Genomic DNA, 108,524 nt, shown 5'->3' with positions numbered 1-108,524 from the left:
CGTCGAGGTCGACGGGCTGAGTCTTGCCTTCCGGCGAGCCGGGGACGGCCCGGCGGTCGTCTTCGTCCACGGCGGCGCCGAGGACAGCCGCACCTGGACGCCCCAGCTCGATGCCCTCGCCGACGAGTTCACCGTCATCGCCTGGGACGAACCGGGCGCCGGCGGCTCCTCGGACGTCCCGGCGGGGTTCGGGCTGAGCGACTACGCCGACTCCCTGGCCGGCCTGATCCGCGCCCTCGACATCTCTCCATGCACCCTCGTCGGGCTCTCCTGGGGCGTCACCGTCATCCTCGAGCTGTATCGACGCCACCCCGGCCTCATCCGCGGCCTCGTCCTCGCGGACGGTTACGCCGGCTGGCGCGGCTCGCTCGGCGCCGAGGAGGCGGACGCCCGGCTCGCCGGTCTTCGCGACCAGCCACCGGGCGCCTTCGATCCGACCCTGCCAGGCCTCTTCGCCGGCTCTCCGCCGGAGCAGTTCGTGCCGCTGCTGGAGGCGATGACAGCCGACGTACGCCGCGACAGCATGCTCACCGCCCTCACCGCGATGGCCCAGGCCGACCTGAGCGACGTGCTCGACACGATCCGGGTGCCCACCCAGCTCGTCTGGGGCGCCCTCGACGCCCGCTCTCCCCTGTCCGTCGCCCGCGAGTTCGAGCGCCGTATCCCGGGTGCCGACCTCGCCGTCATCCCCGCCTGCGGCCACGTCAGCAACGTGGAGGCACCGGAGACCTTCAACGACATCGTCCGCTTCTTCCTCCGGGCCTGAGACCCGGCTCGCGCGAAGCTGGCTCACATGCGGTACGCACCCGGCGTCGTGCCGAAGATGCGGCGGAACGTGTCGATGAATGCGCTGGCCGACGACCATCCGCAGCGGTGCGCGACGGTGGTGACCGGCATGCCGTCGCCGAGCAGGATGAGGGCGTGACACAGCCGCTGCTGCGTACGCCACTGGGGGAAGGTCATGCCGGTGTCGCTTCGGAAGAGTCGAGAGAGCGTACGTTCGCCGGCACCGACCTCGCGGGCCAGCTCGGCGAGCGGGCGATCGTCGGCGGGGTCTGCCTCGAGCAACGCGCACAGCTGACGAAGTCGCGGGTCCGCCGGCGCAGGAACGAACATCGGCTGCTCGGGCGCCGCGCGCAGCTGGTCCACCAGCACAGCTCTCAGCCGGCGTCGCTCCGGTCGGTCATCGTCGGGTTGTGCCGTGTAGGCGACGATGAGCTCGCGCAGCAGCGGCGGGACGGTGAGCACCCGAGGACGATCCAGTCTCAGCGGGTTGATCGTGCTGGGGAGGCCGACCAGGTGGAGCTCGACCCGGCCGTAGGCGCGGTGGGCGTGCGCGATCCCCGCAGGGATCCACAGCGCTCGGGTCGCGGGCGCCACCCAGGTGCCGGCATCGGTGGTGATGGTGACGACGCCGCTGGCGGGAAAGGCGATCTGGTGGTCGTCGTGGCGGTGCTGCGGGATCTCTCCGCGGTGGCGCAGCGGCCGTACCCGGGTCGGAGCCTCGGGCTGGTGGCGGATCTGCGACATATCATGGCAGTTTATCGGAAGCGCGACAGCGCGAGCCGACATCAGAGTTGAGGCATGCTTCGTCAGCGCCCCGGCAGTCGGAACATCTGGCAGCTCTCGGTCAGCCACGGCTGTGTCGATGTCTACCAGGGTGCCGTCGCCGCTCTGGTCCCGTTCTTCATCACCGAGCGCGGTTACGGCTATGCGGCTGCGGCCGGCGTGGTGCTCGCCGCATCGCTGCTGTCGTCGTTGGTGCAGCCGGTGTTCGGTGTGATCACCGACCGTCGCCCGCTTCCGTGGTTGCTTCCGGCCAGCACGCTGACCGCAGGGGCAGGAGTGGCGCTGAGCGGGCTGATGCCGACGTATCCCCTCACCGTGGGTCTGATCGCCGTCTCGGGTGTGGGAGTGGCGGCCTACCACCCGGAGTCGGCCCGGGTGGCGCGGGCAGCAGCAGGTTCGCACACCTCGATGGCGTGGTTCTCGCTCGGCGGCAACCTGGGATTCATCGCCGCACCGGTGCTCGTCCTCGCGGTCGTACAGGTCGGGGGCCTGGCATGGACACCGCTGCTGATGATCCCGGCGCTGGCCGGGACGGTGCTGGCGTGGGCTGCGCTGCGGGCAACGCCACGGTCCGCGCAGATCGATCGGTCGGGCACTGCCGCACAGAGCCGCGACGACTGGCCGTCGTTCCTTCGGCTGTCCCTGGCGGTGATGTGCCGGTCGATTGTGTTCGTCGGCCTCAGCACGTTCGTCGCGGTGCACGTGGCGGACCAGGTCGATGGTGGCACGGTCTCGGGCACCACAGCACTGTGGGTCCTCTACGTGGGCGGAGGCATCGGCACCGTTCTCGGCGGGCGACTCGCCACGCGCTGGGACCGTGTCACGGTCGTACGCTGGTCGGCGCTGGTCACCGTGCTGGCCGTAGCCGGCGTCGTGCTGGCGCCCGGCCCGGTGGCCTACGTGTTCGTCGCGTCGGCATCCGTCGGCCTGTACGTGCCGTTCTCACTGTTCGTCACGCTCGCCCAGGACTACCTGCCGTCCCGGGTCGGCACCGCCAGCGGCGTGACCCTCGGACTGACCATCACCGTCGGCGGGCTGGCCAGTCCCGCGATCGGCGCCCTCGCCGACAACACTGCAGACCGCACTGCTGCCGCTTGTCGCGGTCCCCGCGCTCGGGTGGCTGGCCATGCGTCGGCTCCGTGAGCCGGGCGCCAGCACTGTCGGTGCGACTTCGAGCGGGTTACCATGAGTTTCGAAGGGGAGTACCTCCGTCGCCACGTGTCGTCATCTCGGCTTCCCGCCCGGCCCGTGGAGCGCCCGCTGAGGAAGACCTTCGTCGGACTACCGATGGAGGTGCAGCAATGTCTACGACGACGCAGTGGGATGGCGCCGAACCAGCCAGGCGCGAGAACGCTCAACTGCTGATCTCAGCCGAGGCACAAGCCGGCACCCTGGGCGAGATCGTCGCCTGGGTCGGCCTCGCGATCTGGGGCGGCGCACTCGTCGCGTTCGTCCTCTACGACATCGCCCATTCCTACCGGAATCACCACCCGGCGCTACATCAACCGATGCTGCACAAGCCACTGCTTCACAAGCCGGTGCTGCACAAGCGAGGCCACCAACCCGGACGGCACCAGGACACCAGGTGACCACCGGGGCGGCGATCGACTCGATCGCAACGCCCACCCTGTGGCTGGTCACGATCGGTGCCTTGCTCGTCCTGCTGGCACTCGACTTCGTGATCACCCGACACCCGCACGAGGTGTCGATGCGCGAGGCGCTGCGCTGGTCGGTCTTCTACATCGCGCTGCCACTGGCGTTCGGAGGTTTCGTCTGGTGGCGCTACGGCTCCTCTCGTGGCCTGGAGTACCTCACCGGCTATCTGGTCGAGAAGTCACTCAGCGTCGACAACCTCTTCGTGTTCATGCTGTTGCTCGCGGCCTTCGCCGTTCCTCTGGACCTGCAACAGCGGGTCCTGCTGTACGGCATCGTCGGCGCGCTGATCCTGCGGGCGGTGTTCATCGCGATCGGGGCGGTCGCCCTGGCGGCGTTCGACTGGACGTTCCTGGTCTTCGGGCTGATCCTGATCGCCACCGCGGTCAGAGTCCTCGCGAATCGCGTCCGCGACAAGACCGACGACATCGACGTAGATGCGCTCCGGATCGTTCGCCTGGCTCGCCGCTTCGTTCCCGTCACTCCCGACTACCAGGGTCCTCGCCTGGTCGGTCGGCTCGACGGCCGGAGGGCACTCACGCCGTTCGCCCTCGTCGTCCTGGCGGTACTGACCACCGACGTCGTGTTCGCAGTCGACTCGGTTCCTGCCGTGTACGGCATCACCGGCGACCCGTTCCTCGTGTTCATCACCAATGCGTTCGCGCTGCTCGGTCTGCGCGCCCTCTACTTCGTTCTGCAAGGGGCTCTCAACAAGCTGGTGCACCTGGACTACGGGCTCGCGGTCATCCTCGCGTTCATCGGGATCAAGCTTGCGCTGCACTGGGCGCACCAGCGCTGGGAAGCCGTCCCCGAGATTCCCACACTCGCCTCGCTCGCGGTGATCACCGGGATCCTCGCCGTGACCGCCCTCACCAGCCACCTGGCAACACGTCGGCGCTACATCGGGACGAGGCAGACTTTCTGCTCCCCGGGTAGGAGTCGAACCTACGTCGCTAGTCCTGATTCAAAGTCAGGCGGGCCCTGCCGGCAGACCAACCGGGGAACGTACGCCGAAACGCACGGGACAACTGTAGACGGCAATGGCGGCACCGACCGCACTGACTCAGCATGATCCGTCAGCAGGATGGGCGAACCGCGCTATCGTCGAGTCACTGTCCCGTGTCGAGGAGCTCACGTTGGCCGACGAAGTCAGGATCGATGGTTCGACCGTTCGCACGGGGCGGGTGCTGCTCCGACCATGGCGCGAGGACGACGCGCCGGCGGCGCTCGAGATCTACGGCAGCGCCGAGGTCGCCCGCTGGCTGGCGCCGGCCATGGAACAGATCACCGACGTCGACTCCACGCGGGCGACGATCAAGAGCTGGCTCGCCACGCCTCCCGGACCCGCCGGCCGGGTGAGCGGCCGTTGGGTGATCGAGGAGATCGAGAGCGGACGTGTCGCGGGGTCGGCACAGATCCTCCCGCTCCCTCCGGAAGGCGAAGACCTGGAGGTGGGCTACCAGCTCGCCCCTTGGGCGTGGGGCCGGGGACTGGGCTCGGAAGCAGGGCACGCCCTCGCCCACTACGCGTTCGCCAACGGCGAGGAGGAGATCTTCGCCGTCGTACGGCCCCGCAACGAGCACGGCATCAACGCCGCACGCCGCATCGGCATGGAGTGGGTCGGAGAGACGGAGAAGTACTACGACTTGAGGCTTCAGGTCTACCGCCTCCGCAACAGCGACCTGGACGTGTCCCTGCTCCACCCGAGCCCTGTCGAACGCTGACCCGCAGTGCCTGATCGCCCGTTAGCCTGAGCCCGTGAACACGCTCGCCGACCTCGGGCGACCGGACTCGAGGTTTCAGACACTCCTCTCGGGTCGGTCCGCAGCGGTGGTCGGTGTCCTGGGTGCGATGGTCACCGTCGCCATCGCCGGGCAGCCTCGGTTCGGGCTGGCGCTGGGTTGCCTGTCGGTGGTCGGCCTCTACGGTGTCTATCCGACGTTCTCGATCGGCTGGGGTACGCCTCGGGAACGGCTGACCGAGTGGGCCTTCACGCTGGTCGGCATCGGGAGCATCGTGCTCGCGCTGTCGCTCGATCCACGCTGGCTGGCGCTGGCGTGGTCGGCGCACGGCGTCTGGGACGCGTTGCACCATCGGAGACACCACGTCGTCGGCCTGCGCGGAATCCCGCCCTGGTACATCCAGACGTGCCTGGTGTGGGACTTCCTCGCCGCCGCCGGACTGCTGATCCTCCTGTAGAGCCCGGCGATCTGGCGCGAGCACCGACCTCAGCGCTCCCCGATCGCCTACGGTGAGCACGTGGACCTTCCTGTGATGCCGCCGATCCTGCCGATGCTCGCGAAGCCCGTGAAGGGCGTGCCGACGGACGGCGGCTATGCGTTCGAGCCGAAGTGGGACGGGTTCCGGTGCATCGTGTTCAAGGACGGGGACGAGGTGGAGCTGGCGTCGCGCAACACGAAGCCGCTGACGCGCTACTTCCCCGAGGTCGTCGAGGCGCTGCGGAAGGCGCTGCCGGAGAAGATCGTGCTCGACGGGGAGATCTTCGTGGCGATCGGCAACCGGCTGGAGTTCGAGGTGCTGCAGCAGCGGATCCACCCGGCCAAGTCGCGGATCGAACTGCTGGCGGAGGAGACGCCGGCTGCGTACGCGGCCTTCGATCTGCTCGCGGTCGGCGAGGAGAGCTTCCTGGAGAAGCCGCTGACCGAGCGGCGGGCGGCGCTCGAGGAGGTCTTCACGACCGTGACCTCTGACAACGTCCACCTGTGCACGACGACGACCGACCCGGCGATCGCCCAGGACTGGTTCACCCGGTTCGAGGGTGCCGGGCTGGACGGGGTGATGGCCAAGCCGCTGGACGCGCCCTACTCCCCCGACAAGCGGACGATGCTGAAGATCAAGCACTCGCGTACGGCGGACGTGGTCGTGGCCGGCTACCGCGAGCACAAGACCTCCACGCCGGAGAACCCGCTGCTGGGGAGCCTGCTGCTGGGCCTGTACGCACCCGGGGAGGACGGCCGGCCGGAGCTGCAGCACATCGGCGTGTCCGCGTCCTTCACCGCGAAGCGACGCGCCGAGCTGTGGCAGGAGATGCAGGAGCTGGTCGTCCCGATCGAGGAGCACCCGTGGGGCCGTTGGCAGGAGTTCCTGACCGCCAACCCCGACCGCGTCCCCGGCACCCAGAGCCGCTGGTCGCAGGGGAAGGACCTGTCCTTCACCCCGCTGCGCCCGGAGCGGGTGCTCGAGGTGGGCTACGACCACATGGAGGGACGCCGATTCCGGCACACCGCGCAGTTCAAGCGATGGCGCCCCGACCGGGACCCGGAGTCGTGCGGCTACGAGCAGCTCGAGGAACCCGTGGCGTACGAGCTGTCCGAAGTGCTCGGAGGTGCATCTAAATCCGGCTAGGGTCGGAGACATGAGCTACGACGTCGTACTCCTGGTCGAGCAGGCAATCACCCTCGACGACGCGACCCGGGTCCACTCCCTCCACGAGGGGGTCGAGGATCCGGTCTACCACGTGCTGCTGCCCTTGGAGGACGCCGCCGCCCGGATCGAGTCGGCGATGGGCACGCTCAGCGCGGCCGAATACCTCGGCTCGGCGATGATCATGAACGAGATCGACCTCGACGCGGTGCGTGAGGAGGCCAAGGAGGAGGCGGAGAAGGCCCTCGCCCAGACCCTCGAGGCCCTGAAGACGTCCGGTGCCGCTGCCCACGGCGAGCTCGTCCAGGACCCGGTCAAGGCGCTGCGCGCCAAGGTCGCGGCCGTCGACGGCCGGGAGGCGATCATCATGACCCGGCCGCACGTGGTGGCCGAGTTCTTCCACGTCGACTGGACCCACCAGGCCCGCCGCCACCTCGATGTCCCGGTGCTACATCTGATCGAGCACGAGAACTTCGACGAACAGGCCGGTGAAGGCGAAGGAATCAACGGAATGTGATGCGTTTCGTCCGCATTACCGCGAAATCCGCAGAAGTGACAGTTGACACATCAAAGGTTACCGCTCTGTTACCGGCCTGACGTGGCAGTTGTGGCCCGCATTCCCCTAGTATCTTGGGGTCCGCTGTTCCGGGGGGATCCAGCGGACTGAAGTGCCTGCTCGTGCGATCGGGGGATCCGCGCTGAGCGGGCACTTCTACTATTTGTCGCCGATCCGGTTGCCTTCCTCGTCCCAGTGGGACGCGACCTTCTTGCTCGGCTGCACGCGCGGCGGCTCGCCCGGCATCTTCGGGTAGTCGGGCGGGAAGTTGAGCTCACCTCCGGGCAGCTTCTCCCAGAGCTCGAGCAGCGGTGTCAGGTCGTACGCCTCGTCGTCGATCTCCGCCCAGCGGTCACCGTCGGCGAGGAAGTCGGGGACGGTGAACAGGTTGAGCTCGCGCGGGTCCTTCAGCTCGGCGAGCTCGTCCCAGGTCAGCGGGGTGGAGACGGGTGCGCCGGGCTTGGGCCGCAGCGAGTAGGCGCTCGCGATCGTGCGGTCGCGGTTGTTCTGGTTGAAGTCGACGAAGATGCGCTCGCCGCGCTCCTCCTTCCACCACGCGGTGGTCACTCCCCCGTCGCGGCGCTCCAGCTCGCGGCCAAACCCGATCGCGGCGTGGCGCAGCTCCTCGAAGGTCCACTCGGGGCGGATGCGTACGTAGATGTGTACGCCGCGGTTGCCGCTCGTCTTGGGGAAACCGCGCAGGCCGAGCTCCTCGAGGGCCTCCCGGGCCACGCCGGCGACCCGCAGCACGTCGGCGAAGTCGGTGCCGGGCTGAGGGTCGAGGTCGATGCGCAGCTCGTCGGGGTGGTCCACGTCGGCCCGACGGACCGGCCAGGGGTGGAAGGTGAGGGTGCCCATCTGGGCGCACCAGACCGGGATCGCGGGCTCGGTGGGACAGATCTCGCGCGCCTTCCGGCCGCTGGGGAAGGTGATCTCGACCTCCTCGAGGTAGTCGGGCGCACCCTTGGGCGTGCGCTTCTGGTAGAAGCCGTCGCCCTCCTTATCGGTGGGACCGGTGGCCAGCTTCATGCCCTCGCGCCAGCCGTCTGGCCAGCGCTCCAGCGCGGTCGGTCGCTCACACAGCGCCCGCATCAGCGGGTCCCCGACGGTCGCGAAGAACTCCGCGACCATCAGCTTGGTGACCTCGGGAGTGCGGTCGGTCGCCTCGTAGATCACCCGGTCGGGGCTGGAGATCCGCACCTCGCGCTCGCCTGCCTGCACGTGTGCCGCCGGTGTCTTCGCCATGACCGCCAACCTAGCCCGCCCTGGGCCGCTCCCCCAGCGAAATCACCCTGACGACACCCGCAACCCACTAGCCAGTACGTCCCGAGCCCGGCATGATCCGCTCCAACATCCGGCGACCGCCACGATCTCGGAGGACCCCCATGTCGACTCGAACCACGGCACTGACCGCCGCCACGGCGGCCCTCGCCGCCGCCCTCACCCTCGGCCCCAGCGCGCCCGCGACGGCGAGCACCGACACCGAGTGCGGCACCGTCGCCGCGCCCGTCACCCGGGTGGAGCACACCCGGCTCACCAACCCGGCAGTGACCGACATCCTGGCCCGGTCCGGGTTCGACGACGTCGCCGGCGCGGTGCGTACGGCCGTCTGCGACGCGGGCAGCAGCAAGGCCGCCATCGCAGCGGCGGGGCTCGCCGGTCGGGCGCTGTGGCAGCGCGCGGTCGACCGCGTGCAGGGCCGCGGCGACGCCGGTGGCGACCTGCCCCGCAGCGACGACCGGCCGCTCTACTGGGCGCGGCTCGCGGGCGAGCAGGAGATCGCCCGGGTGGCCCCGGCGTACCGGACCTGGTCGGAGGACGCCCGGCGCAAGGTGGCGCATGCCTTCGACCAGGCCTCGCGAGGCATCGACACGACGGGGTTCAGCGGCGGGGAGCACGGCAGGCAGCGTCAGGTGCTCGCCTCGGGCTTCGACCCGTTCACCCTGGACCGCAACATCCGCCAGTCCAACCCGTCCGGCGCGACGGCGCTGGCGATGGACGGGCGCACAGTCCAGACGGCCGAGGGGCCGGTCGAGATCCAGACCGTGGTGTTCCCGGTGCTGTGGGGGCCGTTCGAGCAGGGCATCGTCGAGCACGCCTTCCTGTCCCACCTGGTCCCCGGCAAGCGCGACGTGGACACCGCCATCACGATCAGCCAGGGCCGTGCGGGCCGCTTCGACCTGGAGGTCTGGAACGGCGCCCACCGCGGCACCTTCCCCGACAACGACCGGGTCAGCGTCAACGAGATGATCCCGATCCCCGAGGACGTGCCGCATGCCGACCCTCAGCCGCAGTGGACCCGGACCACGCTCCCGGTCGAGGCGATGAAGGCGGCCGTGCCCGGCACGTTCCCGGTGAACATCAACCGCGTCGTCACCGAGATCCCGGCCGGGTCGACCACGCCGGTCACCCGGGAGGACCCGACGCCGGGCTCCACGGCGGTCGCCGGTGGCGGCGGTGACTACCTGTCCAACGAGTCGGCCTACCGCACCACCGCCCTCCGCGACGCGCTCGTGGCCGACACCAAGCAGGGCCACATCCACGTACCGGTGCTCAACGGAGACGCCACCGGCGAGCCGCTCGCCGACATGCGGGCCGAGATCGTCGCCCAGACTCTCGCCCTGGTGGCGGCTGCGGCGACGAGGTGACCCGCGCACAAGGAAGTGGCCGTCTCCTGCACCGTTTTCATGCCCCCGGGCGTACTGAGGGCATGAAAACAGCAAAGGTCAGGCCTATCTCGGGTGCGGCCCTTGTGATAGTCAGCATCTTCGCCCTCAGCGCCTGCGGCGGGTCGGGTGGATCGAGCGATGCCTCCGCCGACTCCGACATGGCATCGGTCGAGTCGTTGACCGACCAGTCTGCCGGGAAGGCGGCACCGGAAGCGGCCGATGCCGCGGCACCACAGCAGGCCGTCGTGAAGGCGTCGATCATCTCCACCGGCTCGGTCGCGCTCAGCGCGAAGGACGTCGGAAAGACACGTACGCAGGTGCAGCACGTCTCCGACAAGTACGCCGGCCAGGTCACCGAGCAGGAGACCAGCGACAGCGACGACGACGGACCCAGCCATGCCCGGATGGTGCTGCGGATCCCGTCGAAGTCGTTCGCCGACGCGATGGCCGACCTCGAGGACACCGCCACCCTGGTCGACTCCAACACCACGACCACCGACGTCACCACCCAGGTCGTCGACACCGAGGTGCGGGTCAAGAACGCCCGCGCGAGCATCGAGAGGATCCGTACGCTCCTGTCCCGCGCGGAACGGATCGGCGACGTCATCTCGATCGAGTCCGAGCTCGCCCGGCGCGAGGCCGACCTCAACTCCCTGCTCGCCCAGCAGGCCGCGCTCGAGGACCAGACGTCGCTGTCGCCCATCACGGTCACGATCGACCGGGCCGGCCCCGGCGGCTCCTCGGACGACCCCGGCTTCCTGGCCGGTCTGGGCGCCGGCTGGGACTCGCTGGGCGCCTCGGCCCGCGTCCTCGCGGTCGCCCTCGGCGCCATCGTCCCGTGGCTGCCGGTCGTCCTGCTCCTCGCCGCCCCCGTCTGGCTCCTCTCCCGGCGCCGGAGGCAGGTGGTCGCGACGGTGCCGGCCGCCGATCCCGCGGACGAATAACCGTTCGAGATCGGGTGCTCGACGGCGTACTTTTCTGAGCATGAGCGCCCTCGAGCACCCCGGTCTCGTCTTCCGCAGCCTCGACCCGTTCGACGGGGACGAGGCCCAGCTGAAGGGATGGTACGAAGCGACCCGGCGTGGCTTCCACCAGTCCCGCGGCAGCGACGACGGGATCAAGGTCTGGCGCGACCACATCCGCACCGACTCGGTGACCGTGCTGGGTGCGTGGATGGAGAGCTCGGAGTTCTCCTCGGCCACGATGCCGGTCGCGACCTTCTCCTCGTGGACCTCGCCGATCAACGTGGGCGGCGGCGCGAGCCTGCCGGCGCTGCTGATCAGCGACGTGACCGTCTCCCCGACCCACCGGCGCCAGGGGCTGCTGCGCAAGCTGATGACGATCTCGCTCGCCGACGCGGTCGCCGCGGGGGTGCCGCTGGCCGCGCTGACCGTCTCGGAGGGCTCGATCTATGGCCGCTTCGGGTTCGGCACGGCGACCCACCTGCGTCAGATCGAGGTCGACGTGACCTCGAAGTTCCGCTACCGCCCCGAGGTGCCTGCCGACGACGGCGCGGTGACGCTGATCGAGCCGGCCGACGCCTGGAAGACGGTCGCGGAGATCTACGCCACCTTCCAGGAGCGCACCCGAGGATCCGTCACCCGGCCGCAGTTCTACGAGCCCTGGCTCTCCAGCGGCTACGACTTCGACAGCGACTCAAAGGGCGAGTCCAAGCAGCGCACCGCGCTGCACCTGGACGCCTCCGGCACCCCCGACGGCTACGTGGTCTACAAGACCGCCGACGAGCGCAACGACTCCGGGCTGCGGATGGCCAGGGTCGTCGACATGGTCGCGCTGACGCCAGCGGCCTACCTGCGACTGTGGCGGTTCCTCGCCGACATCGACCTCGTCGAACGCGTCGGTTGGCGCCGGGCACCGGTGCAGGACCCGCTCTACTGGGCCCTCGCCGAGCCGTTCGCGGTCAAGAGCGCCGAGCTCGACGACATGCTGTGGATGCGCGTGCTCGACGTGCCGGCCGCCCTCCAGGCGCGACCCTGGTACGCCGCCGGCGAGGTCGTCCTCGGCGTCGAGGACCCGCTCGGCCACGCTGACGGCTCGTGGAGGGTCGCGGTGACCGACGGCGTCGCCGAGGTCACCCGCACCGATGCCGCCCCGACCGTGCAACTGGCCGCCGACACCCTCGGCGCCCTGTATCTCGGTGGCGTCGACGTCCGCACCCTGGCGGCCGCCGGGCGGATCACGGGCACGCCCGAGGCGGTCGAGACCTGGGCGGCGATGGCCGACGGTGGCCCGCTGCCCTACTGCATCACCGGGTTCTGACCGACCGGATCAGGGACGCCCCGGCTCGGCCCCGATCAGGCTGATCCGGTCGCCGCGGAAGTGGTAGTGGTGCATCGCGTCCAGCCGCGGGGCGTACGCGTGCAGGCTGAGTGCCGGGAGCGAGCCGACGTTGCGAACGTCATGGACGTGACCGGGAGCGTGGGCCCGGGCGTCGCCGGGGCCGATGTCGGCGAGCTGCAGCCCGCCGAGCCAGTTGTGCTCGACCAGGCTGCCGGTGAGCACGGTGAAGGCGGTGGTCGCGGTGCCGTGGTCGTGGAAGCCGGTGCTGGCGCCCGGCGCCCAGGCGATCAGCCAGACCTCGACGTCGGCGTCGCGGCGGAGCAGGTGGAACTCGCGTCCGGTCTCAGGCGGCCGGACGCGCGCGATCAGCTCCTCGTCGTCGGCGTGGGTGCGGAGCGCGTCCAGCAGGGGCTGTGTGGCAAGTGCGGTCATGGTGGCCTCCTCCAGAAGCGTCGTGAGTTTAAGTATAGTAGATCACTCCACTTTGGCAATGGAGTTGTGCTCCCACCCCAGACGTACCATTTCAACCATGGGTTACAACGTGGAGAAGTCCGACGAGGAGTGGCGGGCGCAGCTGACGCCCGAGGAGTACGCGGTGCTGCGCCAGGCGGGCACCGAGCGGGCGTTCACGGGTGAATACACCGACACCGAGACCAAGGGCGTCTACTCGTGCAAGGCCTGCAAGGCCAAGCTCTTCGAGTCGGACACCAAGTTCCACTCCGGCTGCGGCTGGCCGTCGTTCTACCAGCCGATCAGCGACACCGTGGAGTACGTCGAGGACAAGTCCCACGGCATGGACCGCGTGGAAGTACGCTGCGCCAACTGCGGCTCCCACCTCGGCCACGTCTTCCCCGACGGCTACGGCACCCCGACCGGCGACCGGTTCTGCATCAACTCGATCTCGATCTCGCTGGAGCCTGCTGACCAGGCCCGATCGGCCAGGACGATCGTCACCTGACGCGCCTCACCCGATCGACTCGAAGACGGCGCCGTCGACGACGACCGTCCCCTTGCCGTACGTCTCGTCGAGGCGCTGCTGGAGATCGCCGTCGTCGAGCAGCACCCGCAGGTGGACGACGCCGAGAGACACACCGCTGCTGACGTGATACGGCTGGCCAGCGAGCTCCTCCTGGATGCCTTCGAGCTCCTCCTTCGACACCGTGGCGCGTGAGACGCAGAGCATCCCGCCCCAGGTCTTGCGCAGCTCCTTCTCGGCCGCGTCCGGGTCACCGGTGACGCGTACGTTGAGGATGAGCTTGCGCGGATCGTTCATCGGGCGCGCCACCCGCGTCTGGTCGAGCCACACGTCGCTGAAGCCCGGCAACCGGTGGGCGGCAGAGATGGTCGCCTCCTGGGTCTCGAACGTGGTCCGCTCGGGATCGAGCACCCTCCAGCCGCCCTCGGGCTCGGGGCACGGGCTGCTGAAGTCGACCTCCTCCTCGGTCGGCGGGACCGACGCGTCGTCCGCCGGAACCGCGTCGGTCACGGCGAAGGTCGTGTCGTCGAGGGTGCCGGTGACCTGGAACTCGCCCCAGCGGGTGCCGCCCTGCTTCTCGTGCCCGGGATGGTCGGCCCAGTCCCAACCGGTCACGTCGAGGCCCTCGCACTGCGGAGGCATCGACTCCGCGATCGCCCCGAGGCAGAGCTGCGGCCCACCGCCGTCGTCGAGCACCATCACGGTGCCCGTGGACCGGACGGTGTCGCTCGCCGCGGCCGGGTCGAGGACCCGGTCGTTCCCACACGCGCTCGCTGCCAGCAGGAGCAGCACCCACCCATATCGCCACATGCTCTTCTGACGGCCGAGGCGAGGACTACGTTGCGCTGCCCTGGCTGTCACGCCAGGCCACGAGCTCCTCGAGGAACGAGAGATCGTAGTCGGGGCCGTTGACGCCGTGGGTGAACAGCGTGGCTCCGGCGTCGGCGAACGCCTTGGCGGACTCGACGTCGCTCACCTCGACGGAGACCTCGATCTCGGAGACGTCGCGGCCGACGTTCTTGCAGTGCTCGGCGAGGATGCCGTGCTTGCGCTCGAGGGTGGGGATGTCGGAGAAGGAGTGCCAGATGTCGGCGTGCTTCGCGACGTACTTCAGGGTCTTCTTCTCCCCACCGCCACCGATCATGACCGGGATCCTCCCCGAGCCCGATCGGCCCAGCGGCGCCGGGTTGAGCTCGGACCAGCGCTTCTCGATGCGCGGGAGCGCCTCGCCGAGCGCGTCGAGGCGGGAGCCGGCGGTGCCGAAGTCGTAGCCGTACTCGGTGTAGTCGCGCTCGAACCACCCCGACCCGATGCCGAACACCAGCCGGCCGTCGGAGATGTGGTCGACCGTGCGGGCCATGTCGGCGAGCAGCTCGGGGTTGCGGTAGGAGTTGCAGGTCACCAGGCAGCCGATCTCGACGCGCGTGGTCTGCTCGGCCCAGGCGGCGAGCATCGTCCACGCCTCGAAGTGCTTGCCGTCGGGCTCTCCGTAGAGCGGGTAGAAGTGGTCCCAGTTGAAGATCACGTCGACGCCGATCTCCTCCGCGCGGCGTGCGGCATCGCGGATCTGGGCGTAGTCGGCGTGCTGGGGCTGGATCTGGACTCCGATGCGGATGGTCATGTGTCCAACCCTACGGAGGGCCTGGCTTCCGTCGCCGCCCGAATCGGCCCTATCGTTCGGCAGGCGGCGGATCGTGCCGTACGAGAGCTGAAGAGGGTGCGAGATGCGATTCGGGTGGAACCTGCACGAGGACGGCAAGAACGTACGTGAGGGGGCGATCGTCAAGCCCGGTGAGCGGCTGAGCTGGCCCCGGACGATCGGCTTCGGCGGGCAGCACGTGGTCGCCATGTTCGGCGCGACGTTCCTGGTTCCGCTGCTGACCGGCTTCCCGCCGACCACGACGCTGTTCTTCTCCGGCCTCGGCACGCTGCTGTTCCTGCTGATCACGCGCAACCGGCTGCCCTCGTACCTCGGCTCGTCCTTCGCCTTCATCGCGCCGATCGGCGCTGCGATGGGTGGCGGCGGAATGGGCGCGGCGCTCTTCGGCATCCTGGTCACCGGCGCGCTGCTCGCCCTGGTCGGCGTGATCGTGATGGTCACCGGCACCGGCTGGATCGAGGCGCTGATGCCGCCGGTGGTGACCGGCGCGATCGTCGCGCTGATCGGCCTCAACCTCGCCGGCGCCGCCACCAACAACGTGGTCGGCGGCGACCCGGCCAAGCCGGACAACGGCGCGGTGCTGGTCGCCGCGATCACCCTGGCCACCGTGCTGGTCGTCGCCGTCGCGTTCCGCGGTCTGATCGCGAGGCTCTCGATCCTGGTCGGCGTCGTCGTCGGCTACATCGCCGCGCTTCTCCTGGGCCAGATCGACACCTCGGCGTTCCGCGACGCTGCCTGGTTCGGCCTGCCCGACTTCACCACGCCGGACGTGACCTGGTCGGTGGTCCCGATGTTCCTGCCGGTCGTGCTCGTCCTCGTCGCCGAGAACGTCGGTCACGTACGCAGCGTCGCCCACCTCGCCGGCGACGACGCCATCAACCGCGAGACCGGCCGGGCGCTCTTCGCCGACGGCCTCGCCACCTCCATCGCCGGTGGCTTCGGCGGCTCGGCGACCACGACGTACGGCGAGAACATCGGCGTCATGACCGCCACCCGGGTCTTCTCGACCGCGGCCTACTGGGTGGCCGGCGTGGTCGCGATCCTGCTGTCGCTGTCTCCGAAGTTCGGGGCGCTCCTGAACACGATCCCGGCCGGCGTGCTGGGCGGAATCACCGTCGCGCTCTACGGCCTCATCGGCCTGATCGGCATCCGGATCTGGCTGGACAACCGGGTCGACTTCGCCGACCCGGTCAACCAGTTCACCGCCGCCGTCGCGCTGGTCATCGGCATCGGCAACCTCACCCTGACCTTCGGCGACCTCACCTTCACCGGCATCGCGCTGGGCACCATCGCCGCGGTCGTGATCTACCACGGGATGAGCGCCCTGGCGCGCCTGCGAGGCCGCTGACCCGGCTCAGAACTTGCTGCGTGTGGTCGGAGTCGGCGAGAAGGCGGCGCTGAGCCTCAGCACCTTGGCGAACTCGGTGGCCTTGTCCACGGACAGGAAGCCGTCGCCCTCACCCGACCCGATGACGACACCACCGTTGTCGAGCTTGGTGAGGTGCTTGTCCATGCCGCCCGGCAGGGCCTGCGCCCTGGCCTCGGAGAGGTAGTTGAGGTAGCCGATCTTCGGCCCCGGCTTCCCGACCGGCTGCACCTCGGCGAGCGCGTCGGTGAAGGACCTCGAGGTCACCGCTGCCCAGTCCGGGTCCCAGGCCGAGACGAGTCGACGGAGAATCGGATCGGCGAGCGTCGCGATATCGGCGCCACGCCATTTCACCACGAAGCTGTTGCGCACCTTTGCGGACTCCGAATATCCACCGACGACCAACGTGATAGCCGCCGTATCGATCCGAGTCCCGCGCGCCCGATATGACTGGCTGATTCCAAGATGCGGGGCATCCTTGTTCTCACGAAATGCGTCGGAGATCGCCTGCAGCGCGTTATCCCGCTCTTCAAGCGGCTTTCCGGGCAGCAGTGGCGAGACCCATGAGATCTTCTCGCCGAGCACCTCGTCCAGGCCCGCGATGAATGCACCCAGCTCGTCGGCGACCTGCTCAGCGGTCTCCTGGCGTGGGCCCCAGAATCCGCGCGCGATCAGCTCTTCGTCCACGGTCATGACCGTATCACCGCTCCTTCTCCGTATCGGCCGCCACCCTCGGCCACCGCCAGGCTCGCCATCGTGACGAAATGAGAATCATCCGTTGCTCTTCGGCGCATTCCAGCCGTCCCAATCACTGGGCGGATTGACAAAGTCCTGGTGCCTGACCGAAATAGGAAGGTCGAAGTCCTCGAAAAGGGTCCGCGCCGCCTCCATGGCCTCTTTGTTCGAGAAGACCCATTCAACCGGGGTATCGCCTGCAGCGTCCACCTGTCGCAGTGCCTGATCCAGCCATTCCTTTTCCTTGGCACCGTTGGGATATCCCCACGAGTCGATCATCTTCCCGTAACCGTGCTTCGTCTCGATCAGCTTCCCGTCGAGAATGCCGTCGAACTTGACCTCGTTGTCGAGCGATCCACGAAGAACGAATTCCAGGCCGTCGTCCTTGCCGGTCACCTGGCGCTCGAACTCGGCGCCGAGCTTCTGCTGGAGGAACTTGTGGTTCCGGTTGACGGGCCGCCATTCGCCGGGGCCCAGCCGGCCGTCGAGAACGCGCCGAGCCTCCGCCTGCTTCCTGATGTCCTCCGCGACATCGTCGGCGTTCTTCTTGAGCGAGTCCCCGACCTCGGTGAGCACCTCGCCCGCCTTGTCGAGTGCCTCCTTGGCGACGTCGCCGAGCTGCTTGGCCATAGCTGTCTCCTACGAGGCGAAGAGGGGAAGGGCGGACACTTCGGCGGCGAACGTCCGGCACAGGTCGTACTGGTCGGCGCCGCAGTCGCTGAGCGCGGTGGCGATCTGCTCCATCAGGTCGTAGCTGAGCTGGGTCCCTGTGGTCGCCTCGCCTTCGGTCACCAAGGGCGCTTCCGCGATCGCCATGGCGAGATCGGTGATCGTGCCGGTGAGCGGTTCGATCACCATGCTCGCCACCTGCCCGATCAGCTCCTCCATCGCGATGTCGGTCGCGATGTCGAGCGCCTTCTTCCGCGCCGCGATGAGCGCGGCGTTGCCGGCCACGCTGAGCCCGGCGGTGACCACCGCGGTCGCGGCGGCCGCCGCGATCTGCGCGGCGGTGATGGTCAGCTCGGCGATCACCTTCACCTTCAGGGCGACGATCGCGTCGGCGAGCATGTCGATCCCGTTCGCGACCTCGGGCAGCGCGTCGAGCACCGCGTCCATGTTGGCCGTGCGGTTCTCGGTCCACGCCCTGATCAGCGCATTCACCGACTGGGCCTTGGAACCGTCACCGAGCTCGTTGACCCGCATCTCCAGATGATCGAGGGTGCCGCGCAGGTCCGACTCCAGCCCACGCAACAGCTGTGCGGCGTCGCGTACGGCATCTTCATCGACGTTCGGCCACTCATAGCCGAGCAGGTCGAGAACGAAGTCCAACTCCCCAGGGATCGTCATCCCCACGTCTCTGCCCTCCCAAGGTCACGTGGATGTGTCAGCAGGACGTGACGGGGTCGGCAAATCGAACCCGAGCACGTGCCACCGCGACGGAAGAGGTTAGTGGAGCGACCCGGGTGCCGACAGCGAATTTCCGAGACCCGACCGAGCGGTCAGGGAAGGCGATCCAGGAGGTCGGCGATGTCGACGCGGGCGCCGGTGTAGAACGGCACCTCCTCGCGTACGTGACGGCGGGTCTCGGAGCCGCGCAGGTGACGCATCAGGTCGACGATGCGGGAGAGATCGTCGGCCTCGAAGGCAAGCATCCACTCGTAGTCGCCGAGCGCGAAGGACGGGACGGTGTTGGCGCGTACGTCGGGGTAGTCGCGCGCCATCTGGCCGTGCTCGGCGAGGAGGCGGCGGCGCTCCTTGTCGTCGAGGAGGTACCACTCGTAGGAGCGGATGAACGGGTAGACCGCGACGTAGTCGTGAGAGCGCTCGTCGGCCAGGAAGGCGGGCAGGTGGCTGCGGTTGAACTCGGCGGGGCGGTGCAGCGCCATCTGCGACCAGACCGGGACGAGGCGGCCACCGAAGGCCGTGCGGCGCAGGCGGTGGTAGGCCGACTGGAGCTTGTCGGAGGAGTCGGCGTGCAGCCAGAACATCACGTCGGCATCGGCGCGCAGGCCGGCCACGTCGTAGGTGCCGCGCACCACGATGTCCTCCTCGGCGAAGGCCGCGAAGAGCTCCTCGACCTCGACCGCCTCGGCCTTGCGGTCGGCGTCGCCGAGGGTCTGCTCCAGGGAGAAGACCGACCACATCGTGTAGCGGATGGTCGCGTTGAGCTCGTTGATCTTGGCTGCGTTGGACTTGATGTCGGCCTGGGGGTCGGTCATGCCCCCATTTTGCGCCAGGGCAGGTCACCGGGTCGCCACCGGGCTCTAGGGTGAGCCCCATGCTGCCGCTGCGTACCCGCATCTTCGCCTTCCTCCAGGAGCGCCTGGTCAAGGCGCCGCTGAACGCCGAGGAGATGATCGCCCTGCGCGCGCAGCGTGAGGGGCTCCGGACCGGCCCGGTCACCGCGCTGCTGTTCGGTCGCCCCGCGGACGTCGAGGTGAAGGAGACGTACGTCGACGGCCGCCGCTTCGCGATCTACACGCCTCCCGGGGTCGGCGAGGATGCTCCGGTCGTCATCAACTACCACGGCGGTGGCTGGTGTCTCGGCACCCCGGAGCAGAGCGCCTGGGTCTCCTCGCACGTGGCCGCCGGGACCGGGTCGATCGTGGTCGCGCCGTCCTACCGGCTGGCGCCCGAGCATCCGTTCCCGGCCGCCGTCGAGGATGCCTGGTCTGCGTTGGAATGGGTCGCGAAGAACGCTTCCGACCTGGGCGGGGACCCGTCCCGGATCGCCGTGATGGGCGACAGCGCCGGCGGCAACCTGGCGGCGGTGGTGTCCTTGATGGCTCGCGACGCCGGCGGGCCCTCGGTGCGGGCTCAGGTGTTGATCTATCCGGCGGTGGAGATGTACGAGAAGTTCCCCTCCGAGGCCGCCAACGCCAACGGACCGGTGCTCACCTCGACCCAGATGAGCACCTTCGGCCACCTCTACATGGGCTCGCGCTACGGCGACGAGTCCTGGCAGGCCTCTCCCCTGCGGGCTCCGTCGCACGCCGACCTGCCGCCGGCCCACATCATCACCGCCCTGCACGACCCGATCCGCGATCACGGGACGCGCTATGCGGAGGTGCTTCGGGCCGCTGGGACGCCGGTCTCGCTCGTCGACTACGACACCGCGTTCCACGGGTTCATGTCGCTGCCCGGGGTCGCGCCGGCCGCCCGTGAGGCGCTTGCGGGGATCGTCGAGTTCCTACGGGATGTCGACCGAGGTAACTCGGTGAGCGGTCACTGACTTCGCGGAGTTCCATGAAGCCGGTGGGCCCCGACCGAGTCACCTCGGTGAGCATTCAGCCGATCTCGGCCGCGGCGCGGTGGGCCGACCCGATCGTGGCCGGGATGCCGACGCCGTCGTAGGAGGCACCCGCGAGGGCGAGTCCGGGGACACCCCGGAGCCCCTGGCGGATCCGGGCGACCCGGTCGAGGTGGCCGACCGGGTACTGCGGGAGCGCGTCGGTCCAGCGCTGGACGTGCACGTCGGTCGGCGTCGCGGTGATGCCGGCGATGTCGGCCAGGGCGGCGAGGGAGTCGGCGATCAGGCGGTCGTCGTCGTCCGAGGGCGGCTCGCCGTGGCGCCCGATGGACGTACGCAGGTAGTTGCCGCGCGCGCCCACCCACGCCCACTTGGCGAAGGAGAACGTGGACGCCTTGATCGCGCACTCCTCCACCGGCGGGACGAGGAACCCGGACCTGCCGGCGAGCTCGGCGGGCAGGTCGGGGAAGGCGAAGGTCACCACCGCGACGCTCGCGGTCTCGATCTCGGACAGCTCGCGCGCGACCGACGGGGCGGTCGAGCGGAGCAGCTTCGCGGCGACCGGAGCAGGCGTGGCGACGACGACGGCATCGGCGGCCTCCACCTCGCCGCCGGTCTCGACCAGGCTGTGCTCGACCAAGAAGCCCTGCGGGGTCCTGGTGACGGTGTCGACCCGGGTTCCGAGCCGGATGTCGAGGCCCTCGGCGAGGGTCGCCGGCAACCGGGACATGCCGCCATCGATCCCGGCGAACACCGGCACGTCGGAGGTCGGGAGCGCCGCTGCGGCCTTCAGCAGCGACCCCTTCTCGGCGAGCATGAACAGCTGCGGCGCGGCCGCCTTCACCGAGATCGCACGGGCATGGCCGGCGTACACCCCGGCGAGCAGCGGGTCCGCCAGCCGGTCGGCGGTCTCGTCGCCGAACCGGGAGGCGATGAAGTCACCGACGGAGATGTCCTCGTCCGTCTTCGCAGGTGGGAGCGTGGGTTCGCGGCGTACGACCTCCAGGGTCTCCTCGGAGAGGAGACCGGCCTTCTCCAGCGCCGACAGGTCGAGCGGCACGCCCATGACGGAGCGCGGGATCGGCCGCAGCGCGCCGCGCGACCAGATCGAGGACTTCGCGTCGGTCGGGTGCACGACCTCGAGGCCGACCTCACGAGCGAGGGATACGCCCTCCGGCCGCCGGTTGAGCATCGCCTCGGCACCGACGTCGACCAGCTGCCCGGCGACGACCTCGCCACGGATCTTCCCGCCGACCCGGTCCGAGGCCTCCAGCACGGTGACCCGGTGGCCCTTCGACGACAGATCGCGGGCCGCGGTCAGCCCGGCGATGCCTGCTCCTATGACGATCACTCGCACCGGGTCAGTCTCCCATCCGGCGCTGAGCGGAGCCTGAGTCGGGCGAGGTCCCGGCCGTGCATTCCCTACGATCACACCATGCCCACACCCGGCGACGCTCTGATCCGCGACCTGCACGCCCGGCTGGCCGCGGCGGCGGATCCGGAGCGCGCGCCGCAGATGCAGGCGTACATGAAGTCCCAGATGCCGTTCCACGGAATCGCGTCGCCGGTGATGAAGCGACTGACCAGGGAGTGCTTCGCGGAGCATCCGCTCGACGAATCCGACTGGCTGGCGACTGCGGCGACGCTCTGGGACGAGGCCGAGCACCGTGAGGAGCGCTACGCGGCGTTGGCCCTCTTCAGGCACTCCGCCCACCGCAGCGCCGCCCGCAGTCCGGAACGGCTGCCGCTCTACCGCCACCTCGCGACGACCGGCGGCTGGTGGGACCTGGTCGACGAGATCGCCCAGCACCTGGTTGGCGAGGTGCTCCGGACGCACCGGGCCGAAGCCACCCCGATCATTCAGGAGTGGGCCCAGGATCAGGACCTCTGGGTGCGGCGTACGGCGATCCTCAGCCAGAACCGGCACCGGACCGAGACCGACGTCGACCTGCTCGACCAGGTGCTGAGCGCCAACCTCGAGGACTCCCTCCACGGCCGGGTCTTCTGGACGCGGAAGGCGGTCGGTTGGGCGCTACGAGAGTTCGCCAAGACCGACCCGACATGGGTCCGCGGCTGGGTCACCGAGCACGACGACCGACTGTCCGGACTCACCCGGCGCGAGGCGCTCAAGCACTTCTGACCAGGCCTCACCCTGCGAGCCGCCCGAAGTTGGAGCGGTGGAAGACCAGGGGCTGGCCGGCGCCGTGGTCGGCGGAATGGAGCTGGAGGAGGACGACGATGTGGTCGCCGGCCTCGACCTCGCGGTAGATGGTGCAGTCGAACTGCGCCAGGCCCTCGTCCAGGGTCAGCGCCCCGTCGCGGGACTCGCTGACGACCAGCCCGTCGAAGCGGGAGTCGACGGGGCCGGCGAGCTGGCGGCAGACCTCGCCGTGGTGCTCGGCGAGCACGGTGACGCCCAGGTGGGAGGAGCGGCGCAGGTCGGGCCAGGTCTTGGAGGTCCGGGCCACCGAGAAGGAGACCAGCGGCGGGTCCAGGGAGACCGACGTGAACGACGACGCGGCCAGGCCGACGGGGCGGCCGTCGACGACGGCGGCGACCGCGACCACCCCGCTCGGGAAGACCCCGAAGGCCTGCCGCAGCGCGGCCGGGTCCAGATCCTGATTCGTACGCAGCGGACCGGTCATCACGCCACCACCTCTCTCGCGGGCACTGCCCGCGCCTCGTCCACCGCCGTGTCCCGCAGCCTCTCGCCACGGGTCTCCGGCAGCAGCCACATGCAGGTCAGACTGATCGCGGCGACCACGACGTTGTAGCCGGCGACCCACCACAGCGAGCGGTCGTCGGAGAGCGTGACCAGGGCCGCCGCGATCAGCGGCGTCAGCCCGGAGGCCACCACTCCCGAGATCTGGTAGAGCGCGTTGAGCGCGGAGAACCGGTAGCGGGTGTCGAACAGCTCGCTCCAGAACGCCGCCAGCGGCCCGTAGACGGTGCCGTAGACCAGGCCGAGTCCGCCGACGAAGGCGGCGACCGACGGCACCACCGCCCCGGACTGCACCGCAGCCGCGACCGGGAAGGCGATCACCAGCCCGAGCACGGCGCCGACCGTGTAGACCGGCCGCCGCCCGAACCGGTCGCTCAGCGCCCCCGCGACGATGGTCGTGACCACGCCGAGCAGCGCGCCGGCCATGATCGCGTTGAGCACCACCGACCGGCTCAGCCCGGCGTCGGCCACGGCGTAGGAGAGCAGGAAGACCGAGTAGAGGTTGTAGGTGAAGCCCTCCACGAACCGGGTGCCCATCCCCAGCAGCAGCGTGCGCGGCTGACGGCGGAAGAGCTCGCCGACGGGCAGCTTGGAGACCTTCTTCTCCGCCTGCACCTCCTGGAACGACGGCGTCTCCATGATCGAGAGCCGGATCCAGGCGCCGATGCCGAGCAGCACGATCGAGATCAGGAAGCAGACCCGCCAGCCCCAGGCCAGGAACTCCGCGTCGGGCAGCAGCGAGGCGATCGCGAACGCGCCCGAGGCGAGCACGAGGCCGCCCGGGACGCCGATGTGCGCGAAGCTCCCGTAGAGCCCACGCCTCCCCTGCGGTGCGTACTCGGTCGCGAGCAGCACCGCCCCTCCGTACTCGCCCCCGACGCCGATCCCCTGCAGGATCCGGAGCACCACGAGCGCGACCGGGGCGAGCACCCCGATCGAGTCGTACGTCGGGAGCAGCCCGACCAACGACGTACCGACGCCCATGATCACGAGCGTCCAGATCAGCATGGTCTTGCGGCCGATCCGGTCGCCGAAGTGACCGAAGATCAACCCTCCGACCGGGCGGGCCAGGAACCCGACGGCGAAGGTGCCGAAGGAGGCGAAGGTAGCGGCGGTGCCGCTGAGCCCGTTGAAGTAGAGCCGGTCGAAGACGAGACCGGCGGCGGTGCCGTAGAGGAAGAAGTCGTACCACTCGATGGTGGCGCCGACCGAGGCCGCGAGCGCGACCCGCTTCGGGTTGGCGGTGGCCTTGTGCGTGACCGCAGACATGTCCGACTCCCTACTGGGCCGCGGCGCCGAAGGGCACCGCCGCCCCTCTACCGGCGACGGGGGCGGGGTGGGACCACAGACCCCGGCGCTCGAGCTCGGGCAGGACGCCCTCGCCGAACCAGTAGGACTCCTCCAGGTGCGGGTAGCCGGAGAGCACGAACTCGGTGATCCCGACGGCGTGGTAGGCCTCGATGAGGTCGGCGATCTCGGCGTAGGAGCCGACCAGCGCGGTCCCGGCGCCACCGCGGACCAGCCCGATGCCGGCCCACAGGTTGGGGTGGACCTCGAGCCCGTCGCGCGAGCCCCGGTTAAGCTCCAGCATCCGCCGCTGCCCCTCCGAGACGCTGCGGGCGAGGCCCGCCTGCACGCGCTCGATGTCCTCGTCGGAGATGTTCTCCAGCAGCCGGTCGGCCTCGGCCCACGCGGCGGCGGAGGTGTCCCGGGCAATCGAGTGCAGGCGGATGCCGAAGCGGAGCTCACGCCCGCGGTCGGCGGTCAGCTTCTGCACGCGAGCGATCTTCTCGGCGACCGCGGCCGGCGGCTCGCCCCAGGTCAGGTAGACGTCGGCGTGCTCTGCGGCGACCTCCAGCGCGGCCGGCGAGGAGCCACCGAAGTAGATGTCCGGGACCGGCGTCGGCCGCTGCTCGAGCCGGGCGTTCTCCACCGAGAGGTGCTTCCCGGAGAACGTCACCGTCTCCCCCGCCCACAGCCGGCGCACGATGTGCAGGAACTCCCCGGACCGCTCGTAGCGTTCGTCCTTGGCGAGGAAGTCGCCGTACATCCGCTGCTCGTGGTCCTCGCCGCCGGTGACGACGTTGAGCAGCAGCCGCTGGCCCGACAGGTTCTGGAAGGTGCCGGCCATCTGCGCAGCCAGGTAGGGCGAGACCGAGTCGGGTCGGAAGGCGACCAGGAACTTCAGGCGCTCCGAGAGCGAGCTGAGCATCGCGGTCGTCACCCAGGCGTCCTCGCACCACGCCCCGGTCGGCGTCAGCGCCGCCTCGAAGCCGAGCTGCTCGGCGCTGCGGGCGATCTGGCCGAGGTAGGGCACCGTGGCGGGGCGGCCCGACGCCAGCGCGCTGACGCCGTGACCGCCGCCGATCACATGGCGACCGTCGCCGCCGTTGGTCGGGAGGAACCAATGGAACTTGAGAGTGCTCATCGCTGCCTTTCGGTGGGATGTGGTGGGGATGTCAGAGCTGCCCGTGCCGTGGCGGCCGCGTGCCGTCGACGGCCCACCGCCCGAGGTGGTGAACCTTCCAGGCGGCCGGGTCGTGCAGCGTGTGGGTGCGCGCGTTGCGCCAGTGGCGGTCGAGGTTGGTGGTGGCCAGAGCCGACCGGGCGCCGGAGACCTCGAGCAGCCGGCTGGTGACGTCGACCGACACCGTGGCGGTCGACGCACGGGCGGCCGCCACGGCGAGGCTCGCCTCCGCGGCCGAGCTCTCGGTGAGGTCCGCGTCGGCCTCGTCCACGCGTCGTCCTGCCTCGGCGAGGAGCGCCTCGGCGCTGCGTACGGCCAGCTCCATCTCACCGAAGGCCTGGACGACCAGCGGGTCCTGCGCGGCGGTCTCGGCTCCGGCGATCGCGACGGCGTCGGCGTAGGGGCGGGACTTCGTGCAGACGAACGCGGAGGCCTCGTCCAGCGCACGCCGGGCGATCCCGGCGTCGATGGCGGCGTGCAGCAGCTGTGCGAAGGCTCCGTAGGTCGTCGGCACGTCGAACGTGATCGCGAACGGAGTGATCCACTCGTCCGGAACCACGACGTCGGTGAGGCGCACTGTCCCAGAACCCGTCGTACGCTGCCCGACGGCGTCCCAGTCGTCGATGATCTCGACGCCGGGGCTCTCCGTGCGGACCCACGCCACGTGCAGCGGCCCGTCGACGTCACGGCGGGCGAGCACGGCGAGGTAGTCGGCGAAGAGGGAGCCGGTGCAGTAGAACTTCTCGCCGTTCAGCAGCCACTCCCCCTCCTCCCGAGCAGGCGTGAGGGTCGTCCGGATGTCCCGCACGTGCTTCGTACCGAACTCCGACTGCGCGTTGGCAACCAGCGCCCCGGCTCGCACCTCGCTGTAGATCCGCTGCTGCTGCTCCCGCGTGCCGTTCAGCCGCAGCTGGTTCAAGAAGACGAAGTGGCTGTGCGGGACCTGACCGACGTTGGGATCACCCCACGAGACCAGCCGGAACACCTCCGCCACGGTCGCCGCGGGGAGCGCGGGGCCACCGAACTCGAGCGGGACGGTGAGCGCACCGAGCCCGGCGGCGGCGTACGCCTTGACCTGGTCGTGAGGCAGCTCCCGGTCACGGTCGCGGGCGCTGTCGCCGAGGGCCAGCTCCTCGGCCACCCGCCGGGCGACCACGGGCGCGGTCTCGGCGTCGAGCCGGGCGATCTCCGTCGTGCTCAAGCCACGCGCTCCAGCTGCTGCGCCTCGAGTTCACGCACGAGCGGGAGCACGCGCTGACCGAAGTACTCCACGTCCTCGAGGTAGTGCAGGAAGCCGCCGAGGATCAGGTCGGCGCCGGCCCGCTTGAGCTCCACGATCCGCTCGGCGACCTGCTCGGGCGTGCCGATCAGCCCGGTCCGGAAGCCGTCGTTGTACTGCACCAGGTCCTCGAAGGTGGAGTCCTGCCACATCCCGGTCTTGTCGCCGGTCGACTGCCCGGCCTGCTTGACCGCGGCCCCGAATCCCTCGACCGCCTCCCGGTCGGCCTTGTCGATGATCTCCCGGAGGGTGTCGCGCGCCTCCTTCTCGGTGTCGCGGGCGACGATGAAGCCGTTGATCCCGAACCTGACCCGGCGCCCCAGCGGCTCGGCGACGGCGTTGACGTCCCTGATCTGCGCGGCCAGGCCCTCGGGGGTGTTGCCGTTGGCGAAGTACCAGTCCGAGACGCGGCCGGCCATCGCCTTGGCGTCGGAGGAGTTGCCGCCCTGGAAGATCTCCGGGTGGGGCCGGCCCTCGCTGGCCAGCGGCTTCGGCTTCAGGTCGAAGTCGTGGAGCCGGTAGAAGTCGCCGTTGAGCTCGGCGGCGTCGCTCGTCCAGATCTCGCGCAGGTAGCGGATGAACTCCTCCGAACGGCGATAGCGCTCGCCGTGCTCGAGCCACGGCTCGCCCAGCTTGGTGAACTCGTCCTTGAACCAGCCGGAGACGACGTTGACGGCCGCGCGGCCGCCGGAGAGGTGGTCGGCCGTGGCCAGCCACTTCGCGAGCACGCCGGGCTGCCAGAGCCCCGGGTGGACGGCGGCGATCACCTTCAGCCGCTCGGTGGCCAGCAGCAGCGCGAGCGAGAACGAGGTGGACTCGTGCTGGTAGGCGGCGCCGTAGGAGGCGATGTAGCGCACCTGGGAGAGGGCGTACTCGAAGCCGTTCTTCTCGGCCAGCTGCGCGAGCTTCTTGTTGTAGTCGTAGCTCCAGTCGGTGCGCTGCTCGATCTTGCTCACCACCAGGCCGCCGCTGACGTTGGGCACCCAGTAGGCGAACTTCAGGGGCTCGTTCGTGGCCATGCTTCACTCCCGCCATTTGTGTACTAAGTTGCTCTACTTTCTCACAGAAGGCGGGTTCAGGAGAGACTGTCCGCTGCTTGGTTCGGCGAGCGGGTGATAGGCAGAACCTGTCACTGCAGCTGCCATGAGAGACAGGGGCACCATGCGGATCGAACAGCTCGAGTACGTCGCGGCCGTCAACCGGCTGGGATCGCTGCGCCGCGCCAGCGAGCAGCTGCACATCTCCCAGCCCGCGCTGAGCGAGGCGGTGAGCCGACTCGAGAAGGAGCTCGGCGTGACCCTGCTGGATCGGCGCCGCTCCGGAGCCAGGATCAGCCGCCAGGGCCGCGACCTGCTCCCCCACCTGCTCGAGGCCATCGAAGCGGTCGGTCGGCTGCGGGCCGCGGCCGGCGACCAACGCGCCTCCACCCAGCCCGTACGTCTCGGGACCGTCAACACCGCCACCACCCAGGTGCTCGTCCCGGCGCTGAAGGCGATGCAGCGGAGCCACCCGGAGGTCTCCGTGGAGGTCCTCGACATGCTGCAGGCCGACATCATCGTCGGGCTCGAAGAAGGCACCCTCGACCTGGCTCTGATCAACGTCCTCTCCGGCGACGACGTCCCGGTCAGCGTGCAGGCGACCGCGCTCGTCACCGGCTCGCCGGTGGTCGTGGTCCCCTCAGGACACAGGTACGCCGCCCAGCCGGCCGTCAGCGTCGACGACCTGCGCGCGGAGCCCTTCGTGATGATGCGGCCGGGCTACGTGATGCACCGTCTGGCCCACCGGCTCTTCAGGCTCGAAGTGCCGGCGTCGTGGCGAACAGCCGACGGCGCCGAGATGGGCAAGCTCATGGTCGCCGAGGACCTCGGGCTCACCCTGCTTCCCGACTTCAGCGTGGTCGGTGACCCGCTGCATCGGTCGGGCGCGATCGCGACACGGCCGGTCGCGGGCGAGACCGGCACGGTCACGCTGACCCTGCTGACCCGCCGCGACCCGCGTCTGCCCGCGCAGGTGCGCGGCCTGGCGACGGCGCTGGTGGAGCAGGCGCGTGCGTGGAACCGCCGGGCGGGACGTACGGCGGCGGATCAGTCCAGCGGGTAGCTCTGCACGAACTCGGTCAGCCGGGCGAGCTGGTCGGGGTCGGTGGTCGGGATGACGCCGTGACCGAGGTTGAAGACGTGACCCTTGGCCCGCCGGCCGGTCTCGATGATCTTCCCGGCCTGCTCGAGCATGATCTCGGTGGGCGCGAAGACGAGGGCGGGGTCGAGGTTGCCCTGGACGCCGAAGCCGTCGCCGAGCTGATCGATCGCCCAGTCGAGCGGGGTGCGCCAGTCGACCCCGACGACCTCGGCGCCGGCACTGCCCATCAGCGGCAGCAGCATGGCCGAGTTGACGCCGAAGTGGATCCGGGGGACGCCGAGCTCGCCGATCCGGGTCATCACCTCGGTGGAGTAGGGCAGCACGTGACGCTCGTAGTCGGCGGGCGTGCAGGCACCGGCCCAGGAGTCGAAGAGCTGCACCGCGGAGGCGCCGGCGCGGACCTGGACCTCCAGGAACGCGGCGGAGATCCCGGCGATCTTGCGCATCAGGGCGTCCCACACGTCGGGAGCACCGAACATGAGCGCCTTGGTCTTGGCGTACTCCTTCGAGGGGCCGCCCTCGACCAGGTACGACGCCACGGTGAACGGGGCGCCGGCGAAGCCGATCAGCGGGGTGCCGCCGTTGATGCCGGCCAGCTCGCCGGTGAGGTTCTGGACGGCCTCGGTGATGTAGGGGACGTGCTCCGGGGTCAGGTCCGGGATCGCCTCGACGTCGGCCATGGTGCGCACCGGGTCGGCGACCACCGGGCCGACACCGGGCTTGATCTCGAGGTCGACCCCGACCGCCTTCAGCGGCAGCACGATGTCGGAGAAGAAGATAGCCGCGTCGACCCCGTAGCGGCGTACGGGCTGGAGCGTGATCTCGGTGATCAGGTCGGCATCCTGGCAGGACTCGAGCATGCCGATGCCCTCGCGCACCTTCAGGTATTCGGGTAGCGAGCGACCTGCCTGGCGCATGAACCACACCGGCGTACGGCTCGGCTTCTGCCCGGCCAGCGCCTGCAGGAACGGGGAGGATGCGAGCGCGTCAGCGGTGTTGATCTCGGCCACCTGGCAATGGTCCCATCCGGTGCGGCGTGTACGCACATCGCGAATCGCGCAGAAGACATACCCTGTTCACATGGTCGTCCGTGGAGAGTCGCGTCCCGCCGCGGGGCCGGAGAGCGGTCCTGCCGTGTTCCGGTCCGCCGCGGAGGGAATGCGCGCCGCCACCTTCCGGCCCGAGGTGCTCGCTGAGGAGATGCCCGCGCCGCAACGGATCGCTCCCTACGCCGCGGCCCTGTCGGCCGACGTGACCGTCGGCGACGTCGACGTGGCGACCGGACGGCTGATCCTGCTGCACGACCCCGACGGCAACGACGCCTGGGGCACGGTCCACGGGCTGCCCGGCACGTTCCGGCTGGTGGCCTACGCCCGGGCCGACATCGACGTCGAGCACATCAGCGACCCGCTGCTCGGCGAGGTCGGCTGGTCGTGGCTCCTCGACGCGCTGTCGGGTCACGGCGCCGAGCACGTCGCCGCCGCAGGCACCGTGACCCGCGTCGCCACCGAGTCCTATGGCGGGATGGCCGATGAGGACGGCACCGCCCAGATCGAGATCCGCGCTTCCTGGACTCCGGTCGGGAGCGTCTCGGGCGACCTGGACCTGCGACCGCACACCGAGGCATGGGGCGAGCTGCTCTGCACGGCTGCGGGACTTCCTCCGGTGCCGGAGGGTGTCACCGTCATGCCGAGCCGGCGAGGGCAGCGAGGCGCGTGATCGAAGACAACACCGAGGCCGAGAAGGGGCCGGACACACCAGAAGATGCTGCTCCGGCGCCGCTGCTGACCCTGCGTGACGGACTGCCTCCGGTGACCGACACCGACGAGGGCTTGGTCAAGGCCGCCGCGGCCATCGCCGCCGGCACCGGTCCGGTCGGGATCGACGCCGAGCGCGCTTCCGGCTACCGCTACTCCAACCGGGCCTACCTGATCCAGCTGCGCCGTGAAGGCTCCGGGATCTGGCTGATCGACCCGATCGAGCTGACCACGATGGACCCGCTGATCGAGGCGCTCGACGGCACCGAGTGGATCCTGCACGCCGCCACCCAGGACCTCCCCTGCCTCAGCGACCTCGGCCTGCACCCGTCCGCGCTGTTCGACACCGAGCTCGCGGGGCGGCTGCTGGGCTACCCGCGGGTCGGGCTCGGCACCCTGGTCGAGACGGTGCTCGGCTTCACGATGCTCAAGGAGCACTCCGCGGCCGACTGGTCGACCCGGCCGTTGCCCGACGCCTGGCTGGAGTACGCCGCCCTGGACGTCGAGGTCCTCGTCGAGCTGCGCGACGCGCTGGCCGCCGAGCTCGTCGCGCAGGGCAAGGACGCCTGGGCCCGGCAGGAGTTCGACTGGCTGCGCGGGTTCGAGGCGCCGGTGCGTACGGATGCCTGGCGGCGCACCTCCGGCATGCACCGCGTCCGCGGCCGCCGCGGGCTCGCCGCGGTGCGGGAGCTGTGGACCGAGCGTGACCGGATCGCCCAGCAGCGTGACGTCACTCCGAGCCGGATCATCCCCGACGCCGCGATCGTGGCCGCCGCGCATGAGCTCCCGCAGGACAAGGCCGCACTGCTCGGTCTGAAGGGCTTCCACGGCCGCGGTGCCGAGCGCTACGCGACCTCCTGGGTGAAGGCGATCAACCGTGCGCTCACGATGGACGAGGACGAGCTTCCGGTGCGGTCCCCGCGCGCCGAGGGCCCACCCCCGCCGCGCGCGTGGGCCGACAAGGACCCGGCGGCCGCCCGCCGTCTCGCGCTGGCGCGGGAGTCGGTCAATGCGCTCGCCGAGGCCCGCAACCTCCCCGCCGAGAACCTGCTCACCCCCGACTTCCTGCGCCGCGCCATGTGGACGCCGCCGAAGACCCGCGATCCCGGCGCCCTCCTCGACGGCATCATCGAGATCCTCTCCGGCTTCGGCGCCCGCGGCTGGCAGATCGCCCTCACCGCCCCGCTGCTCACCGACGCGGTCCTCCACGCCGACCTCGAGTCCTGACCCGAGCCCAGCCTCGCGCTGGTCGAGCCGCCGGAGCCGCTAGGCGGAGGCGTGTCGCGACCAACACAGTCCCGTCGGCGCTCGATAGGACTGTGTTGGTCTCGACACGCTCGGCCGCAGGCGGCCTCGCGGCTCGACCGGCGGTCACCGACGCCTCGGCGGCTAGGAGCTGGGCGAGGTGGAGGGGGTCGGTGAGGCCGACGGCGTCGGCTGCGGGAAGACGGTCTTGGAGAGCTCGTCGATCTGGGCCGCGAAGTCCTCGACCTGGTCGGGCTCCGCGACCGCCAACGATCCCCGGACCGCGACGGCGGCGACCTTCTGGAGCTGGGCGAGCTGGGCGGCCTCGGGGAGGACCTGCATGTCCCGGACCGTGTCGGTGAAGATGCGCGCGTTCTTGGGGTTGCGCTGGGGCTGGGTGAAGACCGGGGCGTAGCCGACCTCGGAGTTGACCGGGACGAAGTGGCCGGTGCGAACCATCTTGACGACCGACTCGGTCGAGATGAGGTAGGTGAGGAAGTCGGCGGTGGCGTCGGGGTCGACGGTCTCCGAGCCCATGCACAGGCCGGCGTAGTCGCCGGTGGTGCCGTTGCCGCCCGGCATCGGCATCACGTCCCACTCCATGCCCTCGGTCGCACGGAGGTCGGAGACCAGCGATCGGTCACCGGCGAGCGCGACCAGACGGCCCTGCTTGAACGCCTGGAACGGGGTGCGACCGCCGAGGTCCTTGGCCGTGGCCAGCACGTTGGGCTGGCTGAACGCCTCGACCAGGTCCTCGTAGGCGCCGGACGAGTCGCCGAGGGTCGTGGTGGTCGGGGCCAGCGGGTCGTCGAAGAGGGTGACCCCGGCGCCGGCGAGCCAGGGCATCAGCGCGGTGAGGTTCTGCTCGACGTAGGTGCCTCGGACACCCTTGTGGTGCTCGGCGGCGTACGTCATCGCAGCACCGAACTGCTCGAGGGTCCAGCCGCGCAGGGAGCCGTCGGCGCGGACGGTCGGCGTCGGCAGACCCTCCTCCTTCATCGCCTCGAAGTCGATCAGGCCGGTGTTGACGTAGACGACCTGTGGGGAGACTGAGTAGGGCATGCACTCCAGGCGGCGGTCGACGGAGAAGTCCTCCATCGCCTCGCGGGAGTACTTGTCGCCGAAGTCGACGTTGCGGGCCTCGAGCAGGGTGTCGACGGGCTGGATCCGCTTGTCCTCGGCGAACATCTCGACGTCGGCGCGCGGGGTCAGCACGACGTCGACCTTCTCGCCGCCGCTGACGGCCGCGGTGAGCTGGTCGGCGGTCGGCCAGGACTTCACCTCGACGGTGACGTTGGGGACCTCCTGGGTGTATTCGGCGGCCAGCTGCTTGTAGGTGTCGACCAGCGTCTTGTGGCCCGAGACCCCGAAGACGAGCTTCACCTTCGCGGGCGCCTTGGTCGTGGTGCTCGGCGAGGGCTTCGAGGTCGGCTCACCGCCGCAGGCGGCGAGGGACGCCGAGAGAACCGTCACCAGAAGCGCCGTTGCCAATCGCGTGCGCCGCACCATTTCCTCCATCTCAACACCAGGACCGGGTCTGTGATGGAACCACAGACCCGGTTTACCAGCGATTCACTTTACGATACGTACCTGGACACTTCCTGAGAAGACGACCCCAGCGCCGCCTCAGACGAGGTGATCGCGTGCGGCCTTGATCACATCGTCGAAGATCTCCTTGGCCAGCACATCGCCCTCGCGGCGTACGTCGGCGGGGTCCATCCGGATCAGCCGGTCCAGCCGCACCTCCGAGGGCCGGCCCTGCCGGTCCCAGCCGCCGGTGCCGACGTCCATCCAGTGCCGTCCGTGGCGGGCCTCCTGGGCCTCGTCACGGTCGTGGTCCTTGCTGGTCAGCATCAGGCAGAGGAGCAGACCGGCCTTCTGCCCGATCACCAGCACGGGCCGGTCCTTGCCCTGGGTCTCGTCGTCCTCGTAGGGCACCCAGCCCCACACGACCTCGCCCGGGTCGGCGTTGCCGTCGCCGATCTCCGGCTCGTAGGAGATGGCGCCCTCGCGCGGGGCGGGCTGGATGTCGGTCACTTCGGCTCCTTGGTGGGTGGCTGGCGTCATGGCCGCCCAGCCGAGGTGCACCGCAAAAGATGATGAACACGCCGGACCGGGAGCGCCTCACGGCGCAAGGCCGCTCGTAGCGGCTGAAGTTGGGACCCGGGGCTGCCGCAGCCCGACGTGTTCGGCGACCAGTGTAACGGTGCCCCCAACCTCAGCCACATCAAAGCGAGCAGGAGGCTACCGCACCGCGACTCACGTCAGCCGGTGGTCCAGCTCGGCATGCCCCGCAGCCTCGAGCTGCTCGGAGAGCTGCAGCATCTTGCGTACGTCCTTGGCGGCGGCGTCCGGGTCCAAGGCCGCCCGTCCGGCGGCGATGACGCGGGAGAAGGCGGCGGCGCGGAGGAGCACCACGGCGAAGTCGCTGCCGGCGATGCCGCGCAGCACCTCGTCGACCATCGCCTTCAGCTCCTGAGGGCCCGGGGGCTCCGCGACTCCCGCGACGACCTGCGCGACCTGAGCCTTGGCCCGCCCGGCCTCGAACTCACGCGCAGCGCCGACCGGGTCCGCGTAGACCCAGCTGCGGAGCAGGTAGAGCCGCCACAGGCACCCGGCCAGCGACTCCGCCGGTGAGCTGGACCACACCTCGGCGATCGTCTCGATGCCCTCGGACTCGGCCAGGTGCAGGATCCGCTCGGCGACCGCCGGGTCGTCGCTCTCCCGCGCGCCGCGTACGAGCGCCGTCGCCGCCGCGTCGGCCGCCTCCTGCACCAGGGCAGGGTCGTCACCCCCGAGGAGGGAGTCGAAGAAGCCGTCCCCGGGACGTATCGGCGAGCGAAACTCTCTGGGCATCAGATCGAGCGTAGCGGCCGCCGCGGCCGTGTAACACGTCGTTCGTAGGACTGGTCGCCCTATCAGAACGACCGGATAGTCCTACGAACGACGTGTTACACCACGCCCGCACCGGCCCCGGCACCGTCCCCGAGATCAGCCGAGCAGCTTGCGGATGCGCGCGTCGGAGACCTTCTCGGCGGTGCCGAGCTGCTGGGCCCAGAGCTGGACGCGGTACTCCTCGAGCATCCACCGCACCTGCCGCAGCCGCGGCCCGGGCGGCCGGCCCTCGGCCAGCGCCTCGACCTGGTGCAGGTAGGCGTCCTGGAGCGACGCGATCCGGTCGTGGGTCGCGCGGTCGCCGCGCAGGTCGGCGTCGAGCTTGCGCCGGCGCTCGACGATCGCCTTCAGGTAGGTCGGGTAGCGCCGGATGTGCTGCGCGCCGGCGTCGGCGACGAAGCCCCGGTAGACCAGCCGCGCGAGCTGGTCCTTCATGTCGGTCAGGGCAGGGAGCTGGAACATGTCGGCCCGCCCGGAGAGCGCCTTGTCGGTCTCCCGGTACGCATCGAGCGCCCGCATCACGTCGGCGAGGACCGCACGGACGGCCGCCACCAGGTCGGCCTGGGTGCCGGCGGCGGCCAGCACCGCCTCGTACGCCTCCTCGGTCCGCGGCAGCGGACGGGCATCGACCAGCTGGCGGACGACGGCGGCGCGGCAGTCCTCGACGAGCTCGGCGGCGCTGGGGTAGGGGGAGCTGGCCAGCGCGAGCTTCTCCATGGTGGTCAGGCCGTCGACGACCTGCTTGCCGACATCCGGGAGAGCGAGGAGCAGGAGACGTACGACGCCCAGCCGGTGTCGTGCCTCGGCCTCCTCGGCCGACCCGGCGACGACGAGGCCGACCGTCGCGCCCTCGTCGGACAGGCACGGGAAGACGGTGACCTCGTGCCCGGCACGCTTCTCGGTCACGGTCTGCGCGATGTCACCGAAGACCCAGCTCGTCTCTCCGGTGCGGGTGTGACCGGCGGAGGCGGCGACCTCGGCGATCGCGGCCTTGAACTCACCCTCGAGCGGGGCCTTGAGCGCGTCGAGGTCCTTGCCCTTAGCGGTCTCCTTGCCGTCCTCACCGACGATGCGGTAGGTCGGGCGCAGGTGCTCGGGCACCTTGTCCCAGTCCCACGCCTCGCGCGGGATGTGCACGCCGGCGGTCGAGCGCGCCCAGCGCTCCAGCGCGGTCAGCAACGGCTCCTCCCCCGGCGGCGTCTCCTTCAGGAACGCCCGCGCCTTGTCGGGAGCGGGCACGAAGCTGACCCGCAGCTGTTTGGGGAGCGACCGGATCAGCGCGGTCACCAGCTCCTCGCGCAGCCCCGGCACCAGCCAGGAGAAGTCGTCCGCGCCGACCCGGTTGAGGGTCGCCACCGGCACGTCGATCGTCAGCCCGTCGTCGGCCGCGCCCGGCTCGAACTGGTAGCTCAGCGAGAACGTCAGCGGGCCAGCGTCCCACTCGGCCGGGAAGTCCGCCTCCGTCACCTCACCGGCGGCCTCGTTGGTGAGCATCGAGAGGTCGAAGGTGAGCAGGTCGGGGGTCTCGCGACGCGCGGTCTTCCACCACTGGTCGAAGTGGGCCCCGGACACGATCGACGCCGGCAGCCGGCGGTCGTAGAAGTCGAAGAGCGCGTGCTCGTCGACCACGATGTCGCGGCGGCGGGCCCGGTGCTCGAGCTCCTCGGCCTCCTCCAGGAGCTTCGCGTTGTCGCGGAGGAACCGATGGTTCGTACGCCACTCGCCATAGACCAGCGCATGCCGGATGAAGAGCTCGCGGGAGAGCTCGGGATCGATCTTGCCGTAGGCCACGGGACGGTCGGCGACCAGCGGGACGCCGTAGAGCGTCACCTTCTCGCGGGCCATCACCGAGGCGCGCCTCGTAGACCAGTGCGGCTCGGAGTAGGTGCGTTTGACCAGGTCACGGCCCAGTCGCTCGGCCCACTCGGGCTTGATCGAGGAATTTTGCCGGGCCCAGAGCCGGGAGGTCTCGACCAGCTCCGCCGACATCACGAACTGCGGGTTCTTCCGGTGCAGCGCCGAGCCGGGGAAGATCGCGAACTTCGCGCCCCGGGCTCCCTCGTACTCCCGCGGCCCCGGCCGCCGACGGTCGCGCGCAGCGGCGGCGTCGGCCTTCTTGTCCCGCTCCTCCAGCGCCCCGATGTGCGAGAGCAGACCGGAGAGCAGCGCCTGGTGGATGCCGTCGGCGTCGTAGGCCGCTCCCTCTGATTTCGGTGCGGTTTCGCCGTCGTCGTGACCGACGTCGCGGTGGCCCTTGCCGAGGTCGATCTTCATCTCCCGGCACACCTGCCGCAGCTGCGACTCCAGGTCCTGCCACTCCCGGACGCGTACGTAGTGGAGGAACTCCCGCTTGCACAGCCGCCGGAACGCGCTCGACGAGAGCTCGTGCTGCTGCTCCTTGAGGTAGCGCCACAGGTTGAGCCAGGTCAGGAAGTCGGAGGTCTCGTCCTTGAACCGGGCGTGCAGCTGGTCGGCCTGGGCCTGCTCCTTGGGGTGCTCCTGACCCGGGCGCTCGCGCGGATCCTGGAGCGAGAGCGCGGCGGCGACGACGATGACGTCGCGTACGCAGCCGAGCCGCTCGGCCTCGAGCACCATCCGCGCCAGCCGCGGGTCGATCGGCAGCCTGGCGAGCCGCCGGCCCAGCTTCGTCAGCCGCTGGCCGCGCATCGCGCCGAGCTCCTCCAGAAGCTGTACGCCGGCGGTGATGTTGCGCCGGTCGGGCGCCTCCACGAACGGGAACCGGGCGATGTCCCCCAGCCCGAGCGAGGCCATCTGGAGAATGACGCTCGCCAGGTTGGTGCGGAGGATCTCCGGGTCGGTGAACTCCGGCCGACCGAGGAAGTCCTCCTCCGAGTAGAGCCGGATCGCGATGCCCGCCTCGACCCGCCCGGTACGTCCCGACCGCTGGTTCGCCGACGCCTGCGAGATCGGCTCGATGGGCAGCCGCTGCACCTTCGTGCGTGCGGAGTAGCGGGAGATGCGGGCGACACCGGTGTCGACGACGTACTTGATCCCGGGGACCGTCAGCGAGGTCTCGGCGACGTTGGTCGCGAGGACGATCCGGCGGCCGGTGTGGGGCGAGAAGACACGGTGCTGGTCGGCCGCCGACAACCGCGAGAACAAGGGCACGATCTCGACCAGGCCGGTCGACGGGCCGCCGCGGTTCAGCCCGAGCGCATCGGCGAGGGCGTCGGCGGCATCGCGGATCTCCCGCTCGCCGGGGAGGAAGACGAGCACGTCGCCGGGCCCCTCGGCGGAGAGCTCCTTGACCGCGTCGACGATGGCCTCGGTCTGGTCGCGGACGACGACCTCGCCCTCGCCATCCTTTTCAGGCCCAGTCTCCTCGGAGAGCTCCATCAGCGGCCGGTAGCGGACCTCGACGGGGTAGGTGCGCCCGGAGACCTCGATGATCGGCGCAGGCTCTCCGGAACGCGGGTCGGCGAAGTGGGCCGCGAACCGCTCCGGGTCGATCGTCGCCGAGGTGATGATCACCTTCAGGTCCGGTCGCCGCGGGAGCAGCCGGCGCAGGTAGCCGAGCAGGAAGTCGATGTTGAGCGACCGCTCGTGGGCCTCGTCGATGATGATCGTGTCGTAGCGGCGCAGGTCGCGGTCGCGCTGCAGCTCGGCGAGCAGGATGCCGTCGGTCATCAGCTTGATCCGGCTCGCGGCCGAGGACTTGTCGGTGAACCGCACCTGATAGCCGACGAGGTCCCCGAGCTCGGTGCCGAGCTCGGAGGCGATCCGCTCCGCGACCGACCGCGCCGCGATCCGGCGCGGCTGGGTGTGCCCGATGATGCCGTTCGATCCGCGGCCCAGCTCCAGGCAGATCTTGGGCAGCTGGGTCGTCTTGCCCGACCCGGTCTCGCCGGCGACGATCACGACCTGGTGATCACGGATGGCCGCGGCGATGTCCTCGCGGCGCTGGGTGACAGGGAGCTCGGCGGGATAGGTGATCGCCACGGAGACGGCGGCAGGCTGGTCGGAGGACATGACGTCACCATTCTCCCCCGGCGTACCCCTCGACCGCACATCGGTTTCTCCTCGTCCCGCGAGGGCCCGGGCCCGCCGGATGGCGGGAGCGACCGATGTGATTCCCGCCACAGGCCAGGTTCCGTGACGCATGATGCCCGGAGGACGCTGGGTACACGCCGTTCACCGAAGGAGTGCCCCCATGACCGAGACCGCCGACCAGACCTTCTCCGACACCCCCGTCCGACCGCCGTTCGACCCCGAGCTCGTGCCGGTCCTCGAGGCGGTTCGCCAGGCGCTCCCGCCACTCTCGACCGAGACCCTGCCGCTGATGCGGCAGCAGAGCGCCGACGGCCTGCCCGGCATGGAGCCCGTGGATCTGACCGTCGGCGGCGCGGTACGGGTCGAGGAGCGCCAGGTCCCCGGCCCGGAGGGCGCCCCTGACATCACCCTGCTGATCCTGAGCCCCACCGTCGACGGCCCGCCGCGCCCGGCGGTCTACCACACCCACGGCGGCGGCATGGTGATCGGAAACCGCCGGCTCGGGGTGGAGATGTTCCTCGCACAGGTCGCGGCCGGCAACGCCGTGGTCGTCTCGGTCGAGTACCGGCTCGCCCCGGAGCATCCTGACCCGGCGCCCGTGGAGGACTGCTACGCCGGTCTGGTCTGGACGGCCAAGAACGCGGCCGAGCTCGGCGTCGATCCCGAGCGCATCCTGATCGCCGGGGCGAGCGCCGGTGGCGGCCTCGCTGCCGGCACGGCCCTGCTCGCCCGCGACCGTGCCTTCCCAAAGCTGACCCACCAGATCCTCATCTGCCCGATGCTCGACGACCGCTTCGAGACCCACAGCAGCCGCATGCTCGACGACGAGGGCGTCTGGGACCGCCAGGCCAACCTGTTCGGCTGGACCGCGCTGCTCGGCGACCGACGCGGCGGCCCCGACGTCTCCCCGTACGCCGCACCAGCACGCGCCGAGGACCTCAGCGGCCTCCCCCGCACCTACATCGACACCGGCTCGGCGGAGACGTTCCGCGACGAGACCCTGACCTATGCGCGGCGGCTCTCCGAGGCCGGGGTCAGCGTCGACCTCCACATGTGGGGCGGCGGGTTCCACGGGTTCGACCTGATGGCCGGCCACGCCGCCCTCTCGCGCGCCTCGGTCACGACCCGCGACGAGTTCATCCGCCGAGTGCTGGAGGGCTGATCCGCTGACCTCCTCACGTCCCGTCGGCGAGAGCTGAGCGCCCAGCTCGGCTACTCGCCCGCCAAGGGCGAGGGCGTCAGCGCGCCGCGGCCGCGCTGCTGCTCTGGCGCGTGGCCCACGGCACCGACCAGGAGCGCTGAGCGACGCAGGACGGGCGGTCTCGACACGAGATCGAGAACGCCCGCCGGCTCCGCCGCTGGTGGTCAGCAGACGTCGATGAAGTTGATCGGGTCCCAGTTGATGGTGCGCGGACCGTGCTTCGCAGTCGACCTCAGGTAGCGGTCACCCCAGCTCCGCTCGAAGTAGGTGTTGGTTCCGCTGGTCTGGTTGTTCTCGTACTCCGGGTACCCGGTCGAGTAGAAGGCGGACAGCGAGTGGGTCTGGCACCGGTAGAACTGGAACACCTTGTAGGTGCCCCGGGTCGGGTCCCACACGTCCACACACAGCCGGCCCGACGGGCAGTCGTAGTTCTGGACGCCGCCGTCGCGCCAGGTGGTGACCTCGGCCGCCGGCGAGACCGACGGGGACACAGCGGCCGCGACGACGCCCTCACGAGCGTCGCCACCGGACTTCGCGGACGGGTCGGTGCCTCCGCCGGTCGCCGCCACGGCACCGGAGGAGATGCTGGTGACCGCCAGCGTGAGTGCTGCCACGGCCAGGATGCGCTTGAGCATGACGATTCCTTTCAGAGAGAGTGCCTCCGTTGGGAGGAATGACGCTCCGAGAGTCCGGCCGCCGGCCGTCTCCGCGAAACCTATTTGGCCAGGGCCGAAACAGGTATCAGGACGCCGTCGCGCCGCTCAGCACCTGCACCCCGAGCCTGGTGATCTCGTGCCGGACCGAGGTGCCCTCGCGGCGGGTGGTGAGGAGTCCGCCTTCGCGCAGGATTCTCGCCTGCTCGCTGGCCGAGCCGACAGAGATCTGGCACCGGCGCGCCAGCTCGCCGGTCGAGCAACCGGTGCGGACCGCACCGAGGACCGCGGCCCGGGTGCGCCCCAGCATGGCGATCAGCCGCCGGTCAGGCGCCGCTCCCGACCCCGCCGCTCCCGACCCGGCCGGAGCCGCCAGCCCGGTGGCGGGCTTGGCGGTGGGATAGACCAGCATCGGCTCCGGCCCGGGGTCACACAGCTTGATCGGGGTGTCGGGCTCGCAGAAGTAGGACGGCTGGAGCAGGAGGCCACGGCCCTCGAGAAGCACCTCGGCGTCGACGTAGTTCTCGATCTCCAGCACCGGTGCGCGCCACCGGCACCCGGGAAGGCTCGACAGCATCGCCTCGACACCGCCGTCGGCCATCTGCCTGGCGCGCAGGTGCCGGTCCTCGGCGACCAGGTCCGACAGCGACGACCACAGCGGCGCGACCGCTCCCTCGTGGTAGATCGCCACGGCCCGCCCCAACGTACGAAGCGCCGAGACCTCGGCGCCACGGACGGCCTCGAGCCACGGGGTCAGCCGGCGCTGGCGCGCCATGGCGGCGACCTGCGCGGAGATGACCGCCTTGGGCGTACGCAGCGCGAGCTCCATCCCCTCGCCGAAGCCGTGGGCGCCGCCCGACGGCGTCAAGAAGTCCGGCGAGATCCCGAGCGGCGGCGCGATCTCTGCCAGCGGACGCACCACGTCTCGTGGCAGTGCGCTCATGGTCTGCCGACGCCAGGCGGCCAGCTCGACGGTCCGCCCGCGTGTCTGGAGGGCGTGCATGCTGAGCTGCACCTCCCAGAGCGCATCGGGCCCGTCGGCGATCCTGACCCGCGCGAGATCGTCGTAGGTGAAGTGAATCCGCAGCATCGCGTCCCCCGACCATGATGGCGACTCCAGCCGTCTCCGCGACTGTCGTCAGACCATGCTGCGCGCTCGGCCTCACAGACTTCTGACAGAAATCTGCCAGGACCCGCACCGGGCCGCGGTCGCTTCCCTTGGCCCGGGCACCTAGATTATGTCCCCATGACCGGGGAGCCGAGCGAGACCGAGGTCCAGGACGCGCTGCGTGCGCTCCGCGGAGAGGACGACGCCCTCAACGAGCGGTCGGTGCAGACCGTCCGCGACCTTCATCGGCTGCGCGACGCGCTGACCCGGTTCGGCGATGACGAGCCGTCCGGCGACACCCAACCGGCGCGGAACAGATTCCGACTCTGAGTCGAAATAGGCCAATGGGTGGGACGCCGAGTTACGTAGCCGATTTCAAGAGGGTTACCGTTGCTGATCGTGACCGAATCTCTAACAGTGCGTGACAACCGCACCGGGGTGGAGTACGACATCCCGATCACCGACGGCACCATCCGCGCCGCCGACCTGGGGAAGATCAAGGCCGCCGACCCGGCTACCAACGAAGAAGGTCCCGGCCTGGCCGTCTACGACCCCGGCTTCGTCAACACCGCTTCGTGCCGATCTTCCGTCACCTACATCGACGGTGACAAGGGGATCCTCGAGTATCGCGGCTATCCCATCGAGCAGCTCGCGGAGCACTCCAACTTCCTCGAGGTCTCCTACCTCCTGGTCCACGGCGCACTGCCGACCAAGGAGGAGTACGACGCGTGGGTGCACGAGATCACCTACCACACGTTCGTGCACGAGAACATCAAGGAGTTCATGCAGGGCTTCCGCTATGACGCTCACCCGATGGGCATGCTCATGGCGTCGGTCGGTGCGATGTCGACGTTCTACCCGGACGCCGCCAACATCTCCGACCCCGACAACCGCCGCCTGCAGATCATCCGCCTGATCGCCAAGATGCCGACGCTCGGCGCCTGGGCGTTCCGCCACGCGCAGGGCAAGCCGTACGTCTACCCGGACAACGACCTGTCCTACACCGGCAACTTCCTCTCCATGCTCTTCAAGATGAGCGAGTCGAAGTACGCGCCGGACGAGCGCATCGAGAAGGCGCTCGACACCCTCTTCATCCTGCACGCCGACCACGAGCAGAACGCCTCCGCCAACGCGGTCCGCAGCGTCGGCTCGACCCAGGTCGACCCCTACTCCTCGGTGGCCGCCGGCGTCGGCGCGCTCTTCGGCCCGCTCCACGGCGGCGCCAACGAGGCCGTGCTCCGGATGTTGCGCCGCATCGGCAAGGTCGAGAACATCCCCGCCTTCATCGAGGGCGTCAAGGCCGGCAACGAGCGGCTGATGGGCTTCGGCCACCGGGTCTACAAGAACTACGACCCGCGGGCAAAGCTGATCAAGCAGCAGGCCTACAACGTGTTCGAGGTGACCGGCACCAACCCGCTCCTCGACATCGCCCAGGAGCTGGAGAAGATCGCGCTGGAGGACGAGTACTTCGTCAAGCGCAAGCTCTACCCCAACGTCGACTTCTACTCCGGTCTCATCTACGAGGCCCTGGAGTTCCCGCCGGAGATGTTCACCGTGCTGTTCGCCATCGGGCGTACGCCGGGCTGGCTCTCCCAGTGGCTGGAGCTCGTCCAGGACAAGGAGCAGAAGATCGCCCGTCCGAAGCAGATCTACACCGGCGAGCGCGGCCTCGAGTTCGTGCCGCGCGATGTCCGTTGGGCGTGACGGTTCCCGACACGCAGACCCCGTCCACCACGCCCGTGGTGGACGGGGTCGTGTGGGATTTCGGGAATGTGCTGATCCGCTGGGACCCGCTCCCGGCGATCGCCGCCGGCATCGGTGACGCCGACGCCCGCGCGTTCCTGGAGTCCTACGACTTCGGCTCGTGGAACTACGCCCAGGACGCCGGCCGCACCTGGGCCCAGGCGCTCACGGTGCTCGAGCAGGAGGCGCCCGAGTGGATCGCGGCGGGGGCCGCGTACGTCGACAACTTCCCGCTCTCGCTCCTCGGTCCGGTCCCCGGCACCCATGAGCTGGTCCGCGAGCTCGCGGCCGTCGGGTTGCCGCAGCTGGGCCTGACCAACTGGTCGGCCGAGCTCTATCCGCATGCTCCGGCGACGTACGACGTGATCGAGCTGCTCCGCGACGTCGTCGTCTCCGGTGAGGTACGCCTGGCGAAGCCCGACCCGGCGATCTACCGCCTCGTCGCCGAGCGCGCCGGAATCCCGCTGGAGCGGCTGGCGTTCATCGACGACAGCGCGGCCAACGTGGCCGCCGCTGCGGCTCTCGGCATGCAGGCGATCCAGTTCACCGGGGCCGAGCAGCTCCGCCAGGACCTGGTCGCGCTCGGTCTCCCGGTCACGGCGCTCTAGACGACGCCCTGCTCGGGCGCGCGCTCGAGGCGGCGTACGCCCGCGAAGGAGATCGACAGCAGGGCGCTGCCGGAGATCACCGCGGCGACCACGAGCAGCCAGGTGTCGAAGCCCACCGCGACCGCGACCGGGCCGACGAGTGCGAGCCCGACGGGGCGGGCGACGAACGAGCCCACGATGTCGAACGAGTAGACCCGGGAGAGCTTCTCCTCGGGGATCTCCTGCTGGATCGCGATCTGCCAGAAGACGTCGAAGACCTGCAGCCCGAACCCGTGCAGGAAGGCGCCGAGCAGGATCGGCCAGAGCGTGTCGGAGACCGCCATCGAGATCGGGAAGAGGCCGGTCATCGCGAGGAAGTAGACGCCCACGGCGAGCAGCCGGCGCGGGCGGAAGCGCAGGCAGAAGAGACCGCCGACGAAGAAGCCAGCCATCAGGGCGGCGAGCGCGAAGCCCCACGACGCCCGGCCGATGCCCTCGCCGACCACGATCGGGCCGAGCACGCTGTGGGCACCCGACCAGAACAGGTGGTAGAGCAGCGCCTGCAGGATCAGGAACCACAGCCACGAGTGCCGCACCACCTCGCGGAAGCCCTCGCCCAGGTCGGCGAGCATCGAGGCCTTGCGCGGCTCCCGCTCGTGCGGCACCCGCATGCCGGAGTAGGCGATCGCGGCGATGACGAAGGTGACCGCGTCGATCGTGATCGCCCACCCCGGCCCGACGGCCGCGACGAGCACGCCACCGAGGGCGTAGCCGATGGTCGCGGCGGTGGTCTGGAGCAGCGACCGGACGGAGACGGCGGCGCCGAGATCCTCGTCGGGCACGACGACCTTGGTCATCGCCATCGCCGAGGGCTGGTTGAGCGCCGCCACGATGCCGGCCAGGCCACCCATCACCGCGATCGACGGGATCGTCGCGACGTCGAGGATCACCGTCGCGGCCAGCGCCCCGATCACGACGGCGCTGATCGCGGCCGTGCCCTCCATCATCACCTTGCGCGAGACGCGGTCGCCGAGGACGCCCCCGGCCAGCGTGGTCAGCACCTGGCAGGCCGCGAAGACGGCCTCGACCAGGCCGAGCTGGGTCGCTGTGCCACCCAGGTCGAGCACCGCGAAGGCGAGCGCGACCGGGGTGATCGCGTTGCCCAGCGACGAGGACGCCGTGCCCGTGACGAGCCGGCGGAAGTTGCGGTGCCTCAGCGGCGCGGGGCGCTTGGCCGGCGGCTCGGCGGTCACAGTCATGCCGCCAAGGTACTTCGCCAGCGAACTATTCGCCATCGAATTATCAATCACCGAAAGGTAGGCTCGGCCCATGGCAGACACGGAGGACCGAGCCGACCGTCATGTGGCCCGGTGGCGCGACCACTGGCTCGACATCGACTTCGACGACGAGATCGAGGCGATCACGGTGCGGATCGGCTCCATCTCGAAGTTCTTCGACGATGCCCGTGCGGCGGCGGCGAGCGAGGTCGGCCTGGCCGACTTCGAGTACAAGACGCTCCACATGCTGATGATCCGCGACACCCCCGGCCACGCCTCCCCCACGGCTCTCGCGAAGGACCTCGACATCAGCCCGGCCGGGATGACGGGCCGGCTCGACAGCATGGAGAAGGCTGGGTGGGTGCGGCGTACGGCATCGGTGGAGGACCGCCGCAAGATCAGCGTCGAGGCGACGAAGGCCGGGATCGAGATCTGGCGGCGGGCGATGGATCTGCGCGGCGAGGCCGAGACCAGGCTGCTGCAGACGCTGAGCCCGGAGCGGCGTACGGAGCTCGCGGCGCTCCTCAAGGAGGTGACGCTGCGGATCGAGGCCGAACAGGCCGCTGCCCCGGGGCACCATGGGCGTCCCGGGGCAGCGGAGGAGTCATACGACGGGCTCAGTGGCCCTTCTGCGACGAGTCCGCGAGCGCGACGATCGCTGCGGCGGCCTTGAAGTACTTGTTCGTACCGAGGTCACGGACGGTCTTGATACCGAAGGCCGCGAGCAGGGCCTCCTCGTCCGCCTTGCTGATCCCGGCGATCGCCTCGATCGGGGCGTCGGCGAGCTCGACGAGGTCGTGCTCCTCGTAGGCCTTGAGCAGAAGTTTGTCCAGGTTCGCGCTGACCGGCATTGCCTTACTCCTTCGTGGATGTGACTGAAACCGTGCGCCAGCACCATAGGTCCGGAGCTCGCCACCGGCCCGGACCCACACGCCGGACCACCAGATGTTCAGCAACTGCGCGGATCTGCGTACGCTTCCACCCGCCGAGAAGATGGCCGATCAGCTCCGCGAGCGCCGGGAGCGCCTGGGGTCTCCGGCACCTGAGGCTTCTCTTCGTGACCCCATAGCCCCGTCTCAGCCGGTTCACAGGGACGCTGGCCAGACTCGAAGACATGACCGAACTCCCTCCTCAGCAGCCGAGTGGGACCCCGCCGCAGTGGACTCCCCCGGCCCCTCCTGCCGGATCCACCCAGCCTCCCGCCGGCCCGTTCGCGGCCCCGCCGGCCCAGACCTCCGTCATGCCGTCCGTGCCGGCGACGCCTGGCAAGAAGCGCTCGGGCCGCGCCGGTCTCGTCGCTGCGGTCCTCGCCGGTGCACTGGTCGCCGGCGGCACCGCTGGCGTCGGGGGCGCGGCGATCTACGACGCCCTCAACGGTGACGGCATGGGCGGCGGCGCGAACACGCCGGCCACCTCCCAGGTCGTCGACGCCAAAGCCCCCGAAGGCAGCATCGAGAAGGTCTCGGCCAAGGTCCTCCCCTCGGTGGTGAAGATCGAGGTCACCTCCCAGCAGGGCTCCGGCTCGGGCTCCGGCGTCGTCATCTCCTCCGACGGCACGATCCTGACCAACAACCACGTCGTCGAGCTGGCCGCCAACGGCGGCACCGTGACGGTCGACTTCAACGACGGCACGTCGGCCCCCGCCGAGGTCCTCGGCACCGACCCGCTCACCGACACCGCCGTGATCAAGGCCAAGGGCGTCTCCGACCTGACCCCGATCACCTTCGGCAAGTCGTCGAACCTGACCGTCGGCCAGAGCGTCGTGGCGATCGGCTCCCCGTTCGGCCTCGACTCCACGGTGACCACCGGCATCGTGAGCGCGCTCGACCGCCCGGTCAACGTCGGCGTGGACCAGAACGGCGCGGCGACGGTCTACCCGGCGGTGCAGACCGACGCGGCGATCAACCCCGGCAACTCGGGCGGGGCGCTCGTCGATCTCAACGGCAACCTCGTCGGCATCAACGCCTCGATCCGCTCCGGCGGCGGCGCGACCAGCGAGGACGCGGGCTCGATCGGCATCGGCTTCGCGATCCCGATCGATGAGATCCGCCCGATCGTCGAGCAGCTCGAGAAGGGCGAGCAGGCCACCCACGCACAGTTCGGCATCTCGGTCTCGGACGCACCCGCGGCCCAGAACGGCCAGAACTCGGTCACCGGGGCCATGGTCCAGGAGGTCAGCCCGGGCAGCACCGCCGAGAAGGCGGGCCTCGAGAAGGGCGACATCATCACCAAGGTCGACGACCACATCATCACCGGATCGGACTCCCTCGTGGCGACCGTCCGCTCCTACCGCCCGAACGACGAGGTCGAGGTGACCTGGACCCGCAACGGCGAGGAGCACACCGAGACGGTGACCCTGGACTCCGACGCCGGCTGATCTCCCGATCTCCCCGCAAGACGCAGGGATCCGCAGGGGTCTCAGCGCCGCGGGGTGCCACCATCCGAGCGCCTCATGCCCGACTCTGACCGGGTATGAGGCGCTCGTGCGCTGTGCCGATGCAGGTCAGGAGAGCTGCTTCTGGATGCTGCACAGCCACTCGACCGGCTCGAAGCCCATGGCCTCGTTGACCTGGATCATGTGGCTGTTGACCTCGGCGTTGTAGGTCCCCAGCGTCGGCACCTCCGGCCGCTCGGACTGGAGCAGCCTGAGGTTGGCGACCTTCACCGCCAGCCCGAGCCGGTGACCGCGGTGGGCCGCCTCGACCAGGGTGCCCCACTGGTAGCTCTTGCCGTCCTGGCTCGAGTAGCCGATCACCGTGTAGGCCACCACCTTGCCGTCGGCGTCCAGCGCCACCGAGTGGTAGAGGGTCCGCTTCTGGGCGGCCACCAGCTCCTCCATCTCGCGCACCTTCGCCACGTCGGGCTCGGGCGCCTCGAGGTCCAGGTCGCCGGTGGGCGCCTCGGTCTCCAGGCTGGCGTCGAGCACCGCCCAGCTCTCGACGATGTCGTCGGGCACCCGGCCGACCCAGGACCGCAGCGTGTAGTCGCCGTGCCGCTCGGCTGCCTGCGCCGCCAGCCGGTCGAGGACGTCGTCGGGCACCGGCAGCCTGAGCAGGCGGCGTACCTCCACCAGGGCTGGCGCATAGCCCCGCGCGACGCCGAAGTCGCGCCCCGGCGAGCCCTCACCGCCGGAGCCGAGCGACCAGGGCCACCAGATCTCACCGGTCAGCGACGTACGTCCCTGCGCGCGGGCCTCCGCCTCGACATGGTCCAGCAGAGCAGTGCCGTGGCCCCGCCTCCGGTGGGCCGGCAGCACGGCCACGATGATCGTGGCCCGGTGGAGGTTGTCGAGCAGCGGCATGGCCACCCAGCCGGCGGCCACCGTCGTGTCGCCGACCCGGCCGACGTAGGCCCGCCGGTCGGTCTTCTCGGTCTGCTGCTGCAGCTCGACGCGCTGCTCCTCACGTGCCCACAGATCCGCGTCGGGGCCGCGTACGTCGAGCCACGCCGCGGTCATCACGTCGTACCACGCGTCGAAGGCGCCGTCGTCGAACGGGTCGACGCGCTCGATCACCAGCTCACTCATCGTGACCTCTCCACTCTGCTCTCGTCCCAGACCGGCTCCGGGGACTCGTAGACCTCGCCGTTGGCGCCATAGACCAGGAACCGGTCGAAGCCGCGGGCGAACCAGCGGTCGTGGGTGACCGCGATGACGGTGCCCTCGAAGGACTCCAGCCCGGCCTCGAGGGCCTCGGCCGACTGCACGTCCAGGTTGTCGGTCGGCTCGTCGAGCAGCAGCAGCGTGGCGCCGCTCAGCTCCAGCAGAAGGATCTGAAAGCGCGCCTGCTGGCCGCCCGAGAGCGAGTCGAAGGTCTGCTCGGCGGCGTGCGCGAGCTCGTAGCGGTCGAGCACCCGGGAGGCGGCCTCCCGGCCCATCCCGGCCCGCCCTCGCCCGTCGGGCGTGACCTCGCCGCGGTGCAGGATGTCGAGCAGCGTACGTCCCACCAGCTCCGGATGGGCATGGGTCTGCACGAACCAGCCCGGCCGCACGCGGGCACCGAGCTTGGCTTTGCCACGGTGACGGACCGGCTCGATGGGGGTGTCCTCGACGGGGCGGTGCTCCACATCCGGGTCGGTGCCACCGCGGGCCAGCAGCCGCAGGAAGTGGGACTTGCCCGAGCCGTTGGAGCCCAGCACCGCGACCCGCTCGCCGTACCAGACCTCCAGGTCGAACGGACGCATCAGCCCGGTGAGCTCGAGCGACTCGCAGACCACCGCGCGCTTGCCGGTGCGCCCGCCGCGCAGCCGCATCTGTACCGCCTGCTCCCGCGGCTGCTCGACGGGCGGGCCGGCCTCCTCGAACTTCCGGAGCCGGGTCTGGGCCGCCTTGTACTGGCTGGCCATCCCGTCGTTGTACTCCGACTTGATCTTCAGTCGCAGGACCAGCGCCTTGATCTTGGCGTGCTCCTCGTCCCAACGGCGGCGCAGCTCCTCGAACCGCAGGAACCGGTCCTTGCGGGCCTCGTGATAGGAGGCGAAGCCGCCAGGGTGCGTCCACGTGGTGTTGCCGGCACCGGACGCGCCGAGCGCGACGGTGACCACTCTGGTCGCGGTGTTGCCCAGCAGCTCACGGTCGTGGCTGACGTACAGGATGGTCTTCGGGGACTCCCGGATCCGCTCCTCGAGCCACATCTTTCCCGGCACGTCGAGGAAGTTGTCGGGCTCGTCGAGCAGGAGGACCTCGTCGGGGCCGCGGAGCAGATACTCCAGGACCAGGCGCTTCTGCTCGCCGCCGGAGAGGGTGTCCAGCGAGCGGTAGCGGGCACGGTCGTAGGGCACCCCGAGCCCAGCCGTGGTGCACACGTCCCAGACGACCTCGAGGTCGTAGCCGCCGGCGTCGGCGTACTCGGCCAGCGCCGTCGCATAACGCATCTGCAGCGGTTCGTCCTCCGACGACATCAGCTCCAGCTCGCACGCCTCCACCGCCGCGGCGGCCTCGCGCACGCGCGCGGGCGCCACCGAAAGAAGGAGCTCACCCACCGTCGACGACCCGCGACCGACCATCTGCCGCATCACGCCGAGACCGCCCGAGCGCACCACGGATCCGGCGGTCGGCGTCAGCTCCCCGGTGACGATCCGCAGCAGCGTCGTCTTGCCGGCGCCGTTGGCGCCGACCAGCGCGACCTTCGCGCCCTCACCCACCCGGAAGGAGACGTCATCGAGCAGCACTCGCCCGTCAGGCAGCTGGAATCGCACTCCAGCAACATCCACATGTCCCACAGCCGACCAGTCTGGCACCCGTGTCGAATGGTTATTCCCGGTCGTGTTGGACAAATCGGTCCCATCAGTAGAACGTGACGCTCGACACATTTTGGCAATTACCGATATGACTGACGCCATGCCTCCGCTCGACAGCCAGATCGCTGACCTGCTCACTCTCTTCGCGAAGGGCCAGCCCCTGGAGTCCTACGATCCGCCGACGGCACGAACCCTCTATCGGGCGCTGGCGGAGGGAGTGCCGCTACCACCCGTCGGCTCCGTGGAGGCGTCGACGATCCCCGGGGCGGCCGGCGACCTGGACGTACGCATCTACCGGCCCACCACGCAGGGCCCGCTGCCGACGATCGTGATGTTCCACGGCGGCGGCTGGGTGGTCGGCGACCTCGACACCCACGAGGACCAGGCCCGCAACCTCTCCACGATCTGCGACGCCGTGGTCGTCGCGGTCGACTACCGGCTCGCGCCCGAGCACCCCTTCCCCGCCGCCTACGAGGACGCGGTCGCCACGGCGCGCTGGGTCAGCGACAACGCGGCGACGCTCGGAGGCGACGGCCGGGTCGCGGTCGCCGGGGACAGCGCCGGCGGCAACCTGTCGGCCGCCGTCGCCCAGGCCTTCCGGGACGAGGGGCGCGAGCTCGCCGGCCAGCTGCTGATCTACCCGGCGACCGACATGACCAGCGGCTACCCCTCCTACGCGGAGAACGGCCACGGCTACTTCCTCGAGCTGCCCACGATGAAGTGGTTCTCCGACAACTACGTCGGCGACGCCGACCGCAGCGACCCCCGTCTGAGCCCGATCAAGGGGTCCCTGGAGGGCCTGGCGCCGGCGGTCGTGGTGACCGCGGAGTTCGATCCGCTGCGGGACGAGGGCATCGCGTACGCCAAGGCGCTGGAGAGCTCAGGGGTCCCGACGACCTATCACCACTGCGACGGACTCATCCACGGCTTCTTCGCGATGGGTCATCATTCGCAGGCGGCGCAGGTCGCGATCGAGGAGACGTGTGCGCTGTTCAGGACCGTGCTCCACGGGTGATCCAGGACACACTCGCAAACCAGGGGTATTCCTGATGACCGTCGTTTGAGGATGGTCCAGACTGGGCCGCATGCCGATTGCTGCCCAGGTAAGTTCCTCTGTACGGGCGATGACGCGGCCGCTGACCGAGCGCGTCCGCAAGCTTGCCCTGCAGTTCGCGATGCGGGGCAAGGAGACGCCGATCCCCGACATCACCACGCTGCGCAAGATCCCCGAACACCTGACCTTCCCGCTGCGCCGCGACGGCGTCGACCCGGTGCCGCTGCTCGCCGAGAGCCGGGCGCAGGCACCGGTCACCAAGCTCGGCTCGGTGCTCGGCCTCGACATCGTGCTGGTCACCGGCCACGCCGAGTCCAAGCACGTCCTGGCCAACAAGGACAGCTACTCCAACGACATGCGCCACCTGCTCGGCACCCGCAAGCGCACCGACGCCGAGGGCATCGGTGGCCTCGGCATGACCGACCCACCCGACCACACCAAGCTCCGCGGCCTGCTGACCCCGGAGTTCACCATGCGCCGCCTGGGCCGTCTCAACGGGATGATCGACCGGATCGTCACCGATGCCCTCGACGACATGGAGGCCAACGGCCCCGAGGTCGACCTCGTCCAGCACTTCGGCTTCGAGATCCCCTTCCGGGTGATCTGCGAGCTTCTCGGCATGCCCGAGGACGTACGCGACGAGTTCCACAAGCTCGGCATGGCCCGCTTCGACCTCTCCGAGGGCGGCGCCGGCGCCTTCGGTGCCGCCACCGAGACCAGGACCTTCCTCATCGAGCAGGTCCGCCAGCAGCGTGCCAACCCCGGCGACGGCATGATCGGCGAGATCATCCGCAACAAGGGCGCGGAGTACGACGACGTCGAGCTCGGCGGCCTCGCCGACGGCGTCTTCCTCGGCGGCTACGAGACCTCCGCCTCGATGCTCTCCATGGGCGCCTACGTGCTGATGCAGAACCCCGAGGCGTACGAGATCCTGCGCTCGGGCGACCGTGCCGGGGTCGACACGGTGGTTGAGGAGCTGCTCCGCTACCTGTGCCCCGTCCAGCTCGCCTTCCCGCGGTTCGCGCGCGAGGACCACGACCTCTTCGGCCTGCCGGTCAAGAAGGGTGCCGTCGTCCTGGTCAGCCTCACCGGCGCCAACCGCGACCCCGCGGTCGTGCCGAAGCCGGAGCAGTTCGACCTCCGCAACGCCGAGACCATGCACTTCGCCTTCGGCCACGGCATGCACCGCTGCGTCGGCGCCGAGCTGGCCCGGATGGAGCTCCGCGCCGCCCTCACCGGCCTCGCCAGCCGCTACCCCGACCTCGCCATGGCCACCGACGACCCCGGCGACCTCGGCTGGCGCGACCTCTCGGTCGTCTACAGCCTCGACCGCCTCCCGGTGAAGCTGACCAAGGACCCGGTCCCCGCCTGACCCAAGGTCCGCCGAGTCGGCCCGGCGTGGTCAGGCGCGTACGGTCTCCAGGACGCGGAAGCCCTTGGCGCTGCCGATGCGGGTGGTGGGGAAGCCCTGCTCGTCGAGCCAGCGCTGGAGGGAGTCGCCGCCGAGGTTCTTGCCGACGACCATGACGGCACGGCCGTCGGGGGCGAGGCGCGGGAGCCAGGTGAGGAGCAGCTCGTGGAGGGCCTGCTTGCCGATCCGGATGGGCGGGTTGCTCCAGATCTCGTCGTACGTCACCGCCTGGTCGATCTCGGCCGGGACCGCGGCGCGGTAACGGTCGGAGAGCCCGAGGGCGGCGGCGTTCTCGTTGGCCAGCAGGACGGCGCGCTCGTTGACGTCGACGCCGGTGACGTACGCCTCCGGGACGGCGAGTCCCACCGCGAGCCCGATGACGCCGTAGCCGCAGCCGAGATCCAGGACGCGTGCGCCCGGCTTCAGCGCGGGCGGCTCGGTCTCCTTGAACAGCACCGACGTGCCGATGTCCAGGCGGCCCTTGGCGAAGACGCCCGATCCCGAGACCAGCGACAGATCCAGATCCCACACGGTCGCAGAGACCGGGATCCGTTCGAAGGGGACCGACGGGTCGGCGGAGAAGTAGTGCTCGTCGTCAGTCCCGGTCAACCTCGTCAGCCTCTCTCCGGTTCATGGTGCGCTCGTGCTGGGCCGCCAGCATGTCGTCGGGCGGATAGGCGACCTCTTCGAGGGTCAGCCCGTTGGCGGGCGCGATCGGGATCGACGAGGTGCGCGAGCGCGCAGCCAGCGACTCCTTGGCCCAGGTGACGTCCTTGCGGCCCTCGCCGATCACCATCAGGCAGCCGACCAGCGACCGCACCATCGAGTGGCAGAAGGCGTCGGCGAGGACAGTCGCCTCGATGATGCCGTCGGGGCGCCGCTCCCAGGTGAGCTGGCGCAGGTCGCGGATCGTGGTGGCACCCTCGCGCGGCTTGCAGAAGGTGGCGAAGTCGTTGAGCCCGACGAGGTCGGCCGAGGCGACGTTCATCAGCGACAGGTCGAGCGGCCGGGTCCGGTAGAGCACGTGCCCGCGCTGCAGCGGGTCGACGTACGCCGGGTCGTCCACGATCCGGTAGACGTAACGTCGCCACAGCGCCGAGAACCGGGCGTTGAAGCCTTCGGGAGCCTCGACGGCGGCACGAACCCGCAGGTCGGCGGGGAGGATCCCGTTCAGCCGGCGCACCAGCGCGTCGAGCGGCGACTGCTCCGACCGTCCGCGCGAGGCAGCGAGCAGGTCGGCGTCGATGTCGAAGTGGGCCACCTGGCCACGCGCGTGCACGCCGGAGTCGGTCCGCCCGGCGACCGTCACCCAGACCTGGGACCGCTCCCCCGTCGACGGCACCCGTAGCGCGGTCGCCAGCGCGTCCTGCAGAACACCCTGGACCGTACGCAGTCCCGGCTGGGTCGCCCAGCCGTGGAACATGGTGCCGTCGTAGGCGAGGTCGATCCTGATGCGCACGGGCCCATTCTCGCAGCGACCACGCCGTTTGCCAGACTCGGCGCATGCGCTACGTGATCTTCGGTGCCGGGGCTGTCGGCGGAGTGGTCGGCGGGCTGCTGCACCGCGCGGGGGTCGATGTCACCCTCGTCGCCCGCGGCGACCACCTCCGAGTGATCCGCGAGCGTGGCCTCACGCTCGACACCCCGGAGGCGGTGCTGCGTCTCGACGTCCCCGTGGTCGCCGACGCCGGCGAGCTCACCTGGACCGAGGACACCGTCGTGCTCCTCAGCGTCAAGAGCCAGCAGACCGAGGCCGCGCTCGAGGACCTCGCCGCGTACGCACCGCCGAGCACCCCGGTGGTCGCCATGCAGAACGGCGTCGCGAACGAGCCGCGGATCCTGCGGCGGTTCGCCCGGACGTACGCCATCCATGTCGTCCTCCCCGCCACGTTCCTGACGCCGGGCACGGTCGTCCAGGGCTCCGGCAACAGGCCCGGCATCCTCGACATCGGCCGCTACCCGGCCGGCGTCGACGAGACCGCCGGCGCGATCGCGAACGACCTGGTCGAGGCGGGGTTCCTGAGCGAGCCGCGCGCCGACATCATGGCGTGGAAGCACCGCAAGCTGCTCAACAACCTGGGCAACGGCATCAACGCCGCGATCGCCCCCGGCCCCAGCGACGAGGAGATCTACGCCCGCTGCCTGGCCGAGGCCGAGGCCGCCCTCGCTGCCGCCGGCATCAGCGTCGTGACCGCCGACGAGGACCGTACGCGGCGAGCCGGCCACATCACCGGACGCGGCGGCACCAACAACAGCTCGACGTGGCAGAGCCTCGCCCGCGGCAGCGGCGTCGAGATCGACTACCTCTCCGGGGAGATCGTGCTGCTCGGCCGTCTCCACGGCGTCCCGACGCCGGTCAACGAGGCCATCCAGCGCGCGGTGCACGACATCGCCCGCACCGGCGCCGAGCCCGGCAGCATCGACGGCACCATCTTCCTCGCCGGCCTCTGACGTCTGCTCCGAAAAGGGTGGTCAGCCACCCCGGACTCCGGCAGGCTGCCGGTCATGAGCCACGCCTCGCCGCCTCCGCCGTCGCCACTGCCACCTGCCCAGGTCGCCGGCTCCGCGTCTCGATCCACCAGGACAGCGACCATCGTCGTGATCGTGGCGGTGGTGATCCTGCAGATCCTGATCGCCCTGACCGGCCTCGTCCTGACGTACGTCCTCGACGGTTCCGAGGCCGGCATGACCCTCACCACGGTCGCGACCATCGTGCTCAACGCACTGGTGTACGCCGTGGTGGCAGCGGGCGCGGCGTACATCGCCCACAGTCCGACGGGCCGGCTCCTGGGCATCGTGCTGCCGATGCTCGCCTGGCTGTTGAGCTCCGGACTCTGGTACGGCCTCCCGCAGCTGCTCGACTTCTACAGCGCGGCCGTCAGCGGTCTTCTCGGACCGCTGTTCCTGGTGATGGTCCTGGCCGGCTGGGGATGCGCCGCCTGGACCGGCCGCCGTTGGCTCATCGGGCTCCCCGTCACCTATCTCCTGCTCATCGGCGTGCACGTCTCGCTGTCGCTCGCGATGACACCGGAGATGTCCATCGACAACATCCCCCTGATGCTGATACTGACCGCATTCACCACCCTCGCGACGACCCTCGTCCTGGTCTTCGGCGGGGTCGTCTGCTGGCTGCTGGCCCGCTCCGAGCAGACCGGGAAATGACAGTGGCCCGCCACCCTCGCGGGTGGCGGGCCACAGCTCAGAACCAGATCAGGCCTTGGCCTCGTCCTCGGTGGTCTCCGCAGCGGGAGCCTCCTCGGCAGCAGCCTCGGTGGTCTCGTCGGCGGCGGTCTCCTCGACCGGCGCCTCCTCAGCCTTCTCCTCGACCTTCTCCTCGGCGGGAGCGGAAGCCGGGGCCGCGGCAGCCGGAGCAGCCTTGGTCTTCGGCTCGTAGGCCTCGGTGACGAGCTCGATCACAGCCATCGGAGCGTTGTCGCCCTTACGGGGACCGATCTTGGTGATCCGGGTGTAGCCACCCGGACGCTCCGCGAACTGCTCGGCGATCTCGGTGAAGAGGGTGTGCACGACGGACTTGTCGCGGATGGTCTTGAGGACCTCGCGACGGTTGTGCAGGTCACCCTTCTTGGCCTTGGTGATCAGCTTCTCCGCGACCGGGCGGAGGTGCCGGGCCTTGGCCTCGGTGGTGGTGATGCGGCCGTTCTCGAACAGCGCGGTGGCGAGGTTCGAGAGGATCAGCTTCTGGTGCGCGGGCGAACCGCCGAAACGGGCACCCTTCTTCGGGGTAGGCATCGTGCCTGCTCCTTCTCTCCGGCCGTATCAGGTACCGGGGTAGACGCCCAAGTGGGCGATTTTCTTTATGGGTTAACGCCGGGCCGCGGCGAAGCCGCCTGGCCCGGCGCTACAACTCAGTACTGCTCGTCCTCGACGAACGCGTCGTCGTCATCGTCGCCGTAGGCGGCGAGGGCGGCGGACGGGTCGAAGCCCGGAGCGCTGTCCTTGAGGGACAGGCCCATCTCGTGCAGCTTCAGCTTGACCTCGTCGATGGACTTGGCGCCGAAGTTACGGATGTCGAGCAGGTCCTGCTCCGAACGCGAGATGAGCTCACCCACGGTGTGGATGCCCTCGCGCTTGAGGCAGTTGTAGGAACGAACGGTCAGCTGCAGGTCCTCGACCGGGAGGGCGAGGTCGGCGGCGAGCTGCTCGTCGACCGGCGACGGGCCGATGTCGATGCCCTCGGCGTCGACGTTCAGCTCGCGGGCCAGACCGAAGAGCTCGACCAGGGTCTTACCGGCCGAGGCGATCGCGTCGCGGGGAGCGATCGACGGCTTGGTCTCGACGTCGATGACGAGCTTGTCGAAGTCCGTGCGCTGCTCGACACGGGTGGCCTCGACCTTGTAGCTGACCTTGAGGACCGGCGAGTAGATCGAGTCGACCGGGATGCGGCCGATCTCGTTCTCGGCACCCTTGTTCTGGACCGCGGAGACGTAGCCACGACCGCGCTCGACGACGAGCTCGAGCTCGATCTTGCCCTTGTCGGACAGCGTCGCGATCTTCAGGTCGGGGTTGTGCACCTCGACACCGGCCGGCGGCGCGATGTCGGCGGCGGTCACGTCACCGGCACCGGACTTGCGCAGGTACATGGTCACGGGCTCATCGTGCTCGGAGGAGACGACCAGACCCTTGAGGTTGAGGATGATCTCGGTGACATCCTCCTTGACGCCCTCGATGGTCGAGAACTCGTGGAGAACGCCGTCGATCTTGATCGAGGTGACCGACGCACCGGGGATCGAGGAGAGCAGGGTGCGGCGAAGAGAGTTGCCCAGCGTGTAACCGAAGCCCGGCTCGAGGGGCTCGATCACGAAGCGGGAGCGGAACTCCTCGACGGACTCTTCCGACAGGGTGGGGCGCTGTGCGATAAGCACTGATTTGTCCTTTCCGGGCCGACCGCTATTTGACGGACCCGAACTTCAAGGGGTGATGACGGAAGGCTGTGGGGGCGGCAAGGCCCCGGCGTACGACTTCTGTGAAGTTTGAACGCCGGGGACCCGCCATGGTTACTGCAAGGGGCTGATCAGAGCTTCGAGTAGTACTCGACGATCAGCTGCTCCTGGACCGGGACGTCGATCTGAGCCCGGACGGGGAGCTGGTGAACCAGGATGCGCATCCGGCTCGGGACAGCCTCGAGCCAAGCCGGGACGACGCGCTCGCCGTGGGTCTCGCGAGCCACGATGAACGGGGTCATCTCCAGCGACTTCTCGCGAACGTCGATGACGTCGTGAGCCGAGACCTGGAACGAAGGCACGTTGACCTTCTTGCCGTTGACCAGGAAGTGGCCGTGGACGACCAGCTGGCGGGCCTGGCGGCGGGTGCGGGCGAAGCCGGCACGGTAGACGACGTTGTCCAGGCGGCCCTCGAGCAGCTGGAGCAGGTTGTCACCGGTCTTGCCGTCGCGACGGTGGGCCTCGGCGTAGTAGGAAGCGAACTGCTTCTCCATCACGCCGTAGGTGAAGCGAGCCTTCTGCTTCTCACGAAGCTGGAGGAGGTACTCGCTCTCCTTGATGCGGCCGCGGCCGTGCTGACCCGGCGGGTAGGGGCGCTTCTCGAACGCTGCGTCGTTGCCGACAAGGTCGACACCGAGACGGCGCGACTTGCGGGTCATGGGTCCGGTGTAACGGGCCATTACTCTTCAGTCTCCTTCTATGTCTCGGTGGGGATCAAACGCGGCGGCGCTTGGGCGGACGGCAACCGTTGTGCGGGGCCGGCGTGACGTCCTGGATGGTGCCGACCTCGAGGCCGATCGCACCCAGGGAACGGATCGCGGTCTCGCGGCCCGAGCCCGGGCCCTTGACGAAGACGTCGATCTTCTTCATGCCGTGGTCCATCGCCCGGCGGCCAGCGGCCTCGGCGGCCATCTGAGCGGCGAACGGGGTGGACTTACGCGAGCCCTTGAAACCGACGGTGCCGGCCGAGGCCCACGAGATCACCGCACCGGTCGGGTCGGTGATCGTGACGATCGTGTTGTTGAACGTGCTCTTGATGTGGGCCTCGCCCTGAGCGACGTTCTTCTTCTCCTTGCGACGGATCTTCGTCGCACCCTGTCGGGTCTTCGGAGGCATGCATTAACTCCTGTGTTGGCTGGTCTGTGAGATCGAGGCGAAAGCCGGATCAACGCGCAGAGCGCGTCGGATCACTTGGCCTTCTTCTTGCCGGCGACGGTGCGCTTCGGGCCCTTGCGGGTGCGCGCGTTGGTCTTGGTGCGCTGACCGCGGACCGGAAGGCCCTGGCGGTGACGGCGACCCTGGTAGCTGCCGATCTCGATCTTGCGGCGGATGTCAGCCTGGACCTCACGACGGAGGTCACCCTCGGTCTGGATGCCCTGGGCCTCGATCTCGTCGCGGAGCTTGACCAGCTCGTCCTCGGCCAGAGCGTGCACCCGGGTGTTCGGGTTGACGCCGGTGGCCTCGAGGAGCTTCTGCGAGGTGGTACGGCCGATGCCGTAGATGTAGGTGAGCGCGATCTCCACACGCTTGTCGCGCGGAAGGTCAACACCTTGGAGGCGTGCCATTGTGTTCCTTACGTTTCATCAGAGGTGTCGGTCGGGTCGCGTCCCGGGGTGGCACCCTCGGGCTCCGGCCTCTGCTCCGGAGGTGACTTCGGACTGACGTCCTAGCGACTCGATGCGAATATTCAGTTGTCCCTGCGAGCTGGGCTCAGCCCTGGCGCTGCTTGTGGCGCGGGTTCTCGCAGATCACCATGACGCGGCCGTGGCGACGGATCACCTTGCACTTGTCACAGATCTTCTTCACGCTCGGGTTGACCTTCATGTCAGCCCTTTCTTGTCTAGACCGGCTTACTTGTACCGGTAGACGATCCGACCCCGCGTCAGGTCGTAGGGGGACAGCTCCACCACCACGCGGTCCTCAGGAAGGATCCGGATGTAGTGCTGTCGCATCTTGCCGCTGATGTGGGCGAGAACCTTGTGTCCGTTGCTCAGCTCCACACGGAACATAGCGTTGGGGAGGGCCTCCACGACGGTGCCCTCGATCTCGATCACGCCTTCTTTCTTCGGCATGCCCTCTGCAATCTGTTGGTCGGTCATCTACCGTTCAAAACCACGGATCGGATGACCCATGGGTGGCCCGGGAACCTCTCCGAGACTCGGAGTGGACCTCGTGAAGCCATCTGCATGTCTCACCCGCAAGCGCACAGAAGCGCGCTGACCGGGCAGCCGCGAGGCACGACGAGACAGACCCACGTTGGACCGACTACCAAGCCTAGACCCCTAGAACAGCAATGCCCTAATCGTCAAGCCCTGGTGGCGGCGTCGCCATCGGCGACCTGGGCGACGTACGCCAGCGCCGCCTCAGGGTCGCCGAGGAACGGTCCGAGGTCCTCGGGGTGCGGGAACAGCCGGGTGAACCGGTCCGCGACCGCCTGGTGCTGGGTGGCGGCACCGAGCACCTGCTGCACGTGGTCGGGCAGCGGGTTGAGCAGCGCGTCGGTCAGGCCGGTCGAGTGCTGGGCACGGGTCTCCCAGAAGGTCTCGAAGGTCGCCTGCATCCACTCCGGGTCGAACGGCTGCTCCCCACGGTCGAGGATCGCCTGGGTGTAGATCCCGGCGCAGTGGGCGGCGTTGTTGGAGCCCTGGCCGGCGATCGGGTCGTTGACCACGACGACGTCGCCCATGCCGAAGACGTACGTGCCGTCGGCGACCTCGGCGTACGGCTTGCGGACCATGCCGGTGAAGGCCCCCGAGAGCGAGGCGCGGGCGTCGGTCGGCTCGCACTCACGCATCAGCTCGCCCTCCCACGGCATGTGCTCCAGCATCAGGTGCTGCAGCCGGCGCAGGTGCTCGTCGGGCCGCGGGCGGTCCCAGAAGCAGTCGAACGGACCCTCCGGGATCGCCTCGACGAACGCGACCCGGCTCGGCCCCGCCTGGGTCAGCGCGCTGATCACGAACAGCTCGCCGACGCCCGGCGCGACGTTGATCCGCATGCTCCCCGCCGGGAAGTCGTCGGGCTCGACCCAGCCCTGGAGGTAGATGGCCGAGAGCGCACGGCCGGGCTTGTCGTACTTCGACCTCACCGGGTCACGGTCGAACAGGTCGACGATCTCGCCCTTGCCCGCCGCGATGAGCGTCAGGTCGTACATCGGCGCCAGCCCGGCCAGGTCGGAGGTCATCACGGGGTGGTAGATGATCCGGCCGCCGCGGTCCTCGAACAGCTCCAGCCAGGTCGACATCTTCAGGCGCTGGTCGACGGACATCGCGTACGGCTCCCAGGGGCCGTCGAACTTCAGCGCCCGGACGCCGGGTTCCGGGCTGACCGAGATGCCGACCGCGGGGATGCGGGGCGCCTCGTCCTCCCACAGGTTCAGGTCGTAGGCACGCTCGTAGGCCAGCGCGGGGTCGAACATGACCTGGGTCGACATCGGCCAGCCGTCGCGCAGCTCGTCCGGCGTACGCGCCGACATGACCGTCACCTCATAGCCCTCGACCTGGAGGCTGAGGGCGAGCTGCATGCCCGCCTGTCCGGCGCCGACGATCAGGATCTTGCGCAATGAAACTCCTTCGGAGTTGGCACGCCTCCGGGCTCAGGCGCGTGTGGGGGTGGTTTTCATCGTGTGCGTCAGGCAGGTGACCAGGGTCTTGGCCGTCGACCGGCGGTCGCGGGCGTCGACGGTCACCAAGGGGATCCGCTCGTCGAGACAGAGCGCGTCCCGCACCTTCTCCAGGGAGTGGGTCAGCTTCCCGTCGAACAGGTTCACGGCCACGATGAACGGCACGTCGGAGTCGTTCTCGAAGTAGTTGACCGCCGGGAAGGACGCGTCGAGCTGGCGGGTGTCGACGAGCACGACCGCACCGCTGGCGCCACGGCACAGGTCGTCCCACATCGGCCAGAACCGGGGCTGCCCCGGGGTGCCGAACAGGTAGAGCAGCAGGTCGGGCGCGAGGGTGACCCGGCCGAAGTCCATCGCGACCGTGGTCGTGGTCTTGGCGCTCGAGTCCGAGAGCGGGTCGACCGACTCGCCCGCCTGCGTCATCCACGCCTCGGTGTTGACCGGCGGGATCTCGGAGACCGAGGCGACCAGGGTCGACTTCCCGACTCCGAAACCACCCGCGACCACGATCTTGGCCGAGGTGACGGTCAGTCCCTGACGGTCAGCCGAGCTCGGAAAGGCCATCGATAACTCTCTTCAACAAACGGTGGTCGAACGGGGAGTCGTAGGCCCCGTCGTTGATCTGCAGGTGATCGGTCGAGGCGAGGTCCTCGAGCAGCACCCGCGTCACGCCGAGCGAGATCCCACAGTGCGCGGAGAGCTCCGCGACCGACTGCGGCCCGAGACGTACGCGGTCGTAGAGCCTGCGCGACTCCGGCGTCAGCTTGGTCGCCGCGCGCGCATCGAAGTGCGACGCGGAGACCAGCGTGTGCACGTACAGCTGGTGCTTGGTCTGCGTGCGGCCGCCGGTGAGCACATATGGACGTACCCACGGGTTTCCGCTCACGTCGCCGCCTCCGTAGCGCAAGCGCCAGTGTACGGACGCGGCGACGTGTTGATCCCTTGGTTCGCTCGCTGACGCTCGCTCACGCACGCTCCCCCGCCATCGAGCTGACCGTCATCTGACGCAGCTCGTCACGCATCTGGGGGGTGAGTACGTGGCCGACGGCGTCGACCAGCTGGGCCATCTTGTGGGCCACGACGCCGAGGTTGGCGCCGGCGCCCACCAGGACCGCGAAGCCGGCGAGGTCGCCGATGCCCATGAAGAGGAAGTGACCGGTGTGGAACTTCAGCATCACCTGGTCGCAGCCCGGCTCGCCCACCTCGCGCGCGATGTTGTTGCCGAGACTGATCACACCGGCGGTCATCGCCGCCAGCGGGTCGGCGACGTTGGCGGACATGCCGCCGGCACCGATCAGCGGGAGTCCGTCGGAGGAGACGATGAGTGCGTGGGTCACGCCGGGGGTGGAGCTGGCGAAGTTGTCGATCAGCCAGCTGAATTCCTTGGGGTCGCGGGGGACGACCGGGCTTTCCATTACGAAAGGGTTCCTTTCACTGCTGGGTCTTAGCTACCAAGGGAGAACGCGTCGAGGTCGTCTGCGAAGGAGTGCCGGGCCGCCGACTGCTCCTCGGGTGAGGCCTCAGCGGTCTGCGGTCCAACGGCTGCTTCCGGCTCAGCCGGCTTGGAACGCAGGCTGATCGGCTCCCGGCGCGGGAGCGCACCCGACTCTACTGGGCTGGTCGGCTCCGCGGTCGCGGAGGTCTCGTTCGTCTCATCCGTCCCAGCGGTCACGCCTGTCTCGCCGGTCTCGCCGGTCTCACCGGAGAGCGGGATCGAGGTCTTCATGGTGTCGGTGGACAGATCCGGCGAGGGCTGCTGGCTGGGCGGCGGGGCAAACTGCGCCGCCGGCTGGCGCGGCGGCTGCTGCACAGGGAGTGATCCGGCCTGTGGGGCGGTCTGCTGCATCGGCCTCCGGACGGGCTCGAGCGAGGACTGTCGGGTCTCCAGGCGAGCCGGCGGGGCCGGCTGGGCCGGCTGGGCCGGCTGGGCTGGCTGGGCCGGCTGGGGTCCGCGCCGCCGCGGGGCCGGCGGGAGGACCGCGACGCTGCTCGCGCTCGAGGTACGCGGCGCCTCGGCCGGCTCGAGCGGCGCGACCGGGACCTCGCACAGGAGCGAGGCGGGCACGGTCACCATCGCGATCATCCCGTTGCCGGGAGCGGGGCGGGTGGCGAGGCGTACGTCGATGTCGTACTTGCGGGCGATCCGGTGCACCACCGGGAAGCCGGTGTGGCTCCCGGACTTCGCGACCAGCTCCACGATCGGGCCGGCCAGCAGCGCGTTGAGGCGTCCCACCGACCGCTCCGGGATGCCGATGCCGCTGTCCTCGATGCGGAAGAGCACGTCGCCGGCATCGGCCAGGTGGACGTTGACCGTCACCGTGCCCGGGGAGTACTTGGTCGCGTTGTCCAGCAGCGCGGCGATCAGGCAGGAGACGTCGTCGGCGGCGTAGCCGATCACGGCGAGCTCGCTCACCCGGCCGATCGTGACCTGGTTGTAGCGCTCGATGCCCGACAGCGCCATCCGGATGATGTCCAGCAGCGAGGTGTCGATGCCACCCATCTCGTCCTCGGCGCGGCCGGCGAGCGTACGCATGTCGCGGCTCGCGCGCCGCATGCGGGTGACCGCGTGGTCGACCTCGTAGAGCTTCTTCAACCGCTCGGGATCGTCCTCGTCGGCCTCCAGCGCGTCGAGCGAGATGCGCATCTGCTCGGCGAGGCTGATCAGGTGGAGGCCGAACTGCTCCATGATCTCGGGCCAGGCCTCGTCCTCATCCTCCTGAAGGGGTGGAGGCGTGGACGAGATCGGCGGCGTGACGGGTGTCGTCACAGGCGTCATGGGCACCGGCGGAAAGGTCACTGCCTGACCGCCGGTCGAAGGGAATGAGCGAGCAAGACCCGGATCTGACTGCTCAGCGAGCGTCGCAGTCTGGGGCCCCCGGCGCTTCAACCAGCGCAGGCTCCAGCGTGTCATCAGGCGGCACTTTCAGATGTGGAGAACGAAACAGAGCGGTGATCAGACTGGCACAACCGGTGCGCGAGCGCAGGGTTACGCGCCCGGAAGAAGACAGTGTCCTAGGTCCCTCGTCCCGAGTGGCTCAGGCGCGCCGCCACCTCACGACGAGGTGGGCCGATCCTACGCGGCCGCCCAACTCACCCTGCCAGCAGGCGCAGGGTCTCCTCACGGGCCGGCGCGGTGCGCGGATCCGTCCCCTCGTACGCAGATCCGACCGGGTTCACCATGACCTCGTCCACGCCGTACTCGTCGGCCATCCCGGCCAGCCGGGCCTTGGCGTACGCGGCGGAGCCGATGATCCAGCGCCCGCGCATCGTGTCGACGAGCCCCTGGTGGGCCTCGGGGATCTCGGTCTTCTCGGCCTCGTCGATGCTGGGCTGCGCGGTCAGCGGCTGGCCGGTGCGGAGCTTCAGCATGGTCAGCAGCTGTGGCAGCGCCCGGCGGTCGGCCTCCTCGGCGGTCTCGGCCACGCTCGCGTTCACCGTCAGGAACGTCTTCGGCTCGCTGAGCAGCTCGGAGGGCTGGAACCGCGAGCGGTAGAGCTCGATCATCGCCTTGGTGTCGGTGGCGTTGCCCGCGAAGTGGTGGGCGAAGACGTAGGCCAGACCCTTCTCGGCAGCCAGACGCGCGGAGTAGTCGGAGGAGCCGAGCAGCCAGAGCTCCGCGACGGACGCGGCCGCCGGGGTCGCGTGCAGGACGTGCTGGCGGCCGCCGGCCATCAGACCGACGCCTTCGGGCGCCATCATCGCGACGATGTTGTCGAGGTACTCCGGGAACCGGTTGACCGCGTCGTCGGTCACTCCCCCGGCGCCATGGCGCAGCGCCCACGAGGTGACCGGGTCGGTGCCCGGCGCGCGCCCGATGCCGAGGTCGATCCGTCCCGGGAACGCCGCCTCGAGCAGCGAGAACTGCTCAGCCACGACCAGCGGGGCGTGGTTGGGGAGCATCACTCCCCCGGACCCGACCCGGATCCGCTCGGTCGCACCGGCCACCAGCGAGATCAGCACCGGCGGGTTGGTCGACCCGACCGCCGGCATGTTGTGGTGCTCGGCGAGCCAGTAGCGCTCGAACCCCAGCTCGTCGGCGACCTTCGCCAGCGACAGCGTCGCCGCCAGGGCGTCAGCGGAGGACTGGTCCTTGCGGACCGGGACGAGGTCGAGAACGCTCAGCTTCACGTGAGGTCTCAACCCCGTCGCCGGCGTCGCTTATTCCGGCGGCAGCAGCGCGCGGAGGCCGTCGGCCACGGCCGAGCGCCACCAGGCGTAGTCATGACCGCCGTTGTGCTCCTCGGAGGTGACGTCGATCCCGGCGCTGCGCAGCCGGTCGACGAGGTCGTGGTGGAGCTCGTCGAGCACCCACTCCTGGGTGCCGTGCGCCAGGTGCACCCGGGTCTTGGCCTCCGGGGTGACCGCGTCCGCGAGGTCGTCGAGCCACAGCGAGGCCGACTGGCTGGCGACACCGTGGATGTGCTCGGGGTAGGTCAGGCCGGCCCGCAGGGCGGTGACGCCGCCGAGGCTCTGGCCCACGACGTACGTCTCCGCGGAGACGGCGCGACGCTCGCGCACCCACGGCAGCAGCTGGTTGACGATGTAGTCGGCACCCTCGCCGCCGGCGAGCTCCTCCCAGCGCTTGTCGCGGCCGCCGGAGGCGGGCAGGACGCAGCGTACGTGGCGGAGGTGGCCGTCGGCGATCAGGTTGTCGAGCGTGGTCGGCAGCGAGTGGTGGTCGGTCCAGATCTCACCGTCGAGCGCGACCACGAGCGGCAGGTCGACGTTGAGTCCGGCGCCGGCCGGATCGTAGAGCCAGACGTCGCGGCCGTCGGGGCCCACCTCGAGCGTGACGGTGCCCGGGACGACGTCGTCGCGCCGGTAGAGCCACGGCTGCAGCGGGGCGTCGGGCAGCGAGACGACCGACTGCTTGATGCCCTGCCGGTTGTGGCACCAGTCGGGGTTGAGCGGGTCGAGGTAGCCGCGGTGCAGCACGGCGCGCAGCTCGATCTGCCCCTCGCTCTCCCACGGGGCCGGCTCGCCGGGGTGCTTGCAGAGAAAGGCGTACGACGCCCGCCAGTCACGCTTCATCAGGAACGAGGCGTGCCACAGGTCGGTGCCCGCCTTCCGCTCGAGCATCGTGTCGGCGAGATGACGCTCGTCGGTGAGCCGGTTGGCGAAGAGAAGCACCTCCTCGGCCTCGTCGTCGCGCCAGCAGAAGGTGACGATCACCTCGTCGTCCGCTGCGCCGGCGCCGGTCTCCTCGACGAGCGGGAGCGAGGTGGCGATCTGGTCCCAGAACATCTCGATGTCCTCAGGACTGAGGCGGTCGATGATCTCGCTTCGCGTCCGTGTCGATGGGTTGGGTCGCGCCGCCATGGGGGGTCGCAACTGCGTGCTCATCCGGTTCTTCCTCCCGAGTACGGGGCTCTCCCTGTCCCCGCGGGCTGACCAAGTTACTCACAGTCGGGGCGACACGCGAGGACCCGAGGTCCCTTTCTCTGTCAACTGACAGGTGATGTCGGATATCCGCCAGTCAGAGCTGTGGACGAACGTGATTCGTTCAGTTTCCTATCAGGTTCCTGTCAGTTCCCGGTCCGCCTGTCGGCACAGATCGCGACGGCACCGACGAATCCGGGGGCTTCCCACGGGGTGATCCGGGCGCCGCCGAGCTGGTCGGCCGGACCGTTCTCCGCGAGGACATCCAGGCGCTGCGCCGCCGCCATGCTGCCGTGACCGGCCTTCACCAGCGCTTCCTTGCGCACCCACAACCGCGTGAACGCGTACGCAGCGTCCTGCTGCCCCGCCACCCAGGCCGCCTCGCGCGACGAGAGCGCCCGGTCCGGACCGCGCGAGACCCTCTCGACGTCGATGCCACACCGTCTGGTGGCGGCGACGGCAGCGACCTGGCCGCGGGCGTGACTCAGGCTCACCCAGATCCCTGGAAAATCAGCGACCGCCGGAGCTCCGTGCTCCACGGCGCCACACCGGCCGCACCGCTGTCGGATCACCACGTCCTCCCGGCGTGCGCCCAGCAGCTCGGCGGAGCACTCGCGGACGAGGATGTGCGCGGCGGCGTACGCCTGCTTGTCAGCCGCGGCCACGAGACGGCCGTGACGGGCGAGCTCCGCGGTGGTGAGGAGCCCGGGGTCGGCGTCGATCTCGGACACGTCCGCGAAGCGCGCGACCACGACCGGAGCAGCGTCGTCCATCACGGACGCTCGCGGTGACGCCGAGGGGACGGCCGACGCGTACAGCTCATCGTGCAAGCGTGCCATCCCGGCTCGCGTCTCATCGCGTTCGACCGCCGAGATCACCAGGGGTGGTGACCTCACCCAGAAGATCCTCGAGGATGCCCACGAACCGAGCGAGGCCATCGTGGTCGCCGCCGATGGGCACCAGCGCGTGGAGGCCTCGCACCGGTGCGTCGACGAGCGGGATCCCGACAACGTCCGGACGCAGCGTCGCGAGGGTGATGCCCGGGACGAGAGCCACCGCGTGCCCGGTCGCGGCAAGCGCCACCTTGCCGGCGAGATCGGCAGCGTCCAGGTCGATCTTGGGGTCCACACCGGCGCGGGCGGCGTGCCGGCGCAGCAACGCTCGCGAGCCGTCGTTGTCCTCGGCCCAGACCTCCTCGGCGAGCTCCTCGATCCGGATCCTCCTGCGCCCGGCAAGAGGATGGTCGGCAGCGACCACGACCACCATCGCATCGGCACCGAGCGGGATCGACCGCACACGGTCGTCGTGCGGCAGCCCGGGTGGAGCATCCGTCACCAACGCCACATCGAGCTCGCCGTCCGCGACACGCGCGTGCAGATCACGAGTCAGTCCCGGCACCAGCGTCCAGCCCCACCCGGGGTCGGCGGCCAGAAACCGCCTGACCGCAGCCGGCGCCACCCACGTGGCGAGGGACGGGGTAGCACCGATGGCGAGGCGTCGCACCGGATCCGGGCTGCGAGCCGAGCGGAGCGCACGGTCGGCCTCGTTGACGGCGACCGTGGCGTGGCGCAGGAAGGCGATCCCCGCGGCTGTCGGCTCCACCCCGCGAGCCTGCCTGTGCAGGAGGGCGACTCCGGCTTCGCGCTCCAGCGCTGCGACCTGTCGCGACACGGCCGACTGGGTGTAGCCGAGCTCCAGCGCTGCGGCCGAGAGCGATCCGCAACGACACACCGCCAGGAACGTACGCCACGACACCCACGACACAGCCGCAAGCATGCCATGAACGCATGGCTGTGATGCGGTTCTTACGCTTGTTGCATGGCTCTGGCGCCGGAAGAATTTCGGGCATGAGTACACGAGTGGCAGTGGTCGGTCTGGGACGTATGGGCACGGCGATGGAGAGCCGTCTGCGCGAGAAGACGTACGAGGTCGCCGGCTGGAGCCGACGGCACGGTGGTTCGCCGCAGACCGCGGTCGCGGATGCAGACGTGGTCGTCCTGGCCCTCTTCGACGGGCACGCTTGTGCGCAGGTCCTCGACCAGATCACGTTGAAGAGCGGCGCTGTGCTGGTCAACACCAGCACGATCGCCCCCGACGAGGCAGCCGCGCTCAGCGAGCGGGTCGGGCCTGCGTACGTTCACGCCCCTGTCCTGGGCTCAGTGCCCGCCGTCGCGGACGGAAGCCTGACCGTCCTCGCCGCCGGAGCGGAGGTTGCCCGTGTCCGCGGCGTCCTGACGGCGCTGGGAGACGTCGTCGAGGTCGCCGAAGCCGCCACTGCTGCCGCGCTCAAGCTCGTCGCGAACAGCAGTCTCGCCGGCGCGCTGCTCGCCCTTCGCGACTCGCTTCAGCAGGCCGACGCTCTCGGACTCCCCCGCTCCGACACGCTCGACGTGCTCGCGCGGGGGCCGCTCGGCGGCCTGGTCAGCCGCAAGCGCCCCTTCCTGGACGGCACCGACTCCAGCCCTGCCGCGCAGTTCACGATCGGCGCGCTCGCCAAGGACGCCACGCTTCTGGCCGACGCCACGCAGGTGCCGTTTCCCACCGCCGACGTCCTCGGCAACAGCCAGGCAGGACCCGACGCCGACATCGGTCTCGTCGCGACCGAGGCGTCCGTCGACGATGCCGTCCTGCGGCCGTTGCGTGCCTACGTCGAGGGACATGCCACCGGCGATCCGACCCACTTCGGCGACGCCTTTCTCCCGAGCGCCCACATCGAAGGACTTCGCGACGACGGGTTTGTCACCTGGACACTCGATGAGTACGTCGGGCTGTTCCCCGGTCGTCCCGCCGCCGACGAGTCGACGAGACGCCGCCGGATCGACTCCGTCCAGGTCCACGGCACCGTCGCGACGGCGTCGATGACCCTCTGGCACGGCACGGACACGTTCACCGACGTCTTCCTTCTGGTCGACACCGGCGGTCGGTGGTGGATCGCGAACAAGGCCTATCACCGTGACAGGACGCCCTGATCTACGAGAGCGACAACGCTGGCCCAGGCCGCAGGCTCAGTGACCGCCCCAGGGCACCCCGAGCTTGCCGAGCATCTCCTCGCCACCGTCGAGCGCGGTGAGCACCCAGGCGCCGTTGGAGGTGAGGGCGAAGGTGTGCTCGAAGTGGGCCGCCCAGGAGCCGTCGTCGGTCACGACGGTCCAGTCGTCGTCGAGGGTCGTCACCTCGGGGCCACCGAGGGTGAGCATCGGCTCGACGGCGAGCGCGATGCCGCGCTGCAGCTTCGGACCCTTGCCGGGCTTGCCGTAGTTGAACACCGACGGCTCCATGTGCATCTCGGTGCCGATGCCATGGCCGCTGAAGTCCTCGAGGATGCCGTAGTCGCCCTGGGACTCGACATAGGTCTCGATGGCGTGCGAGATGTCGGTGACCCGACCGCCGAGGCGCGCCGCCGCGATGCCGCGCCACATCGACTCCTCGGTCACCCGCATCAGCTCGGAGACCTCGTCGGGCACCGAGCCCATCGCCACCGTGATCGCGGCGTCACCGTGCCAGCCGTCGACGATGGCGCCGCAGTCGATCGAGATGATGTCGCCGTCCTTCAGCACCCGGGATCCCGGGATGCCGTGGACCACCACCTCGTCGACCGAGGCACAGATCGAGCCCGGGAAGCCGTGGTAGCCCTTGAACGACGGGACGCCACCCCGGGACCGGATCGAGTCCTCGGCGATGGCGTCGAGCTCGAGAAGAGTGACTCCGGGCCGCGCTGCGGCCCGGAGCACCTCGAGCGTCTCGCCGACCACGAGGCCGGCCCGACGCATCTTCTCGATCTGCTCAGGGGTCTTGATCTGGACCTTGGTCAAGAAGCCCACTGCTCCCCCGTTGTGTACAAGATTGTCTGTCCCAGATTCCGGGTCAGGATTCCGGGACGATGTCGAGCTCGTCGAAGATCCGCTTGGTGACGTCGTCGACCTCACCCATGCCGTCGATCTCGTGCACCAGGCCGCGACCCTTGTAGACCTCGATCAGCGGGGCGGTCTCCTCGAGGTAGACCTCCTGGCGCCGGCGGATGACCTCTTCGGTGTCGTCGGACCGACCCTCGAGCTCGGCGCGCTGAAGCAGCCGCTGCACGATCTCGTCCTTGTCGACCGTCAGCACGACCACAGCGTCCAGCGCGTGACCGGTGAACTTGATCATCCCGTCGAGCTCCTCGACCTGCGCCAGGGTGCGCGGGTAGCCGTCGAGCAGGAAACCCTTGGCAGCGTCGGGTTCGTCGATGCGGTTACGGACCATCAGGTTCATCACCGAGTCGGGGACGTACTCACCCTTGCTCATGTAGGAGTCGGCCTCGACTCCGAGCGGGGTGCCCGCGTCGACGTTCGCCCGGAGGATGCTTCCGGTCGAGATCGCGGGGATACCGAAGTGCTCGGCAATGAACTTCGCCTGGGTGCCCTTACCGGCTCCCGGCGGGCCCATGATGATCAGTCTCATCGGAGGAACCCTTCATAGTTGCGCTGCTGGAGCTGGCTCTCGATCTGCTTCACCGTGTCGAGGGCGACGCCGACCATGATGAGGATCGAGGTGCCGCCGAACGGGAAGTTCTGGTTCGCGTTGATGAGCGCCAGGGCGATCAGCGGGATGAGTGCGACCAGACCGAGGTAGAGCGAGCCCGGCAGTGTGATACGGGACAAAACGTAGGACAGGTAGTCCTCGGTCGGCTTCCCGGCCCGAATTCCTGGAATGAAGCCGCCGTATTTCTTCATGTTGTCGGCGACCTCCGGCGGGTTGAAGGTGATCGACACGTAGAAGTAGGTGAAGAAGATGATCAGCGCGAAGTACGTCGCCATGTAGATCGGGTGGTCACCCTGGACGAAGTAGCGGTTGATCCAGTCGACCCATGCGGGCGGGTTCTGCGCGTTCTGGTTGAACTGCGCCGCCATCGCCGGCAGGTAGAGCAGGGACGAGGCGAAGATGACCGGGATGACACCGGCCTGGTTCACCTTGAGCGGGATGTAGGTCGAGGAACCACCGAACATCTTGCGGCCGACCATCCGGCGGGCGTACTGGACCGGGATCCGGCGCTGGGCCTGCTCGATGAAGATGACCGCCGCCATGATCGCCAGGCCGATGACCATGACGATGGCGAAGGTCCACCAGCCCTTGTCGTTCTTGACCGCCCACATGGTGGCCGGGAAGGTCGCGACGACCTGGGTGAAGATGAGGATCGACATACCGTTGCCGATGCCGCGCTCGGTGATGAGCTCGCCGAGCCACATGATGACCGCGGTGCCGGCGGTCATGGTGACGACCATGACCAGGAAGGTGGCGGTGCCGTCGTCGTGCAGCAGCGGCTGCGTGCAGCCCTGGAGCAGGTCACCGGAGCGCGCGAGCGCGACGATGCCGGTCGCCTGCAGGACCGCGAGGCCGAGGGTCAGGTAACGGGTGTACTGCGTGATCTTCGTCTGCCCGGACTGCCCCTCCTTCTTGAGCCGCTCCAGGCGCGGGATCACCACGACGAGCAGCTGCAGGATGATGCTCGCGGTGATGTACGGCATGATGCCGAGCGCGAAGACGGTCAGCTGCAGGAGCGCACCGCCGGAGAAGAGATTGACCAGGTTGTAGAGGCCGGCGCTGTCACCGGTCTGGGCCGCGTCAAGACACTGCTGGACGTTGGCGACGTGAACGCCCGGAGCAGGGATCTGTGACCCCGCTCGGAAGATCACGACGATCAGGAGAACGAAGAGCAGCTTCTTGCGCAGGTCCGGGGTACGGAACGCTGATGCGAACGCGCCAAGCACGAATGGTTCCTCTTTCGACAATCAGGGGTCGCAGGGCCTGCGCCGATGCGAAAACCCGTGGCAGCCTAACAGCCTCCACGGCAGTTCTTGCACGTAGGGCCGAAACAGCGGGAGCGCGGACGGGACCCCGAAGGGGCGACCCGGCCGCGCTCCCACGTGACAGGCTCTACGTTAGTAGAACTGTCAGAGAACCGTGACAGTTCCGCCAGCGGCCTCGATCTTCTCCTTGGCAGAGCCGGAGAAGGCGTTGGCGCTGATCTCGACCTTGACGGTCAGGTCACCCTGGCCCAGGACCTTGACCGGGTGGCCCTTGCGGACGGCACCCTTCTCGATCAGGGTCTCGGGGGTGACGACGCCACCCTCGGGGAACAGCTCGTTGAGCTTGTCGAGGTTGACGACCTGGAACTCCACCTTGAAGGGGTTCTTGAAGCCCTTCAGCTTGGGGAGCCGCATGTGCATCGGGGTCTGGCCACCCTCGAAGTAGGCGGGGACCTGGTAACGGGCCTTCGTGCCCTTGGTACCACGGCCGGCCGTCTTACCCTTGGACGCCTCACCACGACCCACGCGGGTCTTGGCCTTCTTGGCACCGGGAGCCGGCGCCAGGTTGTGCACCTTGAGTGCCATATCAGTCGACCTCCTCGACCGTCACCAGGTGACGGACGGTCTGGACCATGCCGCGGATCTCCGGGCGGTCCTCCTTGACGACCACGTCGCCGATCCGCTTGAGACCGAGCGTACGCAGGGTGTCCCGCTGGTTCTGCTTGAGACCAACGAGGCCCTTCTTCTGCTGGACCTTCAGCTGCGCCATCAGGCCGACACCTCCACCTTGGGCGACTCCGCGACCTCGGCCTGCGCCTTGAGCAGCGCCTCCGGGGCAACGTCCTCGACCGGGAGACCACGGCGGGCGGCGACGGCCTCAGGCTGCTCGAGCATCTTGAGGGCCTCCACCGTCGCGTGGACGATGTTGATCTGGTTGGACGAGCCGAGCGACTTGCTCAGCACGTCGTGGATGCCGGCGCACTCCAGGACGGCACGCACCGGGCCACCGGCGATGACACCGGTACCAGGGGCGGCCGGACGGAGAAGGACCACACCAGCGGCCTTCTCACCCTGCACCGGGTGCGGGATCGTGCCCTGGATGCGGGGGACGCGGAAGAAGTGCTTCTTCGCCTCCTCGACACCCTTGGCGATCGCCGCGGGAACTTCCTTCGCCTTACCGTAGCCGACGCCGACCAGACCCTCACCGTCACCGACGATCACGAGGGCGGTGAAGCTGAAGCGACGACCACCCTTCACGACCTTGGCAACTCGGTTGATCGCGACGACCTTCTCGATGTAGGCGGTCTTGTCGGCGCTCTGGTTGCGACGGTCGTCGCGACCTCGGCGCTCGCCACCACGCTGTCCGCGCTGGGCTCCGCTCATCAGACTTTCCTCTTCTCTCGTTCGATCGTTGCGATCAGAAGGTCAGACCGGCCTCGCGCGCGCCATCGGCGAGCGCGGCGACACGGCCGTGGTACTTGTTGCCGGCACGGTCGAAGACCACGGTCTCCACCCCAGCGGCCTTGGCACGCGACGCGACCAGCTCGCCGACCTGCTTGGCCTTGGCGGTCTTGTCGCCCGAGGCCGACCGCAGGTCGCCCTCGATGGTCGAGGCCGAGGCAAGCGTCTTGCCGGCCAGGTCGTCGACGACCTGGGCGGTGATGTGCTTGGCCGACCGGGTCACGACGAGGCGCGGACGCTCCGGCGTACCCTCGATCTTCTTGCGACCGCGGGCCTGACGACGCAGACGCGAGCGGACACGAGAAGCGGTGTGCTTGTTGTTCGACAGCGAGATGGCCATCACTTACCAGCCTTTCCGACCTTGCGGCGGATGTTCTCGCCGGCGTAACGAACGCCCTTGCCCTTGTAGGGCTCCGGCTTGCGCAGCTTGCGGATGTTGGCCGCGACCTCACCGACGAGCTGCTTGTCGATGCCCACGACGCCGAGCTTGGTCGGACCGTCGGTGGTGAAGGTGATGCCCTCGGGCGCGTCGAAGATGATCGGGTGCGAGTAGCCCAGCTGGAACTCCAGCTTGGTCGGGCCCTTCGACAGGACGCGGTAACCCACGCCGACGATCTCGAGCTTCTTCTCGTAGCCCTCGGTGACGCCCAGGACCATGTTGTTGATCAGCGTGCGGGACAGGCCGTGCAGGGCCTTGCTGTCCCGGCTGTCGTCGGGGCGCTTGACGTCGAGGACGCCGTCACCCTTCTCGACGGTGATCGGGCTGGCCACGGTGTGCGACAGGGAGCCCTTGGGACCCTTGACGTTCACGACCTGGCCGTCGATGGTGATGTCCACGCCGGCCGGAACCGGGACGGGGAGCTTGCCAATACGCGACATGTTCTTCTCTCTCCCTTCCCTGATTACCAGACGTAGGCGAGGACTTCCCCACCTACGCCCTTCTTGTTGGCCTGGCGGTCGGTCAGCAGACCCTGGCTCGTCGAGATGATCGCGACGCCGAGGCCGCCGAGCACCTTCGGGAGGCCGGTGTGCTTCGCGTAGACACGCAGACCGGGCTTGCTGATGCGGCGGACGCCGGCGATCGAGCGCTCACGGTTGCGGCCGTACTTGAGGGTGATCGACAGGGTCTTGCCGACCTGGCCCTCGGAGGGCTCCAGCACCTCGTACTTGGTGATGTAACCCTCCTGCTGGAGGATCTCAGCGACGCCCTGCTTCAGCTTGCTGTACGGCATCGAAACCGCGTCGTGGTACGCCTGGTTGGCGTTACGCAGACGAGTGAGCATGTCTGCGATCGGGTCAGTCATCGTCATTGGCCGAACGGCCCTTTCTCGTAGTGGTTTCCTCGCGACACGGAGTCGTGAGGACCTTCAACGTCAGTGGTTGGAACGGTGATCGCTCACCAGGAGGACTTGGTGACGCCGGGCAGCTCGCCCCGGTGGGCCATCTCACGCAGGCAGATACGGCACAGGCCGAACTTGCGGAACACAGCCTTCGGGCGGCCGCAGCGCTGGCAGCGGGTGTAACCGCGAACCGCGAACTTCGGCTTGCGGGCGGCCTTCACCTTGAGAGCGGTCTTCGCCATCTCAGTTCTCCTTGAACGGGAAGCCGAGCGCCTTGAGCAGCGCGCGACCCTGGTCGTCGTTGGTGGCAGTCGTCACGAGGGTGATGTCCATGCCCCGCGAGCGGTCGATCTTGTCCTGGTTGATCTCGTGGAACATGACCTGCTCGGTGAGACCGAAGGTGTAGTTGCCGTTGCCGTCGAACTGCTTGCCGTTCAGACCGCGGAAGTCCCTGATGCGGGGCAGCGCGAGCGAGAGCAGGCGGTCGAGGAACTCCCACATGCGGTCGCCGCGCAGCGTGACGTGCGCACCGATCGGCATGCCCTCACGCAGCTTGAACTGCGCGATCGACTTCTTCGCCTTGTTGATCAGCGGCTTCTGGCCGGTGATCGCGGTCAGGTCGTTGACAGCGCCCTCGATCAGCTTGGAGTCGCGAGCAGCCTCGCCGACACCCATGTTGACGACGATCTTGGTCAGACCGGGGATCTGCATGACGTTGGAGATGCCGAACTCCTGCTGGAGTGCGGGGGCGATCTCCTCGCGGTACTTCGTCTTGAGGCGCGGGGCCACAGCGGTGTCGGTCATGATCAGATGTCCTTACCGGTCTTGCGCGAGATGCGAACGCTGCGCTCAGCGGCGTACGTCGACCCGTCGGGGCGACGCTTCTGGACCGTCTCACGGCGGAAGCCGACGCGAACCGGCTCGCCACCCTCGAGCAGCTGGACGTTGGAAACGTGGATCGGGGCCTCGGTGGTCACGATGCCGCCGGTGGTGCCGGCGCGACCGCCCTGGTCCTGGACCTTGGTGTGCTTCTTGATGAGGTTGATGCCCTCGACGATCACCCGGTCCTCGTTGGTGAGGACAGCGATCACCTTGCCGGAGCCGCCCTTGTCCTTACCAGCGATCACCTTGACGGTGTCGCCCTTCTTGATGTGCGAGCGACCCATCACAGCACCTCCGGCGCGAGCGAGATGATCTTCATGAACTTCTTGTCGCGCAGCTCACGGCCGACCGGGCCGAAGATGCGGGTGCCTCGCGGCTCGCCGTCGTTCTTGAGAATGACAGCGGCGTTCTCGTCGAAGCGGATGTACGAGCCGTCAGCGCGGCGGCGCTCCTTGACGGTGCGCACGATGACGGCCTTGACGACGTCACCCTTCTTCACGTTGCCACCGGGGATAGCGTCCTTGACGGTGGCGACGATGGTGTCGCCGATGCCGGCGTAGCGACGACCGGAACCACCGAGCACACGAATGCAAAGGATCTCCTTCGCACCAGTGTTGTCGGCGACCTTGAGTCGCGACTCCTGCTGGATCATTACTTCTCCTTGTCGAGCTGGTTCTCAACCGCATCCAGGGCGGTCGAGCCTTGCCGAACGTAATGGGATTTGATGGGCACAGGCCCAGCGAACAATGGTCGCTGGACCTGCACCCTTTGGTCAATTTGGCGACGTTTGCCGCCAGCCGGATCCGCCTCTTTCGAGGCGAAGATCACTTGGCGCGCTCGACGACCTCGACGAGGCGCCACCGCTTGGTCGCGGACAGCGGCCGGGTCTCCATGACCAGGACGCGGTCGCCGATGCCGGCGGTGTTCTGCTCGTCGTGAGCCTTGAGCTTGCTGCTACGGCGCATGACCTTGCCGTAGAGCGGGTGCTTCACGCGGTCCTCGACCTCGACGACGATGGTCTTGTCCATCTTGTCGCTGACGACGAGGCCCTCGCGCACCTTGCGCGTGTTGCGCTCGGTGGTCTCGGTGGACTCAGCCATTTCAGGCCTCCTCGGTGGTCTCGGTGCCCGGGGCCACGCGGATGCCGAGCTCGCGCTCACGCACCACGGTGTAGATCCGGGCGATGTCCTTCTTGACGGTGCGGAGCCGACCGTGGCTCTCCAGCTGGCCGGTGGCCGCCTGGAACCGGAGGTTGAACAGCTCCTCCTTCGCCTCGCGCAGCTTCGCCTCGAGGTCGACGTCGGTGAGCTCGTCCAGCTCGAACGCCTGCAGGGAGTTAGCCATCAGAACTCACCAGCCTCTCGCGTGATGAAACGGCACTTCATGGGCAGCTTGTGGATCGCGCGGCGCATCGCCTCGCGGGCCGTGTTCTCGTCGACGCCGGAGAGCTCGAACATGACGCGGCCCGGCTTGACGTTGGCGACCCACCACTCGGGCGAACCCTTACCGGAACCCATGCGGGTCTCGGCGGGCTTCTTGGTCAGCGGGACGTCGGGGTAGATGTTGATCCACACCTTTCCGCCTCGCTTGATGTGACGAGTCATCGCGATACGCGCTGCCTCGATCTGGCGGTTGGTCACGTAGTGACCCTCGATCGCCTGGATGCCGTAGTCACCGAAGGCCAGCTTCGTGCCACCCTTGGCCACGCCGGTGCGCTTGGGGTGGTGCTGCTTGCGGTGCTTGACTCGACGGGGCATCAGCATGGGTCAGCCCTCCTGGGTCGTGGTCTCGGCGGCGGGAGCCTCAGCGGCAGCCGGCGCCTCAGTCTTCGCCGCGCGGTCCGCGCGGTTCGGGCGGTCGCCACGGGAGCCACGCGACGGACGGTCGCCGCGGCCACCGCGACGGTCGTTGCCACCGCGACCCGGGACGCCCGCACGGGCGGCCTGGGCGGCCTGGCGCTCGGCACGCGAGCCGGAGACCTCACCCTTGTAGATCCAGACCTTCACGCCGATGCGGCCGAAGGTCGTGCGGGCCTCGTAGAAGCCGTAGTCGATGTCGGCACGCAGCGTGTGCAGCGGGACGCGACCCTCGCGGTAGAACTCCGTACGCGACATCTCGGCGCCGTTCAGACGACCGGAGCACTGGATCCGGATGCCCTTGGCACCGGAGCGCATGGTGGTCTGCATGGCCTTGCGCATCGCGCGGCGGAACTGCACGCGACCGCTGAGCTGCTCGGCGACACCCTGGGCGACCAGCTGAGCGTCGACCTCGGGGTTCTTGACCTCGAGGATGTTCAGCTGGACCTGCTTGCCGGTGAGCTTCTCCAGCTCGGTGCGGAGGCGGTCGGCCTCGGCGCCGCGGCGGCCGATGACGATGCCGGGACGCGCGGTGTGGATGTCCACACGGACGCGGTCACGGGTGCGCTCGATCTCGACCTTGGCGATGCCGGCCCGCTCCATGCCCTTCGACAGGAGCTTGCGGATCTTGACGTCCTCGCCGACGTACTCCTTGTACTGCTTGTCGGCGTACCAACGCGACTTGTGGTCGGTCGAGATGCCCAGGCGGAAGCCGTTCGGGTTGATCTTCTGACCCATTACTTCTTACCGCCCTTCTCGACGACGTCGGCCGGCTGCACGGCCAGGGTGATGTGCGAGGTCCGCTTGTTGATGCGGGTCGCACGGCCCTGGGCGCGGGGACGCCAGCGCTTCATGGTCGGACCTTCGTCGACCATGGCGACCGAGACGACCAGGTCGTCGCGGTCCAGACCCTCGGTCGACACCGCGTTGGCGATGGCGCTCTCGAGGACCTTGTAAACAGTCTCGGAGGCTGCCTGCGGCGCGAACTGCAGCAGGGACAGGGCCTCGTCGACGGGCAGGCCGCGGACCATGTCGACGACGCGGCGTGCCTTCAGCGGGGTGATCCGCACGAAGCGGGCACTCGCGAAGGCACCCGGCTGGTCGCCGAGCAGGGAGTCGCGGCGGGCGCTGATGCGCTGCCGTTCGGTGGTGGTCATCGACGGCGTCCCTTCCGGTCGTCCTTGATGTGACCCTTGAACGTGCGGGTCGGTGCGAATTCGCCCAGCTTGTGGCCGACCATCGAGTCGGACACGAAGACCGGGACGTGCTTGCGACCGTCGTGCACCGCGATGGTGTGACCGATCATCTCGGGCACGATCATCGAGCGGCGCGACCAGGTCTTGATCACGTTGTGGGTGCCCTTCTCGTTCTCGGCGTCCACCTTCTTCTGAAGGTGGTCGTCGACGAAGGGGCCCTTCTTCAGGCTGCGAGGCATTGCTTACTTCCTACCCTTCCCGCTCTTACGGCGGCGGATGATCTGCGAGTCAGAGGCCTTGCGCTTGCGCGTACGGCCCTCGGGCTTACCCCAGGGGCTGACCGGGTGACGGCCGCCGGAGGTCTTACCCTCACCACCACCGTGCGGGTGGTCGACCGGGTTCATGACGACACCACGGACGGTCGGGCGGACGCCCTTCCACCGCATGCGGCCGGCCTTACCCCAGTTGATGTTGGACTGCTCGGCGTTGCCGACCTCGCCGACGGTGGCGCGGCAGCGCACGTCGACGAAGCGCATCTCACCCGAAGGCATACGCAGCGTGGCCTTGGAGCCCTCGCGAGCGACCAGCTGGGCGCTCATGCCGGCGGAGCGGGCGATCTTCGCGCCGCCACCCGGACGCAGCTCAACATTGTGGATGGTGGTACCAACCGGGATGTTGCGCAGCGGCAGGTTGTTGCCGGGCTTGATGTCGGCGGTCGGGCCGGACTCCACGACGGTGCCCTGGCTCACGCCGACGGGCGCGAGGATGTAGCGCTTCTCGCCGTCGAAGTAGTGCAGCAGGGCGATGCGGGCGGTGCGGTTGGGGTCGTACTCGATGTGAGCGACCTTGGCCGGCACGCCGTCCTTGTCGTAGCGACGGAAGTCGATGATCCGGTACGCACGCTTGTGACCGCCACCCTGGTGACGCGTGGTCACGCGACCCTGGTTGTTGCGGCCGCCCTTCTTGGGGAGGGGCTTGGTCAGCGACTTCTCGGGCGTGGTCCGAGTGATCTCGGCGAAGTCGGCCACCGACGAGCCACGACGGCCCGGGGTGGTCGGCTTGTACTTACGAATAGCCATGTTCAGTCAGTCCTTCTCACGCGCCGAAGATGTCGATGCGGTCGCCCTCAGCCAGGGAGACGATCGCGCGCTTGGTGTCGGGGCGCTTGCCCAGGCCGTAACGCGTACGACGGGCCTTGCCCTTGCGGTTGATCGTGTTGACCGAGGTCACCTTGACGTCGAACACCTTCTCGACCGCGATCTTGATCTCGGTCTTGTTCGCGTCGGGGCGAACGATGAAGGTGTACTTGTTCTGGTCGAGGAGGCCGTAGCTCTTCTCGGAGACCACCGGCGCGATCAGGATGTCGCGGGGGTCGTAGTGCAGCGTGCTCACTTGTCAGCCTCCTCAGCCTTCTTCTTGCCGGCCTCGACGAAGCCTGCGGCGATGGCGTCCTCGGCGGACTTGAAGTAGAACTCCGCCTTGGTGGACTCGTACCAACGGCCGCCCGGAGCGTGGAACTTCTTGTCCTTGCCCTTGACGTTGCCCTTGATGTCGAAGCCCTCGGGAGCAGAGCCGTCCTCGAGCGGCGCGACAGCGCCCTCGGGGAGGTCGATCTCCTTGGCCGGCTCGGCGGCGGGCTCCTTGATCGCCTCAGGCTCGACGTCACCGATGGTGACGGTCTCCTTGGCGGCGACGACCGGCTTGCCCGAGACGAAGATCTCGTAGGCCGGCTTGGAGAAGACCACGTCGTCGGAGACGAGGACGTCGTAGGTGTTGAGCTGGTCGGCCCAGAGCAGGTGCACCTCGGGCGCGTTGCGCAGGCTCAGCGCGGCGACGGACTCGGAACGGTCCAGCACCACGAGGAAGCGCTTGGCGTCGGAGATCGCCTTGAGGGCGGTCAGCGCGGTCTTGGTCGAGGGCGCCTCGAGGGCGAACTCGGCCACGTGGATCTGGCCGGCGCGAGCCCGGTCGGAGAGGGCACCGCGGAGGGCGGCAGCCTTCATCTTCTTGGGGGTGCGCTGGCTGTAGTCACGCGGCTGCGGGCCGTGGACGGTGCCACCACCGGCGAACTGCGGCGCGCGGGTCGAACCCTGGCGGGCGCGGCCGGTGCCCTTCTGCTTGTAGGGCTTGCGGCCACCGCCGCGGACCTCGCCGCGGGTCTTGGTGGCGTGCGTGCCCTGGCGCGCAGCGGCCTGCTGCGCGACGACGACCTGGTGGATCAGCGGGATGTTGAGCTCAACATCGAAGATCTCAGCCGGGAAGTCGACCTTGACGGTCTTGATAGCCATGATCAGGCCTCCAGCTTCTTAGCAGCCGAGCGGAGGACCACGAGGCCACCCTTGGGGCCAGGAATGGCGCCCTTGACCAGGATGAGGCCCTTCTCGGTGTCGACGGCGTGCACGGTGAGGTTCTGGGTGGTGACGGTGTCGGTACCCATGTGGCCGGCCATGCGGACGCCCTTGAACACGCGACCCGGGGTGGCGCAGGCGCCGATCGATCCCGGCTTGCGGTGGTTGCGGTGAGCACCGTGGGAAGCGCTGACACCGGCAAAGCCGTGGCGCTTCATGGTGCCCGCGAAACCCTTACCCTTCGAGGTGCCCGTCACGTCGATCTCCTCGCCCACGGCGAAGGTGTCGACGGGGAGCTCCTGGCCGGCGGAGTACGACGCGGCGTCGGCGGTGCGGATCTCGGCCAGGTGGCGGCGCGGCGTGATGCCGGCCTTCTCGAACTGGCCGGCGCCCGGCTTGTTCACCTTGCGGCCGTCGATCTCGCCGTAGCCGATCTGCACGGCGTTGTAGCCGTCGACCTCGGGCGTGCGGACCTGGGTCACGACGTTGGTGTTCGCCGCGATGACGGTCACGGGGACGACGACGTTGTTCTCGTCCCACAGCTGGGTCATGCCGAGCTTGGTGCCCAGGAGACCCTTCACGTTGCGTTCGATCGTCATGTCGTCAACCTCAGAGCTTGATCTCGATGTCGACACCAGCAGGCAGGTCGAGCCGCATGAGGGAGTCAACAGTCTTCGGGGTCGGGTCGATGATGTCGATGAGGCGCTTGTGGGTGCGCATCTCGAAGTGCTCGCGCGAGTCCTTGTACTTGTGGGGCGAGCGGATGACGCAGTACACGTTCTTCTCGGTCGGCAGCGGCACCGGGCCGGCGACCTTGGCACCCGTACGGGTGACCGTGTCCACGATCTTTCGCGCCGAGGTGTCGATCACCTCGTGGTCATAGGCCTTGAGCCTGATGCGGATCTTCTGTCCCGCCATCTGTCTCTCTCGTCCTTCTTGGTCAGCGTGCCGCGTGCTACAGGCTTCCTCCGGCTGAGTCGGCCCGGTTGCTCACCTCTGGCTCCGACCCCCGCGGTCGGGCGTGTCGCTTATTTTTCACAAGCGTCGCCGGACTTCTCGACGGGAACTTTCACCATCAGCTTCACTGGAACCACGCCTTCGGGATGGGCACACGGCGACCACAGACCACATCCGGACAGGCTGATCAGCCTGCTCAGGTGACGCGATTCAGTAGTCAAGGTGTGCACACCCCAGCGCACATTCACTGGAGCAACCAGAGAATCTTGTCACGCGTCCGCAGGTGGGTCCAAATCAACGATGCCGTCTGGGTCGCTCTGAGAGGATGCCCCCAACCGAGCGAGATCGCCGGCCGTCGCGACGAGGAGCATCAGCATGTCAGGAGTGTGGCCACCCCCACCGGGTGAGCAACCTCAGCAGGGCCCGGCGACCCCGCCGACCTCCCCCCAGCCGCAACCGGCCCAGCCCCAGCCGGCCTGGACCCAGCCGGCCTGGCCTCAGCCGCTGCCGCCGGCTCACAAGCCGGGGGCGATCCCGCTGCGGCCGCTCGGCCTCGGCGACATGCTCGACGGCGCGTTCCGGCTCGTACGTTTCAACCCCGGCGCCACGGTCGGCGCCTCGGTCCTGGTAGCGGCGGTCGCGATGGCCATCCCGCTCGGGGTGACGACGGCGATGACCGTGACCGGCGACAGCCTGGAGTGGTTCGGCACCACGATCGAGGACCCCGACTATGAGCCGGGCAACTCCGAGATCATCGGCATGCTGGTCGCCTTCGGCTCCTTCTTCGTCGGCTCGGTCCTGCAGGCCATCGGCGCGATCCTGGTCGCCGGGATGATCTCCCACGTCGCTCACGCCGCGGCGATCGGCCGCAAGCTCACCCTCGCTCAAGCGTGGGCGGCGACCTATGGCAACCGGTGGCGGCTGATCGGGCTCGCGCTGTTCACCGGGCTGGTCTACGTGCTGGTCCTCGCGGTCGCGGTGACACCGGTGGTGGTGCTCGCGATCGTGGTCGACAGCCCGATCCCGGCCATCCTGGTCGGCATCCTGATGTTCCTGCTCCTGATCGTGGCCACGCTCTTCCTGACGGTGCGGCTCTACCTGCTCGCGGTGCCGGCGCTGATGCTGGAGCGGACCGGGGTCTTCGGCGCGTTCCGGCGTGCCTGGCAGCTGTCGACGCGTCAGTTCTGGCGGCTCTTCGGGATCTGGCTGCTGGCCACCCTGATCGTCGGCTTCGCCTCCCAGATCGTCTCTGTCCCGATCAGCCTGGTCGCCAGCTTCGTGGGTATCGCGCAGCCCGACCTCTACTTCATCGCGACCATCGCCGGCAGTGCGATCTCGACGGTGGTCGCCGCCGCGATCGTGGCACCGTTCAGCGGCGCGGTGACCAACCTGCAGTATCTCGACCAGCGCATCCGCAAGGAGTCCTACGAGGTCGAGCTGATGGAGCAGGCCGGGCTGCTGAGCCGATGATCCTTCTCCAACAGACCCCTCCCCTGGCGCCGACGCCGGAGGAGGGTCGCTCCTGGCTCCAGCGCGAGCTGGCCAGGCCCGAATACCACGACCTCGACCTCATCGAGCGGATCATGCGCTGGATCGAGCGCACCCTGTCCGACGGCATTCCCTCCGCCGGCGATGTGCCGTGGGCGCAGACCGTCGCCGCGATGGTCGTCTTCGCGCTGCTCCTGGTCGGGATCGGCCTGCTGGTCTCGCGTGCCCGGCGCAGTCCCCGGGTCGCCCGCGACCGCAACGGTGACGTCCTCACCGACGAGTCGCTCTCCGCTGCCGCGCTCCGGGCGCGGGCCGAGGCCGCGTACGCTGCGGGTGATCATGGCACGGCGGTGATCGACGGGTTCCGGGCGCTGGCCCGGCGACAGGTCGAGCGCGGCCGGCTCGCCGAGGACCCGGGACTCACCGCGGCCGAGGTCGCGGCCAGCCTGGAGCGGGAGATGTCGCTCGACGGTCGCGCCGGGCAGGCCGCGGAGCTGTTCAACGAGGTGCTCTACGGGCATCACCCCGCCACCCGTGAGCAGGCCGAGGGCGTGCTCGCTCTCGAGCAGGAGCTGGCGGTGGCGCGATGACGACGCAGATTGTGGACGCAGCGGAGTCGACCGCCTCTCGACAGGGCTGGTTCCGCCGGAACCGGCCGCTGCTGATCGTCGCGCTGGCCTTCGTGACCGCGGTCGTGCTGGCGTACGTCGCGACGCCGAAGGGCGGCGAGTCCTATGCGGCCTACGACCCCGAGAGCCCCGATCCCGACGGCGCCCGGGCGCTGGTCCGGGTGCTCGAGGACCACGGGGTCGAGGTCGACGTCGTCCGTTCGTCCAAGGCCCTGGACGACGCCGAGATCGAGGCGGACACGACCGTCTTCGTGACCGGCACCGACGCGCTCGGCGAGGACACCGCCTCCCGGCTTCGGGAGCGCACCGCCGACGCCGGCGACCTCATCCTGGCCGAGCCCGCGCCGTACGTCTCGGCGATGCTCGGCGTCCCCTACGCGGTCGCACAGACCCCCGAGACGGTCGAGGCGCGTTGCGACGACCCGCGCTGGGAGGGGCTCAGCATCCATGCCGACGCGGTCACCGCGTACGACGCCGGTTCCTGCTTCCCGCACGAGGGCGGCGCCGTGCTCGCGCCCGCCGACGGGCTGACCGTCTGGGGTGCGCCGCAGGTGCTGACCAACGACCAGATCCTGCGGGCGGACAACGCGGCGGTGGCGCTGCGGCTGCTGGGCGAGAGCGACCACCTGGTCTGGTACATCCCGTCCATCGACGACCTCGCACCCGATGAGGCCCACTCCCCTGCATCGTTGCTGCCGCGCTGGATCGGCCCGGCCTTGTGGCTCCTGCTGCTCGCCGTCGTCGCCTTCGCCATCGTTCGCGGCCGGCGGCTGGGTCCGCTGGCGGTCGAGCCGCTGCCGGTCCACGTCCGCGCCGGGGAGACGACCCGCAGCCTGGGCCGGCTCTACCGCCGAGCCGGCGACCGCACCCATGCCGTGACGATGCTGCGGCAGGCCGCCCGCACCCGCCTGACCCAGCGGCTGCGGCTGGGCCGGGAGGCCACCCCGGAGGCCGTCGTACGCGCGGTCGCCCACCACACCGGACGACCCGATCTCGAGGTCTCCGCGCTGCTCACCGACGCCCCGATCGAGAACGACCAAGACCTGATCACGCTGGCCAACGCGCTGGCGGCCCTTGAGGAAGAGGTACGACACCCATGACCCAACCCACGACCGGACCCGAGACCGTCCCGTCCGTGTCGCCCGACGGTGCACGCGAGCGACTCACCGCGGTCCGGGCCGAGGTCGCCAAGGCGGTCGTCGGTCAGGACGCCGCGGTCTCCGGGCTGCTGGTCGCGCTGGTGTGCGGCGGCCACGTGCTGATGGAGGGCGTACCCGGCACCGCCAAGACCCTGCTGGTGCGGTCGCTCTCCGCCGCGTTGTCGGTCGAGACGCGCCGGGTGCAGTTCACCCCCGACCTGATGCCCGGCGACATCACCGGATCGATGGTCGTCGAGTCCTCCCACGGCTCGCTGACCTTCCGGGAGGGGCCGGTCTTCACCAACCTGCTCCTCGCCGACGAGATCAACCGCACCCCACCGAAGACCCAGTCGGCGCTGCTCGAGGCGATGGAGGAGGGGCAGGTCTCCGTCGACGGAGTCACCCGCGCGCTGCCGCGGCCGTTCCTGGTCGCCGCGACCCAGAACCCGATCGAGTACGAGGGGGTCTACCCGCTCCCCGAGGCGCAGCTGGACCGGTTCCTGCTGAAGGTCGTCCTGCCGGTACCCGAGCGCGCCGACGAGGTGCAGATCCTCACCCGGCACGCCGCCGGCTTCGACCCGCGCGACGTCGCCGGCGCCGGAGTCCGTGCGGTGGCGTCCGGCGCCGACATCGAGGCCGCTCGGCAGCACGTGACGACCGTCCAGGTCTCGCCCGAGGTCACCGGCTACATCGTCGACATCGCCCGGGCGACCCGCGAGTCTCCGTCACTGTCGGCCGGGGTGTCCCCGCGCGGCGCCACCGCGCTGCTCCGGTCCGCCCGCGCCTGGGCCTGGCTCGCCGGCCGCGACTTCGTCACCCCCGACGACGTGAAGTCGCTCGCCCACGCGACGTTGGCGCACCGGCTCGCGTTGCGCCCCGAAGCCGAGCTCGAGGGTGTCCAGGTCAGCCAGGTCCTGAGCTCCGCCATCGGCGCCGTCCCCGTTCCCCGATGACGATCACCTGGCGCGTACCGCTGCTCCTGCTGGCGGGCATCGTCCCGGTCGTCCTCCGACCGGCGGCGAGCACGGCCGCGATCTGGGTCGTGCTCGTGGTGGTGCTCGCACTCCTCGACGTACTCCTGGCGCCGAAGCCGGCGGCACTGGAGATCAGCCGGGTACGCCTGGGCGGGATCCGGCTGGGCGAGTCGACGACCTCGGAGCTTCTGGTCCGCTCCCCTACCCGGCGCGTCCGGGCGCTGGTGCGTGATGCCTGGCAGCCCACCGCCGGGGCCACTCAGAACCGCCATCGGATCCGGCTCGATCGCGGCGACAGCACCAGGCTGCGTACGCCGCTGCGGCCGCGCCGCCGCGGGGACCTGCGCGCGCTGGGCGTGACGGTGCGCGCCTTCGGACCGCTCGGCCTCGGCGCCCGGCAGCGCACGATCCCGATCGAGGGATCGGTGCGGGTGCTCCCCGCCTTCGAGTCCCGCAAGCACCTCCCGTCACGGCTCCAGCGGTTGCGCGAGCTCGACGGCCGCGCCGCGGTGCGAGTGCGTGGGCAGGGCACCGAGTTCGACTCGCTGCGGGAGTACGTCCGCGGTGACGACGTACGCTCCATCGACTGGCGCACCACCGCCCGTTCCCGCACCGTCGTGGTCCGAACCTGGCAGCCCGAGCGGGACCGTCGCGTGGTGCTGGTGCTCGACACCTCCCGCACCTCGGCCGCCCGGGTCGAGGGCGCCGGCGGCGGGGTGCCGCGGCTCGACTCGGCGATGGACGCCGGGCTCCTGCTCGCCGCCATCGCCTCCCGAGCCGGCGACCGGATCGACTTCCTCGCCGGCGATCTCCGGGTCCGCTCCCGGGTCCGCCTCGCCGGCCAGCGCGACGTCACCCAGCGCCTGCAGGAGGCGATGGCCGATCTCGAGCCGGTCATCGCCGAGGCCGATTGGTCCCAGCTCGCCGGTGCGGTCGCGAGCCTCGGCCGCCACCGTGCGCTCGTCGTGCTGCTGACGCCGCTCGACCCGCACGCGATCGAGGAGTCACTCCTCCCCGTGCTCCCCGTCCTGACCCAGCACCACCGCGTCGTCCTCGCCTCCGTGCGCGACCCCGAGCTCGAGACCACCGCCGCCTCCCGCGACAACCTGGACGACGTCTACGCCGCGGCCGCCGCAGAGCAGACCCTCCGCCGCCGCGACCACACCGCCGCCATGCTCCGCACCCTCGGCGTCGACATCGTCGACGCCGACGCCGAGTCCCTCCCGCCCGCTCTCGCCGACCACTACCTGCAGCTCAAGGCCACCGGTCAGCTCTGAGCGCTGGCCTCGCGATAGGCATTGACCGCCGGCCGCCAGAAGTCGCCGATGTCCCGCGGCCAGAGCTCGTCATCCCACATCTCATCCAGGAGCTCACCATCTACGTACTCGGCGACATCCTCCGGACGTCCCTCGAGCATGACGGTTGAATAGACCAACCGACGAGTGCGGCGATCGGAGAGATCGAACCTTGCTCCCGCTGGCGACCAGAACAGATGGCTTGGCAACGCCACAACGCCGGTTGTCGCCGTAGGCTCGACTCGCCATAGCCGTTCGGGCACGGCCAGCGGCCTGTTGATGCTGCTCGTCCTGAACGTGACCGGACCGTCCCACGCATCCACCACGACGACTGGATCGTCCTCACCGTGGCCCGGGATGCTCACGGATCGAGCCTACATCTACGCCTGCGTGGCGACGCGGTCCTCGAGAAGCCGCTCGTCGATGTCACCGGTGTCGCCGCGGGAGGCGGCGGCGCGGCCGACGATGAAGACGTACGCGAAGAAGGCGAGCTCGGCGACGATGCCGATGCCGACGCGAGCCCAGGTGGGCAGGGGCGAGGGGGTGACGAAGCCTTCGATGATGCCGGAGATCAGCAGGACGACGATGAGGCCGAGGGCGATGCCGCCAGCGGTGCGGCCCTCCCGGGCCATCGACTGCCCGCGAGTCAGCGAGCCGGGGTCGATCCAGGACCAGAAGAGCCGCAGCCCGACGGCCCCGGCGACGAAGACGGCGGTGAGCTCGAGCAGCCCGTGGGGAAGGATCAGGCCCCAGAACAGTCCGCCGCGGTCGTGGCGGTGCATCAGGGTGCCGAGGATCGCCAGGTTGGAGATGTTCTGGAACATCGAGTAGATCACCGGCAGCCCGAGCACGCCGAGGCCGATGCAGATGAACGAGACCCAGACGTTGTTGACCCAGACCTGGGTGGCGAACGACGAGGCGGCGTGCTCGCTGTAGTAGCCCTCGATGTCGTGCTCGACCAGCTGCCTGACCTGTTCCGGCCCGAGCAGCGACTGCTCGACCTCCGGGTGGCGCAGCAGCCACCAGATCATCACCGCGGTGACGATCACGTTGGCGGCCATCATCCCCAGCCACCACCACCGCAGCCGGTAGAGCGCGGCCGGGAACCGATGGGTGAAGAACCGCAGGAAGCCCGACCAGGTGCTCGTCCGGGTGCCCGTGGTGCGGTTGCGGGCCGCGGCCAGGAGCACCGAGAGATGCTGGACGACGGTCGGGTCGGGCGCGTTGCTGCGGACGACCGACAGCTGGGTGCTCACCCGCTGGTAGAGCTCGACCAGCTCGTCGGCCTGGGCACCGCTCAGCCGCCGCTCGTCCAGGAGCTGTTCGAGCCGGGTCCGGTCGGCCGCCGTAGCAGCCAGATACGCGTCGAGATCCACGCCCGCAGCGTACGCTGACCGCCATGACCCCCGCGCCGCAATCGCCCGAGCAGTCCCACCCGGAGCGGGCACTGCTCACCGAGGACGACCTGATCACCGGAGACGCGGTCGCCCTCGACCTCCCGGCCGCCGGGCTGGGGATGCGGCTGCTGTCGGGCCTCATCGACGTGCTCGTGGTGACGGCGCTGCTCGTCCTGACCCTGTTCGTCTTCCTGACCGCCGCCCCCGCGACCGACGAGGCGCTCGCCTGGGCCGCCTACATCGCGGCCACCGCGTCGGTCCTGCTGGTCTTCCCGACGGTCATCGAGACGCTCACCCGCGGGCGCTCGCTCGGCAAGCTCGCGCTCGGCCTGCGCACGGTGCGCGACGACGGCGGGGCGATCAGCTTCCACCACGCGTTCGTGCGCGCCCTCGTCGGCGTCATCGAGACCTACGGCACCAGTGGCGCCGCTGCGTTCCTCACCGCGATGATCCATCCGCGCGGCAAGCGCCTCGGTGACATCGCGGCCGGGACGTACGTCATCCGGGTGCGGGTGCCGCTGCAGCCGCCGGCCCCGATCCAGATGCCTCCGGCGCTCGCCGTCTGGGCCTCCCGCGCGGACGTCGCGGCCATCCCGGTCGGCCTGTCCCTGGCGGTGCGACGGTTCCTGTCGGGCGAGGTCGGCACCTACGCCGACCCCGTTCGCCGCCACGCGCTCGCCGAACGCCTGGCGACCAGCGTGCAGGAGTACGTCGCCCCCGGCCCTCCCCCGGGCACACCGCCCGAGGCCTATCTGGCCGCCGTCCTCGCCACCCGCCGTGATCGCGACGCGGCTCGGCTCGCCCGCGACGAGGAGCTCCGGGCGCGCCTCACCGCGCGCTAGGAGCGCTTGAGCCGCTTGGCGCTGAGGCCGACCGCCTTCAGCTCCAGCTCGGCGAGCTTCGCCACCACCTCGGTGTCGCCGTCACGCCAGGCCCGGACCGGGTCGTCGCTGATCTTCACCAGCTTGTGCAGCGGCTGGGTCGACATCGCCCGCAGCGCCACCAGGTCGGCGCCGGTGCCGGCCTCCAGAAAGCGTTGGGTCGAGGTCGCGTTGCGGATGAACCGCCACCGCAGCGGTACGTAGATCATCAGCCACATCAGCACCGGGACGACCACGACGGCGACCGCCAGCCAGATCGCGAGGGTGGAGACGGCCTCGACCTGCGCCTCCCCTGCCGCCCGAAGCTGGTCGGCGGCCCTCGCGGCACCCTCGAACGGCGCCGCGACCCCGTCGTCGACCAGCGGCAGGTCATCGACCCGGCCGGCCGCCTCGAGCAGCTTCTCGGAGAGGGACGTGCCGGCGTCGTCCATCTTCTCGCCGGGTACGGCGAGAGCCGAGACCAGCTCGTGGACGAGCCGTCCGAGGAGGACCCACCCGACGATCCAGGCCGCCGTCAGCAGGTCGGCGAACAGCTGGGCGACGCGGCGCGAGGGCGTGTCGGCGTACAACTTCATGTCGTCGATCCTGACGCCTTCGGGCCAACAGATCGGTGACGACACGGGTAGTCGGGGTCAACGCCTCCGGTAGAGCAGGTCGGTGATGACCCGGTCCTTGGCCAGACCCTTGCGCTCGAACTTGGTCACCGGGCGCTCGTCCCAGCGCTCGACCACCCCACCGCTCAGCAGCGGCTCCGCGTCGAGCACCTCGACCATCTGCTCGGCGTACTGGACCCAGTCGGTCGCCAGCCGCCACGTGCCGCCGGACTCGAGCCGCTCCGCGATCATCCGCGCGTTGGTCGGGGTGACCAGGCGGCGCTTGTGGTGGCGGGTCTTGTGCCACGGGTCGGGGAAGAACGTCCAGATCTCGCGGACCGACTCCAGGGCGACGATGTTCTCGAGCATCCAGAGCGCGTCGACGCTGCAGAAACGTACGTTGGTCGCCCCTGCGGCGCCGACACGACCGAGGCTCTCGGCGACGCCCGGCCGCCACACCTCGAGGGCCAGGATGTCGGCCTCGGGACGGTTCGCTGCCAGGACTGCCGTCGCCTCGCCCACGCCGCCGCCGATGTCGACGATCAGCGGGGCTTTGCGACCGAACCAGGTCTCCAGCGAGAAGCCCGGCTCGTCGACCGCCTCGTCGGGGATCACCCACTCCTCGGCGTACGCGTCCCAGGCCTTCTGCTGCTTGGCGTCCAGACGGCTGCCTCGGCGGGTGTAGGTGAGGACCTCGCGGACGGTGCGGCCGTCGTCGAGCAGCTTCTGATGGGGTCGCGGGGTGCGGACTGGGTGGTTGGGCTCTGTCATCTCTTCTTGCCTTGGTCTCGTGGCGCGCCGACGCGGCGCAATCCGGTCCTCGCTTCGCTGCGGTCCGTTTGCGCCGAGTCAGCGCTGTCCTAAGCAGCAAGGAGCATCTGGTCCAACGCGAAAGGCCCCCTTCGCCTTGCGGCTCCGGGGACCTTCCACGTTGGATCAGACGATCACTTGATGATCTTCGTGACCCGACCCGCGCCGACGGTGCGACCGCCCTCACGGATAGCGAACTTCAGACCCTCGTCCATCGCGATGGGCTGGATGAGCTCGACCGACATCTCGGTGTTGTCACCCGGCATGACCATCTCGGTGCCCTCGGGGAGGGTCACAACGCCGGTCACGTCCGTGGTACGGAAGTAGAACTGCGGACGGTAGTTGTTGAAGAACGGGGTGTGACGGCCACCCTCCTCCTTCGAGAGGATGTAGACAGAGCCCTCGAAGTTGGTGTGCGGGGTGGTGGTGCCCGGCTTGATGACAACCATGCCGCGCTCGACGTCCTCGCGCTTGGTGCCACGGAGCAGCAGACCGACGTTCTCACCGGCCTGGCCCTCGTCGAGCAGCTTGCGGAACATCTCGACACCGGTGACGGTGGTCTTCTGAGAGGTCTCGCGGATGCCGACGATCTCGACCTCCTCGCCGACCTTGACGATGCCGCGCTCGATACGACCGGTGATGACGGTGCCACGACCGGTGATCGTGAAGACGTCCTCAACGGGCATCAGGAACGGCTTGTCGGTCTCGCGAGCCGGGGTCGGGATGTAGTCGTCGACGGCCTGCATGAGCTCGGCGACGGAGTTCATCCACTTCTCCTCGCCCTGCAGGGCGGGGAAGGCGGCAACGCGCACGACCGGGATGTCGTCACCCGGGAACTCGTACTCGCTGAGGAGCTCGCGCACCTCCATCTCGACGAGCTCGATGAGCTCCTCGTCGTCGACCATGTCGCACTTGTTCAGGGCGACGACGATCGACGGCACGCCGACCTGGCGGGCCAGGAGCACGTGCTCCTTGGTCTGCGGCATCGGGCCGTCGGTGGCGGCGACCACGAGGATCGCGCCGTCCATCTGCGCGGCACCGGTGATCATGTTCTTGATGTAGTCCGCGTGACCCGGGCAGTCGACGTGAGCGTAGTGACGCGACTCGGTCTGGTACTCGATGTGCGCGATCGAGATCGTGATCCCGCGCTGGCGCTCCTCGGGGGCCTTGTCGATGTCCTCGAACGCGAACTCCGGGTTCAGGTCCGGGTACTTCGCGTGCAGCACCTTCGAGATCGCCGCGGTAAGGGTGGTCTTACCGTGGTCGATGTGACCGATGGTGCCGATGTTGACGTGCGGCTTGTTCCGCTCGAACTTCGCCTTAGCCACTGTGGGCTCCTCCTGGTGTGTTTTTCTTACTGACTCGTACTGAGTGGTGTTACTGCCGAAGTCCCTGGACGGGCGACCCGAAGGTCACTCGCCACGGGCCTTCTTGATGATCTCGTCGGCGACGTTCGTGGGAACCTCGGCGTACGAGTCGAACTCCATCGAGTACGACGCCTGACCACTGGTCTTGGACCGGAGGTCACCGACGTACCCGAACATCTCGGACAGCGGGACGAGAGCCTGGACGACCATGTCGCCGTGGCGCTCCTCCTGCGAAGACACCTGGCCGCGACGGGAGTTGATGTCACCGATAACGGTGCCGAGGAACGACTCGGGGGTCGTGACCTCGACGGCGAACATCGGCTCCAGCAGGACTGCCTTCGCCATGCGCGCGGCCTCCTTGAAGGCCTGGTTGCCCGCGATCTTGAAGGCGAGCTCGGAGGAGTCGACGTCGTGGTAGGCGCCGTCCTCGAGCGAGACCTTCACATCGACCATGGGGAAGCCGGCGAGGACGCCGAACTCCATGGCCTCCTGAGCACCCTGGTCGACCGAGGGGATGTACTCCTTCGGCACGCGACCACCGGTGACGTTGTTGACGAACTCGTAGCCCGCACCCTGGCCGGTCTCCTCGTCGATGTTCGGCTCGACGGAGATGACGACCTTCGCGAACTGACCCGAACCACCGGTCTGCTTCTTGTGGGTGTAGCTGTGGTTCTCGACCTTCTTGCGGAGGGTCTCGCGGTAGGCGACCTGCGGCTTGCCGACGGTGGCCTCGACCTTGAACTCGCGCTTCATCCGGTCGACGAAGACCTCGAGGTGGAGCTCGCCCATACCAGCGATGATGGTCTGGCCGGTCTGCTCGTCGGTCTTGACCGTGAAGGTCGGGTCCTCCTCGGTGAGGCGCTGAATCGCCGTGCCGAGCTTCTGCTGGTCACCCTTGGTCTTCGGCTCGATGGCGACCTCGATCACCGGGGCCGGGAAGCTCATCGACTCGAGCACGACCGGGTTGGACGGGTCGCACAGGGTGTGACCGGTCTTGGTGTCCTTCAGACCCATGACGGCCACGATCTGGCCGGCGCCCACCGAGTTGATCTCCTCACGCTTGTTGGCGTGCATCTGGTAGATCTTGCCGATGCGCTCCTTGCGGCCGTTGATCGGGTTGACCACGGTCGCACCCGCCTCGACCTTGCCGGAGTAGACGCGCAGGTAGAACAGCTTGCCCAAGTGCGGGTCGGAGGCGATCTTGAAGACCAGGCCGGAGAACGGCTCGTCCTCGGAAGGCTTCCGGGAGACCTCGACCTCCTCGTCCTTGACGTCGTGGCCGATGATCGACTCGACATCGATGGGCGAGGGCAGGTAGTCGACGATCGCGTCGAGCAGGGGCTGGACACCCTTGTTCTTGAACGCGGTGCCGGTGAGGATCGGGTTGAGCTTGTCGGCGAGGGTCGCGCGACGGATGGCGGCCTTCAGGGTGGGAACGTCGAAGACGTCGCCCTCCTCGAGGTAGACCTCCATGATGTCGTCGTCGGCCTCGGCGAGGGTCTCGACGAGCTTCTCGCGCCACTCCGCGGCCTTGTCGGCCATGTCGGCGGGGATCTCCTCGACGACGTAGTCCTCACCCTGCTGGGTCTCGCCGCGCCAGACCTTGGCGTTCATCTCGATGAGGTCGACGACGCCGATGAAGTCGGACTCGGCACCGATCGGCAGCTGGAGGACCAGCGGGGTCGCGTGCAGCTTGTCGACGATCGAGTCGACGACCATGTAGAAGTCGGCACCGGTGCGGTCGAGCTTGTTGACGAAGCACATCCGCGGGACGGAGTACTTGTTCGCCTGGCGCCACACGGTCTGCGACTGCGGCTCGACACCGGCCACACCGTCGAAGACGGCGACGGCACCGTCCAGGACGCGCAGCGAACGCTCCACCTCGACGGTGAAGTCGACGTGCCCCGGGGTGTCGATGATGTTGATCTGGTGGTCCTTCCACCAGCAGGTCGTCGCGGCGGACGTGATCGTGATGCCGCGCTCCTGCTCCTGCTCCATCCAGTCCATCGTGGCTGCGCCCTCGTGGACCTCACCGATCTTGTAGGAGATACCGGTGTAGAACAGGATGCGCTCGGTGGTGGTGGTCTTACCGGCATCGATGTGCGCCATGATGCCGATGTTGCGGACCACATTGAGGTCCGTGGTGATGTCGACGGCCACTGTCTTCAGCGTTCCTTAAAGAGATTGTCTTCGGTCTGGATGGGCGGGGCGCCCACGTGGTTCTGCAAGCACCCCGCCGTACGTCACCAGCGGTAGTGCGCGAAGGCCTTGTTGGACTCGGCCATCTTGTGAGTGTCCTCGCGCTTCTTCACAGCGGCGCCGAGGCCGTTGCTCGCGTCGAGGATCTCGTTCATGAGGCGCTCGGACATCGTCTTCTCGCGACGGTCCTGGGCGTAACCGACGAGCCAGCGCAGCGCGAGCGTGGTGCCACGCGTGCCCTTGACCTCGACCGGAACCTGGTAGGTCGCGCCACCGACGCGGCGGGACTTGACCTCGATGGCCGGCTTCACGTTGTCCATCGCACGCTTGAGGGTGACCACGGGGTCGGTGCCGGTCTTCTCACGGCAGCCCTCGAGGGCGGTGTAGACGATGCGCTGCGCAACCTGCTTCTTGCCGTCCTGGAGGACCTTGCTGACGAGCTGGGTTACGAGCTGCGAGCCGTAGACGGGGTCGACGACGAGCGGACGCTTGGGAGCGGGACCCTTACGAGGCATCTCACTTCTCCTTCTTGGCGCCGTAGCGGCTCCGGGCCTGCTTGCGGTTCTTCACGCCCTGGGTGTCGAGCGAGCCGCGAATGATCTTGTAACGAACACCGGGGAGGTCCTTCACACGACCGCCGCGGACGAGCACGATGGAGTGCTCCTGAAGGTTGTGGCCCACACCCGGGATGTAAGCGGTGACCTCGACGCCGGAGGAGAGGCGCACACGGGCGACCTTCCGGAGGGCGGAGTTCGGCTTCTTCGGGGTGGTGGTGTAGACGCGCGTGCAGACGCCACGGCGCTGCGGCGATCCCTTGAGGGCAGGCGTCTTCGACTTCGTCGCCTTGTCCTCGCGGCCCTTGCGGACCAGCTGGTTGATGGTGGGCACCTCGGTGGTTCCCCTTCTTTTCTGCTCTCACGACGCGGCGCTCTGCCGCGAAGGATCCAATGTGTGCGTCCAGGTGGTGCGATACCAACTGGTCCCGCCTCGCCCCCGAGGTCGGGCGTGTCGCCCATACCTCAACGCACCGTTGGCGGATCTTTCGAACCGAATCCCCGTACTGAGGGCGCCGAGCCCGGGTCCGAGACCTTTCTCTCGAGCTTGTTCCGGGCACGCGCGACGGCCTGGTTGTCCCAGACACGCTTCAGAGGCTACCCGGCGGCTTGAGAGGGGGTCAAAACGGCCCGGATACCACCTCTGAGGGCGGCTAGGAGCAGCACCCCCGCAAGCGTACCGAACAGCACCAGGGCGCCACTGGCGTAGAGAGTCGTGCGGGCACCGAAGTGCTCGCCGATGAAGCCGATCAGCGGGGCGCCCAGCGGGGTGCCGCCCATCAGGACGGTCATATAGATCGCCATCACCCGGCCGCGGAACTCCGGCGCTGCCTCGGTCTGCATCGTCGCGTTGCAGGCGTTGAGGACCGTGATGGTGAAGAAGCCGACGATCGGGCCGGTCAGGGCGAACAGCGTGTACGTCGGCATGAACCCGGACACGACGATGGACAGCCCGAACCCGGTCGCGGCCCCGACGATCAGCCTGAGCGGGATCCGGGTGCGGCGGGCGCCGAGCAGCGCGCCGGAGAGCGAGCCGACGGCCAGGACGGTGCCGAGCAGGCCGAACTCGCTCGCGCCCTTGCCGAACTCCTCGGTCGCCATCAGCGCCGAGGTGATCGGGAAGTTCGCGCCGAACGTACCGACGAAGAAGACGATCACGAGGACCATCAGCATCTTGGGCTGCGTACGGATGTAGCCGAGGCCCTCGCGCAGCATCCCGCGGCGGCGGGCGACCGGCTCGGGCGAGTGCAGCTCGGCGGTGTTCATCCGCTGCAGCTGTCCGATCACGGCGAGGTAGGACACGGCGTTGACGAGGATGACCCAGCCGGTCGCCTCGGGGCCGCTGCCCAGCCAGCCGATGATGAGCCCGGCGAGTGCCGGCCCGACCAGGCGGGCGAGGTTGAACGAGGCCGAGTTGAGGCCGACGGCGTTGGTGACGTCGTCGGGGTCGACCATCTCCGAGACGAACGACTGCCGGCCCGGGCCGTCGAAGGCGGCGCCGGTGCCGAAGAGGAAGGCGATCAGGTAGACCATCCACACCTCGGCGTGCCCGCTCACGGCCAGCACGCCGAGGAGCAGCGACATCAGGGCCATCCAGCCCTGGGCAGCCTGCAGCAGGCGGCGCTTCGGGAAGCGGTCGGCGATGACGCCGGCGTAGGGGCTGAGCAGGAGGATCGGCAGGAACTGCAGACCGGTGGTGATACCGAGTGCCGCTCCCCCGCCGCCCAGGCTCAGCACGAGCCAGTCCTGGGCGATGCGTTGCATCCAGGTGCCGACGTTGGAGACGACACTTCCGGCTAGGTAGAGACGGTAGTTGTGGCTGCGCAGGGAACGGAACGTGGGACTCAACTGGTGGCTATTCTCTCCATGATCGAAGCGGCGGTGCGGAGGGCGGCGAGCTCGTCGGCATCGAGGTCGACGAGCTGCTGGGCGAGCCAGGCGTCTCGGCTGAGCCGGTCCTTGCGTACGGTCCGGCGGCCCTTGTCGGTGATCGAGACCAGCACCTGGCGACGGTCGGTCTCACCCTGGCGGCGGACGACATAGCCGCCCTCCTCGAGGAAGTTGACCATCCTGGTCATGCTCGGCGGCTGGACCCGCTCGCGCGCGGCGAGGGCGCCGAGAGTCATCTCGTCGTTGGCATACAGCGCCCCGAGCACCGCCATCGAACCCAGCGAGAGGTCGTTGTCGGGGTGGCGCTCGTTGGCCAGGCGGCGGCGCATCCGCATGACGGAGGTGCGCAGCTCGGAGGCGACCTCGGGGATGTCGGAGGCCGCGGCGGGCGCGGAGACGGGCTGTGCGGTAGGCATGTCGGTAAGCATAACTGCTTACCGGCGCTAACTATTCCGGGAAGAGACGGCGCCCTGGTGAGGGCGCCGTCACGGGGTCAGGACACGGTTCAGGACATCGCGGCGAGCATCAGGATGTCGTCGCGGCTGTAGGTGCGACCGGGGTGAGCCTCGGCGAGGTGCTCCTGCACCTGCTCGACCAGCTCGTCGTCGGTCTCCGTGCGGAAGTTGGTGCCGCAGGGGCAGCGAAGCGAAGGCATCAGTGGACCTCCCAGGTCGTCGGGCCGTGCCGAGGGTTGCTCGGCAGCCCCAGACTATCGCCCACCCAAGGCCCACTAAGGTTGGGAGGCATGAGCGACCAGTACCGCGACGACGACTACTCCGGCGGCTACCCGGAGCAGCAGTACGACGGGTACGAAGGCGACTACTACCCCGAAGAGGCCGGCTACCCCCAGGACTACGGCTACGACCAGCCACCCGCGGAGGAGCCGGTCGAGCCGCGTCCGGAGCCGAAGATCGAGCTGGTCGACGAGGACGGCATCCGGGCCTTCGAGCTCGCCACCCTCGGCTGGCTGGTCGGGTTCGTGGCCCTGCTCCCCTTCTGGGGTCTGCTCAGCGACCGTGGCTGGACCTGGTGGATCTGGACCTGCCTGGCCGCTTTCGGCATCGGCGCGATCGGCATCGAGCTGACCCGGCGGCGCAAGGCCCGCCGGCTGCAGGCCGAGGAGCTCGGCCAGCTCCGCTAGATCGGCTAGAACGCCTCGACGTCGTCGCTGATGGTGTCGAACACCGGGTCCGGCAGCGGCTGGGGCTCGTGCTTCTTCGCCAGCCGCACCTCCGAGTGCGCGCCGCAGCCGTGGTTGAGGCTGACCACCTTGCCGTCGTCGTTGGCGTCGCCGTTGGCGCAGACCCCGAAGGTCGACGCCAGGTGGCCGGTCAGGCGGACCAGGAAGCCACAGCTGTGGCACTGGTCGGGCGCGGCCTGGGCGAGCGGCGCGTCGGGGCCGCCGTCACCGGCGTACCACCGCTCGGCGGCGGCGTCGAAGCCGGAGGTCGACAGCGTGCGCACACGACCGAGACCGAGATCCTTGGCGACCTCGCGCACCAGCGCTTTGTCGTCGGCGTCGAGCGGGTCGTCGCCAAAGGCGTACGTCGGGACCAGCCGAGCGTCGTCGTCCTCGACCGGTAGCAGATCGCCGGGCGAGAGGTCGCCGGGCTTGATCCGGTCGCGGTAGGGCACCCACGCGGGGGCGACGATCGCGGCGTCGCCGGGGACGAGGACGACCTCGTTGACGGTCACCTCGGAGTCTCCGCCGAGAACCGGGACGTAGACGACCGTGACCGACCAGTGCCAGCCGACGTAGCCCTTGCGGGTGCAGGCGAACAGGTGGGTCACGACGCCCGGACCGGCGTCCTTCTCGGCCACATGGCCGAGGTGTTCTCCGACGTCAGCGGCTGGCACGTCGGACAGGAGCGCGGCGCGGGCCTCGTCGACGGCAGCGACAGCCGTCGCATCGGCGTACGGGGTCGTGATCACGGACCACATCTTCGCCCACAGGCGCCTCAGGTGCCACTTCGGGGTCACCTTGCGCCACCACAACCTGAACTTCCGCACAGCGCGTCATCCTCCCAGACGTACGCCTCTACTGCACAGTCTTGGCGCCCCGCGCGACCTCATAAATCGCCGACACCCGCCGGAGCGTGGCTACGGCGGGTGTCGGCGTTCGCGTCGCTACTGAAGAGCGCGCGTGGAGACCATGGAGAGGACGTACTCGACGAGCGAGATCAGCGTCGCCTTGGTCGACTGGCGGTCGCGGGCGTCACAGGTGACGATCGGGATGTCCGGGCGCAGAGCCAGGGCCTCGCGGATCTGCTCCGGCTTGTAGGCCTGGTTGGCGCCGAAGACGTTGTGGGCCACCACGAACGGCACGTTGCGGGACTCGAAGTAGTCGATCGCGCCGAAGGAGTCGGCGAGACGACGGGTGTCGATGAGCACAACGGCGCCGATGGCACCCTGGGTCAGGTCGTCCCACATGAACCAGAAGCGGTTCTGACCGGGGGTGCCGAACAGGTAGAGGATCAGGTCGGAGTCGAGGGAGACTCGCCCGAAGTCCATGGCGACGGTCGTCGTCTTCTTGTTGGGCACGGCAGAGAGGTCGTCGACGCCGGCGGTCGCCTGCGTCATGACGGCCTCGGTCGTCAGGGGGACGATCTCCGAGACGGAGCCGACGAAGGTCGTCTTACCAACGCCGAACCCGCCGGCGATGACGATCTTCGCAGACATGGTCGCCTGCTTGGAGTCGGTGGTCACTGCATTACTCCTGTCAAAGCTTCCTCAGGCCGGACAGCACGCGCTCGAGGAGAGCGGTGTCCGGGGCGTCCGGGACCTTGCTGGCGTGCACCTGCACCACGCCGCGCTCCGCAAGATCACCGATCAGGACTCGGGCGACACCCAGCGGCACCCGGATGAGCGCCGCAACCTCGGCGACGGAGCGGCTCTCGCGGCAGAGCTCCGCGATCGTCCTCTCCTCTGGCGACCGGACGTAGCCGTCGATCACGTAGCGGTCGGTGATCACCAGGGCTTCCATCGGGAAGACGCGCTTGGGTTGCGTGCGGCCACGAGTCAGGGCATACGGCCTGACAAGGGGCGGCGGTTCGGAGGCGTGGTTGCTCACGATCTCGGTCCTAAGCTCGGGCGCGCATCAGGCGCCGGTTCTGGTATCGGGGGTGAGGGCGGTGGCAACACGCGAGATGAGCAGCTGCATCTGGTAGCCAACCTGTCCCAGATCGCAGTCGGGGGCGGCGAGGGCAGCGAGGCTGGAGCCCTCACCAACCGCCATGAGGACCAGATAGCCACCGTCCATCTCGATGACCATCTGCTGGACATTACCCGCGGCGAAGCACCGAGCTGCTCCCTGGGTAAGACTCGTCAGGCCGGAGGCGATCGCCGAGAGCTGGTCGGCCCGGTCCGGGGGGAAGTCGACGGAGCTGGCCATCGGCATGCCATCAGCCGACACCAGGATCGCGTGAGCGATGTCGGGGGTGCGCTGGGTCAGGCTGTCGACAAGCCAGTCCAGTCCTGCGGGGGCCGTTGTCACTGCTGCTCCTCACCTTCGGGGTTGCTTTCCGCCTCAGCGGGGTTGTTGCGGGCGCGGCTGACGCCCTTCTGGAAGCTCGACATGCCACGGGTCCGGCGCGCGTCCATGTTACGCGGCCCTGCTGGCCGTGGTGTGACCGCCGGGGCCGCGCCCGGGATCAGGTTCTGACCCGGGACACGTACGGGGAGGCCACCCTGGGTGACCGTCGCCGGCTCCTGCTCCTGCAGCTTCTCCAGCTCCTGCGCCCGGCGCCAGCCCTCGTCGCCCGGCGAGGACCAGCTCGGCGGCGTGGTCGGCTCGTCCTGGGACGCCGGCTCGTCGACGGCGTCCGGTGCGGGGTGCGCCGCGGGACGCGCCTCACCGTTGCTCGCACCGTTGCCGCCGGACTTGGCGGCCGGCGCGGCGATCGGGTCGCTCAGCGGGTCGCCCTTCGCCTCCATCGCCCGGCGAGCGCCGAGCGGGCGACGACGGGTGAACCACTCGGACTGGAGGTCGTCGAAGATCGAGCTGCCCTCGTCGTCGAGGATCGGGACCTCGGTGGTCGAGTCGAGCGGGTTCGGCGAGTCGGTCGGCTCCGGAGCCATCGGGCCCGGGGCGATCGCGTCACCGGCGGGACCGAACGGGTCGTCGTCAGGACCGAACCCCGGAGGCGGCGTACGCGGCGTGGTGCGCTCGTTGGGGCGCTCGAAGGTGCGGAACGCGCCGGTGTCGGTGCCGAACGGGCTGCCGCCCTGGGCTCCCGGGTCGCGCCGCGGGAGGTCAGTCTCGCTCGGGTCGAAGCGACCGTCGGGGAAACGGGCGGCCAGGTCCTCCGCCTTGCGCACGGGCAGCATGTTGGACAGGAAGTTCTGCTGCGGACCGCTGGCCTGGGCCGGCTGGTTGCCGCCGAACGGGTCGCCACCGAACTGAGGCTGACCACCGCTGAACTGCTGCGGCTGCTGCGCCGGGAAGGTGCCGGTGCGCGCGGCCGGGGCCTCGAAGCCCGGGTCGCCCGGCATCGGCGGGACGCCGCCGTAGGCGGGCTGCTGGCCCGTCTGCGGTCCGGTCTGGCCGAAGCCGTTGTGCTGTCCGGACTGGCCGTTCGCACCCGGCTGCGGGAAGACCGAGCTGCCGTTGTTGACCAGGTTCGGGTGGTTGGAGGCACCCGGCGTGCGGCTCGGCAGCGCCGGCGGCGCGGCCGCGGAGGCGGCGGGCGCCTCGGGCGCCGGCAGCGCACCGACGGGCACGTCGTAGGGGTTGCCACCTGCGTACGGCTGGGCGTCGTAGGCGGGCATGCCGTACTGCATCTCGTAGGGCAGCTCGCCGGTGCCCGGGTAGCCGGCGGCCTGCTGGCCGTAGCCACCCTGCTGGAAGGCGTACGCGTCGAAGCCCTGCTGCTGGCCGGACGGGGTCTCGGCGTGGGCGCCGACGATCGTGGTGACCGGCATCTCGACCCGCGCGACCACACCGCGCGGGCGGTTGGGCACGAGCTCGATGTAGAGACCGTGACGCGCCGCCAGGCGCGCGACCACGACCAGACCCATCATCCGGGCGACGTCGGCGTCGAGGCCGGTCGCACGGCGCAGCTTCATGTTGGCCGCGTCGAGCTCCTCCGGCGTCATGCCGATACCGAGGTCCTCGATCTCGACCAGCAGCGGCGCGGCGGGGCCGGCGCGGAAGGTGCGGATCGTGACCGCGGTGTCGGGCGGGGAGAAGTTGGTGGCGTTCTCGATCAGCTCCGCGAGCAGGTGCACGAGGTCACCCGCGATCGCGCCCTCGAACTCGGCGTTCTCCTCGGAGTCGATGTCGACCCGGGCGAACTGCTCGATCTCGGAGGCCGCGGCACGGAGCACGTCGAGGACCGGGACCGGGCCACGCGCAGCGTGACCGATCTCGCCGCCGGCGAGAACCAGCAGGGACTCGTCGTTGCGGCGCATACGGGTCGCGAGGTGGTCCAGGCGGAACAGGTTCGCGAGGTCGTCGGGGTCCTGCTCGTTGGCCTCGAGCTGGTCGATGAGCTGGAGCTGGCGCTCGACGAGGCTCTGCGACCGGCGGGAGAGGTTCATGAACATCTTGTCGACGTTCGAACGCAGCTCGGCCTGCTCGCCCGCCAGCCGGATCGCCTCGACGTGGACCGCGTCGAACGCGTCCGCGACGTCACCGATCTCGTCTCGACGGGCGATGTCCAGCGGTTCCACATGGGTGTCGACCGGGCCGTCGGCCTGGTTCATGTAGGCGACTCGCTCAGGCAGGTCGTGGTTGGCCAGGTTGTAGGCCAGGCGGCGCAGCTGGCTCAGCGGCGACAGGATGGAGCGGGCCGCGACCAGACCGACCGCGAGGGCGAAGATCAGAACACCGAGGACGAGGACACCGATGATGATGGCGTCGCGGGTCGCGTCCTTCTTGATCTGCTCGACGTCGTCACTGATCTCCTGGGCGGTCGCGACGATCATCTTCTGCAGACCGCGGATGAACTCGGTGCTGGCGCCGGTGTACTGGTCCGGGGTCATCTTGACCCGCTCGGTGCCGCCGCTGGTGATCACCTGGTTGACGACCCGGTGGGCGGGTGCCCCGATCGAGCCGTTGTCGGTGGTCTCGTTGGTCAGCTCGTCGAGCATCTGGCGGATGTCGTCGGACGTCTTCGTGTAGTAGTCGAGCGTCGAGAGGCGCCACTTGGCCTCGGCGCGGGCGAGCTCGGCGAACTTGTCGTCGGTGAGGACGTCGACGTTGACCTGGCCGTTCTTCTCCGCTGCCGCCTTCTTGCTCAGCGCCTCCATCATGATCACGCGCTCGGTGCCCATCGCCTCCGAGGCAGGACGCACGTTGCTGATCGCGGAGATCTTGGAGAAGACCTCGTCGTTCTCCAGGGTCGGCATCTGCGACGAGATCCCGAAGAGGTTGTTCATCACGTTGGTGTAGGCCAGCTGGGCCTCGACCTGGGTGTCCTTCTCCTGGATCTGCGCACGCAGGTCGTCGATGCCGTTCAGCGCCTGCTGGATCTCGACGATGCTGTTCTCGAGGTCCTTGTCGTCGCCGGCGTCGATCTCCTTCGCCTTGGCGCTCCAGGCCTCGATCGACTCGTCGGTCGTCTGCTGCAGCGGCCTCATCACGACATCGGGGACACCCGCCAGCGCACCGTCACGCTCGAACAGGATGTTGATCGCGAGGTTGTAGGTGTCGGGCAGTGCCTTGGCGACGGTCTCGGCCTGGCGTGCTTCCGCCTGGGCCGTGAGGGCGCGCGAAATGCTCAACCCACCGAACACCATCGCCGCGATGGTGGGGATGAGCAGCACGAAGATCAGGCGCGCTCGAATTCCCTGCCAGGGCTTGCGGTCCGGACGGTGGGTTGTGCTTGCGTATGGCTCGGCCATTACTCCCTCTCGTGGCCATGTCACATCGTTCCCGAGCAAGGTGTGCGTCGTCTGTGGCGCATACCCATGTCCCCCGCCGCGAAGTCTGCTGGCACCCGGGCGTGCCTGTCTGCAGTCTTTGGCGACGTAAACTTACGTCATAAGTGGTCTCGATTACCAATGGTGTACGAAATCATTTGCAAATCTATGGAGGGGCAGGCGGAGTATATGCCCCACCCGCGCGAGGGACGAGACTTCGAGCCATCCGTGGATGCCGGCCGAGGGCCCGGACGACCGGAGAGGGGAATACCTCGCGCGTCCCTGGGCACCGAGGACTAGGCTCTTGCGCGTCGGCCGTCACAGTCGCCGGGCGACGTACGTTTGAAGCGCAGATGCGCGAGGAAGGGGCAAGCTGCCGTGCCTACTGGCAAGGTCAAGTGGTTCGACGCCACCAAGGGCTTCGGGTTTCTGTCGCAGGACGACGGTCCGGACGTGTACGTCCACGCCGACGCGCTCCCCGAGGGCGCTGCCAAGACCTTGAAGGCCGGCACCCGGGTGGAGTTCGGCATCGCCCAGGGGCGCCGCGGCGAGCAGGCGCTCTCGGTGACCGTCCTGGAGCGCTCCCCGTCCGTCTCCGGCCGCCAGCGCGCCGCCAAGCGTCGCAAGCCCGAGGAGATGGAGCTGATCGTCGAGAACGTCATCAAGCTCCTCGACGACATCCGCGACGGCTACGCCCAGGGCCGCCCGCCCACGCGCGAGCTGGCCAAGAAGGTCTCCCCCGCGCTGCGCCAGATCGCCGACGAGTTCGAGCTCTAGGCCCTCTAGATCCAGCTCAGGTCGGGGATCAGGGTCTGCACGCCGACCACGAGGCCGGCGATGTTGACGGCCAGCAGCAGCAGGATCCAGAGCACCGACGGGATGCCGGTCAGGCGGGCGAGCTGGTCGGGGTCGGAGCCGCGACGGCCGCGCTCGCCGCGGCCGAGGAGCTCCAGCAGTGGCCTCGGTGAGGCGAGCAGGAGCAGCCAGGTCACCAGGGTGGCGACGATGGTCTGGATCGGGCCGTCGGCGTACCAGCTGATCGCGCCCAGTCCGGCGCCGAGCACCAGCAGGACGGCGAGGCCGTAGCCGTTGCGTACCCACACCAGCAGCACGAGCATCGCCGCCACCAGGAGCCACAGCAGCCCCAGGGCGTGACCGGCCGCGAGCATCGTGGCGCTGAGCAGACCGAGGAGCGCCGGGGCGAGGTAGCCGGCGGCGAGCATCGCCACCATCCCCGGCCCGGTCGGCTTGCCGCGCGAGAGGGTGACGCCCGAGGTGTCGGAGTGGAGCTTGATCCCGGCCAGGCGCCTTCCCACCAGGACCGCGACGACCGCGTGACCCGCCTCGTGGACGACGGTGACGCCGAGCCGCACGGTGCGCCAGGACGTACGCCACACCACGAGGGCGAGGGCGACGAGCCCGGCGCCGATCAGCCATGGTGCTTCAGGAACGGTCTGGGTCGCGGTGACGGTGTCCCAGAACTCCCTCACTTCGCCGCCTTCTGGTTCATCGATCCGGAGCGGAAGCCCCGTGGGTCGATCTCGGCGGCGGGGAATCCTGCGTCTGTCACGGTCTTGAGCACCTCGTCGGCATGCTGGGGGTCGAGAGGCAGGAGGGTAGCGGACAGCTCGACGGTGGCCTTCTCCCCGTGGTCGCGCACGCGCAGGTCGACCCGGGCGGCGTCGTGGCCGCGGGTGGCCAGCACGCTGCGTACGCCTTGCTCCGCCCGCTCCACGCGCGCGAGCCGTCGCGGGGTGACCTCGAGGCCGTAGGCGATCCGGCTGGAGAGGCAGGCGGCGGCCGGTTTGTCCCAGGTCGGCAGGGCCCAGCGGCGCGATGCCTCGCGGATCTGCGCCTTGGTCAGACCGGCGTCCCTGAGCGGCGTGATCGCACCGCGCTCGGCAGCCGCGCGGATGCCGGGCCGCAGACCGTTGAGCCCCTCGATCGCGTCGTCGGCGTTGGTGCCGGTCGCGACGTGGGCCAGGCCGAGCTCGCGGGCCAGCGGGGTCAGGGTGTCGAGCAGCTCAGCCTTGCAGAAGAAGCACCGGTCGGTGCCGTTGGCGCGGTAGCCCTCCCGCTCCATCTCGTGGGTCTGCGGGGTGATGAGGCGTACGCCGAGGCTTCTCGCGAACTCCGCGGCCGGATCCCGCTCGGCGACCGGGAGGCTGTGTGAGTAACCGGTCGCCGCGGCCACGTTGTCGCTGCCCAGGGCTCTGGCCGCGGCGGCGAGGAGGAAGGCGCTGTCGGCGCCACCGGAGAAGGCCACCAGCACGCTTCCCCGAGTCTGGAGATCCGCTTCGAGAGCGCTGAGCCGTCGGTCGAGGTCGGACACGCGTCGACCTTATCGACGTGCTCCACGACGCGCTCGCGGATCGGCATCGGAGACGAGGCAGGAGGCACGGCGCGCGCCTCCCGAAGTCCGGATTGCACCGGAGCGGGACCGTGCTCTGGATAGGGTCGAGGCCATGGGGGCAGAGCGGGAGGCGTCGGTGGAGTCTGGCCGGCGGTCGAGAGGACTTCTGGGGTCGCTGGTCGAGATCGGGATCATCGCGGTGACCGCGATCCTGCTCGCGGTCGTCATCAAGACGTTCCTCGCCCAGGCGTTCTACATCCCCTCCGAGTCGATGCAGCCCGGGCTGGAGGTCAACGACCGGGTGCTGGTGGAGAAGCCGTCCTACTGGACCGGCACCCCCGAGCGCGGCGACGTCGTCGTCTTCGCCGACCCGGGCGACTGGCTCGCGACCAACCAGGTGCCACCCGCCCCGACCGGGTTCCGGGCCGTGCTCGCCAAGGTAGGGCTCTACCCGACCGGTGACCATCTGGTGAAGCGGGTCATCGGCGTCGCCGGCGACACCGTGGAGTGCTGCGATTCGGGTCGGATCGTGGTCAACGGAACGCCGTTGGACGAGTCCTCGTTCATCGCTCCCACCGACACCTGTGACGGCCCGATGGCGCAGGACAACGGTTCGTACGTCAAGGGCGGCTGCCGGGGCTGGAAGGCCGTCGTCCCGGAGGGCCGGCTCTTCGTGATGGGCGACAACCGCGCCAACTCCGCCGACTCGTCCTTCCACCTGTGCAGCCCGAAGCGCCAGAAGTCGGACGATCCGGCCTGCGGAAACGCGTTCGTACCCGTCTCCGACGTCGTCGGGCGCGTCACGGTCGTCTTCTGGCCCACCGACCGGTTCGGCCTCGAGCGCCGCCCGGAGACCTTCGAGTCCCTCGACTGATCCCATCCCGCAGAGTCGGTCGTCATGGCGGGCCGAGAATGCAGTTGTGGGCGACGAAACTGTCGTTTCGTCGCCCACAACTACCGATTCGGCGGGAGGAACTCAGGCCTCGCGGACCACGTCCATGGTGCGGTCGCCGAACTTCACCTTGTCGCCGTGGACCAGAGCGGCCGGGCGGCGGGCGCCGAGGGCTCGGGCAGCACCCTGGCGGATCAGGGTGGTGCCGTTGGTGGAACCCCGGTCCATGACCACGAGGGTGCCGTCGGCGGCGACCTGGAACTGGGCGTGGGTCTTGGACAGCGACATGTCGCTCGAGGAGAGGGCCACCCGGTGGGAGACCTCCTCGCCCGGGCGGGGCTCCGGGCCGCGGCCGACGATCGCCAGACCCTCGACCACGAAGCTCTGGCCGGTGTCGAACGTGACCCGCCAGCGGGCCGTCGCAGCCGGCTGCGGGGCCGGTGCGGGCGGAGCCGGCGCGGCCGGCTGCACGGCGGACGGAACCGGAGGGGCCGGCGGGGCGGGCGGAGCG

124 protein-coding genes, 1 tRNA gene and 1 pseudogene (1 of these 126 running past the window's edge) are annotated in these 108,524 nt (G+C 69.3%); 38 read left to right on the top strand and 88 right to left on the bottom strand.

The window, feature by feature from the left end; translation table 11 throughout:
- Nucleotides 1–766, top strand: partial view of an alpha/beta fold hydrolase gene (locus tag G5C66_RS18615; protein WP_165112430.1) — the 3' portion only. 8 nt of this gene lie to the left of the window's left edge; the window shows 766 of its 774 coding nt (coding positions 9–774); its start codon lies beyond the left edge, outside the window; its stop codon occupies nt 764–766.
- 23 nt (nt 767–789) lie between these two features.
- Here the strand turns inward: G5C66_RS18615 and G5C66_RS18610 are convergent, their stop codons facing one another.
- On the bottom strand, nt 790–1,530 hold the full coding sequence (locus G5C66_RS18610) for a helix-turn-helix transcriptional regulator (protein WP_165112429.1): 741 nt from the start codon (nt 1,528–1,530) through the stop codon (nt 790–792).
- A gap of 54 nt (nt 1,531–1,584) precedes the next feature.
- On the opposite strand from G5C66_RS18610, the gene G5C66_RS18605 reads away from it, so the two are divergent.
- From G5C66_RS18605 to G5C66_RS18595, 3 genes and pseudogenes are all read left to right on the top strand, one after another.
- Complete coding sequence (locus tag G5C66_RS18605) at nt 1,585–2,712, top strand: MFS transporter (RefSeq protein ID WP_206444277.1); 1,128 nt, start codon at nt 1,585–1,587, stop codon at nt 2,710–2,712.
- A gap of 158 nt (nt 2,713–2,870) precedes the next feature.
- Nucleotides 2,871–3,158 carry a hypothetical protein gene (locus G5C66_RS18600; protein WP_165112428.1) on the top strand — a complete coding sequence of 96 codons (288 nt, stop codon included), beginning with the start codon at nt 2,871–2,873 and terminating at the stop codon, nt 3,156–3,158.
- Nucleotides 3,155–4,054: pseudogene (locus tag G5C66_RS18595) on the top strand (TerC/Alx family metal homeostasis membrane protein); the annotation flags it as partial. The gene G5C66_RS18600 and the pseudogene G5C66_RS18595, both read left to right, overlap by 4 nt.
- Before the next feature lie 92 nt (nt 4,055–4,146).
- On the opposite strand, the gene G5C66_RS18590 reads toward G5C66_RS18595, so the two are convergent.
- Nucleotides 4,147–4,225 (bottom strand) — tRNA-Gln (locus tag G5C66_RS18590).
- A gap of 133 nt (nt 4,226–4,358) precedes the next feature.
- On the opposite strand from G5C66_RS18590, the gene G5C66_RS18585 reads away from it, so the two are divergent.
- The 4 genes from G5C66_RS18585 to G5C66_RS18570 are packed head-to-tail and all read left to right on the top strand — an operon-like array spanning nt 4,359 to nt 7,123.
- Entirely contained in the window at nt 4,359–4,946 is a 588-nt protein-coding gene (locus tag G5C66_RS18585; RefSeq protein ID WP_165112427.1) for a GNAT family N-acetyltransferase, read from the top strand.
- 34 nt (nt 4,947–4,980) lie between these two features.
- Complete coding sequence (locus G5C66_RS18580; RefSeq protein ID WP_165112426.1) at nt 4,981–5,421, top strand: hypothetical protein; 441 nt, start codon at nt 4,981–4,983, stop codon at nt 5,419–5,421.
- A gap of 60 nt (nt 5,422–5,481) precedes the next feature.
- Nucleotides 5,482–6,588 (top strand): ATP-dependent DNA ligase, encoded by a 1,107-nt coding sequence (locus G5C66_RS18575; protein WP_338144222.1) that lies wholly within the window; start codon nt 5,482–5,484, stop codon nt 6,586–6,588.
- 10 nt (nt 6,589–6,598) lie between these two features.
- A complete protein-coding gene (locus tag G5C66_RS18570) occupies nt 6,599–7,123 on the top strand; it encodes a hypothetical protein (protein WP_165112425.1) in 525 nt (174 codons plus the stop codon).
- 198 nt (nt 7,124–7,321) lie between these two features.
- On the opposite strand, the gene G5C66_RS18565 is transcribed toward G5C66_RS18570, so the two are convergent.
- Complete coding sequence (locus tag G5C66_RS18565; protein ID WP_165112424.1) at nt 7,322–8,407, bottom strand: DNA polymerase domain-containing protein; 1,086 nt, start codon at nt 8,405–8,407, stop codon at nt 7,322–7,324.
- Nucleotides 8,408–8,547: 140 nt separating this feature from the next.
- Between G5C66_RS18565 and G5C66_RS18560 the strand changes: the two genes are divergently transcribed.
- From G5C66_RS18560 to G5C66_RS18550, 3 genes are all read left to right on the top strand, one after another.
- Nucleotides 8,548–9,810, top strand: a complete 1,263-nt coding sequence (locus tag G5C66_RS18560; RefSeq protein ID WP_165112423.1) for a pyroglutamyl peptidase — start codon at nt 8,548–8,550, stop codon at nt 9,808–9,810.
- 104 nt (nt 9,811–9,914) lie between these two features.
- On the top strand, nt 9,915–10,775 hold the full coding sequence (locus tag G5C66_RS18555; protein WP_165112422.1) for a DUF4349 domain-containing protein: 861 nt from the start codon (nt 9,915–9,917) through the stop codon (nt 10,773–10,775).
- Between the two features lie 40 nt (nt 10,776–10,815).
- A complete protein-coding gene (locus G5C66_RS18550; RefSeq protein ID WP_165112421.1) occupies nt 10,816–12,111 on the top strand; it encodes a GNAT family N-acetyltransferase in 1,296 nt (431 codons plus the stop codon).
- A gap of 9 nt (nt 12,112–12,120) precedes the next feature.
- On the opposite strand, the gene G5C66_RS18545 is transcribed toward G5C66_RS18550, so the two are convergent.
- The gene (locus G5C66_RS18545) at nt 12,121–12,600 is read right to left on the bottom strand and encodes a cysteine dioxygenase (protein WP_338144225.1); all 480 of its coding nucleotides are present in this window, start codon (nt 12,598–12,600) and stop codon (nt 12,121–12,123) included.
- A 61-nt stretch (nt 12,601–12,661) separates the two neighbouring features.
- On the opposite strand from G5C66_RS18545, the gene msrB reads away from it, so the two are divergent.
- Complete coding sequence (gene msrB, locus G5C66_RS18540) at nt 12,662–13,090, top strand: peptide-methionine (R)-S-oxide reductase MsrB (RefSeq protein ID WP_165112419.1); 429 nt, start codon at nt 12,662–12,664, stop codon at nt 13,088–13,090.
- A gap of 6 nt (nt 13,091–13,096) precedes the next feature.
- Here the strand turns inward: msrB and G5C66_RS18535 are convergent, their stop codons facing one another.
- Both G5C66_RS18535 and G5C66_RS18530 read right to left on the bottom strand, forming a co-directional pair.
- Nucleotides 13,097–13,918 (bottom strand): hypothetical protein, encoded by an 822-nt coding sequence (locus G5C66_RS18535; protein ID WP_165112418.1) that lies wholly within the window; start codon nt 13,916–13,918, stop codon nt 13,097–13,099.
- A gap of 25 nt (nt 13,919–13,943) precedes the next feature.
- Entirely contained in the window at nt 13,944–14,729 is a 786-nt protein-coding gene (locus G5C66_RS18530; RefSeq protein ID WP_165112417.1) for an LLM class F420-dependent oxidoreductase, read from the bottom strand.
- A 103-nt stretch (nt 14,730–14,832) separates the two neighbouring features.
- On the opposite strand from G5C66_RS18530, the gene G5C66_RS18525 reads away from it, so the two are divergent.
- Nucleotides 14,833–16,116, top strand: a complete 1,284-nt coding sequence (locus tag G5C66_RS18525; RefSeq protein ID WP_165112416.1) for a uracil-xanthine permease family protein — start codon at nt 14,833–14,835, stop codon at nt 16,114–16,116.
- A 6-nt stretch (nt 16,117–16,122) separates the two neighbouring features.
- Here the strand turns inward: G5C66_RS18525 and G5C66_RS18520 are convergent, their stop codons facing one another.
- The 4 genes from G5C66_RS18520 to hemQ all read right to left on the bottom strand — a co-directional run bounded on the left by G5C66_RS18520 (nt 16,123) and on the right by hemQ (nt 19,088).
- A complete protein-coding gene (locus G5C66_RS18520; RefSeq protein ID WP_165112415.1) occupies nt 16,123–16,821 on the bottom strand; it encodes an Imm52 family immunity protein in 699 nt (232 codons plus the stop codon).
- An 84-nt stretch (nt 16,822–16,905) separates the two neighbouring features.
- The gene (locus G5C66_RS18515) at nt 16,906–17,499 is read right to left on the bottom strand and encodes a Tox-REase-5 domain-containing protein (RefSeq protein ID WP_165112414.1); all 594 of its coding nucleotides are present in this window, start codon (nt 17,497–17,499) and stop codon (nt 16,906–16,908) included.
- Between the two features lie 9 nt (nt 17,500–17,508).
- Complete coding sequence (locus tag G5C66_RS18510) at nt 17,509–18,216, bottom strand: WXG100-like domain-containing protein (protein ID WP_165112413.1); 708 nt, start codon at nt 18,214–18,216, stop codon at nt 17,509–17,511.
- 152 nt (nt 18,217–18,368) lie between these two features.
- Nucleotides 18,369–19,088: a hydrogen peroxide-dependent heme synthase gene (gene hemQ / locus G5C66_RS18505; protein ID WP_165112412.1), complete on the bottom strand. Its 720-nt coding sequence runs from the start codon at nt 19,086–19,088 to the stop codon at nt 18,369–18,371.
- Between the two features lie 59 nt (nt 19,089–19,147).
- Here hemQ and G5C66_RS18500 point away from each other — a divergent pair, with 59 nt between their 5' ends.
- Nucleotides 19,148–20,101: an alpha/beta hydrolase gene (locus tag G5C66_RS18500; RefSeq protein WP_165112411.1), complete on the top strand. Its 954-nt coding sequence runs from the start codon at nt 19,148–19,150 to the stop codon at nt 20,099–20,101.
- A 55-nt stretch (nt 20,102–20,156) separates the two neighbouring features.
- Here G5C66_RS18500 and hemG read toward each other — a convergent pair whose 3' ends face one another.
- Nucleotides 20,157–21,476 carry a protoporphyrinogen oxidase gene (hemG, locus tag G5C66_RS18495; RefSeq protein WP_165112410.1) on the bottom strand — a complete coding sequence of 440 codons (1,320 nt, stop codon included), beginning with the start codon at nt 21,474–21,476 and terminating at the stop codon, nt 20,157–20,159.
- A 78-nt stretch (nt 21,477–21,554) separates the two neighbouring features.
- On the opposite strand from hemG, the gene G5C66_RS18490 reads away from it, so the two are divergent.
- Entirely contained in the window at nt 21,555–22,259 is a 705-nt protein-coding gene (locus G5C66_RS18490) for a DNA alkylation repair protein (RefSeq protein ID WP_165112409.1), read from the top strand.
- Nucleotides 22,260–22,266: 7 nt separating this feature from the next.
- Here the strand turns inward: G5C66_RS18490 and G5C66_RS18485 are convergent, their stop codons facing one another.
- Genes G5C66_RS18485 through sfnG form a run of 5 tightly spaced genes read right to left on the bottom strand, consistent with a single transcriptional unit; the run spans nt 22,267 to nt 27,606 of the window.
- Nucleotides 22,267–22,764, bottom strand: coding sequence for a flavin reductase family protein (locus G5C66_RS18485; protein ID WP_165112408.1), 498 nt, complete (start codon nt 22,762–22,764; stop codon nt 22,267–22,269).
- The gene (locus tag G5C66_RS18480; RefSeq protein WP_165112407.1) at nt 22,764–24,110 is read right to left on the bottom strand and encodes an MFS transporter; all 1,347 of its coding nucleotides are present in this window, start codon (nt 24,108–24,110) and stop codon (nt 22,764–22,766) included. Before G5C66_RS18480 ends, G5C66_RS18485 begins: the two co-directional genes overlap by 1 nt.
- A gap of 10 nt (nt 24,111–24,120) precedes the next feature.
- Nucleotides 24,121–25,269 (bottom strand): LLM class flavin-dependent oxidoreductase, encoded by a 1,149-nt coding sequence (locus G5C66_RS18475; RefSeq protein WP_165112406.1) that lies wholly within the window; start codon nt 25,267–25,269, stop codon nt 24,121–24,123.
- Between the two features lie 31 nt (nt 25,270–25,300).
- Nucleotides 25,301–26,509: an SfnB family sulfur acquisition oxidoreductase gene (locus G5C66_RS18470; protein ID WP_165112405.1), complete on the bottom strand. Its 1,209-nt coding sequence runs from the start codon at nt 26,507–26,509 to the stop codon at nt 25,301–25,303.
- Nucleotides 26,506–27,606, bottom strand: a complete 1,101-nt coding sequence (sfnG, locus tag G5C66_RS18465; RefSeq protein ID WP_165112404.1) for a dimethylsulfone monooxygenase SfnG — start codon at nt 27,604–27,606, stop codon at nt 26,506–26,508. Before sfnG ends, G5C66_RS18470 begins: the two co-directional genes overlap by 4 nt.
- 142 nt (nt 27,607–27,748) lie before the next feature.
- Between sfnG and G5C66_RS18460 the strand changes: the two genes are divergently transcribed.
- Complete coding sequence (locus G5C66_RS18460; protein ID WP_165112403.1) at nt 27,749–28,687, top strand: LysR family transcriptional regulator; 939 nt, start codon at nt 27,749–27,751, stop codon at nt 28,685–28,687.
- Here the strand turns inward: G5C66_RS18460 and hemE are convergent.
- Nucleotides 28,672–29,736: a uroporphyrinogen decarboxylase gene (hemE, locus tag G5C66_RS18455; protein WP_338144221.1), complete on the bottom strand. Its 1,065-nt coding sequence runs from the start codon at nt 29,734–29,736 to the stop codon at nt 28,672–28,674. The two genes, G5C66_RS18460 and hemE, sit on opposite strands and share 16 nt — an antisense overlap.
- Before the next feature lie 70 nt (nt 29,737–29,806).
- Between hemE and G5C66_RS18450 the strand changes: the two genes are divergently transcribed.
- Both G5C66_RS18450 and G5C66_RS18445 read left to right on the top strand, forming a co-directional pair.
- Complete coding sequence (locus G5C66_RS18450) at nt 29,807–30,445, top strand: DUF3000 domain-containing protein (protein WP_165112402.1); 639 nt, start codon at nt 29,807–29,809, stop codon at nt 30,443–30,445.
- Nucleotides 30,442–31,710, top strand: coding sequence for an HRDC domain-containing protein (locus tag G5C66_RS18445; protein WP_165112401.1), 1,269 nt, complete (start codon nt 30,442–30,444; stop codon nt 31,708–31,710). Before G5C66_RS18450 ends, G5C66_RS18445 begins: the two co-directional genes overlap by 4 nt.
- A 162-nt stretch (nt 31,711–31,872) precedes the next feature.
- On the opposite strand, the gene G5C66_RS18440 is transcribed toward G5C66_RS18445, so the two are convergent.
- The 4 genes from G5C66_RS18440 to hrpA all read right to left on the bottom strand — a co-directional run bounded on the left by G5C66_RS18440 (nt 31,873) and on the right by hrpA (nt 38,613).
- Nucleotides 31,873–33,201, bottom strand: coding sequence for an extracellular solute-binding protein (locus tag G5C66_RS18440; RefSeq protein WP_165112400.1), 1,329 nt, complete (start codon nt 33,199–33,201; stop codon nt 31,873–31,875).
- Nucleotides 33,202–33,354: 153 nt separating this feature from the next.
- The gene (locus G5C66_RS18435; protein ID WP_165112399.1) at nt 33,355–33,765 is read right to left on the bottom strand and encodes a type II toxin-antitoxin system PemK/MazF family toxin; all 411 of its coding nucleotides are present in this window, start codon (nt 33,763–33,765) and stop codon (nt 33,355–33,357) included.
- 222 nt (nt 33,766–33,987) lie between these two features.
- The gene (locus G5C66_RS18430; RefSeq protein WP_165112398.1) at nt 33,988–34,584 is read right to left on the bottom strand and encodes a hypothetical protein; all 597 of its coding nucleotides are present in this window, start codon (nt 34,582–34,584) and stop codon (nt 33,988–33,990) included.
- Between the two features lie 135 nt (nt 34,585–34,719).
- The gene (gene hrpA, locus G5C66_RS18425; RefSeq protein WP_165112397.1) at nt 34,720–38,613 is read right to left on the bottom strand and encodes an ATP-dependent RNA helicase HrpA; all 3,894 of its coding nucleotides are present in this window, start codon (nt 38,611–38,613) and stop codon (nt 34,720–34,722) included.
- A 181-nt stretch (nt 38,614–38,794) separates the two neighbouring features.
- On the opposite strand from hrpA, the gene G5C66_RS18420 reads away from it, so the two are divergent.
- Nucleotides 38,795–39,796 carry an alpha/beta hydrolase gene (locus G5C66_RS18420; RefSeq protein ID WP_165112396.1) on the top strand — a complete coding sequence of 334 codons (1,002 nt, stop codon included), beginning with the start codon at nt 38,795–38,797 and terminating at the stop codon, nt 39,794–39,796.
- 203 nt (nt 39,797–39,999) lie between these two features.
- Here G5C66_RS18420 and G5C66_RS18415 read toward each other — a convergent pair whose 3' ends face one another.
- Both G5C66_RS18415 and G5C66_RS18410 read right to left on the bottom strand, forming a co-directional pair.
- The gene (locus G5C66_RS18415) at nt 40,000–40,470 is read right to left on the bottom strand and encodes a hypothetical protein (RefSeq protein WP_165112395.1); all 471 of its coding nucleotides are present in this window, start codon (nt 40,468–40,470) and stop codon (nt 40,000–40,002) included.
- A gap of 106 nt (nt 40,471–40,576) precedes the next feature.
- Entirely contained in the window at nt 40,577–41,578 is a 1,002-nt protein-coding gene (locus G5C66_RS18410; protein ID WP_165112394.1) for an ArsR/SmtB family transcription factor, read from the bottom strand.
- 156 nt (nt 41,579–41,734) lie between these two features.
- Here G5C66_RS18410 and G5C66_RS18405 point away from each other — a divergent pair, with 156 nt between their 5' ends.
- From G5C66_RS18405 to G5C66_RS18395, 3 genes are all read left to right on the top strand, one after another.
- The gene (locus G5C66_RS18405; RefSeq protein ID WP_165112393.1) at nt 41,735–41,926 is read left to right on the top strand and encodes a hypothetical protein; all 192 of its coding nucleotides are present in this window, start codon (nt 41,735–41,737) and stop codon (nt 41,924–41,926) included.
- A 69-nt stretch (nt 41,927–41,995) separates the two neighbouring features.
- Complete coding sequence (locus tag G5C66_RS18400) at nt 41,996–43,300, top strand: citrate synthase (protein WP_165112392.1); 1,305 nt, start codon at nt 41,996–41,998, stop codon at nt 43,298–43,300.
- A complete protein-coding gene (locus G5C66_RS18395) occupies nt 43,297–43,947 on the top strand; it encodes an HAD-IA family hydrolase (protein ID WP_165112391.1) in 651 nt (216 codons plus the stop codon). The genes G5C66_RS18400 and G5C66_RS18395 overlap by 4 nt, the downstream gene beginning before the upstream one ends.
- Here G5C66_RS18395 and G5C66_RS18390 read toward each other — a convergent pair.
- Nucleotides 43,944–45,185, bottom strand: coding sequence for an MFS transporter (locus G5C66_RS18390; RefSeq protein ID WP_165112390.1), 1,242 nt, complete (start codon nt 45,183–45,185; stop codon nt 43,944–43,946). The two genes, G5C66_RS18395 and G5C66_RS18390, sit on opposite strands and share 4 nt — an antisense overlap.
- A gap of 70 nt (nt 45,186–45,255) precedes the next feature.
- Here G5C66_RS18390 and G5C66_RS18385 point away from each other — a divergent pair, with 70 nt between their 5' ends.
- A complete protein-coding gene (locus tag G5C66_RS18385; protein WP_241248645.1) occupies nt 45,256–45,876 on the top strand; it encodes a MarR family winged helix-turn-helix transcriptional regulator in 621 nt (206 codons plus the stop codon).
- Here the strand turns inward: G5C66_RS18385 and G5C66_RS18380 are convergent.
- Nucleotides 45,821–46,054 carry a hypothetical protein gene (locus G5C66_RS18380; RefSeq protein ID WP_165112389.1) on the bottom strand — a complete coding sequence of 78 codons (234 nt, stop codon included), beginning with the start codon at nt 46,052–46,054 and terminating at the stop codon, nt 45,821–45,823. The genes G5C66_RS18385 and G5C66_RS18380 overlap by 56 nt on opposite strands.
- A gap of 263 nt (nt 46,055–46,317) precedes the next feature.
- Between G5C66_RS18380 and G5C66_RS18375 the strand changes: the two genes are divergently transcribed.
- On the top strand, nt 46,318–47,580 hold the full coding sequence (locus G5C66_RS18375) for a S1C family serine protease (protein ID WP_241248644.1): 1,263 nt from the start codon (nt 46,318–46,320) through the stop codon (nt 47,578–47,580).
- A 126-nt stretch (nt 47,581–47,706) separates the two neighbouring features.
- On the opposite strand, the gene G5C66_RS18370 is transcribed toward G5C66_RS18375, so the two are convergent.
- Together G5C66_RS18370 and G5C66_RS18365 are read right to left on the bottom strand one after the other, a co-directional pair.
- A complete protein-coding gene (locus G5C66_RS18370) occupies nt 47,707–48,729 on the bottom strand; it encodes a GNAT family N-acetyltransferase (protein WP_165112388.1) in 1,023 nt (340 codons plus the stop codon).
- Nucleotides 48,726–50,423: an ATP-binding cassette domain-containing protein gene (locus G5C66_RS18365; RefSeq protein ID WP_165112387.1), complete on the bottom strand. Its 1,698-nt coding sequence runs from the start codon at nt 50,421–50,423 to the stop codon at nt 48,726–48,728. The genes G5C66_RS18370 and G5C66_RS18365 overlap by 4 nt, the downstream gene beginning before the upstream one ends.
- A 118-nt stretch (nt 50,424–50,541) precedes the next feature.
- Between G5C66_RS18365 and G5C66_RS18360 the strand changes: the two genes are divergently transcribed.
- Both G5C66_RS18360 and G5C66_RS18355 read left to right on the top strand, forming a co-directional pair.
- The gene (locus G5C66_RS18360; RefSeq protein WP_241248643.1) at nt 50,542–51,456 is read left to right on the top strand and encodes an alpha/beta hydrolase; all 915 of its coding nucleotides are present in this window, start codon (nt 50,542–50,544) and stop codon (nt 51,454–51,456) included.
- 109 nt (nt 51,457–51,565) lie between these two features.
- Nucleotides 51,566–52,867, top strand: coding sequence for a cytochrome P450 (locus G5C66_RS18355; RefSeq protein WP_165112385.1), 1,302 nt, complete (start codon nt 51,566–51,568; stop codon nt 52,865–52,867).
- 30 nt (nt 52,868–52,897) lie between these two features.
- Here G5C66_RS18355 and G5C66_RS18350 read toward each other — a convergent pair whose 3' ends face one another.
- Nucleotides 52,898–53,515, bottom strand: a complete 618-nt coding sequence (locus tag G5C66_RS18350) for a class I SAM-dependent methyltransferase (protein WP_165112384.1) — start codon at nt 53,513–53,515, stop codon at nt 52,898–52,900.
- The gene (truA, locus tag G5C66_RS18345) at nt 53,502–54,365 is read right to left on the bottom strand and encodes a tRNA pseudouridine(38-40) synthase TruA (protein WP_165112383.1); all 864 of its coding nucleotides are present in this window, start codon (nt 54,363–54,365) and stop codon (nt 53,502–53,504) included. Before truA ends, G5C66_RS18350 begins: the two co-directional genes overlap by 14 nt.
- A 44-nt stretch (nt 54,366–54,409) precedes the next feature.
- On the opposite strand from truA, the gene G5C66_RS18340 reads away from it, so the two are divergent.
- A complete protein-coding gene (locus tag G5C66_RS18340) occupies nt 54,410–55,357 on the top strand; it encodes a ketopantoate reductase family protein (RefSeq protein WP_165112382.1) in 948 nt (315 codons plus the stop codon).
- Nucleotides 55,358–55,411: 54 nt separating this feature from the next.
- On the top strand, nt 55,412–56,068 hold the full coding sequence (locus G5C66_RS18335; RefSeq protein ID WP_165112381.1) for a hypothetical protein: 657 nt from the start codon (nt 55,412–55,414) through the stop codon (nt 56,066–56,068).
- Between the two features lie 48 nt (nt 56,069–56,116).
- On the opposite strand, the gene rplQ is transcribed toward G5C66_RS18335, so the two are convergent.
- The 16 genes from rplQ to G5C66_RS18255 all read right to left on the bottom strand — a co-directional run bounded on the left by rplQ (nt 56,117) and on the right by G5C66_RS18255 (nt 68,641).
- A complete protein-coding gene (rplQ, locus tag G5C66_RS18330; RefSeq protein WP_165112380.1) occupies nt 56,117–56,656 on the bottom strand; it encodes a 50S ribosomal protein L17 in 540 nt (179 codons plus the stop codon).
- A gap of 116 nt (nt 56,657–56,772) precedes the next feature.
- The gene (locus G5C66_RS18325; RefSeq protein ID WP_008361061.1) at nt 56,773–57,789 is read right to left on the bottom strand and encodes a DNA-directed RNA polymerase subunit alpha; all 1,017 of its coding nucleotides are present in this window, start codon (nt 57,787–57,789) and stop codon (nt 56,773–56,775) included.
- A 149-nt stretch (nt 57,790–57,938) separates the two neighbouring features.
- Nucleotides 57,939–58,547, bottom strand: coding sequence for a 30S ribosomal protein S4 (gene rpsD / locus G5C66_RS18320; protein ID WP_008361060.1), 609 nt, complete (start codon nt 58,545–58,547; stop codon nt 57,939–57,941).
- A 34-nt stretch (nt 58,548–58,581) separates the two neighbouring features.
- On the bottom strand, nt 58,582–58,983 hold the full coding sequence (gene rpsK / locus G5C66_RS18315) for a 30S ribosomal protein S11 (protein WP_008361058.1): 402 nt from the start codon (nt 58,981–58,983) through the stop codon (nt 58,582–58,584).
- A gap of 71 nt (nt 58,984–59,054) precedes the next feature.
- Complete coding sequence (rpsM, locus tag G5C66_RS18310; RefSeq protein ID WP_008361056.1) at nt 59,055–59,432, bottom strand: 30S ribosomal protein S13; 378 nt, start codon at nt 59,430–59,432, stop codon at nt 59,055–59,057.
- 145 nt (nt 59,433–59,577) lie between these two features.
- Nucleotides 59,578–59,691: a 50S ribosomal protein L36 gene (gene rpmJ / locus G5C66_RS18305; protein ID WP_008361054.1), complete on the bottom strand. Its 114-nt coding sequence runs from the start codon at nt 59,689–59,691 to the stop codon at nt 59,578–59,580.
- 26 nt (nt 59,692–59,717) lie between these two features.
- The gene (infA, locus tag G5C66_RS18300) at nt 59,718–59,939 is read right to left on the bottom strand and encodes a translation initiation factor IF-1 (RefSeq protein ID WP_011757309.1); all 222 of its coding nucleotides are present in this window, start codon (nt 59,937–59,939) and stop codon (nt 59,718–59,720) included.
- A 233-nt stretch (nt 59,940–60,172) separates the two neighbouring features.
- Nucleotides 60,173–61,426 (bottom strand): styrene monooxygenase/indole monooxygenase family protein, encoded by a 1,254-nt coding sequence (locus G5C66_RS18295; RefSeq protein WP_165112379.1) that lies wholly within the window; start codon nt 61,424–61,426, stop codon nt 60,173–60,175.
- A gap of 33 nt (nt 61,427–61,459) precedes the next feature.
- Nucleotides 61,460–62,050 carry a GTP-binding protein gene (locus tag G5C66_RS18290; RefSeq protein ID WP_165112378.1) on the bottom strand — a complete coding sequence of 197 codons (591 nt, stop codon included), beginning with the start codon at nt 62,048–62,050 and terminating at the stop codon, nt 61,460–61,462.
- Nucleotides 62,028–62,372 (bottom strand): DUF742 domain-containing protein, encoded by a 345-nt coding sequence (locus G5C66_RS18285; RefSeq protein WP_165112377.1) that lies wholly within the window; start codon nt 62,370–62,372, stop codon nt 62,028–62,030. The genes G5C66_RS18290 and G5C66_RS18285 overlap by 23 nt, the downstream gene beginning before the upstream one ends.
- 79 nt (nt 62,373–62,451) lie before the next feature.
- Entirely contained in the window at nt 62,452–62,901 is a 450-nt protein-coding gene (locus tag G5C66_RS18280; RefSeq protein WP_165112376.1) for a roadblock/LC7 domain-containing protein, read from the bottom strand.
- A 29-nt stretch (nt 62,902–62,930) separates the two neighbouring features.
- Nucleotides 62,931–64,262: a sensor histidine kinase gene (locus G5C66_RS18275; protein ID WP_241248652.1), complete on the bottom strand. Its 1,332-nt coding sequence runs from the start codon at nt 64,260–64,262 to the stop codon at nt 62,931–62,933.
- 314 nt (nt 64,263–64,576) lie between these two features.
- Nucleotides 64,577–65,614, bottom strand: coding sequence for an MsnO8 family LLM class oxidoreductase (locus tag G5C66_RS18270; protein ID WP_165112374.1), 1,038 nt, complete (start codon nt 65,612–65,614; stop codon nt 64,577–64,579).
- A 30-nt stretch (nt 65,615–65,644) separates the two neighbouring features.
- On the bottom strand, nt 65,645–66,730 hold the full coding sequence (locus G5C66_RS18265; protein ID WP_165112373.1) for an enterochelin esterase domain-containing protein: 1,086 nt from the start codon (nt 66,728–66,730) through the stop codon (nt 65,645–65,647).
- 281 nt (nt 66,731–67,011) lie between these two features.
- Entirely contained in the window at nt 67,012–67,638 is a 627-nt protein-coding gene (locus G5C66_RS18260; RefSeq protein WP_165112372.1) for a 4'-phosphopantetheinyl transferase family protein, read from the bottom strand.
- A 79-nt stretch (nt 67,639–67,717) separates the two neighbouring features.
- The gene (locus G5C66_RS18255) at nt 67,718–68,641 is read right to left on the bottom strand and encodes a LysR family transcriptional regulator (RefSeq protein ID WP_165112371.1); all 924 of its coding nucleotides are present in this window, start codon (nt 68,639–68,641) and stop codon (nt 67,718–67,720) included.
- Between the two features lie 71 nt (nt 68,642–68,712).
- Here G5C66_RS18255 and G5C66_RS18250 point away from each other — a divergent pair, with 71 nt between their 5' ends.
- Nucleotides 68,713–69,834: a nuclear transport factor 2 family protein gene (locus G5C66_RS18250; protein ID WP_165112370.1), complete on the top strand. Its 1,122-nt coding sequence runs from the start codon at nt 68,713–68,715 to the stop codon at nt 69,832–69,834.
- Between the two features lie 36 nt (nt 69,835–69,870).
- On the opposite strand, the gene map is transcribed toward G5C66_RS18250, so the two are convergent.
- From map to rpsJ, 24 genes are all read right to left on the bottom strand, one after another.
- The gene (gene map / locus G5C66_RS18245) at nt 69,871–70,686 is read right to left on the bottom strand and encodes a type I methionyl aminopeptidase (protein WP_165112369.1); all 816 of its coding nucleotides are present in this window, start codon (nt 70,684–70,686) and stop codon (nt 69,871–69,873) included.
- Nucleotides 70,687–70,729: 43 nt separating this feature from the next.
- Entirely contained in the window at nt 70,730–71,305 is a 576-nt protein-coding gene (locus G5C66_RS18240; protein ID WP_165112368.1) for an adenylate kinase, read from the bottom strand.
- On the bottom strand, nt 71,302–72,612 hold the full coding sequence (gene secY, locus G5C66_RS18235; RefSeq protein WP_165112367.1) for a preprotein translocase subunit SecY: 1,311 nt from the start codon (nt 72,610–72,612) through the stop codon (nt 71,302–71,304). Before secY ends, G5C66_RS18240 begins: the two co-directional genes overlap by 4 nt.
- A gap of 183 nt (nt 72,613–72,795) precedes the next feature.
- Entirely contained in the window at nt 72,796–73,236 is a 441-nt protein-coding gene (gene rplO / locus G5C66_RS18230; protein WP_008361030.1) for a 50S ribosomal protein L15, read from the bottom strand.
- 1 nt (nt 73,237) lies between these two features.
- Nucleotides 73,238–73,420, bottom strand: a complete 183-nt coding sequence (rpmD, locus tag G5C66_RS18225) for a 50S ribosomal protein L30 (RefSeq protein WP_008361029.1) — start codon at nt 73,418–73,420, stop codon at nt 73,238–73,240.
- The gene (rpsE, locus tag G5C66_RS18220) at nt 73,420–74,034 is read right to left on the bottom strand and encodes a 30S ribosomal protein S5 (RefSeq protein ID WP_008361027.1); all 615 of its coding nucleotides are present in this window, start codon (nt 74,032–74,034) and stop codon (nt 73,420–73,422) included. Before rpsE ends, rpmD begins: the two co-directional genes overlap by 1 nt.
- A gap of 34 nt (nt 74,035–74,068) precedes the next feature.
- Complete coding sequence (gene rplR, locus G5C66_RS18215; RefSeq protein WP_008361025.1) at nt 74,069–74,452, bottom strand: 50S ribosomal protein L18; 384 nt, start codon at nt 74,450–74,452, stop codon at nt 74,069–74,071.
- Nucleotides 74,452–74,991, bottom strand: coding sequence for a 50S ribosomal protein L6 (rplF, locus tag G5C66_RS18210; protein ID WP_165112366.1), 540 nt, complete (start codon nt 74,989–74,991; stop codon nt 74,452–74,454). Before rplF ends, rplR begins: the two co-directional genes overlap by 1 nt.
- A gap of 23 nt (nt 74,992–75,014) precedes the next feature.
- Complete coding sequence (rpsH, locus tag G5C66_RS18205; protein ID WP_165112365.1) at nt 75,015–75,422, bottom strand: 30S ribosomal protein S8; 408 nt, start codon at nt 75,420–75,422, stop codon at nt 75,015–75,017.
- An 86-nt stretch (nt 75,423–75,508) separates the two neighbouring features.
- Nucleotides 75,509–75,694: a type Z 30S ribosomal protein S14 gene (locus tag G5C66_RS18200; protein WP_017932844.1), complete on the bottom strand. Its 186-nt coding sequence runs from the start codon at nt 75,692–75,694 to the stop codon at nt 75,509–75,511.
- Nucleotide 75,695: 1 nt separating this feature from the next.
- Nucleotides 75,696–76,256 (bottom strand): 50S ribosomal protein L5, encoded by a 561-nt coding sequence (gene rplE / locus G5C66_RS18195; RefSeq protein ID WP_008361018.1) that lies wholly within the window; start codon nt 76,254–76,256, stop codon nt 75,696–75,698.
- A gap of 2 nt (nt 76,257–76,258) precedes the next feature.
- Nucleotides 76,259–76,618 carry a 50S ribosomal protein L24 gene (rplX, locus tag G5C66_RS18190; RefSeq protein WP_008361017.1) on the bottom strand — a complete coding sequence of 120 codons (360 nt, stop codon included), beginning with the start codon at nt 76,616–76,618 and terminating at the stop codon, nt 76,259–76,261.
- Nucleotides 76,618–76,986 carry a 50S ribosomal protein L14 gene (rplN, locus tag G5C66_RS18185; RefSeq protein WP_008361015.1) on the bottom strand — a complete coding sequence of 123 codons (369 nt, stop codon included), beginning with the start codon at nt 76,984–76,986 and terminating at the stop codon, nt 76,618–76,620. Before rplN ends, rplX begins: the two co-directional genes overlap by 1 nt.
- 172 nt (nt 76,987–77,158) lie before the next feature.
- Nucleotides 77,159–77,434: a 30S ribosomal protein S17 gene (rpsQ, locus tag G5C66_RS18180; RefSeq protein ID WP_045550113.1), complete on the bottom strand. Its 276-nt coding sequence runs from the start codon at nt 77,432–77,434 to the stop codon at nt 77,159–77,161.
- Between the two features lies 1 nt (nt 77,435).
- Nucleotides 77,436–77,678: a 50S ribosomal protein L29 gene (rpmC, locus tag G5C66_RS18175; protein ID WP_008361011.1), complete on the bottom strand. Its 243-nt coding sequence runs from the start codon at nt 77,676–77,678 to the stop codon at nt 77,436–77,438.
- On the bottom strand, nt 77,678–78,097 hold the full coding sequence (gene rplP, locus G5C66_RS18170; protein ID WP_008361009.1) for a 50S ribosomal protein L16: 420 nt from the start codon (nt 78,095–78,097) through the stop codon (nt 77,678–77,680). Before rplP ends, rpmC begins: the two co-directional genes overlap by 1 nt.
- A 3-nt stretch (nt 78,098–78,100) precedes the next feature.
- On the bottom strand, nt 78,101–78,928 hold the full coding sequence (gene rpsC, locus G5C66_RS18165) for a 30S ribosomal protein S3 (protein WP_045550115.1): 828 nt from the start codon (nt 78,926–78,928) through the stop codon (nt 78,101–78,103).
- The gene (rplV, locus tag G5C66_RS18160) at nt 78,928–79,347 is read right to left on the bottom strand and encodes a 50S ribosomal protein L22 (RefSeq protein ID WP_165112364.1); all 420 of its coding nucleotides are present in this window, start codon (nt 79,345–79,347) and stop codon (nt 78,928–78,930) included. Before rplV ends, rpsC begins: the two co-directional genes overlap by 1 nt.
- Nucleotides 79,344–79,625 carry a 30S ribosomal protein S19 gene (gene rpsS / locus G5C66_RS18155; protein ID WP_045550116.1) on the bottom strand — a complete coding sequence of 94 codons (282 nt, stop codon included), beginning with the start codon at nt 79,623–79,625 and terminating at the stop codon, nt 79,344–79,346. The genes rplV and rpsS overlap by 4 nt, the downstream gene beginning before the upstream one ends.
- A 3-nt stretch (nt 79,626–79,628) precedes the next feature.
- Complete coding sequence (gene rplB, locus G5C66_RS18150; RefSeq protein ID WP_008361002.1) at nt 79,629–80,465, bottom strand: 50S ribosomal protein L2; 837 nt, start codon at nt 80,463–80,465, stop codon at nt 79,629–79,631.
- Nucleotides 80,466–80,481: 16 nt separating this feature from the next.
- Entirely contained in the window at nt 80,482–80,778 is a 297-nt protein-coding gene (rplW, locus tag G5C66_RS18145; RefSeq protein WP_008360999.1) for a 50S ribosomal protein L23, read from the bottom strand.
- The gene (rplD, locus tag G5C66_RS18140; RefSeq protein WP_165112363.1) at nt 80,775–81,674 is read right to left on the bottom strand and encodes a 50S ribosomal protein L4, sunset domain variant; all 900 of its coding nucleotides are present in this window, start codon (nt 81,672–81,674) and stop codon (nt 80,775–80,777) included. The genes rplW and rplD overlap by 4 nt, the downstream gene beginning before the upstream one ends.
- Nucleotides 81,675–81,676: 2 nt before the next feature.
- Entirely contained in the window at nt 81,677–82,333 is a 657-nt protein-coding gene (gene rplC, locus G5C66_RS18135; RefSeq protein ID WP_165112362.1) for a 50S ribosomal protein L3, read from the bottom strand.
- 10 nt (nt 82,334–82,343) lie between these two features.
- Nucleotides 82,344–82,652 (bottom strand): 30S ribosomal protein S10, encoded by a 309-nt coding sequence (rpsJ, locus tag G5C66_RS18130; protein WP_008360994.1) that lies wholly within the window; start codon nt 82,650–82,652, stop codon nt 82,344–82,346.
- Between the two features lie 414 nt (nt 82,653–83,066).
- On the opposite strand from rpsJ, the gene G5C66_RS18125 reads away from it, so the two are divergent.
- From G5C66_RS18125 to G5C66_RS18105, 5 genes are read left to right on the top strand one after another with little or no spacing between them, the layout of a single operon-like run.
- Nucleotides 83,067–84,161, top strand: coding sequence for a DUF7544 domain-containing protein (locus tag G5C66_RS18125; protein WP_165112361.1), 1,095 nt, complete (start codon nt 83,067–83,069; stop codon nt 84,159–84,161).
- Nucleotides 84,158–84,769, top strand: a complete 612-nt coding sequence (locus G5C66_RS18120) for a DUF4129 domain-containing protein (protein ID WP_165112360.1) — start codon at nt 84,158–84,160, stop codon at nt 84,767–84,769. Before G5C66_RS18125 ends, G5C66_RS18120 begins: the two co-directional genes overlap by 4 nt.
- Nucleotides 84,766–85,908 carry a DUF4350 domain-containing protein gene (locus tag G5C66_RS18115; RefSeq protein ID WP_165112359.1) on the top strand — a complete coding sequence of 381 codons (1,143 nt, stop codon included), beginning with the start codon at nt 84,766–84,768 and terminating at the stop codon, nt 85,906–85,908. The genes G5C66_RS18120 and G5C66_RS18115 overlap by 4 nt, the downstream gene beginning before the upstream one ends.
- Complete coding sequence (locus tag G5C66_RS18110) at nt 85,905–86,900, top strand: AAA family ATPase (RefSeq protein ID WP_165112358.1); 996 nt, start codon at nt 85,905–85,907, stop codon at nt 86,898–86,900. The genes G5C66_RS18115 and G5C66_RS18110 overlap by 4 nt, the downstream gene beginning before the upstream one ends.
- On the top strand, nt 86,897–88,198 hold the full coding sequence (locus tag G5C66_RS18105) for a DUF58 domain-containing protein (protein ID WP_165112357.1): 1,302 nt from the start codon (nt 86,897–86,899) through the stop codon (nt 88,196–88,198). Before G5C66_RS18110 ends, G5C66_RS18105 begins: the two co-directional genes overlap by 4 nt.
- On the opposite strand, the gene G5C66_RS18100 is transcribed toward G5C66_RS18105, so the two are convergent.
- Entirely contained in the window at nt 88,189–88,581 is a 393-nt protein-coding gene (locus tag G5C66_RS18100; protein ID WP_165112356.1) for a hypothetical protein, read from the bottom strand. The genes G5C66_RS18105 and G5C66_RS18100 overlap by 10 nt on opposite strands.
- A 15-nt stretch (nt 88,582–88,596) precedes the next feature.
- Complete coding sequence (locus G5C66_RS18095; protein ID WP_165112355.1) at nt 88,597–89,592, bottom strand: stage II sporulation protein M; 996 nt, start codon at nt 89,590–89,592, stop codon at nt 88,597–88,599.
- 23 nt (nt 89,593–89,615) lie between these two features.
- Between G5C66_RS18095 and G5C66_RS18090 the strand changes: the two genes are divergently transcribed.
- The gene (locus G5C66_RS18090) at nt 89,616–90,455 is read left to right on the top strand and encodes an RDD family protein (RefSeq protein WP_165112354.1); all 840 of its coding nucleotides are present in this window, start codon (nt 89,616–89,618) and stop codon (nt 90,453–90,455) included.
- On the opposite strand, the gene G5C66_RS18085 is transcribed toward G5C66_RS18090, so the two are convergent.
- From G5C66_RS18085 to G5C66_RS18045, 9 genes are all read right to left on the bottom strand, one after another.
- Nucleotides 90,452–91,069: a hypothetical protein gene (locus G5C66_RS18085; protein ID WP_165112353.1), complete on the bottom strand. Its 618-nt coding sequence runs from the start codon at nt 91,067–91,069 to the stop codon at nt 90,452–90,454. The genes G5C66_RS18090 and G5C66_RS18085 overlap by 4 nt on opposite strands.
- Nucleotides 91,070–91,126: 57 nt before the next feature.
- Nucleotides 91,127–91,858 carry a tRNA (guanosine(46)-N7)-methyltransferase TrmB gene (gene trmB / locus G5C66_RS18080; protein ID WP_165112352.1) on the bottom strand — a complete coding sequence of 244 codons (732 nt, stop codon included), beginning with the start codon at nt 91,856–91,858 and terminating at the stop codon, nt 91,127–91,129.
- Between the two features lie 173 nt (nt 91,859–92,031).
- Nucleotides 92,032–93,225, bottom strand: coding sequence for an elongation factor Tu (tuf, locus tag G5C66_RS18075; RefSeq protein WP_165112351.1), 1,194 nt, complete (start codon nt 93,223–93,225; stop codon nt 92,032–92,034).
- Nucleotides 93,226–93,309: 84 nt separating this feature from the next.
- Complete coding sequence (gene fusA / locus G5C66_RS18070) at nt 93,310–95,424, bottom strand: elongation factor G (protein ID WP_165112350.1); 2,115 nt, start codon at nt 95,422–95,424, stop codon at nt 93,310–93,312.
- 83 nt (nt 95,425–95,507) lie between these two features.
- Complete coding sequence (gene rpsG, locus G5C66_RS18065) at nt 95,508–95,978, bottom strand: 30S ribosomal protein S7 (RefSeq protein WP_165112349.1); 471 nt, start codon at nt 95,976–95,978, stop codon at nt 95,508–95,510.
- A gap of 1 nt (nt 95,979) precedes the next feature.
- Entirely contained in the window at nt 95,980–96,351 is a 372-nt protein-coding gene (gene rpsL, locus G5C66_RS18060) for a 30S ribosomal protein S12 (protein ID WP_008360965.1), read from the bottom strand.
- A gap of 263 nt (nt 96,352–96,614) precedes the next feature.
- Complete coding sequence (locus G5C66_RS18055) at nt 96,615–97,865, bottom strand: MFS transporter (protein ID WP_165112348.1); 1,251 nt, start codon at nt 97,863–97,865, stop codon at nt 96,615–96,617.
- Nucleotides 97,862–98,323: a MarR family winged helix-turn-helix transcriptional regulator gene (locus G5C66_RS18050; protein ID WP_241248642.1), complete on the bottom strand. Its 462-nt coding sequence runs from the start codon at nt 98,321–98,323 to the stop codon at nt 97,862–97,864. The genes G5C66_RS18055 and G5C66_RS18050 overlap by 4 nt, the downstream gene beginning before the upstream one ends.
- 89 nt (nt 98,324–98,412) lie before the next feature.
- A complete protein-coding gene (locus G5C66_RS18045) occupies nt 98,413–98,562 on the bottom strand; it encodes a DUF1059 domain-containing protein (protein ID WP_165112346.1) in 150 nt (49 codons plus the stop codon).
- Between the two features lie 90 nt (nt 98,563–98,652).
- Here G5C66_RS18045 and G5C66_RS25605 point away from each other — a divergent pair, with 90 nt between their 5' ends.
- Complete coding sequence (locus tag G5C66_RS25605; protein ID WP_206444270.1) at nt 98,653–99,048, top strand: DUF2530 domain-containing protein; 396 nt, start codon at nt 98,653–98,655, stop codon at nt 99,046–99,048.
- Between the two features lie 5 nt (nt 99,049–99,053).
- Here G5C66_RS25605 and G5C66_RS18035 read toward each other — a convergent pair whose 3' ends face one another.
- The 5 genes from G5C66_RS18035 to G5C66_RS18015 form a co-directional block, all read right to left on the bottom strand.
- Complete coding sequence (locus tag G5C66_RS18035; RefSeq protein ID WP_165112443.1) at nt 99,054–99,848, bottom strand: DUF3027 domain-containing protein; 795 nt, start codon at nt 99,846–99,848, stop codon at nt 99,054–99,056.
- A 186-nt stretch (nt 99,849–100,034) separates the two neighbouring features.
- Complete coding sequence (locus G5C66_RS18030; protein WP_008360949.1) at nt 100,035–100,613, bottom strand: GTP-binding protein; 579 nt, start codon at nt 100,611–100,613, stop codon at nt 100,035–100,037.
- A gap of 13 nt (nt 100,614–100,626) precedes the next feature.
- Nucleotides 100,627–100,977: a DUF742 domain-containing protein gene (locus G5C66_RS18025; protein ID WP_008360948.1), complete on the bottom strand. Its 351-nt coding sequence runs from the start codon at nt 100,975–100,977 to the stop codon at nt 100,627–100,629.
- Nucleotides 100,978–101,004: 27 nt separating this feature from the next.
- The gene (locus G5C66_RS18020; protein WP_008360946.1) at nt 101,005–101,400 is read right to left on the bottom strand and encodes a roadblock/LC7 domain-containing protein; all 396 of its coding nucleotides are present in this window, start codon (nt 101,398–101,400) and stop codon (nt 101,005–101,007) included.
- Entirely contained in the window at nt 101,397–104,672 is a 3,276-nt protein-coding gene (locus G5C66_RS18015) for a nitrate- and nitrite sensing domain-containing protein (RefSeq protein WP_165112345.1), read from the bottom strand. The genes G5C66_RS18020 and G5C66_RS18015 overlap by 4 nt, the downstream gene beginning before the upstream one ends.
- A gap of 474 nt (nt 104,673–105,146) precedes the next feature.
- Here G5C66_RS18015 and G5C66_RS18010 point away from each other — a divergent pair, with 474 nt between their 5' ends.
- Entirely contained in the window at nt 105,147–105,545 is a 399-nt protein-coding gene (locus tag G5C66_RS18010) for a cold-shock protein (RefSeq protein ID WP_008360941.1), read from the top strand.
- A gap of 5 nt (nt 105,546–105,550) precedes the next feature.
- On the opposite strand, the gene G5C66_RS18005 is transcribed toward G5C66_RS18010, so the two are convergent.
- On the bottom strand, nt 105,551–106,258 hold the full coding sequence (locus G5C66_RS18005; RefSeq protein ID WP_165112344.1) for a M50 family metallopeptidase: 708 nt from the start codon (nt 106,256–106,258) through the stop codon (nt 105,551–105,553).
- Nucleotides 106,255–107,100 (bottom strand): ATP-dependent sacrificial sulfur transferase LarE, encoded by an 846-nt coding sequence (gene larE / locus G5C66_RS18000; RefSeq protein ID WP_165112343.1) that lies wholly within the window; start codon nt 107,098–107,100, stop codon nt 106,255–106,257. The genes G5C66_RS18005 and larE overlap by 4 nt, the downstream gene beginning before the upstream one ends.
- Before the next feature lie 133 nt (nt 107,101–107,233).
- Here larE and lepB point away from each other — a divergent pair, with 133 nt between their 5' ends.
- Complete coding sequence (gene lepB, locus G5C66_RS17995; protein WP_165112342.1) at nt 107,234–107,995, top strand: signal peptidase I; 762 nt, start codon at nt 107,234–107,236, stop codon at nt 107,993–107,995.
- A 102-nt stretch (nt 107,996–108,097) separates the two neighbouring features.
- Here lepB and G5C66_RS17990 read toward each other — a convergent pair.
- The coding region (locus G5C66_RS17990) for an FHA domain-containing protein (RefSeq protein ID WP_206444268.1) at nt 108,098–108,524 on the bottom strand (427 nt) is incomplete at its 5' end.

Origin of the sequence: Nocardioides turkmenicus, from assembly GCF_011045035.1 — a bacterium.
Taxonomy (GTDB): domain Bacteria; phylum Actinomycetota; class Actinomycetes; order Propionibacteriales; family Nocardioidaceae; genus Nocardioides; species Nocardioides turkmenicus.
This window is presented reverse-complemented; position numbering and strand designations above follow the sequence as displayed.

What these genes read in the sequence shown, in the direction of transcription:
- G5C66_RS18560 (WP_165112423.1), top strand. Translation starts at nt 8,548, where the DNA reads ATGTCGACTCGAACCACGGCACTGACCGCCGCCACGGCGGCCCTCGCC.
- G5C66_RS18570 (WP_165112425.1), top strand. Translation starts at nt 6,599, where the DNA reads ATGAGCTACGACGTCGTACTCCTGGTCGAGCAGGCAATCACCCTCGAC.
- sfnG (WP_165112404.1), bottom strand. Translation starts at nt 27,606, where the DNA reads ATGGCCACGAACGAGCCCCTGAAGTTCGCCTACTGGGTGCCCAACGTC.
- rplR (WP_008361025.1), bottom strand. Translation starts at nt 74,452, where the DNA reads ATGGCCATCTCGCTGTCGAACAACAAGCACACCGCTTCTCGTGTCCGC.
- G5C66_RS18515 (WP_165112414.1), bottom strand. Translation starts at nt 17,499, where the DNA reads ATGGCCAAGCAGCTCGGCGACGTCGCCAAGGAGGCACTCGACAAGGCG.
- rpsH (WP_165112365.1), bottom strand. Translation starts at nt 75,422, where the DNA reads ATGACGATGACTGACCCGATCGCAGACATGCTCACTCGTCTGCGTAAC.
- rpmD (WP_008361029.1), bottom strand. Translation starts at nt 73,420, where the DNA reads ATGGCGCAGCTGAAGGTCCAGCAGAAGAAGGGCCTCGTTGGTCTCAAG.
- rpsS (WP_045550116.1), bottom strand. Translation starts at nt 79,625, where the DNA reads ATGCCTCGCAGCCTGAAGAAGGGCCCCTTCGTCGACGACCACCTTCAG.
- hemQ (WP_165112412.1), bottom strand. Translation starts at nt 19,088, where the DNA reads ATGACCGACCCCCAGGCCGACATCAAGTCCAACGCAGCCAAGATCAAC.
- G5C66_RS18480 (WP_165112407.1), bottom strand. Translation starts at nt 24,110, where the DNA reads ATGTCTGCGGTCACGCACAAGGCCACCGCCAACCCGAAGCGGGTCGCG.
- rpsD (WP_008361060.1), bottom strand. Translation starts at nt 58,547, where the DNA reads ATGGCCCGTTACACCGGACCCATGACCCGCAAGTCGCGCCGTCTCGGT.
- G5C66_RS18430 (WP_165112398.1), bottom strand. Translation starts at nt 34,584, where the DNA reads ATGCCCAGAGAGTTTCGCTCGCCGATACGTCCCGGGGACGGCTTCTTC.
- msrB (WP_165112419.1), top strand. Translation starts at nt 12,662, where the DNA reads ATGGGTTACAACGTGGAGAAGTCCGACGAGGAGTGGCGGGCGCAGCTG.
- G5C66_RS18525 (WP_165112416.1), top strand. Translation starts at nt 14,833, where the DNA reads ATGCGATTCGGGTGGAACCTGCACGAGGACGGCAAGAACGTACGTGAG.
- G5C66_RS18550 (WP_165112421.1), top strand. Translation starts at nt 10,816, where the DNA reads ATGAGCGCCCTCGAGCACCCCGGTCTCGTCTTCCGCAGCCTCGACCCG.
- G5C66_RS18565 (WP_165112424.1), bottom strand. Translation starts at nt 8,407, where the DNA reads ATGGCGAAGACACCGGCGGCACACGTGCAGGCAGGCGAGCGCGAGGTG.
- G5C66_RS18415 (WP_165112395.1), bottom strand. Translation starts at nt 40,470, where the DNA reads ATGCTCAAGCGCATCCTGGCCGTGGCAGCACTCACGCTGGCGGTCACC.
- G5C66_RS18110 (WP_165112358.1), top strand. Translation starts at nt 85,905, where the DNA reads ATGACCCAACCCACGACCGGACCCGAGACCGTCCCGTCCGTGTCGCCC.
- G5C66_RS18380 (WP_165112389.1), bottom strand. Translation starts at nt 46,054, where the DNA reads ATGCCGGTCAGCGCGAACCTGGACAAACTTCTGCTCAAGGCCTACGAG.
- G5C66_RS18090 (WP_165112354.1), top strand. Translation starts at nt 89,616, where the DNA reads ATGACCCCCGCGCCGCAATCGCCCGAGCAGTCCCACCCGGAGCGGGCA.
- G5C66_RS18420 (WP_165112396.1), top strand. Translation starts at nt 38,795, where the DNA reads ATGACCGAGACCGCCGACCAGACCTTCTCCGACACCCCCGTCCGACCG.
- G5C66_RS18605 (WP_206444277.1), top strand. Translation starts at nt 1,585, where the DNA reads ATGCTTCGTCAGCGCCCCGGCAGTCGGAACATCTGGCAGCTCTCGGTC.
- G5C66_RS18410 (WP_165112394.1), bottom strand. Translation starts at nt 41,578, where the DNA reads ATGCTGCGGATTCACTTCACCTACGACGATCTCGCGCGGGTCAGGATC.
- G5C66_RS18280 (WP_165112376.1), bottom strand. Translation starts at nt 62,901, where the DNA reads ATGGAAAGCCCGGTCGTCCCCCGCGACCCCAAGGAATTCAGCTGGCTG.
- rpsM (WP_008361056.1), bottom strand. Translation starts at nt 59,432, where the DNA reads ATGGCACGCCTCCAAGGTGTTGACCTTCCGCGCGACAAGCGTGTGGAG.
- G5C66_RS18485 (WP_165112408.1), bottom strand. Translation starts at nt 22,764, where the DNA reads ATGACCGGTCCGCTGCGTACGAATCAGGATCTGGACCCGGCCGCGCTG.
- G5C66_RS18255 (WP_165112371.1), bottom strand. Translation starts at nt 68,641, where the DNA reads ATGCTTGCGGCTGTGTCGTGGGTGTCGTGGCGTACGTTCCTGGCGGTG.
- rplP (WP_008361009.1), bottom strand. Translation starts at nt 78,097, where the DNA reads ATGCTGATGCCCCGTCGAGTCAAGCACCGCAAGCAGCACCACCCCAAG.
- G5C66_RS18450 (WP_165112402.1), top strand. Translation starts at nt 29,807, where the DNA reads ATGGTCGTCCGTGGAGAGTCGCGTCCCGCCGCGGGGCCGGAGAGCGGT.
- G5C66_RS18355 (WP_165112385.1), top strand. Translation starts at nt 51,566, where the DNA reads ATGACGCGGCCGCTGACCGAGCGCGTCCGCAAGCTTGCCCTGCAGTTC.
- rpmJ (WP_008361054.1), bottom strand. Translation starts at nt 59,691, where the DNA reads ATGAAGGTCAACCCGAGCGTGAAGAAGATCTGTGACAAGTGCAAGGTG.
- rplE (WP_008361018.1), bottom strand. Translation starts at nt 76,256, where the DNA reads ATGACCGACACCGCTGTGGCCCCGCGCCTCAAGACGAAGTACCGCGAG.
- rplN (WP_008361015.1), bottom strand. Translation starts at nt 76,986, where the DNA reads ATGATCCAGCAGGAGTCGCGACTCAAGGTCGCCGACAACACTGGTGCG.
- G5C66_RS18125 (WP_165112361.1), top strand. Translation starts at nt 83,067, where the DNA reads ATGTCAGGAGTGTGGCCACCCCCACCGGGTGAGCAACCTCAGCAGGGC.
- G5C66_RS18335 (WP_165112381.1), top strand. Translation starts at nt 55,412, where the DNA reads ATGAGCCACGCCTCGCCGCCTCCGCCGTCGCCACTGCCACCTGCCCAG.
- rpsJ (WP_008360994.1), bottom strand. Translation starts at nt 82,652, where the DNA reads ATGGCGGGACAGAAGATCCGCATCAGGCTCAAGGCCTATGACCACGAG.
- G5C66_RS18340 (WP_165112382.1), top strand. Translation starts at nt 54,410, where the DNA reads ATGCGCTACGTGATCTTCGGTGCCGGGGCTGTCGGCGGAGTGGTCGGC.
- rplC (WP_165112362.1), bottom strand. Translation starts at nt 82,333, where the DNA reads ATGACGATCGAACGCAACGTGAAGGGTCTCCTGGGCACCAAGCTCGGC.
- G5C66_RS18035 (WP_165112443.1), bottom strand. Translation starts at nt 99,848, where the DNA reads ATGTGGTCCGTGATCACGACCCCGTACGCCGATGCGACGGCTGTCGCT.
- rpmC (WP_008361011.1), bottom strand. Translation starts at nt 77,678, where the DNA reads ATGGCTAACTCCCTGCAGGCGTTCGAGCTGGACGAGCTCACCGACGTC.
- G5C66_RS18105 (WP_165112357.1), top strand. Translation starts at nt 86,897, where the DNA reads ATGACGATCACCTGGCGCGTACCGCTGCTCCTGCTGGCGGGCATCGTC.
- G5C66_RS18600 (WP_165112428.1), top strand. Translation starts at nt 2,871, where the DNA reads ATGTCTACGACGACGCAGTGGGATGGCGCCGAACCAGCCAGGCGCGAG.
- G5C66_RS18050 (WP_241248642.1), bottom strand. Translation starts at nt 98,323, where the DNA reads ATGCCTACCGCACAGCCCGTCTCCGCGCCCGCCGCGGCCTCCGACATC.
- G5C66_RS18290 (WP_165112378.1), bottom strand. Translation starts at nt 62,050, where the DNA reads ATGGCCTTTCCGAGCTCGGCTGACCGTCAGGGACTGACCGTCACCTCG.
- G5C66_RS18475 (WP_165112406.1), bottom strand. Translation starts at nt 25,269, where the DNA reads ATGAGCACTCTCAAGTTCCATTGGTTCCTCCCGACCAACGGCGGCGAC.
- G5C66_RS18370 (WP_165112388.1), bottom strand. Translation starts at nt 48,729, where the DNA reads ATGAGTGAGCTGGTGATCGAGCGCGTCGACCCGTTCGACGACGGCGCC.
- G5C66_RS18500 (WP_165112411.1), top strand. Translation starts at nt 19,148, where the DNA reads ATGCTGCCGCTGCGTACCCGCATCTTCGCCTTCCTCCAGGAGCGCCTG.
- rplQ (WP_165112380.1), bottom strand. Translation starts at nt 56,656, where the DNA reads ATGCCTACCCCGAAGAAGGGTGCCCGTTTCGGCGGTTCGCCCGCGCAC.
- G5C66_RS18275 (WP_241248652.1), bottom strand. Translation starts at nt 64,262, where the DNA reads ATGACGCCTGTGACGACACCCGTCACGCCGCCGATCTCGTCCACGCCT.
- G5C66_RS18610 (WP_165112429.1), bottom strand. Translation starts at nt 1,530, where the DNA reads ATGTCGCAGATCCGCCACCAGCCCGAGGCTCCGACCCGGGTACGGCCG.
- G5C66_RS18120 (WP_165112360.1), top strand. Translation starts at nt 84,158, where the DNA reads ATGATCCTTCTCCAACAGACCCCTCCCCTGGCGCCGACGCCGGAGGAG.
- rpsE (WP_008361027.1), bottom strand. Translation starts at nt 74,034, where the DNA reads ATGAGCGGAGCCCAGCGCGGACAGCGTGGTGGCGAGCGCCGAGGTCGC.
- G5C66_RS18390 (WP_165112390.1), bottom strand. Translation starts at nt 45,185, where the DNA reads ATGACTGTGACCGCCGAGCCGCCGGCCAAGCGCCCCGCGCCGCTGAGG.
- G5C66_RS18530 (WP_165112417.1), bottom strand. Translation starts at nt 14,729, where the DNA reads ATGACCATCCGCATCGGAGTCCAGATCCAGCCCCAGCACGCCGACTAC.
- rplX (WP_008361017.1), bottom strand. Translation starts at nt 76,618, where the DNA reads ATGGGTCGCTCGCACATCAAGAAGGGCGACACCGTCAAGGTGATCGCT.
- G5C66_RS18460 (WP_165112403.1), top strand. Translation starts at nt 27,749, where the DNA reads ATGCGGATCGAACAGCTCGAGTACGTCGCGGCCGTCAACCGGCTGGGA.
- rplV (WP_165112364.1), bottom strand. Translation starts at nt 79,347, where the DNA reads ATGACCACCACCGAACGGCAGCGCATCAGCGCCCGCCGCGACTCCCTG.
- rplO (WP_008361030.1), bottom strand. Translation starts at nt 73,236, where the DNA reads ATGGCACTCAAGGTGCACAACCTGGCGCCGGCTCCCGGTGCCAAGAAG.
- rpsQ (WP_045550113.1), bottom strand. Translation starts at nt 77,434, where the DNA reads ATGGCTGAGTCCACCGAGACCACCGAGCGCAACACGCGCAAGGTGCGC.
- trmB (WP_165112352.1), bottom strand. Translation starts at nt 91,858, where the DNA reads ATGACAGAGCCCAACCACCCAGTCCGCACCCCGCGACCCCATCAGAAG.
- infA (WP_011757309.1), bottom strand. Translation starts at nt 59,939, where the DNA reads ATGCCGAAGAAAGAAGGCGTGATCGAGATCGAGGGCACCGTCGTGGAG.
- rpsK (WP_008361058.1), bottom strand. Translation starts at nt 58,983, where the DNA reads ATGCCTCCGAAGACCCGACAGGGTGCGACGAAGATCCGTCGCAAGGAG.
- rplF (WP_165112366.1), bottom strand. Translation starts at nt 74,991, where the DNA reads ATGTCGCGTATTGGCAAGCTCCCCGTCCCGGTTCCGGCCGGCGTGGAC.
- G5C66_RS18115 (WP_165112359.1), top strand. Translation starts at nt 84,766, where the DNA reads ATGACGACGCAGATTGTGGACGCAGCGGAGTCGACCGCCTCTCGACAG.
- G5C66_RS18045 (WP_165112346.1), bottom strand. Translation starts at nt 98,562, where the DNA reads ATGCCTTCGCTTCGCTGCCCCTGCGGCACCAACTTCCGCACGGAGACC.
- G5C66_RS25605 (WP_206444270.1), top strand. Translation starts at nt 98,653, where the DNA reads ATGAGCGACCAGTACCGCGACGACGACTACTCCGGCGGCTACCCGGAG.
- G5C66_RS18250 (WP_165112370.1), top strand. Translation starts at nt 68,713, where the DNA reads ATGAGTACACGAGTGGCAGTGGTCGGTCTGGGACGTATGGGCACGGCG.
- rplD (WP_165112363.1), bottom strand. Translation starts at nt 81,674, where the DNA reads ATGGCTATCAAGACCGTCAAGGTCGACTTCCCGGCTGAGATCTTCGAT.
- G5C66_RS18535 (WP_165112418.1), bottom strand. Translation starts at nt 13,918, where the DNA reads ATGTGGCGATATGGGTGGGTGCTGCTCCTGCTGGCAGCGAGCGCGTGT.
- G5C66_RS18265 (WP_165112373.1), bottom strand. Translation starts at nt 66,730, where the DNA reads ATGTTCTGGGACCAGATCGCCACCTCGCTCCCGCTCGTCGAGGAGACC.
- G5C66_RS18385 (WP_241248645.1), top strand. Translation starts at nt 45,256, where the DNA reads ATGGCAGACACGGAGGACCGAGCCGACCGTCATGTGGCCCGGTGGCGC.
- G5C66_RS18405 (WP_165112393.1), top strand. Translation starts at nt 41,735, where the DNA reads ATGACCGGGGAGCCGAGCGAGACCGAGGTCCAGGACGCGCTGCGTGCG.
- G5C66_RS18375 (WP_241248644.1), top strand. Translation starts at nt 46,318, where the DNA reads ATGACCGAACTCCCTCCTCAGCAGCCGAGTGGGACCCCGCCGCAGTGG.
- G5C66_RS18360 (WP_241248643.1), top strand. Translation starts at nt 50,542, where the DNA reads ATGCCTCCGCTCGACAGCCAGATCGCTGACCTGCTCACTCTCTTCGCG.
- rpsC (WP_045550115.1), bottom strand. Translation starts at nt 78,928, where the DNA reads ATGGGTCAGAAGATCAACCCGAACGGCTTCCGCCTGGGCATCTCGACC.
- rpsG (WP_165112349.1), bottom strand. Translation starts at nt 95,978, where the DNA reads ATGCCTCGTAAGGGTCCCGCTCCCAAGCGTCCGCTCGTCGTCGACCCC.
- G5C66_RS18490 (WP_165112409.1), top strand. Translation starts at nt 21,555, where the DNA reads ATGCCCACACCCGGCGACGCTCTGATCCGCGACCTGCACGCCCGGCTG.
- G5C66_RS18510 (WP_165112413.1), bottom strand. Translation starts at nt 18,216, where the DNA reads ATGACGATCCCTGGGGAGTTGGACTTCGTTCTCGACCTGCTCGGCTAT.
- hrpA (WP_165112397.1), bottom strand. Translation starts at nt 38,613, where the DNA reads ATGTCCTCCGACCAGCCTGCCGCCGTCTCCGTGGCGATCACCTATCCC.
- G5C66_RS18260 (WP_165112372.1), bottom strand. Translation starts at nt 67,638, where the DNA reads ATGGACGACGCTGCTCCGGTCGTGGTCGCGCGCTTCGCGGACGTGTCC.
- G5C66_RS18085 (WP_165112353.1), bottom strand. Translation starts at nt 91,069, where the DNA reads ATGAAGTTGTACGCCGACACGCCCTCGCGCCGCGTCGCCCAGCTGTTC.
- lepB (WP_165112342.1), top strand. Translation starts at nt 107,234, where the DNA reads ATGGGGGCAGAGCGGGAGGCGTCGGTGGAGTCTGGCCGGCGGTCGAGA.
- G5C66_RS18200 (WP_017932844.1), bottom strand. Translation starts at nt 75,694, where the DNA reads ATGGCGAAGACCGCTCTCAAGGTGAAGGCCGCCCGCAAGCCGAAGTTC.
- rplB (WP_008361002.1), bottom strand. Translation starts at nt 80,465, where the DNA reads ATGGCTATTCGTAAGTACAAGCCGACCACCCCGGGCCGTCGTGGCTCG.
- G5C66_RS18240 (WP_165112368.1), bottom strand. Translation starts at nt 71,305, where the DNA reads ATGAGACTGATCATCATGGGCCCGCCGGGAGCCGGTAAGGGCACCCAG.